The organism is Paenibacillus solani (assembly GCF_050475945.1).
Taxonomy (GTDB): domain Bacteria; phylum Bacillota; class Bacilli; order Paenibacillales; family Paenibacillaceae; genus Paenibacillus_AQ; species Paenibacillus_AQ solani_A.
The window spans coordinates 749,730-865,072 of the sequence record NZ_JBCMXJ010000005.1; the positions used below are offsets into that span (position 1 = coordinate 749,730).

The following is a 115,343-nucleotide window of genomic DNA, read 5'->3' on the forward strand; positions in this document are numbered from 1 at the left end:
AACTGTCAAATGGATTCTTTGCCGCTGAGTTTCCGGAATGCAAAATCCGTACCGTTCCATCTTGGCAGCCAATGATCGCCTGGTCCGCCATGCCGATAAACAGACCATGCTCCACCACACCAGGCAAGCAGCCTATGCGAGAGCTCAATTCCTCCGGGTTGGGAATTTCCTGAAACCGGCAATCTGCAATATAATTCCCGTTATCGGTCACATAGAATCCTTCATCCGGCTTATGGCGGATCTGTACCGTGCAACCAAGCTGGGTCAAGGACTGAATGGTCCATTCATAGGCAAAAGGGACAATTTCAACCGGCAGTGGAAAAGCTCCAAGCTGCGTTACCGCTTTCGTATCATCTGCCACAATGACAAGCCGTTCACTGTGGAAAGCCGTTATTTTCTCGCGGAGGAGCGCTCCCCCTCCTCCCTTGATCAGTCGCAGCTGGTCATCCAGCTCATCAGCACCATCAATCGTGAGATCCAAACGATCCACTTCCCGCATAGGAATCAGGGGAATACCTTGCTCTACAGCAAGCTTCTCTGAAGCCTCAGAAGTAGCCACTGCCTGGATCGAGAGACCGTCTCTGACCATCTCGCCGATTTTGAGAATAGCATAATAAGCGGTGGAACCCGTGCCTAGCCCCACCTTCATTCCAGCCTGTACATACTTGGTTGCATGCTCGGCAGCTATTTTCTTCATATTGTATTCACTCACCATAGGGACCCGCTCCTTCGTTATGCTGAATCAGATGCTATATGTAAATAAAACTGACTGCAAACAACAAGGGCGCAAAATGGCGCCCCTGAATCTAATTATATATGAGCTTCCTTCTCCTGTGTAAATTGATCAAGCCACTGAACATAGAGTTCTTCATTCTCAGGAGTAAAACATATAAAGTCAATTCGATCCAGACGATTGTCCGGTAGATCTTCCTCCAACAGATTCGTAACTGCTTTTAGAGCAACATCACAAGCGGGGCCTTTAGGATACTCATAGATCCCTGTGCTTATATTAGGAAAGGCAATGCTTCTTGCGCCCACCTTCATTGCAAGCAGGAGGCTGTTCCGGTAACATTCTGCCAGCGTATGCTCTTCACGTCGTCCTCCGCCTTCCCATATTGGACCTACGGTGTGAATGATATGCTTAGCTGGCAGCTGGCCCGCTCCGGTAATCACGGCGTTGCCTGGGGGGCATCCCCCTTGCTGCTTGCGAATTTCCATACATTGTTCCATGATTTCCGGTCCTCCTGCGCTGTGAATCGCGCCATCGACGCCCTTTCCGCCTAGCAGTCCCGAATTTGCAGCATTGACGATAATGTCGCCCGTCCATGTCGTAATATCGCCTATAAAGACGGAGACCGATGTCCTTCCGATTGTATAAGTTTTCATTTCGGAAAATCTCCTTTCGGTCTTTTATTTCTTCATTACCCCGAAAGTGGGCGGGTTGACCCTGATTATCTACTCTGCTCCGGGTTTTTTCTTAGCTGCAGCTGATAACCGATCCGTTAAGCTCCGCTCCTCAGGGCCCTGAAGTGCTTCCTCCACCGTACGATAAAACACCAGCGTGCCGTTATCCCTTGCCTTCTTCAAATGAAGCAAGAACACATTGCCGGCTTGCTCCAGCTTCAAATCTTCGGAAGCATTCTTGACACGGCATAAATAGACTCTCATCGGCTCCTGCCGATCTTGAAACTCCATGACACCAATGGGTATAAGCGACCTCTTGTCTTCTTCGGAGAATTGAGGTGTCATATAAACGGTATATTCCGAAGCAGGAAGAGGAATGTATGCTTCCCGCTTTTGATTCGCAATGATTCTGGAGTTCATGAATGCGATGTAACCCGCCGCAGCAAACAAAATGACGCTGACGGCAATAGCGATATTTAACATATATGTCTCTCCTCGTAATTAATCAGGGCCTTCGCTTGTTGTTCCTATCCTTACATAAGGACGCGCAGTATCGCAATTAACGCTAAATGAAGAGGATAGAATGAACGCCAGATCCAGCGGCTCACCCGAACGGTCTCCAATTTACTCCATACCTGGGGACCGTAAGCAATCACAGCGGTCGGAATCACACTCCATATCTGCAGCTCCCAATTGTTCAGGAACCAGAACAGCAGATTGAGAATGATATGAAGTAGAACGAGCCAACTGCCTTGAGCGTAACGGAATATCAAGATTAGCAGCAAACCGTAAGCACCGTAATCAAATGGGAATTCACTCATCAAGGCACAAGCTGCAACGACTACCATCCAGGATAACAGCCGGGAGTCCGAACGTTCCAGTATGTACAAAACCATCGCTCCCACGACCAGGGTGACCACTACATTAAACCCGTTAATATGCAGCGCAAGCTGATAAGGAATTTGGGATATCGCCCCAATTATAGCCAGACGAATGATATACCTGGTTCTCGATGAGGTGTAATGGTGCCCTTGGACTAGCGCATAAGCGTAGATTGGAAAGGAAATTCGGCCGATGATTCGCCAAGTCTCCTGATGCGGAAAAAATACAAGCCCCACATGATCTATCAGCATCGTCAGCATGGCGATCCATTGAATGATAACCACCTCCTCGTACTTGGATGTTCATTCATTATGTATTCCAATCACCATTTCTATTATGGGTCGCAAGTTAGGGACTTGCAAGCGCAGATAACGGCGGGAGGTATGCTCTCTGCTCTCATATCTATGCAATTATGAAATAACAGCTACCCCTGCATCAGGGAGTGTAGCCGTGAAGGAGACCTGGCGTTCGCCTTTGAAACCGGGAAACATCATATTCACCTCATTCCAGTTTCCTGGTTTCAACAGCGACCGGAACGGTTACATTCCCCCCATATAACAACAAATCGACCACCCGTTCCTGACGAGTGGCCGATTCGTTGACTCAAAGATTCATTTATAGGCTGGCGGATGCGCTCTGCGATTGCACTGGGTTTTCCGTTTCTGAATGACGTATCATCAAAACGCAAATCAGTGCGAGCAGCATACTGCCAGCGGCACAATAAAACAGGATCGAATAACCCATCCCATCAATCAGTTTGCCCAAAAGCGGCGGTGACGAAATCGCAGCCAGCGAAGATACCAAATAATACATACCTGTCCGCGTGCCAATGCTGCTCTCCGAGCCGGTCGATACGATGAATGGATAGGAATTGATATTGATGCATGCCCAGAACAAACCGCCAACGGTTAACAATAAGCGAAGCAGTAACAGTGACTCCACCCAGGGTACAAGTGCGAACACAATCAAAAGTCCGCTGACACCGACAAGAATCATCCGTTTCTTGCCGAATTTTCCGCCAAGCCAACCGCTCGGAATGGCAAATAAGACAAAGGCGAGTGAGAAAAAGGTCAACGAGAAGGAGGCCTGCGATTCAGTCAGCCCCATCTCATTCTTTCCATACAGGGTAAAGAGTGTCTCTACCCCTTGATAAGCAACAAACCAGAAAAATATAGCCGCCAGAAGCAGGACTGTCGTCCGATTGAGCTGGCTCCTGAAGGACACCTTGGCTTGGGCTTCCGTCTGAGCGTGAAAGCCCGGGGCATCGCGCTTCTCTTGGATAAACGCTTTCAAAATGAACAAAGACACAAGCGTTATGCAGCCCGCGGCAATGAAAGGCAGTGATGGATGAGCCTTATATAACAACGAGCCCGCTCCAAAAGCCAATATAGAACCAAGCCCACCCATAAAATTTATGATGCCATTAGCCTTTGTGCGCCGGTTCTCCTCCGTAATATCCGGCATTAAGGAAACGGTAGGCGAACGATACAAACTCATGGCGAGGTTCATAAGAACCATGAACAGGATGAGTGTTGCCATTCCGTTGTGAAAAGGGATAATTGCGGTAAACAAAGCGCCGAGCGGCATACCGATAAGGAGGTATGGCATTCGTCTGCCAAACCGGGTATGTGTCCGGTCACTACGACTTCCGATCCATGGCTGCAAGAACAAGGCAAAGTAATTATCGATCGTCATAAAAAAACCGATCAAGGCGACACTGGATATATAACGCTCCAGAAAATAAGGCACAAACGCATTATACAGCGCCCAGGTAATACTAATGCTGAAAAATCCAAAGCCCAGCAGCCATGTTTTTCTCACAAAGTCACGCTCCCTTGGTTTGAAGTAATCTGCTTAGCACGTCCGGATAATCCGTAATAATGCCCGCAACCTCAGCGTTAATTAAGGCTTTCATGCGCTCCTCTGTATTTACGGTCCATGGGTGATAGACAACTCCAGCTTGCTTCGCTTCCGCTACCCATTCCGGCAGAACCGCTCGATGATCTGCATGAAGAGCATCCGCTTTAGCCAGCTTGGCATACTCCCACGGTTTATACAGGCCTTCGCCATACAGCAGACCTGTGCGAATTTCCGGATCAATATTTTTACATTCCACCAAGGAATAATGATTGAAGCTCGAGATCACGATCTGCTCAGACATCTTGTAGTGCGAAATGGCTTCAATCACGCGCTTCTCCAGCTCAGGATATTGGATGGTCGAGTTCTTCAGCTCAATGTTTACGATCGTGCCATGGCTCTTCGTTAATTCCAGCAGTTCCTCCAGTAGCGGGATCCGCTCTCCTTGAAAATCCTCACCAAACCAGGAGCCTGCGTCCAGTTTGGACAGTTCCTCGTATGTATAATCCTGGACTAATCCCTTAGCACCCGTGGTGCGGGTGACGCTCTCATCATGAATCAGAACCAACCTTCCGTCCTTGGTCATTTGAACATCAGTTTCAATCCCGGTAGCTCCAAGATCCAACCCCTTGGCAAAAGCAGCCATCGTATTTTCCGGGCATACTGCCGACGCGCCGCGGTGGGCAAAATTAATCAATTGTGTCATTTCTTTTTTCCTCCTGTGTGCATAAGATATTGTCCTCTATGATGACGATTATAGTCCACCATTGTTAGAGATATGTTATCATTCCAAATTTCATATTCCACATCAGAATTCGAAACCCTGTCTAGAAGAATAGAATAATTTAAAATTTGACTCATTTACATGTCAGGCATATAATTGTTAAGACAACTATTTTAGAAAACATGAAAAGAAAGGTCTGAGTTGTTTCTTGAAAGAGCCCAATCGCACCCCCTCTATCGGTTTTCATCTAGGTTATACCTACCGCCGTGCTTCCCAATGGTTTGCCTATGCGTTGAAGCCCTATGACATTACCCCTGAGCAATGGCTTGTTCTGTATCAGATCGGGGAACATGAAGGATTGAATCAAAAAGAAATCGCTGCAAAAGCAGACAAAGACCAGCCTACGACCACACGTATCCTGGATCTGCTAGAGAAAAAAGGTTATACGCAGAAATCCGTGTCTGTCCACGACCGTAGGGCTTTTCAGCTTTACTTGACTGATTCAGGAAAAGAATTGATTGAAGCAACCACAGCCATCGAAAGGATATGTGAAAGCCAGATTATTGAAGGAATTGATGAGCGTCAATTGGAGATGTTCTGGGACACTCTCTCACGCATCAATAACAACCTACAACATTTACACAACAACAGGAGAGATGTTTCACATGAATGATATCAACACAAAACAGCGTCTTTGGACCAAAGAATTTATCACGTTAATGGTCAGCAACCTCTTTCTATTCCTAACCTTGCAGATGATGTTGACCACTCTGCCGGCTTACGCCAAAGACGCATTTATGGCAAGTCCCCTGCAAGTCAGCCTGATTACAAGCCTGTTCGCGTTTAGCGCGATCGCTTCCCGTTTCATATCAAGTAAAGCACTGGAAAAGGGTAAGCTACGGCTTCTACTATACGTTGGTCTCCTCATATCGTTAGCTGCAACCTTCGGCTATTACTGGGCTTCCGGTATAGCTTTTCTTTTGTTCATGAGAGTTCTCTTCGGCATCGGATTCGGCATGACCAGCACCTCGTTCCCAACGATGGCAGCCGATGTCATTCCCATCAAAAGACTTGGAGAAGGCATGGGGTATTTTGGATTATCTACCACACTTGCCATGTCGATCGGTCCCATGATTGGATTGACTCTGCTTCAGGGAGGCGGCTTCACTCCGCTCGTGATCATTACCATCATCATTAACATCCTCATTTTCCCGCTCGCCTACGTTTTAACGTCAAAAGTGCCGAAGCGTGTCATCGAACGGCCTGTATCCGAGCAAGCGATTGCTGAGCCTAAACCAAAGAGCTCATTCAATAAGCGATTAATACTGCCCAGCTTGCTTAACTTTCTGATGTCCATCACTTATGGCGGGCTGCTGAGCTTCATGGCGCTCTTCGGTGCTGAAGCGCATCTCCGCAACCCTCAGTATTTCTTCTTATTCAATGCCATTGCCATTATTCTGGTAAGGCCGTTCTCCGGGAGGATCTATGACCGATATGGGCATAAAGCGCTGGTTGTACCTGCAGCCATTCTAATGGTCTCCGGATTGCTGCTGTTAACCTATGCTTCATCAACGGGTATGATGCTATTGTCGGCGCTGTGTTATGGTCTTGGCTTTGGCGCGATGCAGCCATCCATCCAGACCTGGATGATTCAGGAGGTCCATCCGCAGCAGCGCGGTATGGCAAACGGTATGTTCTTCAACTCCCTCGATTTTGGCGTTGCCATCGGTTCTATCGTGCTGGGGTCTATCGCCAAATCCACTTCCTATACCGTCATGTATCGATATTCTGCCGTTGCGCTCGTGCTGTTCATCCTCATATATATAGTTATGCAGATCGCCGGCAAATCTCGCTTGCAAGCCAAAACAGATAGCGATAATCCCGGTTCTTCTGTTGCAGGATAACTCAGATATTGGCTGACAATTAGATTACCATGATCTATTCACACAAGCGGCAGTAACTACAGCTGCATATTGAAGTAAAGAAAGGTCTTGTCCACTATTTCTGGACAAGACCTTTCTTTTTTATAGCTTTCGATTGTTTGAAATCCATCCGGTATGCATTCCCTCCGGAATCGCCTTCCTTTGCCTCCGGCTTCACGGCGAACAAGGTCAGGAGGCCTCCTACTGCCGAGACCGCCGCCAAAGTTCCAAACAGCACCCAGTGATTTGCTCCCAGCAGGAGAGAGACAACTGGCGGTCCTAAAGAAACACCTATAAACCGCATACTGCTGTATAAGGCAGTAATCGTCCCCCGCTGCTCTTTCTCAATTCCTTCTGTCAGGAGCGTATCCATACACGGAAGCACCATGCCAATCCCGATTCCACCCAGCGTCATCATACCAACAACAAAATAGATTTGCTCGCTAAATCCCGTTACGATCAACGAACCCGTTAATAATACCATACCGGCAAAGCCAGCCCATTTCTTGGCTGCTTTGTTCTTGCCCGTAAATTTACCGGCAAGATATGAGGACAGACATAGAAGCGCCAAAGGAATCGCAAGCACCAGCCCTTTCACCACACCGTTCAGCTTATAGGTGCTCTCCAAGGTTTCGGACAGATAGAAAAGAACACCGAACACGCCAAACATTGCAATGCCGCCGATGGCGAAGATCGCATACAGCCAGCGCCCCTTCTCGCGTAATACCTGCTTCGTCGTTTTCAAAAATTCTGAAAGGGATTGCTTATCGTTACTGCTTGACTTTGGTGTTTTGACAAGAAATAAGACGAGCACCAGTGAAATAAGACACAGGATTGGAATCGCGATAAAGGGCAAGAACCAAATAAAGCTCCCCAGCAAAGCACCCAGGATTGGACTGACAACCTTGCCAAATGTATTCGAAGTTTCAATAATTCCTAAACTCTTACTTACTTGTTCTTCTCCTTTAAACATATCGCCGACGAGAGGAATAACAATTGGAAACGCGCCTGCAGCACCTATTCCTTGCAGAAATCGTCCCGCCAAAATAACATAATACGCAGAAGTTCCGTTCAGCAGCCAAGCGGCCACGGCCGCAACGGCTCCACCTAACGCAGTAATGATCAAGCTTGGGATGATGATCTTCTTCCTTCCATACCGATCTGATAAATAACCAGCAATCGGAATCAGCAGTATGGCTACAACAGCATACACGGTTATGAGCATACTGACCTTGAACGAGCTGATTTTTAGAGCTTTCGAGATCTGAGGCAGGATGGGAATCAACATGGAATTGCCCAGTGTCATGATGAGTGGTATGGATGCAAGTGCAACCAGATCCCATTTTTTATTTTCCATGAGAAAGACCACCTTTGCGTTATCTGTCATCCATATTGTAGGTTCTTTTACCTAGAATATGCATGACCGCAAGGTGGCCAGTTTTTCCCTACATTTTATTGTTCCTTAACTATACTTTAAATCCGGACATCAACTGGCGCAATCTGCCAGACATGATATTCAGATCTTCTACCGAGTGTGTGATCTCTTCCATAGAAGCCAACTGTTCTTCCGTCGCCGCACTTACGCTTTGAGTGCCGGCCGCTGTCGTTTCCGTAACTTCCTGGATCCGTCGAATCGCTTGTACGAGCTCTCCGGCTCCGGAATTCATCTGATCGGTTGCACTGGTAACTCCTTGAATCTGATCATGCAATTCACCGATGGAGTGCTCAATATCTTTGAATGCTCTTTCGGCTCCCTGCACAACAATCATTCCTTCGGTTACTTCACGAGTGCCCTGCTCCATAACAGCCGCCAAGTTATAGATGTCCTGCTGAAGATCATGAACGAATTGCCTGATTTCAACAGAGGAATCCGAGGCTTGATCCGCTAATTTTCGGACTTCCGCCGCAACAACTGCAAAGCCTCTGCCATACTCACCGGCGCGTGCTGCCTCAATCGATGCATTCAGCGCAAGCAGGGACGTCTGCTCTGCAATATCAATAATAATCTGCCCCATAGCTCCGATGTTAGCAGCTTTTTCCCCAAGCTTGCGAACGGACTCTGCGGACTGATCCACGTTAGTACGTATTCCATCCATCTGAGTTAATGTATGAATAAGTGCCTGCTCACCTTCAGCCGCAAGTTGGTTCGTCGTTGCTGCCAAACTGGATACATCTTGTGCCGCCAGAGCAATTTGCTTCATACCTTCCGCCATATCTGTTACCGTATTCGTGGTGACTTCTGTGTCCTGAAGCTGATTGTCAACACCTGCCGCGAGTTCCTCCATAATGCCCGAGGTTTGCTGAGAGGCCTGGCGAATCTCCTCCGTTGTTGATTGAAGGGTCGCTGCCGATACGCTCACTTGTTCAGCCGTATTCTGAACCTGCACGACAAGTCCCCTGAAGCCATCAACGAGCTTATTGTAACCGTCGGCTACCGCACCAATTTCATCTTTAGATGTTATATGTAGTCTGGTAACCAAATCACCGCCGCCTTCGGCCATCTTGGTGAGTTGTTCGCTCATCTGATTCAAAGGCTGTATCGAGCGGGTAAGCAAAAATCCTTGTATGGCGAAATAAACAACGGCTGCAATCCCTATCAGCATAATCATCATATTCTGGAATCTGCTGCTGTCCGCAATCTGCTCTGCTTGCTTAGCTAATGCTTCATTCTTATGTACTGTAAACTGCTCGATAAGCGTATTGAAGGACTTCCTGACCTCACGTTCCTGATTGAACGCTGTTTCATATACCCGAAACGGCACTGCTTTGTAAAAGCCAGTATCATATCCCAGTTTGTTTAAAACCTCCGTAACGGCTTCCGTGTATATGATATATCCGGATTCAATCTGTTCCAATACCTTTCGATCCTCTTCCGCTGTTACCAAGTCCTTCGTCTCGACCAGGATCTTTGAGATGCCATCTTGTTTCGACTTCAATGAATCTACAAAATCTGATTTTCCGGTCAACAAGTAGCCTCGCTCATCATTGGATATACCCGCTAACAGGGACTCCAATTGAGTCAAGTTATAAATGACCTTTTGATCCTCCTCAATAATTTTAGTAAACTTCTTCTCCGTCGTACTGGATGTAATAAATGCAATGATCACGATGATTGCCGTAACCGTCGCTAGAATCGTAGACGAAAGAATTAATTTCGTTTTAATTCTCACCCGCAACCCCCCAAACTTCTTTTTAGAAATATTCCTCCATTCCCTTTTTCGTCCAGTTGATCATTAAAATGAATAGCTGAAATGGTCTCAAATGCCTTAAACTAGACATTTTCCACAAAATTTTATTAATCAGCGGTCAAATACTGAAAAATAATGGATAACTCCCTGCTTATGTCACTAGATACTTCTTACCAAGCTCGATCATAGAAGAAAGCCTGCCGCGAGCTGGGCTCGGGCAGACTTAAATATTCAAACCTTATCGGGGATAAAATGACTCTTATCCCCAATGTGATATATATGCAGCTTATGCATCGCACGAGTACAAGCGGTGTAAAAGAGCTTACGGTCACTTTCTCTGTGATAAACCTCTTCGGACCCGTTATAAATAATCACGGCATCAAATTCCACGCCTTTGGCCAGGTAGGCAGGGACGACAAGCGTTCCTTTCTCAAAAGCCGGGGTGGACTTGGTGATTAAGCGCGAAGGGATATCCTCGGATAACTGCTCATGTACGCGTCTGCTCTCTTCTTCTGTGCGGCAGATAACCGCAACATACTGGAGACCTTGCTGATGAAGCTCTTTGATATCCGATACTATAGCGCCATGGAGGGCTTCTTCATCCGTAATTTGAACCACACGCGGGGCTTCACCTGTCCGATTAAAGGGTACGATTCGCTCACCACCCGGTATCATTTGCCTTGTGAATTCTACGATCTCATAAGTAGACCGGTAACTCTGCGTCAGATTGATGACCTCCGTATCCTCTTTTCCATACAGACTCACCAGATTCTCCAAACTGCCGAGTGCCTCGCCGTGTGCATAGATGGCTTGATTGAGATCGCCCAGCACGGTCATTTTCGCTCGCGGAAACAGACGTTTCAGAAATTCCAGCTGGAAGCCGGAATAATCCTGAACCTCATCGACAATCACGTGACGAATAGATGTGTTGGTGCGGAAACCTTGAAGCAGCTCTTTTAAATACAGGAACGGAGTAGCATCCTCGTACAGCAGCGATTTATTGTCCAGGGAAGAAACAGTGAGACTGCAAATATCCTCCCAAAATGGAGGGAGCTCCTCCATATTGCCTGCCGCAAGACGGAAAAGCGACTCATCAGTATAGAGTTTACGATACATCCCTTTTACATCCACATATCTGTATCGTTTGATCCAGCGTCTAATCGGCTTGAGATAATTACTGATCACCATTTTGGCGAGAATTTCCTTTTCCTTCTCAAAGTCGTCAAAGCTCTCCGTCTTACGGCTTTGCTTACGTTTCATCGTTTGGAAGGCTTTTTGGTAATCCTCCGTATCCAGTAATTCCATTTGCTCTTCAACCCAAGGGGCATTTAATTCGTCGTGAGCAAACTCAGACAGTCGTTTCAGCATCCATTCCTTCATGAGATCAATTCGGCCAGCAAGCTTAACCGCCGAGTCGTACCCGTAGAACTTTGCACTCATCTCATCCGAGCTGACGATCACCCTGCCCTGGAACACAACCGGCTTGAAGAGCATCCCATCCTTCTCCAGAAGCTCCTTGTATCGTCTGATCGTATCCAAATACGCTCCAGACGATTTGTAGGATATGCTCTCCAAACGTGCCCGGTACTGTGGCGAATCGTCCGCATTTAACAAGTGTTCCGTCTGAGTAAACACATCTTCGAGGTCAAATTCCTTGCCAAGCCGATGCTCAAGATAGGATTGGAAGGTGGTCTGCTGCATATTGTCTTCACCTAATTCGGGAAGCACTGTGGATACATAGCTGTTAAACAGCGGGTTGGGTGAGAACAGGATCATCTGATCAGCTCTAAGCGTCTCCCGATATTTATACAGTAAGTAGGCCACTCGCTGCAGGGCCGCTGAAGTTTTGCCGCTGCCTGCCGCCCCCTGAACGATCAGCATCCGCGTCTTGTCGTTACGTATAACAGCATTCTGTTCCTTCTGGATTGTGGCGACGATGCTCTTCATACGATCATCTGCGCTATGGCTAAGCACCTGCTGCAGCAGCTCATCACCAATGGTCACGCCCGTATCAAACAACACCTTGATCTCGCCGCTATGGATGACAAATTGGCGTTTCAGCAGCATTTTGCCTTCGACCGTACCTGAAGGCGTCTCATATTGTGCCGGACCGGGAGCCCCATCGTAATATAGACTGGATATCGGAGCACGCCAGTCATATACCAGAAATGTCTCTGAATCTTCATCCAAGAACGATCCGGTTCCCAAATAAATGGTTTCCGTCTCCTTCGATCCTTCCTCTTGAAAATCAATGCGTCCAAAATAAGGGGATTCAACAAGCTTTCTATACTTCTTAAGCTGTTTGCTGGACTGCAGGTGGGCGTGCTCCCTTTCAGCAAGCACCTGAGACTGCTGCCTTAAATTGGTGGAGGTCTCACCCAAATCGTCCGGGTTACTGAAGTTAACCGTCACTTCGTCCCAGAAATCCTTCCGCATATCAATAACAACTTCGCGGATATCGCCGACGCTAACTTCTAACTGGGATATTTTATTACCGATCTTTCGGGTGACATCCGTTACCCTTGCCTGTTCTTCTTGCCAATCTTGTTCGCTGATAGCCATGGTTCATCCCCCTAATATACTGGTTGACAGCGTAATTTGTCTGTGATATAATATAATTGTGATATTCTAACCAAATTTGAAATATTTAATGACAGACCATTGCTTATTATAACAGCCTAAGCTGCATAATTCAATATTGAACGTTCAGCAACCGACCATAATGGGCGGTTGTTTTGTTTTTCTTCTACCGAACAGCCCTTTTACAGAGCCCTAGCGAAGGGCGCGGCTTCCTCTTCTTAGATAGATCAGCCGATCAAATGAATTGACCGGCCCCTTCTATATGATTCTGCTTTATTTGCGGAGCCAGGAGAATAAAGCTTCTTCCTGTTCCTTGTCTTCAACTACTCGGCTGATATGATCGGCTACCCGGTTTAATCGATCCAACTGGTATCCGTAATCGTACATGGCAGCGGCAACTACTGCGAGCCGAAGCCCCCCTGGCTGCGCGCCTGGTCCACACATGACCTGTTCCAAGAACTCTTCATTGCTCTCTGCCATTGTCTCAGCTTCAGTTTCGTTAGGTTTCAGCTTATCTTCAAACTTCCAAAAAATATGCTCATGATATTTCATTAAGCGCTCCAAATTTTGATCGAAATGCTCGTCAATTTCCGGGGACCGTTCGGCCTGGAAATAGTGGTTCTCCACCGCATCCAATACCTCGTATCCCTTGCGAAGAGATTGAAGCAATTGTTTATACACCACGAGCTGCCTGGCTTGACTATATTTTGCCCGTTTCAGCTTCTTCTGTTCTTCTTCAAACAAATTATATTTGTCAGACAACGATTTAATGGCAGACTCCAATTCTTTCTTCTCCGCACGATATACCGAATCCTTCATTTCATGAGAAATAGCTGTGCGCAGCAGCAGTGACATCTTGCCAAATACAACATGAATCCGTGTGATGTACTGTTCCTTGGGCTTCGGTGGAAATACAAGGATATTAATCAGAAATGCAGATATAATACCGATGATCGTTAGAATAAAACGATTGAGTGCAAAATCCCATTGACCGGAAGCTTCCATTACGGAGATAACGGTAACCAAAGTAAGTCCGAGCGTCTCCCCCATTTTTAATTTCATACAGATCATAATGACTAAAATACATACCAAACCAACGGAAATGGGTTGATTTGACAGGAAAAAGCCTCCAAGCATGGCGAGTACAGCTCCGAGTGTACTCGTCTGCAGCTGGTCCAGGAAATATCTCCATGACCGGTAAATAGACGGCTGCATCGCAAAAATCGAAGCTATAGCCGCTACTACAGGGGATTTGAATTCAAACAGCATGGCTAAATAAAGAGCCAGCGTGACGGCTAGGCCGGTTTTAAACATTCTTGCTCCGAATGCCACAGTCAGCCCTCCTTAGATAAACCATCATCCATTTTATGGCCACGCATCATCATTCATTCTCCTCCATTTGAAACTGCTATTCATGAATTACCCTTACCCTTCTAAAGTTATGCAGTTCTATATATCATTCATTTCATTGGTTTAATCCTTTGTCCCCATTCTTCTCTCGTAATAACAAACCAGAAATCCAAACCAAGCACAAGAAGCCAGATATCCTCCAAGAATATCACTCGGGTAATGAACCCCAAGATAAATTCGGCTAACACCAATGCTTAGAATCATAGTGACCGCTATAGCGATAAGTATACTCCTTCCAATCCTGCTGTTCATATGCCTCCACAACAAGTAGGCCGACACGCTATAAAACGAAAAGGCGGCCATCGAATGCCCGCTGGGATAGCTGTAGCCTGTAATCTCAACCAATCGGTTAATGTCAGGCCTCACACGTTGCAGGAACCCTTTTAACAACAGGTTCAGCATGGATGAGCCAAATACAACCCCAATCAGGAGAAAAATCTCCGTGCGGTGCCCCAGTATCCAATATAGCACGGCGATCAAGATAAGACATAACATCAGTACAGGACCAAAAGAACCTATAAAAGAGAGCCCTTTTGCAATATCCGTCAAAAGCGGGGTCTCAAAGGATTGGACTGACGATATGATCGCTAAATCGAACGCCAGTCTATGCTGCTTTACCAATACGGTCAGGATGAGGAAGCCTAACAAACTGATCACCGATATGTAGAAGATTTCCTGTTGTCTTCCTGAAACCCAGCGTATCTTCTGCCCGTTCAATGCTTGATTCTCCTTTTGTCTTGAGTTCAATCTGTGTGTTCTCGTGAAATCACGATAATATCATCTTCTTGCAAGAAAGGAAAGCCATCCGGACTTTCCAACCATGATTCTCGTAGTTTATGTACAAATCAATATCATTACTCTTTTATATGAACATTTCATAAGACAAAAATCGTCCCTGCAAGAACCAGATACTTTTCGTATCCTTCTTGGTCAGGGACGATAGATCGTTCTGTTCATGTAGACTGTGGCTAATCAATCTAATATACCCAGGACGGGTTACGTCCCAGTCTTCTTAAGCATAAGGTTCTGTAATATTTCCTTAACGGCATCCACAGCTTCCTCCACTCGGTTGACCGACACAACGATCGGAGCTTGGCCCTCATATTGACCGAAAGTATGAGTGTACTTTGGATCATAGTAGTGCTCCAGCAGCAACTGGATGGCTTGAGCAAACCGCTCCTCACTAAGGTGCTTTTCGATCTCGGCAGCTATGGGAGTATGAATTCTGCCCTTTATTAGCTGAAATGCAGCCATATAATGCTCTTTATATACTGCGGGGGTATAATCCTCCAGAAGCTGACGCACACGCTCCTCCATCGGCAGCTCAAGCACAATCGTGGTTCCCGACGCCTTCTTCTCCATCAGAAAATCAGGAACTACGATTTTGCCGATTCGCTTGCTCTCCGCTTCTACCAACAAGTAGGGAGCTGACTGTAATTCCTTCAGACGTTCAAACAATACCGAGTCGAATGTTTTCTGATTGTTCGATTGTAATCCGATATGCCCAAAAATAGAGCCTCGATGTCCAGCCAATCCTTCCAGGTCAACAACCGGGTAACCCTCCTGCTGAAGCTGCTTTAGGACAGCTGTCTTACCTGTACCTGTCAAGCCCTGAAGCACAACGGCCTCCGCATCCAGCTGCATATGCTCAAGCGAATCCAGCACATGCTTCCGGTATGCCTTGATACCGCCTGTAATCCGGTTGACATGAATATCCATCAGAGAGAGAACCGTAGCAGCAGTCCGGCTCCGCATACCTCCCCGCCAGCAATACACCACCTTATCTCCCTCTATCTCCTTGAATTGCTTCACGAAATTCGGAAGTTTGGCCGACATGATGGCGAGTCCGCGTTCCTTGGCTGCATCAACGCTGACCTGTTTATATATGGTGCCAATTTCGGCTCTTTCTTCATCATTAAAAACGGGAATATTCACGCTTCCCGGAATGGTGGAGTCCTTGTATTCCGACGGGGAACGGACATCGATCAACGTAATTTTCTTGGTGTTTCGCTGTTCCATTAATTCCTGAACGGTGATGTCTTGAAACATGTCTGTTCGCTCCTTTATCGATGCAAAACCTGGCTATTGTTATTCCACAACGGCGATACGATTCGGATGATCCATTACGACCTCTCCGATTCTTCCTGCTTCCAGTCCAGCTTGACGAAGCTCTGACAGAAGCTGATCGGCCTGTGAGCCATCAACCGCGATCAATAGTCCTCCGGAAGTAACGGCATCGCACAAAATCCACTTATCGAGCTGATCCATGTAATCAAGGAAATCGACATCTTCTTTTACATGGTCAAAATTATTTTTGGTGCCACCCGGAATCACGCCGAGTTCCGCCATTTCTCTGACCCGTTCCAGCACAGGAACCGCCGACTTGCTAATACGAATTCCCGTACCGCTTCCCTTGGCCATTTCAAGTGTATGACCGAGAAGACCAAAGCCAGTCACATCCGTGCAGGCATGAACCTCATATGGCTCCATAATCTCGGCAGCCGTCTTATTCAGCGCCGCCATAACAGCGGTAACCCGGCGAATCTCCTCATCACTTAGCAGGTCCTTCTTGATCGAACTTGTGAGAATGCCGACACCAATTGGTTTTGTCAGAATCAACACATCCCCAACTTTGGCTCCCGCATTCGTTCTTACCTTATCCGGATGCACCGTGCCCGTTACGGCCAGCCCGAATTTTGGCTCTTTATCATCAATGGAGTGTCCGCCAACCAGGGTAACTCCTGCTTCTTTCAGCTTATCGCCAGCACCTCTTAAAATATCCGTTAACACCTGCTTGTCCAGCGTCGAGATGGGAAATGCCACAATATTCAGTGCTGTCAGCGGTTTACCCCCCATGGCATAAATGTCGCTGATAGCATTCGCCGCAGCAACCTGTCCGAAGTCGTATGGATCATCTACAATCGGTGTAAAGAAATCAACGGTCTGAACCATAGCCAAGTCATCAGTGAGGCGATACACGCCCGCATCATCACTTGTGTCCAGCCCCACCAATAGATTCGGATTCGGTTCCGCTTGCGGAAGTTTCCGAATGACCTGCGCCAGATCTGCAGGACCAATCTTGCAGCCGCATCCTCCTTTGGAGGAATAGGAGGTTAGTTTTATTTTTTCCGATGAACTCATTTCGGGTCTTCCCTTCGTTATAAAATGAATTTTGGCATAGCACACGCAATAACCCCGGCGCGGATGCTTAAAAAGCGTGTCATCTACCCCGGGAATTTCAATCAGTTTACGAATTCCATGTCAAGCACACAATAATTATATTATATGAAATCGAGGGCTTTAAGTCTAACACTGCCCCTTTTTCTTACAATTATCGGCAAAATGTTTCTTCGGTCCGCCGGCTTGTGCTACACTATTTGATTGGTAACTAAAGTTTACAAGTCACATTCAAGGGAGTAAACAACATGAACCACGCAAGCGACGACAGAAAGGCATTGGACCATTCGATTCGCAAAAAAAACATTTGGCTTATCACGGTCTTCATCATCATTGCCGCAACAGGGCTGACTTATGTGAAGTGGTGGCCTTATTATGATAAAGCACTTAAAGCTATTGTGGAGCACAGCATCGGCTCTTCCATATTAGGAATGGAGCCCGGCAGCACCACGCCTTCCTGGCAAGCCGCCTGGAATTATGCAGTCATCTATTTCAAGTCGGTTTGGAAAGCAGCACTGCTCGGGATTTTGTTAGGAACCTTGGTTCAATCCTTGCTACCCTCTCAATGGCTGCTCCGCGTGCTCGGCAAAACCACTTTTGGCAGCACAGCAATTGGGGGAATCGCCTCTATTCCAGGTATGATGTGCTCTTGTTGTGCTGCCCCTCTTGCTATTGGTCTGCGCAAGAAAAAGGTATCCGTCGGTTCGGCGCTGGCGTTCTGGATCGGAAATCCAACCTTGAACCCGGCAACACTTGTCTTCATGACATTCGTTTTATCATGGAGATTTACCCTGCTTCGATTGATATTCGGTATCATTCTGACCTTTGGCATCAGCTATTTGGCGAATCGTTTTGCCAAGGGGGCCGAATCTGTTGAATTGGACGAGCCTGAACTGACAGAGCCGTCCGACGAGCGGCCTCTATGGAGAAGATGGCTCAGCAGCATGGGCGCTATGCTGATCCGTGTGATTCCAGCATACCTTGTCGCGGTATTGCTGTTAGGAGCACTGCAAGTATGGATGTTCCCACATATTGGAGCAGCTGCTGGGAACACATTGCTGACCGTAATCTTCTTCTCAGTCATGGGCATGCTGTTCGTTATTCCAACCGCGGCGGAAATTCCGATCATTCAAGCCTTCACAGCAGCGGGGCTCGGGGCAGGGCCTGCAGCAGCGCTTCTCCTGACCTTGCCGGCCATAAGCCTTCCTTCTCTGCTCATGGTGCGCCGTTCATTCCCAAGTAAAGTGCTATGGTTTGTGGTTGCGTCCGTGATAATGCTTGGCATAACATGCGGCATAACCGGAATGTTTATATTGTAGATGGACCATTCTTTTGCATAACGATATTTACGCTGCCACCATGATCAGTTCCACGTTATTAGATGATGTTATTAATTTTTATTTTTTCTTAAGGTAAACTCACAGCTAATCTGGTAAAGTGATTAAAGAAAAGAATGAACCAACTCTTTATTACATGCAGTCGAAGGGAGTCAATTATTAAATGAAAGATAACGATTTGCAGCCAAACCACCCGGGACAACCCGAGGATGATCAAGGACAAGCTCAAGAGATAGAGAACAATCAACAAGATTCAGGCAGCTTGTCTAATGAAGAAGAGGAACGTATCGATTCAACCTATCCAGAGAACTCTGATCATGATACGACTCCATACGAACAGCAGGATCAATCTGTTCCTGTTATGCATTCAGGGGACCAGCCACAGTATGAGCAGCAGCCTCCAGCAAATGGCGGAAACAATGGAGGCAAAGGCTGGATGATTGCTTCGCTGGTTTTGGCGGCAGCGTTAATTGTCGTTCTGATCGTTCCCCCATTTGCCAAGGGATCTGGCAATCAAGCTATAGCCAAAGTCAATGATGTCAGCATCACGAAAGATAAATTGTATGATGAGCTTGTAGAAATCGGCGGTAAGCAAACGCTCAACACTCTGATCACAGAAGAATTGCTTCAGCAAGAACTAAACAAGAAATCCATTACGGTGACCGATGCCGATGTTGATAAGGATATAGAGAACTTGAAAGCATCCTTCCCATCCGAATCTCAATTCGAGTCAGCACTTCAGCAAAACGGCATGACGATGGATGATCTGAAAGAGCAAACCAAAACACAAATCGAGCTAAAAAAACTGATGGGCGACAAGATCAAAGTTACGGATGAAGAGGTTAAAGAAATCTACGACCAGAATAAAGACAGCTTTGCTACTCCGGAACAAGTTCGCGCTTCCCATATTCTTGTAGAAACCAAAGAAGAGGCCGAGAAAATTGAGAAGCAGCTGAAGGAAGGCGCTGATTTTGCAGCGATTGCAAAAGAGAAAAACCAAGATGCTACCAAGGACACAGGCGGCGATCTGGACTTCTTCGGACGCGGTGAGATGGACCCTGCATTCGAAGAAGCAGCCTTTAAACTGAAAAAGGGTGAGATCAGCGCCCCTGTTAAAAGCTCCTTCGGTTACCATATCATCAAAGTAACTGACCGTAAGGAAGCAACCAATCCTACTTTTGAAGATAAGAAAGAGGAAATCCGCGGCCAACTTGAGAATCAAAAGGTATATCAAGGATCGAGCGCTTATATTCAAGAGCTGAAAGATAAAGCAACCATCACCAATACACTTGAAGAAGCACCAGCTGAGAAAACTGAGAAAACAACAGAAAAGCCAGCTGATACGAAGTAAAGTCCTAGCCCCGTACCCTTCCGGTATGGGGTTTTTTGGGTATGCGAATAAAAAGTGCTTTTAACCCCAGGCAAAACATGTTAGAATGTAAGCGTTACCAATTAGTTGATCTTAAAAAAGGGGGAATCAGAATGATGAAGCACGTATCGGAATCCCGCAACATGTATGAGGACTTCGTGGTGGAGACAGACATTCTGTTCTTTAAAACCGGGTCGCACGGTTTGGTCAGCTTCCATGGCAGGAACTATAATATTAAAAAGAGAATGACTGCCGAAAAAATCACATCCCTGCTCTCCGGTAAACAGTTCTATTATGTCGGCGGCAATTGCTATGTCAATGCTGACAAGATTACAGAGGTAGAACAAGGTATCGTTTACTTCGGAGAGAGAGCGCCTTCTGCTAAACATCTTCGAATTCCAAGATGGAGACAGGAGTCGCTCAAGCGCCATGTCGCTGAAGTGAAGCAGCCTGTTTAAGCTGTGAGTTTCAGACATAACGCGATAAGCAAGATCCCGTCTGACGGTTAACCGACAGATGGGATCTTTGCGTTTTACAGGGCTACAGCTTCAGTTTGTTGGTATTCATGATATAGAGATGTTTAAGTGGCATTGCTCCATTCCGGTATTTCCGGGCACCGGACTCGAACAGAACGTACAGATCATCACCATGCATAGCGATACCCTCTGACATAGGCGGCATTGTCAGTGGTGCAGTCACCGCCTTACCAGATGCTCCCGTCGTATAGATAAGCAGCTTGCTTGCATTGTTACGGCCGCAGGATTGGCTGTACACGACGCGTGATTTGGTCACCACTGCCCCTTGTACACGATCAGGAGTGCTCCATGTATAAGCAGCCTCCTGATTTGGCAGCATGTCGTCATTGGATGTCAGTTTATAGCCCCGCAGCTTGCCCTTAAGTCCCGGAGAACATAGTTTGCCACCATGATCCTGTCCATCCTTGTATTCACCTATCCATAGAACGCCATCGGAATAAGTCGCGTAGGACGCTTTGTGGCCAAGAACATACTTAGACATCACAATGTTACTGTAATCCTTCTGGCTGTTAATCGTACTCAGCGGTATTTTGTATACATTTTTACCCGAAGCGACCCATAAATGGCTTTTGCTGACCGCAAGCCCTCCGACATGTCCGGTATGCTTCGTGCTTTCGCTCTCATATAAATAAAGCGTCTTGATACGCTTGTTGGTTTTGCTGCTGGTAATGGAGATACTGCTGGCTTGATTGCTGTTCTTATTGCCCCAATAATGTGAAATAATAATCCAATTCTTGCCGGGAACGAGGGCCAGTCCTTGCGGAATCCATTCCTTGTTCTCTGAGTAGCCAGGGATAGGGGCTCCTTTTGTGCTGAAATCAAAAAACTTCTTGTATTTTGAGCTAGCTGCTTCGGCCTCCCCTGGATAAGTGAATCCGCTTAAACCGAGGACCAGCGCTATGCTTAGAAGGATGCACACATATCGCTTCTTTCCATGGAGTGTATTCATTATGTTGTTTCCTTTCTTCCGTCTTTCATTCTTGATGATTCGTGGTACCCCAGGGCACCTATTTCTTCCATGCCCGGCCTTATGGTAATATCAGTTCTAAGAGAATGAACTACAGAGAGGATGATTACGCATCGGTTCCTATTTTGATCCGTGGTATCCTGAGGCTTTTGCCGCTTTCTCCCGTGAACATTGGGCAGCCATTATCATACTTATCTCGCTTGGCCTGCTGTTGTACTTGTTCAGGTCTACCATTGCCTCCAAGCCTTCCCTGCAAAAAGCCGTGAAATGGAGTCTGCTATCTGCGCTTTTGCTGCCTGAAGTCTCCCTACACATATGGTATGTATCCATGGGCATATGGGACCCAGCCACTTCGCTTCCGCTCGAATTGTGCAGTCTCACCCTGTTTCTCTCCATAGCCATCCTGCTTACGGATGAACGCCGATTATATCCGCTCGTTTATTTCGCTGGCATCGGCGGAGCAATGCAGGCTATACTTACACCTGACCTGGGGTACCCATTCCCCCATTTTCGTTTTTTTCATTTCTTTATCGTCCATATCGCCATCATCTTAACAGCCCTCTATATGACATGGATACGGAGTTACCGACCAAGATGGGTTTCCATCGCCTGGACAATGGTTTTCCTGAATGTATCTGCCTTGGTTGTCGGTCTGATCAACATTGCTGTCGGATCTAATTATATGTTTCTGATGCGCAAGCCGGAGAATGCTTCGCTACTGGATCTATTAGGACCTCATCCTGTATACATATTCGTTGAAGAACTCATCGCACTTGGGCTGTTTACGCTCCTGTATCTCGTGTTTTTTGCTATACCAGATCGAGTGAAACGCCGTTCTCCTCACAAAAAGGAGCCCACTTCCTTATCTCACGGAGGCTAATAAAGAAGATAAAGCGTATGGAGTGCTGACACCCTGGTTACAGGCGTTTCCAATCCATACGCTTTATTTGTTGGAAAATAACCTAGTTCTTAAGATACAGCCGAGAACATGCTTCCCAAATTTCGCCCGGCCCCAAACCGAACAGGCCGATTTCCTCAGCCGGCAGATCCATATTCGGCGCATTAACTACATTAATTTGCGGCTCGGGACAGAAGAATTTACGGGATGCTCCGCTATTCCACACCATCCACTCTTTATATGAATTGCCGACATCGTACACGAATGTTTTGCCAAGCTTGGTATCCGTTAATTCCATTCGATTCCGGCCATTTTGGGGAACAGCTGTGTAATGATTGTCCAAGGAATCAAAGAACGGGTTCACTCCGCTAGTACGAAGTTGCTCCTCCTCCGGCGTCAGAGGCTGGAACTTTCCAGTAGGCAGCATCCGGTCACTCATTTCCCAACGATCGCCTAGGGTGATTCTGACGATACAATCATCCGCCGTACTATCAGGAGCAAACGGAGCATTGACCGCTGTATGAAAAGCAAGCAAGCACGGCATGCTGCTGGTTCCCTGGTTCCGGATCAGTACATGCTGGGCCAACCCATCCTGGTTCAGCGTATAACGAAGCCGAAATGTAAACCGGTGCGGAAGCATGGCGTACACCGGATGATGCTCATCAATCGTCACGGAGACTTCGACATAGCTTTCACTTTCGCTGCTGCCAAAGCCCTCAACCTTCCATGGGATGGTATGTAAAAAGCCATGGAGGTGATTGCCTGTCTCCTCTTCGTTTATCGGAAATTGATACACTTGTCCATTCCATGGAAATTTGCCACCCTCATATCGATTCGGCGGGAACAGGACAGGCATACCGTGAACGCCAGGATTGGATTTAAAGGATTCCATCTCGTCTGCTTCAGGTTCACGCAGGAACCGGTAACCATGGTCATTATCTCTGAAGGCAATAAGATTTCCACCGATTTCAGGTAAGATTGCAGCTTCATAAGAGCCGTGCTGGAGCCAAACTGCTTTCTCTCCATGATATGATCCTTCATACGCTTTATGGTTCATCGGGTCATCTCTCCTCTCAAGTGTGAACGTATATAGATTATCATACCACTGCCCTTACTTCTATAATATGGTCGACAACCATCCAAGCACGCCCCGCACCATGCATCGTGCGCACAATTCGGGGATGGATGGCACCTCTAAAGCCCTTGCTGTCTTACTAGCTACAGATACCCTACGATGATAATTTCTTATTGGAGTACGATTTCGAGACGGAAGGCGCTGATGGAGGTTCATGCGCTGCCGGGTGTGTTGCGGAAGCTAACTCCTCATCCAGCTCTTTTGTGTACTCGGCCTTCTGCGCGTCGCTCCAGCTCAATTCGGCAGCCATATAATCAATCACAGGCTGCTTCCACTTTCTCGTCCATTCGATGTCAAACAGCAGTGAACCTGTACGGCGGATAAAGAAATCCACCGGTTTCGAAGCCATCTCTTGCTCAATCGCATACATCAAGGGAACCAGGACCGCTATAGGAAGAGCAGAAGCTTCCGCTTGATTGGAGCCTTCCTTCGCCATACGGAACAAAACCGATACATTGGAACCATACATTTGGGCCCACTGCTCAGCGAGTTTACGATCAACTCCCTGCGCTGCCCCGGCCTCTGTTTGCTGGCGAACAAAGTCAGGAAATTGGCTGGAACCTCCCACATGACCGCCAGAGATGGGAAGGGTTTTCGTTACACTCGGGCCATATGCTTTTCCGCCGCCCTCCTGAATTCGTTTGGCAACCAGGTCGACAACCGTATCAGCCATCTTGCGATAACCAGTCAGCTTTCCACCGGCTATGGTGATCAGACCGGATGGAGACTCCCAGATTTCATCTTTACGTGATATTTCGGATGGGTTCTTGCCCTCCTCCAGAATGAGCGGACGAACGCCAGCCCAGCCGGATTCAACATCAGCTGCAGTGATTTTTACGCCGGGAAACATATAGTGAATAGCCTTCAATATATAGTCCCGATCTTCAACCGTGATAATGGGACGAGCCGGATCAGCCTTGTATACCGTATCAGTCGTACCTACATAGGCTTTCCCGTCGCGTGGAATAGCGAAGACCATCCGGCCATCTGGAGTGTCGAAGTACACCGCTTGACGGAGCGGAAATTTGGATTGGTCAATGACCAGGTGGACTCCTTTGGTCAACTGAAGCATTTTCCCCTTCTTGGACTTATCCATTTCACGAACCTGATCTACCCAAGGACCGGCAGCATTAACGATTTTGGTTCCGGATACGTTCTTGACCGCTCCATCCAGCATATCTCTAACCGTAATCCCCGTAACCCGTCCATTCGCATCATAGTTCAGAGATTCCGCCTTGGCATAGTTGAACAACACGGCTCCCCGCGCCGCTGCTTCCTTCATAACTTCCAGCGTCAGTCTGGCATCATCTGTGCGATATTCAACATAATAGCCGCCGCCCTTCAACCCATCCTGCTTCAGAAGCGGCTCCCGCTTCAGCGTCTCGGAAGCAGATAACATGGAGCGCCGTTCTCCCCGCTTCACACCTGCCAGAAAATCATATACCCGAAGACCGATGGACGTACTGAATTTTCCGAAAGTGCCTCCCCGATGGATCGGCAGCAGCATCCACTCAGGCGTGGTCACATGCGGCCCATTCTCATATACAACCGCCCGCTCCTTGCCAACTTCAGCTACCATGCCAACTTCGAACTGCTTCAGATATCGCAGTCCTCCATGCACCAGCTTGGTCGAGCGGCTGCTCGTACCTGCGGCAAAATCCTGCATCTCCACTAATAACACCGACATTCCGCGTGTTACTGCATCCAGCGCAATTCCCGCTCCGGTGATCCCCCCGCCAATGATGATCAGCTCGTAGTGGTTCTTGGCGATCCCCTGAAACCGAGCCTTGCGATCCTTGCTAGAAAATGACTGTACCTGCTTCACAACAAATCCCTCCCAGTATGCTTTACCCTGTATAGCCTATCGTTACTCTTGAATGAAAAAAGACAGCAAAAAGAGACCACAAAGCACGCAGTATCAAACCTCATTTCATGAAGTCAATTTTCGCGCCTAGTGGTCTCTCCAAGTCTCCAGACATATATTCACTTATGTTTTATTATAACATAGAAAGTGCTATTGAAAAGCCATAGCTGCATAAACGGCCTTTTTCCATCCGCTGTATAATTGCTCCCTTACCTCTTCCTCCATAGTCGGGTTGAAGATTTGCTGGGCGCTCCACTTACTGCATATCTCATCTTGATCCTTCCAGAAGCCGACAGCCAGCCCTGCCAAGTAAGCAGCGCCAAGAGCCGTTGTCTCAGTGATGTCCGGTCGTTCAACAGGAACATTCAGAATATCGCTTTGGAATTCCAAAAGGAATGAATTGGAGACGGCTCCCCCATCTACGCGCAGGGAGGTGATAGGATAACCCGAATCCTCCTCCATTACCGACAGGACATCTCGGGTCTGATAGGCGAGTGATTCCAGCGTCGCCCGAATAAAATGCTCCTTCGTGGTGCCTCTTGTCAGCCCGAATACTGCACCCCTTACATCGCTGTTCCAATAGGGACTGCCAAGCCCGACAAAAGCGGGAACCACATAGACACCATCGGCAGATGTGACCCGCCGCGCATAGGGCTCGCTGTCTTTCGCCTCACGAAACATCCGCAGACCATCACGCAGCCACTGTATGGCTGAGCCAGCGACAAACACGCTGCCCTCCAGGGCGTATTGCACGCTTCCACCCAGTCCCCAAGCAATTGTGGTGATAAGCCCATGCTCCGATTTAACGGGCTGCTCGCCCGTATTCATCAACATGAAGCTGCCAGTTCCGTAGGTCGTCTTCACCATGCCTTCCGAGAAGCAGGTCTGGCCAAACAAAGCCGCCTGCTGATCGCCGGCAGCTCCGGCAATCGGAACCTCACGGCCAAAGAAATGATATGAAGCTGTATTGGAATAAATTTCAGAGGATGGCCTTACTTCAGGCAGCATGATCTTGGGGATATCCAGCAGCTGCAGCAGCTCATCATCCCATGCCAAATCGTGAATGTTATACAGCATGGTACGCGACGCATTAGAGTAATCGGTAACATGCACCTGGCCCCCCGACAGCTTCCAGATTAGCCAGGTATCGATGGTCCCAAATATAATCTCTCCACGCTCGGCCCGTTCACGGGCACCATCCACATGGTCCAGGATCCATTTAATCTTCGTCCCCGAGAAATAAGGGTCGATCAACAGTCCCGTCTTCTGTCTGATCTTCTCATCATGCCCTGCCGCGATCAGCTCTTCACATATGCCGGCCGTCTGCCGGGATTGCCACACAATAGCATGATATATCGGGTCCCCGCTCTCGCGATCCCAGATTACTGTTGTCTCACGCTGATTCGTAATCCCGATCCCGGCAATCTGGTCCGCCTTTACGCCCGCTTCAGATAAACATGTCGCGATGACCGCAAGAATCGAACCCCATATTTCATTCGCATTCTGCTCCACCCAGCCCGGCTGCGGGAAATATTGCGGAAATTCCCTTTGAGCGGAGTGCACGATATCTCCTTCCCTGTTAAACAGGATTGCACGCGAGCTCGTCGTTCCTTGATCAAGCGCCAGAATGTACTTCTCCAATCATCTCTCCCCTTCCGCTTAAGCACTGAAACAAAGATAATATGCAGATGGAAACGTTGTCAAATCCATTATTCTGTCAAGGAGAAGCCAAACAGGTCTTGCAGCAATATCGAGGCTGCGCCGATGAGTTTATCTTCTTCTCCAAGAGACGCCAAGCCAAATACCAAGTCGTCCTTGAGAATCGGCATTGCGTGCCGATCGATATAGGCACGGATCATATTCAGTAATTCCGGATTGCCAAGAGCCATGTCCCCGCCCAGAATCAAGGCTTCTGGATTAAACATGTTGATTAGATTAACGATCGCTGCTCCCAAATGCTCTGCCACTTCTTCATTCAAATCGTTTGCCAGCTTGTCTCCTCTGTGCAGCGCCTCTTTATACACGGACGGTACGATCTTATTGTAATCTCCTCCGCTCAATTCTTGGATCAGCGTAGGCCGCCCCGTTGCTATCGCTGTAATAATCCGGGAATAAATAGCTAACCAGCTGATGTAACTATCCAGGCAGCCTACATTGCCGCACTCGCACCGAAGACCGCTGCGGTCCACGCTCGTGTGTCCGAATTCGCCAGCGCCGCCATGCATGCCATGCAACAGGTGATCATGAATTAAAATGCCGGAACCAAGCCCATCTCCAATTGAAATATAGATCAGATTCGGGTAGGCATATTCTCCAAAACGCCGCTCAGCCAGCACAATCGAATTCATATCGTTCTCTACCCAGGTTTGTATCCCGTAGCGTTCCTCAAATATCCGTTTTAATGAAACATTAACCATGCGTAGTTTCGTATTATAGTGCACAATACCCTCGCTGCTGTTGACAATGCCAGGTACCGTAATGGAAATCCCGACACAGCGATCCGCTCCTTCTGTTTCTTGCCCAGCCATGAAATCATCCATCAGATTCAGCAGACGTTCGATCACCGCTTCTCCCTGTAACCCGGCTATCCTGTGTGTTTCCCGCTTCAGAACCTTGGCCTCCAGATTCATCCGAGCCAGGGTCATCATGGAATTTGTTATCGCAATGGCAAATAAATAATGGTTATCCGGATTGAATCTAAGCAGAATGGGCTTTCTTCCCCCGCTGGAGGAACCCGTTCCCATCTCGGAGACATAGCCTTCACGGATAAGCTCTTGAACCGCTGAAGCAACCGTTGAAGGACTCAGACTGTTTTTTTTGGCCAAATCGATCCTGGATATTGGTCCCTCCGTTCGAATCTTGTTCAGGATCTTGGAGCGATTTAGTGCCTGGATCAGCTTATAGTCGCCTTTTTTCATATTGTTCAAGCAAGCTCAACCTTTCTATGAATTCTTCTCTTTATTGCTACTATCGGTATCGGTCAAATAAGGTTAGCTACACTATAACATTTTTAAAGATGGGATATAAACTTATTCCAGTAACAAAAATAATATACCATACCCAAGCTGAAAGACTACGCATTTTATTGTGAAAAAAATCATTTAAACAAAAATGTAAACGCTATCTTGTAAAATATGCGAGGTGATTATATAATCTTTCCCAACAGAGACCAAGATCCTTTGTTAACAGGGACACTTCTGTCCCGAACTTATTTTGGTTGTTGGAGAAACTAAACTGCAAAAACATACACAAAGAGGGCATCTCGCCACAAGAGGCATAACTACGCACTTGCCTAATCATCACCATCGCATGCTCAACAATCATATGAATTCAAGGAGGAAATTTGATGAAAAGAAGAATGTCTGTCCTCATTTCGGTTCTCTTCATGTTCAGTTTGTTACTGTCTGCTTGCGGAGGAGGCGATGCCTCTGGAGGAAATCAGGGCAAGAAGGTCATTAACGTTGCTCTCTGGGACGAAAATGTGCGGGATACGCTGGACAAATCCATCAAAATTTTCAATGAGAAGCACCCCGATGTTCAAGTGAAAGTCACTTATACCCCTTGGGCCGATTATTGGACTAAGCTAAAGACCAGCCTAGCGGGCAATAGTGGTCCTGATGTGTATTGGATGAACGGGCCTAACTTTCATTCCTATGCTTCATCGGGTCTGATCAAGGATCTGTCTCCTCTTATCGAACAAAGCGGGCTGGACACCTCGGTTTACAACGATGCCCTCGTCGATATGTATACCTATCAGGGAAAGCTTCATGGGCTCCCATACTTCCAGGATTCCATTGCGCTCTTTTATAACAAAGAACTATTTGACAAAGCAGGAGTTTCTTATCCTGACGACACCTGGACCTGGGAAACCGTAGAGGAGAACGCAGCCAAGCTGACGGATAAGTCCAGCGGCATATATGGCTTCATAGCACCCATCGACAGCCAAATCGGTTATTACAACTTCATTGCCCAAGCAGGCGGATATGTAATTTCCGATGACAAAAAATCATCCGGATTCGATACACCCGAAGCTTTATCAGCCTTTAAGTGGGAGCAGAGCTTGATGGAAAAAGGCTACTCCCCAAGTGCCCAGCAGCAGCTGGAGACTAAACCCCGACAGTTGTTCGGCTCCGGCAAGGCAGCCATGTTACCGGGAATTTCGGTGAATTCCCCCGAATTGTTTGAGCTCCTCGGCGATAAACTCGCTGTTGCCGAGCTGCCAGCTGGCAAGAAAAAAGCATCCATTGTGCATGGACTCAGCTGGGCTATCAACGGCAAGACAAAGGTTGAGCAGGAATCCTGGGATTTGATCCAGATCCTTTCCGGTAAGGAAGGACAGGAGCTGCTTGCTGAATCAGGATTCTCGATGCCTGCGTACAAAGGAACGGAGAGCGGCTGGCTGGACTCCATTCCATCCCTTGACCTGCAGGTGTTTGTGGACAGCCTGGAGTTTGCCGTACCTTATCCTGTATCCCAAAAAACCGCGGAGTGGCAGGATGCAGAAGTGAAGGAAATCCAGGCGGCATTCCTTGGCAAGAAAACGTTTGAAGAGGCACTCAAAAATGCTGGCGAACAGATGAACGCCATTCTTGCAACAGAAACCAAATGACACTTAGCCGATCATTAGTGTAAACAATCATGAACGTTGAGTCAGCGCTGTGGTCAGATAAATTATTTACCTTTAAATGACCCAGAGCTGACTTCAATCCTACCCAAAGGACGGTGTAGCCTGTGAGCTCGTACATCACTGTGAATGCAGATCCTCCTAAAGCGAAAACCAAGCGAAAGGTCGGAAAACTTGCTGTACAAGAAGCGGTATGGGGCTTCATCTTCATTTTGCCTGTTGTTCTGGGCCTTGGCCTGTTCTATATGGCACCATCCGCGGCATCCCTGTTTCTGTCATTTACTTCATGGGACGGCCTAAGCTCTCCCCAATTCATCGGTTTCGATAACTTCGCGAACCTAATGAAGGATGCGAAATTCACCGGTTCCATGCTGAATACAATGCTGTATACGATCGGCACCGTGCCGTTATCCGTGTCTATTGCTACATTACTGGCCGTGCTTCTTAACCAGAAGATCAAAGGCATGGTCTTCTACCGTACCTTCTACTTTATACCTGTGATCACTATGCCGATCGCTGTCGGTATGGTTTGGAAATGGCTGTATAATTCCGAATTCGGATTAATTAATCATATACTGGGTGTCATGAATCTGCCGCAGCCAAACTGGCTGTTTGATGAGCGATTCGCATTACTGTCGATCGTTCTTGTCAGCGTCTGGAGCACCATCGGATATAATGCTGTCATTCTGTTATCCGGGCTGCAAGGCATCTCGGGCAGCTATTATGAAGCAGCTTCGCTTGATGGTGCAGGAAAAATGTATAAGTTCTTCCGAATTACACTGCCGCTGCTTACGCCTAGCCTGTTCTTTGTCTTGGTCATGTCCTTTATTAATTCGTTTCAGGTATTTGACCTAATCTTCATCATGATGGATCAGCAAACCACCATGCTGGAATCCACCCGGACCGTGGTGTACAGCATCTGGGAAGACGGATTCAAGTATTTCAACATGGGCTATGCTTCAGCACAAGCCTTCATTCTGTTCATCGTTATTCTGATTATCACCATGGTCCAGATGTATATTCAGAAGCGCTGGGTCCACTACCAATAACAGGAGGTGTCAAGACGTGAATACTTCACCCCATTCAGGAAGAGCAGGTCGTCTGACAGTTCACATCCTGTTAGCTGTTGGTGCTCTGCTCATGATCATGCCGTTTCTGTGGATGATATCCACTTCTTTTAAATCTTTTGCAGATTCCATGTCCGTGCCACCGAAGTGGCTCCCTGTCGATTGGCATCCGGACAATTATCTTCGGGTCATCCAAACGATTGACTTCGGAACCTATTACTTGAACACCACGCTGGTTACACTCGGACGCACGGCGGGCCAGCTCATCCTGTGCTCACTAGCAGCCTATTCATTTGCCTGCTTGAGATTCCCTTTCAAAAACACAATTTTTCTCGCTCTGCTGGCCGTATTAATGGTGCCATCACAAGTGGTGATGATACCCAGCTTTGTGATCATGCGCGAATTCAATTGGCTGGATACGTTCTATGTGCTTATCATACCTGGCATTTTCAGTGCCTTCGGTACATTCTTGTTAAGACAGTTCTTTATGACACTTCCCAAGGATTTGGAGGAAGCTGCCAAAATCGATGGCTGCAGTTACTTCCGGATTTACTGGAATATTTACTTACCACTATCTAAGGCTGCGCTCGTCTCCCTGGCGATCTTCACCATCCTGGCTTCGTGGAACGATCTCCTGTGGCCGCTCATCATGACCAGCTCCGAGGAGATGCGCGTGCTCTCGATCGGCATCTCAAGCTTCCAGGGACAGCATTCCACAGATTACCCCCTGCTGATGGCAGGTGCACTTATGGCCACATTGCCAATCATCATTCTCTTCATCTTCCTTCAGCGTTATTTCATTGAAGGAATTGCCATGAACGGAATAAAGGCCTAAGCATCAAAAATAGTGATACAAGAGATAAAAGGAGTGTACAGACATGTTACAAGTGTTAGTGATTGGAGCCGGCACCATGGGAAGAGCCCATGCTTCCGCCTACGCTTCAATGCCGGGTGTTGAGCTTATCGGCATTGCCGATATCCGAATGGAGAAAGCACAGCAGCTTGCAGAGAAGTGCGGTACTCGCGCTTATTCCTCTTTCGAGGATGCAGTAAGCGATCTGGGCACAGAACGAATCAATGTCATTGACGTCTGCCTGCCAACCCCGCTTCACAAAAACTATGTTGTCAAAGCCGCGGATATCGGCAAGCACGTCATATGTGAAAAGCCGCTGGCACGGAGCGAAGAAGACGCACGCTTCATGATTGATTACTGTCAGGGGAAGGGAGTTCGCTTGTTTGTCGGGCATGTGCTTCGCTTTTTCCCTGAATACGTTAAAGCCAAATCCATTCTTGATCAAGGCGGCATCGGTAAACCGGCGGTGATTCGAGCTGGTCGAGGCGGCGGTTATCCCATTGGCTGGAATCATTGGTACAGTGACTTTGGAGCAAGCGGCGGTATCACGCTGGATGCCATGATCCATGATTTCGATTACCTCCGCTGGTGCTTCGGTGAAGTGGAACGTGTTTATGCAAAAGGATTACACGGCCGCCATCAGGCCCAGCTGGATTATGCACTGGTTACCCTTCGTTTCCGCTCTGGCGTCATAGCTCATGTGGAAGGGACATGGGCACACGAGGGTTTCTCCATGAATTTGGAGATGGCAGGCACCAAGGGCATCATTGATTATGACAGTGCCAAGGATAGCCCGCTCCTGTTTAAAACAAGAAGCAATGCCGCTACAATTCCTGGCGTGGCTGTCCCGGAAAGCCCGCTGGCACGGAGCCCCTATTACCGGGAGCTGGAACACTTCATATCGTGCATTCGAGACGGCAGTGAGCCGATCGTATCTGCTGAAGATGCCTATGAAGCGCTTCGAATCTCGCTTGCTGCTTTAGCCTCTATGGACTCAGGAGAGCCTGTATTGATCGATAACACTACACCTGTCATTACCTCAACCTAAAAAGGAGACATAACTATGAAAATCGGAGTGATCAGCTTTGCGCATATGCATGCGTTTAGTTACACGAAAGCTCTGCTGGAGATCGAAGGCGTAGAGCTTGTCGGCATTGCAGATCCTGTAGAGGAGCGCGGCCGGAAATATGCCGAGCATTTCGGTACCGTCTATTATCAGGATTATCGCGAATTGTTAACACAAGGCCTAGATGGCGTCATTGTTACTTCCGAGAATGTTCATCACAAAGAGCATGTCCTCGCTGCTGCGAAGGCCGGGGTTCACGTTCTCTGTGAAAAACCGCTCTCCACCAACATACAGGACGCCCAGACAATGATTGACGCCTGCAAAGCAAATGGTGTCCTGCTGCAAACTGCGTTCCCGGTACGTTACAATACGACAGTCGTACGTGCCAAACAGATGATTGATGAGGGCAAGTTAGGCCGCATACTGGCTATGAAGGGTACGAATCGCGGCCGCAATCCTGGCGGCTGGTTTGTTGATCCCAAGCTATCCGGCGGGGGTGCTGTTATCGATCATACCGTCCATGTTGCCGATATCATGCGCTGGATTACAGGAACTGAGGTTAAGGATGTGTACGCCGAAGTGGATCATCTGATCTCGGATACGCCCATCGACGACAGCGGCATTCTGACGATGGAGTTCGACAACGGGGTGTTTGCCACGCTGGACTGCAGCTGGTCGCGGAACAAGGAGTTTCCGACCTGGGGCGATGTCACCCTTGAGATCATCGGTTCGGAGGGAACGCTGAGCATTGACGCGACCAGTCAGAAACTGCATGTCTACACAGATGAATCAGGCTACCGCCATCATGCCTGGGGAGATGGCATGGATGCCAGTCTGGTTAGAGATTTCGTATCCTCCATCTCGTCTGGCGCAGCCGAAGCTTCGGTCACGGGAGAGGATGGGCTTAGGGCGCTGGCCATCGCTTTGGCTGCCTACCGGTCCTCTGAAAGTCATCGGACCGTTGCGATGGCTGAACTGTAATCATACAATCGCACAGAAGGAGCACGCGCATATATCGCGGGGCTTCTCTGTGCTCTTTTTCATAGAAGATACTAGCTGTAAGAGCGCAAAATGAAGGGTTGAATAATATAGAGTCCGGAGCTATAATCACGTGTGAGCAATTGAGTCACTGGAACATAATACCAACATCTTAACGATCGGAAGTGAGGCAGCATATGATTAAAGCAGGTGTGATTGGGGCAGGCGGCATGGGCGCCGTCCACATCAAGAATCTTCATGAGAACGAACATGTACGACTGGCTGCAATATGCGATACGAATGAGGCATTAGCCAAGCAGCAGGCTGAACAATATGGCGCAGCTTATTATACGGACGGCAGTACGATGCTGGAGCAGGAACCGCTGGACGTACTATATATATGCATTCCGCCCTTTTGCCATGGAGACTTAGAAGAACAAGCAGCTGCGAAAGGGATTCACTTAATGGTAGAGAAGCCGCTCGGTCTGGACATCGAGTCCGTTAGGCATAAAGCCAAGATTATCTCTGAAAGCGGAATCATAGCAGCTTCCGGTTATTGCTTGCGGTATCTGGATACCGTGGCAATTGCCAAGGATTATCTTAAGGACAAAAAAATCGGCATGGTTCGTGCCCACTACATAACAACCCCCGTACCCACTCCTTGGTGGCGCAAAAAAGCATTGTCCGGCGGGCAGCTCGTTGAACAATCCACCCACACGATGGACCTGGTTCGTTACCTGTGTGGTGATATAAACAGACTATATGCCGATATGAATCTTCTGCTCATGAATGATATCCCTGATTTGGACATCCCCGATGTAGGTGCCATTCAGTTCGTGCTGGAATCCGGAGCCGTCGGCCATATGCAAACAGGCTTCATCCAGTTTGATCACCGTACCGGCATCGAAATCATGGGCCGGGACTACCGTCTAGTGCTGGACGGGACCACGCTCTCCATTGTAGACAAGGAGAAGGAAATCGTGTACCGCAGCAAAACGGACTTTTACAAAAACTTAACCAATGCCTTGATTGACGCCATTCGTAACAACGATCCAAGCCTCGTGCTGGCGTCTTATGAAGACGGCTTCAAGACACTGGAAGCGACGCTGGCTGCTAATGAATCGGCAGAATCCGGCCAGCCTGTCATCCTGCAGAAATAGTGAAAATGGGGCATGCTCGTGGTTTGAACACCTTGAGCATGCCCCTTGCTTTATGATTTTGCATATATTTACGATCGCTTAACACAGCAAGCTGCTTTATATCCAGTCTGCTGCTGCTTGCGAGTTCTCGCATGGAAAAGTTTAGCCCCAATCCGGTCTTAGAGCCCAAGCGAAATGTATTTGACCTCCAGGAACTCCTCCATACCATAATGTCCGCCTTCCCGGCCAAGCCCGCTCTCTTTAAATCCGCCAAACGGTGCTTGCGCTGTTGAAGGAACTGGATCATTCACACCTACAATCCCGTATTCCAACGCTTCAGCAATGTGCACGGCTTCCCCAAGATTCTGGGTAAATACATAGGCTGCTAATCCATAAGGACTGTCGTTGGCACGCTCAACAGCTTCATCAATCGTCGCAAAGGTCGTGATCGGCGCAAGCGGACCAAAGGTTTCTTCGTTCATGCATTCCATATCATCGGTTACGTTGACCAAGACTGTAGGTTCGATGTAATGACTCCCTAGCTCAGACAGAACTTGACCTCCTACCAATATGGTACCGCCCTTCTCTACAGCATCCTTGATCTGCTTTACAACTTTATCTACGGCATCTTGATTAATCAGAGGACCGATATCGACACCAGTCTCGAGTCCATTTCCTACCTTCAATTGCTTAACGCGCTCGGCAAATTTGCTTGCAAACTGATCGGCCACTCCCTCCTGTACGTAAATCCGGTTCGCACAAACGCAGGTTTGTCCCCCATTGCGGAACTTCGAAGAGACTAAGCCCGCCGCTGCTTGATCCAAATCTGCCTCATTGGTCACGATAAACGGAGCATGGCCGCCAAGCTCAAGCGATATTTTCTTCACATTAGCTGCAGCACCTGCCATCAATTGCTTCCCGACTTGAGTTGACCCCGTAAAAGAAAGCTTTCTTACCCGATGATCCTCTTGCCATACACTGGAAATGTCACTTGAAGATCCAGTTACGATATTAATGACTCCGGCAGGAATACCAGCCTTCTCTGCAAGCTCTACCAGCTTGATGGCCGTAAAAGGCGTTTCACTGGATGGCTTGATTACGACCGTACAGCCGGCCGCCAGGGCAGGGGCAACCTTCCTTGTAATCATCGAAGCAGGAAAATTCCAAGGCGTAATGGCTGCCACTACACCAACAGGCTGCTTGGTAACAATAATACGCTGACGGTTCGATGATCCGGGTATGGTTTCTCCATATATGCGTTTACCTTCTTCTGCATACCAAGCCACAAAGCTATTCGCATAAGCAATCTCGCCAGCCGCTTCCTGAAGCGGCTTTCCCTGCTCCGTGGTCATGATCCGGGCAAGTTCCTCCGTATGCTCTTCTATTAATTGATGCCAGCGGCGAAGCAGATTTCCCCGCTCATTCGCTGTTTTGCGAGACCATGCCGGAAAAGCTTCAGCCGCTGCATCCACCGCTTGCTTCGCCTCCTCCTTACCTGATTTCGGAACACTGCCGATTTTCTTGCCATCCGCAGGATTGTATACATCCATGTGTTCATTCGTCTCAATCCATTGTCCGCCAATATAATTCTGATTCCTAAACATCGTAACAACCTCCTTATACAATCTTACTTAGTCTCCATCTATTCTTTGGATACGAGCTGCTAAAAATGTTAAAGCATACTTCCTACTATTATCCGATAATCACTTACCCTCATGCAAAATAATAAAACACTGGAACTTATATTCATAAGTCCCAGTGTTTTAAATATTCGTATCAATGAATCAGCTTATTTAATGGCTGCGTCTACTTCAGTAACCATTTCCGATACGGACGTCAAGCCGCCGCCGGAAAGATACCAGAAATCTGGATTCAGGTAGACGATATGACCTTCTTTTGCGGCATTCGTTGTATTTACAAGCTCATTCTCAACAACAGCTTTCGCACCTGATTCCCCTTCACCAGTGGAAACAGCAGCACCGCGGTCAACAACGAAGAGATAATCCGGGTTCATCTCAACGATATACTCATTGGAGATGTCTTTACCATGTGTACTGACCTCAATATTAGGGTCTACAGCTTCAAAGCCAAACACATCATGCAGAATACCGAAGCGGGAACCTGGTCCATAGGCGCTAATTTTGCCTTCATTCGCCAGAATGATCAGTGCTTTCTTACCTGTAGCTGTTGCTTTCTCGTTCAAAGTTTTAATGTTCTCGTCAATGGTAGCCAGCTCTTTTTCAACTTCTGCTTCTTTACCAAAGATTTGACCCAGTGTATTCATGTTGGACTTGAAGGATTCCATGTATTTGCTGGTATCTACGCCCAGGTAAACTGTCGGCGCGATTTTGTTCAGCTCGTCATAAGCGTCCTGCTGTCTGCCGGAGATAATGATCAGGTCTGGCTTAATGCTGTTGATTTTCTCAAAATCCGGTTCTTTCAAGCTACCTACGTTCTCGTACTTCTTGTCTTCGTATTTGGACAAGTATGCCGGAATATTCGCTTGTGGAACACCCAGAACATCAACGCCCAGCTTATCAAGAGAATCAAGAATACCGAAATCGAAAACAACGACGCGGGAAGGATTCTTTGTAATTTCTGTTTTGCCCAGTTTATGTTCAATGGTCAATTTTTCGGTTTCCCCAGCAGCAGCATCTCCACCGCTTGCTCCGTCTGCTTTGTCATTTTGTCCACAAGCCGCAAGTACTAGCGTGAACATTGCTACCATAAATAAAGCTAACCATTTTTTCATTGTCTGCACCTCATTAATTTTTTTGATATTTTCATATAAATCAACATATATTTGAATTTATGGTTGATTATGTAATCCTATGGAGACAGATGAAGTCGTGCCGACCTCTATCCAAGGCAGCTTCCTGATGAGTGGAGATAAGGATTCCGATCTTTCTTCCTTCCTTGATGGAACCCCTATCCTCACCTCACGATCTCTTCATCGCTTTTAGGCGTAATACACACATACTCTATTGTCATTAATCTCTTCGATCTCGATATCCATATCGTAGATATCACGAAGGACATTGCTCTGAATGATATTCTTGGTCTGACCTTCGCTCTCGATGGCACCGTTCTTCAATGCAACAATGTAATCCGAATAGAAGGAAGCGAAGTTGATATCATGGATGACGATGACAATCGTTTTGTTTAGATCTGCAACGAGCCTTCTGAGAATCTTCATAATCTGTACGGAGTGTTTCATGTCCAAGTTATTCAGGGGCTCATCAAGCAGAATATAATCCGTGTTCTGAGCGATGACCATTGCAATATAAGCACGCTGGGTCTGACCACCGCTGAGCTGATGGAGGAATTTATGCTGCATATCCCCAAGCTCCATATAAGAGATGGCTTCGTCCACGTATTTCTCGTCTTCTGCATTCAGTCTACCTTGCGAGTAAGGAAAACGGCCGAAGGATACAAGCTCGCGTACCGTTAAGCGTAGGCTGATATGGTTGGATTGTTTCAGTATGGAAACCTTCTTCGCCAAGTCTCCGCTCTTCCATTGGCTTACCTCTTTGCCGTCAACGGTAATTTGACCGCTGTCCTTGCCAGTCAATCTGCTAATCATGGACAGCAAAGTACTCTTACCGGCGCCGTTAGGGCCGATAAAGGAAGTGATCTGACCTTTTGGGATCGTAACTGACACGTTGTCAACGACCTTTTTACCGCCATAGACTTTCGATACGTTCGTAACCTGGATCATGCTTTACTCTCCTTTAGTAGCAGGTATATGAAGTAAACACCGCCGATGAAGTTAATGATGACGCTGAGCGTTGTAGAGAATGTAAATACCCGTTCTACAACCAGTTGTCCGCCAACCAAGGCGATAACGCTAATAAGAATGGATGCAGTGATTAAGAGTGAATGCCGATAGGTCTTCATCACTTCATAAGCAACATTGACGACGAGCAGACCAAGGAATGTGATCGGCCCAACCAGCGCGGTCGCAACCGAGATTAATATCGCTACAATGATGAGAAGCCGCTTGACAACATAATCATAATTGACACCCAGATTAATCGCCTGCTCACGACCGAGCGACAGTACGTTTAGGTACTTAGCAAACCGGGCAAAATACAGCAGGGTCAATGCTACTACAATGAATGAAAGAACCAGAAGCTCGGTTTTCACATTGTTGAAGCTGGCAAACATTTTATCGGCTACATATTGGAACTCGTTCGGATCGATCAGCACTTCCATAAAAGAAGACATGCTGGAGAACAAGGTCCCAAAGATCATGCCAATCAGCAGCAGGAAGTATATGTTGTTTCCTTCCCTCTGGAACAAAATCTTATACAACACTCCGGCAAACAGAATCATCGCGCCGACATTGATCAGAAAGTTTACATTACTACCCAGTTCATGGAGCGTGAAGGAACCGAAGACAAAGATAACTGTGGTCTGGATTAAAATATATAAGGAGTCTAATCCCATCACGCTTGGCGTCAAGATCCGGTTATTCGTGACCGTTTGGAACACCGTGGTTGACAGAGCAATCGCTCCGCCGGTCAGAATAATGGCAAGCACTTTCTTGATTCTTCTTGGAAAAGCGTAATCCCAACTGCCCCCAAGATCTATGAACAGAAAGACCGCTACCAGGATGATTGCCGCCGCGGCCAACAGGCCGAGTTTGGCTTTATAAGTCATAAGCCTTTCTCCTCATCAGTAAGAAAATGAATATGCCGCTTCCGAGTACGCCCACGGTTAGACTAATCGGAATTTCGTATGGATAGATGATGATCCGGCCAATAATGTCACAGAACAATACGAACCCGGCCCCCAAGAGTGCTGTGTGCGAAAGGCTCTTCTTCAAGTGATCTCCTAAGTACAGGCTGACGATATTAGGAATGATCAGACCAAGAAACGGAATCACTCCAACCGTTAATACGACAGATGCCGTAACCAACGCAACAATGACCAACCCTGTGTTCACAATTCTCCTGTAACGAAGTCCCAGGTTCGTTGCGAATTCTTCTCCCATCCCAGCCACTGTGAATTTATTAGCGAACAAGTATGCCATAATCACCAGCGGGATACTGATATAGAGCATTTCATATTGGCCCTTCATGATCATGGAGAAGTCACCCTGGAGCCATGCAGACATGTTCTGGATCAAATCATATTTGTAGGCAAAGAAGGTAGCAATGGAACTGACAATGTTACCAAACATAAGTCCTACGAGCGGAATAAAGATCGCGTCCTTAAATTTGATCCGATCCAGGATTTTCATGAAGATAAAAGTACCTGCCAAGGCGAATACGAAAGCCACCAGCATCTTGATAAGCGGACCGCTTGTCGTGAAGACCAGCATGGCCACCAATATCCCAAGCCTCGCAGAGTCCATTGTGCCTGCAGTAGTTGGCGACACGAACTTGTTACGGCTGAGCTGCTGCATGATCAAACCGCAGATACTCATGCTGACACCAGCTAATATGAGACTGACAAGCCTGGGGATGCGGCTGACAAGCATAATATGCTGTTGTTGTTCTGTCATGGAGAACAGTTCGAGTGGCGATATATCTTTAACTCCAATAAATAAGGAAATGATGGAGAGTACCACAACGGCTACTAATAAATATCTTAATTTCATGGCTCTTCCTTCTACGTGTTTGTCTCTGTAATACCTCACAGTTCATAATCTTCATGATTATTCTCATTGAGATTGATTATCAATCGCGTTCTGATATGCATTATATCATCCCCATTCTCAACCGACAAGTATAATTGAGAATCAAAATCATTTAAATGTTTCATTTTTGAATTGTTTGTTCATCAAATGTTCATAATGTGAAGTTTCATCAGGTTTAAGGGGATCCGTTCTCATTCACTATAATCGTCCCATCATTAGCATTGATTATTTGTCCAATGGAACGTTGACAATGAATCTATACTATATTAATATACTAACATAAGTATTATTCCTAACTAATTGTTAGTTAGTGTGGAATGATATTTCTCATTAATACTATTACCAGAATCGAATATGCATAAATGCTCTTTGTTCAGGACATCTTTCTAATCAGAGTCATGTATATTTGATAACTCAGGAGGTTAATTCATGTCTAAAGATTTTTCATCTGCACTTAAGGATCGCCGTTCCTACTACGCAATCAGCAAAGATTCCGTCATTTCTGACGAGCGCATCAAAGAGATTGTAAACGAAGCTGTAAAGTACACTCCATCTTCTTTCAACTCCCAAAGCGCACGCGTCGTGGTACTCCTTGGCGAGCAGCATGACAAACTGTGGAACCTCACAGAACATATTCTGAAAGAAGTTGTTGGAGATGAGGAAGCATTTAAATCCACAGCTGAGAAAATGGGCGCATTCCGCGCTGGTTACGGTACCGTGTTGTTCTTCGAAGACAACAACGTCGTAGCTGATCTGCAGCAAAACTTTGCTGCTTATGCCGATAACTTCCCAGTATGGTCCAACCAATCTAACGGCATGCTGCAATTCGTCGTATGGACTTCCCTCGAGGCTGAAGGTCTGGGTGCATCCTTGCAGCACTACAACCCATTGATCGACGAAAAAGTGAAGACTGAATGGAACATTCCTGAGAACTGGAAGCTGCTTGCTCAAATGCCTTTCGGTAAACCAGTGGCTGAACCAGGCGAGAAAGAATTCGCACCGCTCGAAGACCGCGTAAAATTCTATAACTAATTCATAAGAGGCGCCATCCAAGTTTATGATAACTTGGATGGCGCCTCTTTTTTTATTTCGTAACTTTCTTCATTAAATAATATGTGAATACTCAGTTTAGCTTAGCTTACATTTAATAATGCCCTAACAAATGGCTTGATCTCTTTATAACCCTGTTCAGGTACCCATTGTTGAATGGCTTTTTCATCCCCGCTCACGATCCACTTCAGTTTTTCTCTCAATTTCTCGATATAACCGGGCTCTCCCATGGATTCGATCAGCATTCTTTTAACCAAAACAGCCCAATCTTCTTTTGAATTCCTTCGATCCGGATACTTCTCGGCCAACCGAAGTACACTTTCAAGCGTACCCTTCTCTAGCAAGTGAGCGGCTAAATAATTTCCGATAAAGCGATGGGATGGGTCCAATGGAATGCTCTGTTCAAACCACGTCTCTGACTCCCGGTACTTTCCTTGCTTCATAAGCGCGGTTGCATGAACAGAATCGACGTAGGAATAGTCCTGATGATTTCCTCGAACAGAAAGATATCGCTCGAATGCTTGGTTATATTTGTCCCACTCTTCATGATTATAGAAGTAATCCGCCAATTCCCACAGGTACATAGGTGCCGGGCGTTGCCCGATCATTGCCTCAAGCGCGATCAGGGTTTCCTTAGAACCCTTGGATTCTGTATCCTCTGCCAGCGAGTCCTTCAATTGCAACAAACGAAGCCTCATCCTGAGGCTATGGACATCCTGGGGATTCTGCTTTACCTTCCGGGTATAGCCTTCCAGCGCTTCATCATATTTACGATCAAGCACTAGCCGATCCTCTGGCGTCTCTTCTCGTTCTTTTAACAGAAAGTAAGGTAAAGTACCTATTGTTTGCTCATTCAATCGATAACCGCTGCTGCTAGTTAATCTCGTACCATCCTCCCTGTAGGCATCCACCGACCAGAAGAAGGAACCTTCGGGATTAGCAAAGCCAATCACACCGCCAGGGTCCACTGTTGTCCAGTCATTACGGTCTCCGATAGAAATACCGACTCTTTGGTCATACAGATCTTGAACCGAAGCCTGAAGTGCATTCTCTTCTATATAATTAGCAATCGATGTCATGATTGTCCCGCCCTCTTGTAACTGCATACCCATATTCACTTTATAGTAGGCAGCTTCGGGAAACGCATCCCACTCGAAATAAATGGTATCGCCACCTATTTCTTCATTATTCACCGGGGTTCTCAACTGAATGAGCGGCTGCATCGTAACATTGATACTTTGTTGTGATCCTCGGGTAACCTCTACCCAATCCCCCGCATCGATGGACCAGGCTCTGCCGTCAACCTGCTCATAATTCAGGCCCATGGCAAGCTGGTAGCTTCCAGCTTCTACACCCTCAAAACGGTATTGACCCTTTGCATCCGTCAGCATTTGATAGGGTTCGCTTCGCAGTGGACTGTGATATTGATCTATCTGCTTTCGTAACATAACGCCAACAAGAGGCATGGGCTCTCCTTCGCGGCTTTGCACAGTTCCGCTGACCGTTGAAAGCGACTCTCCATCCAATATACTTTGCAAGCGATTATTAAGCTGGTTTATGCGGCTCGTGACCTCAGAATTTTTATTTCGCCGGTTGGAGCTCTCTGATAACCGATTTAATATCTCTTTCGCAGCCTTGGGTCTGCCTCGGCGCAGCAGCATTTCGGAATGAAGCAAGGCTGCTTTTCCAGTGATGTCATCGCGACCTCCATAAGGGGCATCTGCCAAATACTCATATTGCTTTGCCGCCTGTTCAGGCTGATCCAGCCCATCATACAGGCTCGCAAGCTCTAATTTTAATTCATATAGATAAGAAGAAAACTCACGGTCTGAATTCATTCCATTAGGGATGTCATTCTCAAATTTCTGGATTACCATCTCGAGCATATCCGCTGAAGCCTGTAAATTTCCGTCCATTGCATAATAATTTGACAACTGAACCGCTGCAAACTTTAGGAATCTCCCTGCAGGAGCGCCCTGTACATATTGACGCAATAGCGGCATCCCTTCATCCTGAGTAAAATGGATTGTCCCATCGACATCTCCACTTGCCATGGTGAAGTCCGGACTGACAAAGACATCAAACCGGTGATTCAGCTCAGTATCTTTGGGTTCAATCACATACTTCTCGATTAACTTCCATTTTTGCTTAGTACTCTTCGTATTATGAATAATGCTCAGGATCTTGGCCTTACTCTCAAGATTGCCTTGTTCCACCTGTTTCTGTGCAATCATCAATTCAATACGAGGCGATATCATATGCAGGACAATGAACAGGAGCATTACACTCAAAACTCCCAGCACCAAGTGCTTAATCTTGATCCGAATCTTCAAGCCTGGCCACCATCCTCTCGTACTGATCCTTCCAGTAGATACTACCGCCAACTTCAAGCAGCTCCGTCCCTGCCTGGAGTGACTTAGTGGGAGCGGGCTTCATCACAGGGTCTTTCCATAAATAAATTCCGAGGACAAGGGCGAGGACACTAGCACTAACATAACCAATCACTGCTGCCGGAATCTCGATCTCCTTGTTCCATAATGAAGCCAGAGACTCCCGGCCTGATTTTGGAAATGTACGCGATATAACCTTATCAGCACCCTGGAAATGGATTTCCTTCAGCTCCTGATTTATTTTTTCAGCAATATCCTTTTTCCCGTTACGCATCGCTCTCCCCCATCTCCATCATTATCTGCCGAAGCTTATTACGACCTCTCATTAACCGCGCCTTTACGGTATTCACATTCAGCTGCAATTGCTCTGCAATCTCCTGTACACCTAATTCATTGAAATAATACAGCGTAATCACTTCACGATATGTATAAGGCAGCTTCTGGATCGACTTCGTCATTTCTCCCTCACGCCAATGTTTGATCATTGCCTCCTCTGCTGCGGGAGCGACCTCGTCTACATGAAGGTCTATTCTTGGTTTGGGAAAAATGTGGCGCCAATCCCAAGTACGCTGCCGCATTCGACAACGATTCACCGCAATCCGGGTCAGCCAGCTCCGCAGTTTGTCAGCATCACGAAGCTGAGAGATATTCGCAAACGCCTGGATAAATGTATCTTGAACAGCCTCTTCAGCAGCTTGACGATCACGCAGCAGCAGTACCGTAGTGCGCAGCAAGTAATCTCCATACTGCTCCATCAATTCCCGGAGAGCCGCCTCATCTTTATTTTTTAAACGTTGTATAACATCCAGGCCATTTCACCCCTCTCTTATATATGGATGCGCCTCATCGCTCGCTGGTTGCATAAATTTGGATAAATCCTCCAAGATACATTGGAAATGATTGAAAACCTATTGTTAAAAGGATACAATAACACAAGTGAGACAGCCTGTCTGAATCATAAAACGGACTGGAGAATATCTCACGATAAGCAACTGCATATATGTTGGCTGTACTAGGGGTGCCATGTGCTGAGAGACGGCGTGCCGCCGTTAACCCTTAACCACCCGATCTAGGTCATACTAGCGTGGGGAAGTGTAGCATTTATGTTTATTTCGCTATGTAGGCATAACTGCACTTCCTTATGGGGGTGCGGTTTTTTTGCGTGCTTATTTTGCGTATTTACTATTTATTATGGAGAGGAAGATGAGTAATGAGTGAGCTGGTATGCGGAACCAGCAGGATTGTAGGGTGCCGTTTCTCCGTGTTTCCTATGACAGACCGATTTGTAGAAGTGATCATGGGAGCCCTTGATTCTGTCGATACGACGAAGGTTTGGATCCAAACAGATGATGTGAGTACCTGTATACGTGGACGTATGGAGCATGTGTTTGATGTGACGAGAGCTATTTTCGCCCATGCTGCGGCGAGTGAAGTCCACACGGTCTTCCAGGGCACCTATTCTATCGGTTGTCCAGGTGATACGGATGCTGATGTGTATATGGACGAAGATCCGACTCCTCTAAATTGCGATATCGGCAAACATGCCGATATTGAAACTGCCTGTCATTTTGCTCTTTATCCACTGGGAACCGACAATTATATGGAAGTCATCTATAATGAAGTTCATCGGGCGAAGGCCGCCGGGACCTTCAATGGCAGTGTTCATTACGCCAGTCGATTGGACGGAACATTGTCGCAGGTGTTTGAATCACTGGAAAATGCGTTTCACCATGCGATTCAATCTGATCACAGCCATTTGGTCATGACCGCGGTCGTGTCCGCCCACAGTCCATCGGCCAAATCAAAATGATGTCTAGTTGACAGATAAAGGCCCGGCGAGCGCCGGGCCTTTATCGTATGCTGTTGCAATTCTAGATGGGTTAAACCCAAACGCTCAAGATGATAACGAGCAGGATATAAAGAACCAAGATAATTCCTACAGAATTGCCGTAATTGCCGCCATAAGTTCCGCTCATGAAATATCCCTCCTGGATTCAAAAAATGTCGTGATGTAATCAAATCACATGATCATAGTATTGCTCATATCGGGTGTGCGCCACGGCGTTTGTACCCTTTTATAGATGATGAGCTTGATTATTCCGTGATAAGCGCTGATTGCTCGATGAATTTGATTGTCTGCGTAAATCGTGTATATAGCTTACATAACGCCGTCATCAATCCCATCTCATGGCTGCTTCATCTCGGATTCCCTTCTCTTTGCAAAAAAAGGGCTTGGCCAATCTAATTCAGCGAAAACCCCGGCCGCTCCTGAATCATATGGTAAATAAACGATGACCTTATGGTGCTCACAAGGAAGAAGGGATGATCAGATGAATTATATTCAAATGCTCTCCAAATTAGGCATGGGCAGTGCTCATCCCGGCGGATTCGAAGCCACCCTTCGAATGCTGAATAATTACCCTATCCAACCAAACAGCCGCATTTTGGAAGTGGGTTGCGGAACAGGCCGGACCGCGTGTCATCTGTCCGAGATGGGATACAAAGTAACAGCCATTGATTTAAACGAGAATATGATTAACAAAGCGCAAAAGAGGGCCGCTGCTATGGGGCTGGATGTGCAGTTCCTTCAGGCGGACGTGTGTGCATTGCCTTTTGAGGATAATCAATTTGACCTCGTTATGGCTGAATCGGTCACTGTATTCACAAATACCGCCAAGTCGCTGCCCGAGTATTATCGCGTTCTGGATCACGGAGGCGCCCTCATGGACAGAGAATTGCTACTCGATAAGCCGATGCCGGAGACGAAGCTTCAGGAATTGCTGGAATTCTTCGGGATTCCGAATCTGATGATGAGAGAGGAATGGTCTGAATCCCTTATGAACAGCGGCTTTACACAGGTGGATATTCTGGAATACAACCGCTTCAATGAGCAATTAAAGGAAGAGCAAACCCGCCATTTGGATGCATACGAACAGCGAGATAAAGGACTACTATTTGACGTTTCGCTCTGGGAGACGCTGTTTAAGCATGACCGCATGATTCTCGATAATACCGATTATTTGGCTTCCGCCTTATTCCGTGCCGTAAAGTAATACGACTCCATATTTAAACGTCATGAGGGGAATTGCATGAGAGCTGTGCAGCCCCTCTTTCTACTGTATGACAGACTTTCGACCTAATCCTACACTTTTTTTCAATTCCTTGTATCTAGTTTTGCCTGTCGATGCTATAATCATGGTAAAAATATCCTATGTTGTTGAGGAGGACTCATTCTTATGACATGGTTCAACAGACTCCCAATCTCACGAAAGATTACCACTGCCTGTTATCTCATCGCCGCATTGTTTGCAATCCCAATGCTGGTGGCCTTTATTCTTATGGGCAAAGCCATTATTGGTATCATACTAGTGGTGGTACTTATCGGCATTACGCTTCCTTTATCCAGCGTGATTGAGAAAGCGCTTACTGATTCATTTTCGGAAATTTCCAGTGTTTCCGCCAAAATTGCCAAAGGCGATTTCACCTTCCAGGTGAAAGAAGTTGGGGGCATGAATGATCTTAGCAGAACTTTCAACAGCATGGTAGACAAGCTTCGTAAAATATTACAAGAAACCTCCAGTATCAGTCGGCAGGTTATGACGTCTAGCTCCAACATTTCAATTAAAAATCAGGAGCTCATTCAAGTCATGAATCAAGTCTCGTTATCGTCCAATGAGTTGGCCGTCGGTGCTAACGAAATTTCCGAGGATGTATCCGAGATGACAAATTCCATCCGTGAAATCGAAGAAAAGGTCAGTAACTATACACATTCGACCCAGGAAATGAATTCGCGATCAAAGGAAACATTAGGTCTGGTAGAGCAAGGCAGGGACTCTGTTGCTAAACAATCGGCAGGAATGCAGCGAAACATTGAGGCAACCTCCAAAGTCTCGGAGTCCATTGATGCATTGGCCAAAAGTGCAAGAGGAATCACGAAAATTACAGAAACCATATCGGAACTTGCCGATCAGACCAATTTATTATCCCTTAACGCATCCATCGAGGCAGCCAGAGCCGGCGAGCATGGCGCAGGGTTTGCCGTAGTAGCCCAAGAGGTCCGTAAATTGGCGGAGGAATCAACGTCGTCGACCCGGGAGGTATTCAATCTTGTAAGGAGTATCGAATCCGACGTAAAACATGCAACTCAGAATATTAAGATTAATGAAGATGTTGTGCGGCAGCAAACCGAAATGATCCGTGAAGCAGAACTGGTCTTCATGGAAATTGTCAAAAGCGTACAATATATTTCAGAACAAATCGCTGCATTCTCGAAGGAGAGCGAATCAATGCTGGAAAGTGCCCAGAACATCTCCTCGGCGATTCAGAATATATCTGCCATCACGCAGCAATCTGCCGCTGGAACGGAGCAAGTATCGGCATCAATGAACGAAGGCATCTCGTCCATCCAGAAGATGGCCGATGAAGCAGAAGGAATGAATAATGCTGTCTTCCAGCTGCAGAAGACCATTAACATATTTAAATTCTAAGTAGCGCTCAGCCTACATAAGACATTTGCTATATCTAACCACAAAGGCCAAGAATCGCAGTTGGATTCTTGGCTTTTGTGTCTTCTTTGTCTTTATAGGCTTACCGCTTCAATTATCGCTCCACAACCTTGCGATATGAACAAGCCGCCCCTCTTCAAATTCGGCCCGATATACGTCCGGCATGGTGGTTCCCTGCCAGAAATGGTAATCAAACCGCTGATCATAATGATTCAGCATGAGCGTCATAATATCACCATGCGTACCAATGACGATACGCTTTCCTGTATACTCGTTCAAGATCTCCTCAATCACCCGGACTGCACGGCTTTGCGCAGTTGTACTCGATTCTCCTCCCGTGAAGGAGTAAACAAAATCCTGAAACAGCTTCTCCTTCGCATCGAGAAAAGAATATCCCTGAAAATCCCCAACCTTTCGTTCCCTCAAGTCCTCATACTCCTTGATCGGTAATGCCAAAGCGTCCGCCAACGGTTGGATGGTATCCTTCGCCCGTTGATATGAGCTCGAAATGACAACGTCAACACCCTCATTCAGGAGTAAATCCTTTACTCGCTCTGCCGCTCGCGCTCCCTCCAAAGACAAACCGCGAGCTCTTTCCTTCCCCTCGATAAATGGAGATTCGGCATGTCTCACAAAATATAAAATTGTCATCCTTCCACCTCGGCTCCCACATCGGGCTCTTCCTGTACGGCAGGCTCCATGATCATTTCAACGAATGGTGTTAAAGGCAGCAGCCCCAATGTCTCCAGCGGAATCCATTTTGCTCCTAATGAGTCCTGGCCATCACCGTCCGTTCTTAGCACCGCTTGATCATCCAGCAGCTCGACGTCATAAATGATGCCGATATGATGCAGCTCCTCCATCTGGTTCGGATCATATTGATAAATGATGGTATAAGATACGGCTGTCCGGATGTTTCCTGTGATGGGTGCAAGTCCGGTTTCCTCGATAAACTCCCGCTGCAGGGTAAGTTCAGGCTCTTCGCCAAATTCGATGGAACCGCCAGGCAAATCCCATTTTCCCTTGTGCGGCCCCCTCGCTTTCTGGATCAACAGAACATGGTTTTCCCGGACCAGTACGCCATAAACACCCAGATGTGTATACTTCTCCATGATCAAGCCCCCTGTTAATTGGCAAAAACGTAATTAGTCACACTGAACGAAATACTGAACGAAAACGCCCCTGCCAACCTGAATCTCTTATTTAATGCCAATATATCACTATGTATTCGTCATGGAACGCAACGCTCTTCTTATCCTACTCTTCCATAATGGTAAGCTGTGGCCACTGTTCCTTCCATCGTTTCTTCTGCACGCGCTGAAGATAATAGCTTCGTTTATGAAAATTTGGGCATCTTCGAACGCGAAGCGCAAATAAATCCTCGACTCCATAAGGACAGCAGAGGACAATTTCGCCCGCCTCATTCAGTTGAGCCCCAATCGCAGTAGCCGTTTCTGTCCAATGACTTAATGCGTCATAAGTCGAACGGTAAGGCTCATCTCCGTTCTTCTCATGCATCCTGGCTTGATTCTTAACCGACCACTTCGGGTTACCTGTTACTCTTCTTAAGCCGTCCTCCAATCGAAGATCTCGCTCTTCAGACACATCGCTGGGGTCAAAATATACGACATCGATATCCGTATGCCTGTCCGTCCCCTCCAGCCCATGCAGCAGATCCCATACATAATTCCGAATGTAACCTGCAGCTATATAGCATTGCGGCAAGCCTAAATCGCGAACAATGCCCAAATCCGTCATTAATTGCTTATGCTGCCCTATGTAATCCTTTAATCGCTGCTCTAGCATCCAATCACCACCATTACTTGATACCCCCTGGTTATCTCGTATCTCAACGTTCCAAGGAGTTTAGCCGCACTATCGAATAGGAACATTCTTCTGATACCTAATATAAAAAAGATAAGACCGCTTCTCAGGGAAAACGGTCTATGCCAAACTATTATATTCCAGATAATCCCTAATCGGCAAGAGGAAGTAGATCATTCATCGTGCTGTCTAACACTGCCGCGGATATACTATCTATACAGCCGCATCCACGCGTTCCTGCGAAGCGCCGTCGCACCGCTTGCATACTTTTAGAGGAGTTCCGTCTGATTTGGTGCGGGGATACAACAGTTTGGTTCGGGTACTCTTGCATACCGGACATGTGCCGCGGGCGCGAGTGGGTAAGTGCCAAAGTGATTTGCCTCTTTTTTGTTTTGCCATGAGTCGAAATTCCCCCGTTTCATCATTTCGTTATCGTCACTCTTAACTATATGAGAGGGGTTGGCAGAACATGTCGGTCAGCTTCATAGCATTTTACGCATTACATCCAGGTAGTCACGGAACCTTATAACAATAGCTCGGTGTACAGTGGACGGTCTGACACTCTACAGGCATCTTTTGTTCGATGGTAATAGTATAAAGAAATAGAGAAGGCAGTCCGCCAAGGACGCCTTCTCTATTACAATCATAATCATTTATTCATAAACGCTAAAATTTCTTCCTTCGTCGGAATAGAGGATTGCGCGCCTGGCCGGGTCACCGTCAGTGCAGCCGCTGCTGTGGCAAACCTAAGCGCCTCTTCCGTTCCCAGTCCCTCTGTGCAAGCCGCAGCATAGGCACCGATGAAGGTATCCCCTGCTGCCGTGGTGTCTACAGGTTTGACCCGGATAGCCGGAATCTTAAAATGCTCGCCGCGTCCATTAGCGTAGTAACACCCTTGCTCACCCAGAGTAATGATTACGCTCGCGGTACTTTTGTCAATCATCGAAGCTGCTGCCTTCTCAGCTGAAGCAAAGTCTTCTACTTTCACACCGCTTACCACTTCTGCTTCCGTTTCATTCACGATCAGTGTATCCACAAGTGGAAACAGATCTTCTGGAATATTCCTGGCCGGAGCCGGGTTCAGCCAAACGCGAACACCTGCCTTGTTAGCCGATTGCAATACATACTGTGTCGTCTCCCAAGGGATCTCATTTTGCAGCAGCACGGCATATACCCCGTCCCAATTCACTTCAGCGGCTACATCTTCTTCGGTGAGGCGCCCGTTTGTGCCTTCCGATAGGACGATGTAATTCTCGCCTTCCTCATTGACCGTAATGATGGCAATGCCTGAGGTCCCTTTTTTGGATAGCACAGAATTTACTCCAACACCGCGATCCTTCAGTGAATCCATTAAGGTATTCCCAAATGGATCAAGTCCCACTGCACCAATCATGACGCAATCGGCACCTGCTGATGCTGCAGCCACAGCCTGATTCGCTCCTTTACCTCCGGGAAAAAACGATGTGTCCCTGCTGTGAATCGTTTCCCCCGGCTTGGGAAACTGCGCTACATTACTAACAACGTCCATATTAATGCTTCCAATAACAACAATCCTACGCAAAGATAACCCGCTCCTTTCTCTCCAGCTTCTGCGTGGACGAAAGAACATGAACATCCTTAATCTCGTTCTCGCCATCCTCCAGGCTGCCAAAGCCAAACATTCCATGAGCATAGGCATCGTCTTTGCATTCCAGCACATGATCTCCATTAATGTACAAGCTGAACCGATCCTTCTCAGCCACCAGCTTAAAGTGATATTCCTTACCGCACTCCCAATCATACCTTGCCGTAATCAACCGCTGGATACCAAAATCCTGTTTAATAAAAGATACGGCATTCGGACCGTCGAATCCGGCCAGGTAATGACGCATAATGCCTTGCGCCCTTGTAATTAGGCAATGACTGGTGCCTGATATCGGTCTGAGAGTCGCTTCTACTACTATATCCTCGGCATAATAATTTCCGGAATAAGACGAACTATCTCCTTCAGATGTACAGTGCAGCACCCCGCCACACAGTTCCCACTTTCCACGATGATGCGAGAACGGCGAAACCGAAGCAAATTCTTTGGCCTGCTTGGCAAAATCAATCGTATAATCCGCTGTTCCTGCGATGTGAAACTGCCCGATAAACAAACTGCCGATGGCGCGGTTCAAGAGAGGAGATGGGCTCTCCAGAATCCAGCCGATCTCATCGATCATGGCACCGTCGGTATCCGGGATAACGAATTGAACCGTGTTCCATTCCCCGCCAACCGGTGTAACGGCTGCAAGCAGCACATCCTCCTCTGTATATGTATTCCGCACGTACGGGGTTAAGGTCACCGGCTCACCTTCCCACTGATCAACATAGATTTGGGCAGATACGGTCTGACCACTATGTGCCAGCGGCGCAAAGGTCGGCTTATACTTCTCATCATTGAATTCAGCGCGGCGGTAGAACGGCTTAAAGTAGATTTTACTGCTGTCGCCTTCAACTAGTCTATCAAAAACGATTTCTAGCGATCCTCTGCCATCACATGCATGCAGATTCGTATGACGTACAACCGGCGTTTTGAACGGATTACTCGTTCTAAATCCATGCGTCGATCCCGGCAAGTCGAAGTCAAAGTACACTTCACCTGGCTTTACCCGCTGTGCTAGTTTCTCAGGCACCTTCTCGCCGTTTAGGCGATAGCCCAGCAGCGCTAACTCTTTGGCGAATGACGGAAAATCGACGAGGTTCAAGTAACCGGACACACTCGAAGCTACGATGAAGTCATTGATCGGCTTCCGATAATGGTTCGGAATTCCCGCCAGCCCGCCGTATACGCCGAGAATTGTGCCTACATTGCCTGCATTGCAATCGGTGTCCCAGCCACACATGGAGGCAATTTCTACTGTGCGTGCAAAATCACCCTCGCCATACAGAAGGGCAAGCACGCACACGCCCGCATTCGGAATGATGTGGCATACACCAGTATATTTATCGTATCCCCAGTGGTCCTCCAAATATTGCCGGCAGGCACGGAAATCAGATGGATTCTCTCTGTAGAAGTCCATGACCGCGTGAACCACACGCGCATAGGTGGAGTCCTCCGGAATCATGCGAAGTCCTTCCGAGATGATCTCGTCGATAGATGAAGCGTCAAAAGCTTTAGCTATGCAAGCCGCCATAAACCGGGCACCATAAAGCCCGTTGCCATCATGCGATACACTGGCAGCTTTTTCTGCATAATCAGCGGCTTTCTCCACCTGACCCGGGAACAATAATCCCCAGGAATCGATGAAGATTTGGCCGCCGATCTGCTCAGCCATCTCTGTTCCATTCACTTCTATCGAGCCGGAGCGTGGGGCTGAAATGCCTTTTCGCAGATTAACGTAAGCCCGATGCTCGGTGCTAATATCCTCGCCGCCCCACCAGAACATGCCGATGCCTTCCCTTGCATAGTTCAGCCAAGCTCTTCCGACGTCCTCGGGTTCAAGCTCGCGATCCGTCGCATCGTCATACAGCGCACGAATAAAGAACACCGGTCCGTTTGCATCATCATCTGCGGCAAAGGTTGTGTACGGCTTGACGTAATCCCTTATATCGCCATAAGTATCCCGAATTCGTTCGTATGTCCAAGCAACCGGTTCAATAGGGGCGCCGAGCCTAATCCCAATATTCATACCGATAAATCCTGCATATACCGTCTCTACATAATGTTTAGGTATCAATTTTGTTCTCCCTCCAAGCCTTATGCAATACTCACAGCTGCATTGTTTCTCTTAGCCCATATTAATGACTCACAATAGTCTTTCGAGATTCCAGGATGCGTAAATCTTCTTCAATGATCGTCGCGGCGATGCTGCTGAACCGGTCGGCGATTGCGTATAGATCCAAGCGGTTCACCTTGTTCAACTGTTCGATATCTTCCTTGTGAATGACTTCGCTGCCATACATGGCTCCAAGGATCACTCCGGCCATGACACCGATCGAATCCGTATCACGCCCGGAATTCACGCCATCCAGGATAGAACGGTAGTAGTCTCCATCATTGAGAACGATAAAGGCAAGTGCCATCGGCAGCTCTTCAATCGACCAGAGGCGGCTCGGTGTATAATGGTTACTCGGAATGCCAACCTTGTCGATATGACGGCTCACATCATCGCCCATCAGAGAATATTTGAGCATAATCGTCTGAAAAGTCTCGATCACTTTGTCCATATCATCGCGCAGATCCCGCAGCTGGCGGGCAGCTTGCGTCATCTCCTGAATGGCTGCTTTCGTGCCGTCTTTCGCCAGGCTGATCGCGGTATGGACAATATCCTCCACACTCACCCCAGGTTCAAAAGCTTTGGCCACACAAGCCGCCAGAACGCCTGCTGCTTCCAGTCCATAGCTGCTTTGATGTCCCATCGCAAACAGAATGGCTTCATCATAAGCCGCCTTCGGATGGCCCGCATTGACAACCCCGATCGGGGCGATGTACATCGCCGCCCCGCAGTTCACCATATTTCCGATCCCGCCTTCTCTCGGATCGCAATTGGCCAGTACATGACGCATGAAGATGTATTTTTCAGGGTAGAACAATCGATCAATAATCAAGGTTTCTTCATTCAGCTCAGGAACAAATGTCTTGCGAAAAGCAATCTCCTTCACAAATTCATTGCCCATATCATAAGCATCCAAATGCCTGCCCTCGGTTAAATATACATTCATAAGTGCAATTGTCATCAGCGTATCGTCAGTGACAATTCCGTCGCCTCTTACCCGGCCAAGCCGGACGTCGGCAGGAAGATCCATCTTATGCCATCTTGTCATGAGGGATTCCACGCGTCCGTATTTGGACTTGATCTCCCCATACGTCAGTTTCTCAATTGGCGCTCCCATTGCGTCTCCCAGCGCGGTAGAGATCACCACGCCCCTTACCCGGTCACGAAACGAAGTCATAGTTATAAGCTCCTTACTTGATGTTTTCGTTAGCGTATTTCGTTATGTCAACTCCGCCTGCAGCATTCCAGGCCTCAACAAACTGATCGAACTGGGATAAATCCTTCTTGCCTGTAATAAAATCGGTTGAATATTCCTTGTACAGATTGTTCATCGCATCCCAGTTCGCAATGAACTGCTCAGGAATAATAAAGTTATTGTCTTCTGTGTAATATTCGGAGGCCATCTTCAGCGATTCGGCACCCGGCTCACCCAAGAGCGGCGTTTTCAAAGGAGTTTCGGACTGAATCTCGATTGGTTCCCAGAAGCGTGCATACCATTCACTGTAGTATTTCTCGTTCAGTTCAATCTCCCCGTCCACTACCTTGTAGTGCTCATCTTCAAAGCCGAGACGGTCCAGCATTTGACCCTTCGGACTTGCTAGATAATCGAAAACCTTGAAAGCCACGTCTTTATGCGGCGACTGTGAAGAGATCGCAAGTCCTCTGGATTCCTTCGTTACATCGGTTGCCCCGAAGCCTTGACCTTCACCCTTGGCAGGCGGCAATACGATCAGATTAGCTCCCTCTCCGCCCAATTCCTGCATTCTTCCATCATACAAATCGATGATTTTACCAGCCGTACCCGTAATAACAGCAGCTTCTCCTTTATAGAAGGCATCTTCCTTGGTATCCCACTGCTTCGTAATGAACTGCGGATCAAGCAATCCTTCCTTGTACAGCTTATTGTAGAACGTCAGCTTCTCTTTTTCCTTCTGAGACACCTTGGAGTACTCGTATGTTCCGTCCTCCTTCTTAAGCCATGTCTTATCCAAACCGAAAGCCGAATTAAAAATGAAGTTAATCTCGGCGATATCTCCTGCAGCCGTCAAAGCATAACTCGGCTTGCCCTCACCCGGTTTCTTCTCCACAAGTTCCTTGAAGAAGGCGTAATAATTATCGACGGTCGGGTTCTCCATCAATGCTTTGGAGCTCTCCATGGCGTTAAACCAGTCAGCACGGATGACAGGTGTCTTCGGTGCGAGCGGTTTGATCCACAGCAGATACGGGTAGCTTGCCATCCGCGTTTGGTTATGCGGCTCTATGATATTTTTAATGTACGTTGACTTTTCAATATATGGAGTCAGATCCTCCAGGAGGCCTTGCTCAGATATTTGCTGATCGCCACCCTGGAAGTAGATGATATCCGGAATGGTTCCACCTAATAGCAAGAGATTCAAGTTCTCGGCATAACTGCCTTGTGCCAAATCCACAAGCTCAAATTTTACATTCAAGCCTTCATCTTCTGCCAATGATTTCTCCAGCTTCTCGAAGAATTTAACAGAAACGGGGTTTGCCGTTCCTTCATCCTTGTACACAATCTTTAGTGTAACCGGATCACCACTGCCATCAGGCTGGGTTGTTCCAGGCTCGGACTGACTCGCTCCCGGCGAGTTTGAGCCCGATGCACATGCCGACATGACCATAACCAGCATGGCAACGATTAATAACAGGCTTAATTTTTTCATGTTCATTTTTCTCCCCTTTTTAAAATTTGAACATTCTGCCCTGCACAAGCTTACCTTCCCGGCTTAATCCTTGACTCCTCCCTCCAGCTCGCCCTTGGCGTAATATTTCAAAATGAAAGGATATAGGAATAACAGCGGCACAATCGCCATCATGATCGTACCTGCCTGCAGAGAAGCGAAATCAAAATGAATCGAGCTGTCAAACATATTCTGATTGCCGATCAAGGACGTATTGTCCTTGCGGACGACAAATTGTCTGAGGACAACCTGCAGCGGCCATTTGGTCGGGTCTGAAATATAGAGGGTCGCTCTAAAATATTCGTTCCAGTGATACACCCCGTAGAACAAGCCAAGCGTTGCCAAGCCTGGTTTCGACAGCGGCAGAATGATCCGGCTGTACAAACGGAAATGACCTGCACCGTCGATTCGGGAAGCTTCCAGAATCTCCTCCGGAATGTCCTGAATGAACCGCATGAGAATAAAGAGATAGTACACGTTGATTGCTTTGTAAAGAATCAATGAAGTAAGCGTATTCATTAATCCGAGATCCTTCACAAGCAAGTATTCGGGAATCATGCCTGGCTCGAATACCATAATAACGATCAGGAAGAGCAGCACGATTTTTTTACCGATAAATTCGGTTCTGGCCAGCACATAAGCTGCCATGGAGGTCAGCAGCAGGTTTAAGAACGTGCCCGCTACGGTGATCCACACCGAGTTCAATATACTGCTGGTGATCAAGGGATTAGAGAGTAACAGTTGATAATTAATCGTCGAGAATCCCTTCGGAATGATGTCTAATCCACCCATCAGATGAGCTTTTCCCGGGTCGGTTAAAGACAGTGCCAGCAGGTTCAGAAGAGGAACCAATACCATGAGCGTAAATACAAACAACAACAGATAAATGACAATCTTAGAAATTTCAAGCCGTCTCATCGTAACTCCCTCCCTCTACCAGACGCCTTTACCCGAGAAGCGCTTTGATATGAAATGCGTGCCCAGGATAAGAATGATACCGATCACACCTTTAAACAGACTGGCTGCGGTTGCGTAGGCAAATTGTCCGTTTCCGATACCAATTCGGTAAACATAGGTGTCCAGAATATCGACCACGCTAATGACAGAATCGTTCATGAAGTTAAACACCTGATCGAAACCAGCATTCATGAAGAAGCCCAGATTAAGAATGAAGACGGTTACAACTGTGCTGTATAAATGAGGAAGTGTTATATACCTCATCTGCTGCAGCCGGGTCGCGCCGTCGATCTTGGCTGCTTCATATAATCCTGGGCTGATCTTCATGATGGCAGCCAGATAAATGATGGAGTCCCAGCCGGCGCTTCGCCAAATTTCAGAGAATACGAACACCCAGCGGATATGCTCCTTGCTGGTCATATAATCCACGGAAGGCAAGTGAAAAAAATTCGCGATCAGATTGACCGCACCTTCGGAAGGATTCAGGATACTGATCCAGATTCCGGCAATAACGACCCAAGATAGAAAATGGGGCAAGTATACAACGGACTGCACATATTTGCGGTATTTCGTGCTTCGAACTTCATTAATTAGCAGTGACAGCATAATTGGAATCGGAAATACGAAAATCATTTTCATCAAGCTGATGATAATGGTATTCTGCAGTACGCTTGTGAAGGCAGGCGAGCTAAAAAGCGTTTTGAAATGCTTCCACCCGACCCATACATGATCCCCTAAAATTCGGTAATCCTGAAAAGCTAGTTTCATGCCGTACAGCGGAATGATATGAAAGACAAAAAAGTAGAGAAGAGGCAGCGAAAGCATCGCATATAATACCCAATCCTGCCTTAAGCGTCTTAATACTTTCATGGCTTATTCCTCCCCTGGATCAATGGATAGCTTCATAAGGGGAGCATGCTGCTGGGCTCCGTATACGTCCCGGTCGCCGACATTGCCGGATGATATTTCCCGTGACATCGTGATCTTGAAGCCCAATGCCTGGTCGAAGAATACCAGGTGATGAATCTGCTCCTCCTTGATCTGATACAACTCACAGATGGTCCGTTTGGTAATTAAGCCGGACTTTTTCACTCTGTCATACTTCTGCTTGGAGTCAAACAACACGTCTAATGTAATCTCGAAGGGACCCGAATTTTTGCTTCGCAGCACCTTCGCCAAATCGCCGAGTTGAGTCACGGTTTAATCCTCCTCATCGATGCTCTATTCGAAAAGCATTAATCTTCATCTCCATCAGGTGATACACGGAGAATTCATAGACAGGTCCGAACTCGATATCGCTTGGTGCGAAGGGGAATGCCAGATTGCCTGCCGTAGATTTGCGTCCATCGTAACCATAGTGCAAAAAGGTAGAGCGCACCGTGGCGCAGATACTGTTCGCTAATTCCTGTGTCTTGGCAACGACTTCAAACATGACACCGATTTCGTGTCCGGCGAACGGTTCGGACTCCTTGGTTCCGAGAACACCATTCTTGCCATAGTTGTAAAATTGAATCTGATAGTCTGATTCCGGTATTTCGCGGTAATATTCCCGTGCCTGATTACGAACGTAATCTTCAACTTCCTCCAACTTCCCGATCAGGATTGGGTCACGAATCCCTGCAATAACAAAGGTTCGATAAGCGACGCGTCTTGCACCCTCCAGCTTAATGAAATACTTCTCTGCCGGAAGGTAACGGCTGCCGGTTACGCGGACGATACCTTTTTCTGTTTCTTCAAATTGGCAGTGCTCCAAATCGAGCGTAAACCCTGGCCCATGCAAAATGTACGGATGTTCTTTCTCATAAAAAGTATGAGCTGCAACGCTGGTCGGGCTGCACGTCCGGTTAGGGTTCAGTGATTGAACAGTAAACGAATCATCACTGATCGTGCCAAGTATGCTGTCTTTCGTTGTTCCCGGCTCGGCACATAACGCGCCGCACTCCAATATTTTGCCCAGGTGGTACGACAGTCCTGGGTCCTTGCCATGATATATCCCGATTGCTGCAAAAGGAGACGGATCATAAGCACGACCACATACGATGATGTCCGCGCCATGCTTAAGCGCTTCCACGATTGGTTCATGTCCCATCTGGGCAACGATGCTGTTCGTGGAGTCTATCAGCTCATCGGTGAGGGGCGGAATATTCGGGCTTAATGACTTAATACGCCCTTCTTCCTTCGCCTGATGGATTTCTGCTTGGGTAAAATCTGCCCATATCACAGTCATCTTGGCTGAAAGCCCACGCTCGGCCAAGATGTCATCAATGATATCGAGCGTCCAGTTCACATGAGTCTGTGCACCCGAGCCTCCAGCCGAACCAATTATGATCGGAACTCTCCGAGACAATCCATGGGTGATTATGATGTCCAGGTCCTTCTTAACCGCCCGCTTACTGACGATGGATACGCCCGCGCCGAGCTTATGTGGCCCTCCGTCGGTCGAGCCTGCATCGACCACGATGCCGTGCAGCTCATACTCCATTCCATTCAGGAAGGATTGTTCTGGAAATCCGTATCCCAGCATGCCGCAGGGAGATAGAATTCGAATGTCTGTATTCATCTGCTGTCCCTCTTTACCAAAATATTCACTCACGATTATTGGGTAATTGGGTTACCCAATTTTCTTTAAGAAGGGGGATGTGCTTTCCCCTCCTAGACATGAATGTGGTTTTTCTGTATGTTCTCTTTAACCATGCTGAGATGATTCAGCAAGGCAAGTTTTGCTTTGACCGGATCTCGTTCCTTAATGGCCTGCAAAATAAGTAAATGTTCTTCATATACCTCGCTCTTGCGCCCAGGAATTTGGGCTGTTTTGCTCAGTGTCCGCTGAAGTAAGTCCATATGCAGTTCAATCATATTGACGAGGACAACATTATGTGTTGCCTTGGCAATCGATAAATGAAAGGCCTGATCGGGCTTCGAGCGGTCCTCCGCATTCTGATCGATCTGTCCCCAGGTCTCAAAGGCAGCCTCAATATCAGCGATGTCCTCATCGGTTGCACGTTTAGCCGCCAGTTCAACGATCCCCGTCTCGAACAATACCCGCGCCTCAAGCAATTCAAGAATAGTAGCACGTTCGATATTATCCAGAATTCGGCTCCGATCCTCTGCAACATCCAGTGCCTTGCTCAGAAAACGACCTCCGCCGGGCCTGGCTTCGATCAGTCCTTCACGCTCCAGGATGCGAAATGCTTCCCGTAATGTTCCGCGGCTAATTCCAAAAGATTGGGCAAGCTCCCTCTCAGTGGGAAGAACATCTCCAGGGGCTAAATTTCCTTCCAGGATCAAATTCTTAATCTGTTCGATTACATCCTCGTAAACCCGATGATATTTAATCTTCTTAATGGTCATCTGACTACCCTCTCTATTTTCACTCTTTCGCGAACAATAATTGGGTGATCCAATTAACCGCATGTTTAGCATAATCGCATCTCAATAGTACTGTCAAGCAAAAAATAACGCTTTCAATTATGATTTATCAGCAAATTATACGCCATTACATCAAGATCACTTTATAATTGGGTGACCCAATCATCTCTATGAGAACCCTTCTAAGAACCACAGTTCTTAGCCAATCCTCCTGTATTTGCCTGTCGACTGCCTCATGTTTTGCTGATCATCGACATACTAAATAACCCTGTCATAGACCAGAGTCTGCAACAGGGTTTCTAATCCTAAATATTCAATCCACGATCTAGGTTTGTCTTCTTTGCCTGGTACAAAACCAACGAATACAGCCATATAATCCGCCAGCCACGATGAGCCCTCCAATGGTTGTCGCCACTGCCCAGACGCTTTTCTGCTCCATTATTCCAAAGGTGACCTGAGATTGCAGCGTTTGAGTTTGTTCATAATGGCGGGTCATCTCCAGATTGGGCACATATCTCTGTGTTAATATCATGCCTTGCACCACCATTAATGCCAGGTAACCTGCATAAATTGCTGCAGCGAATAATATGGACTCTATTACGATACGTTTGCGTGTCATTATAACTCCCCTTTTTTCCTTAGAATGTTATATCACTACTCTCAAATCCATTTCACAATTTCACTAATTACATAAGCGGCCGGAATAATAACTAGCTGTGCCAGCATTGTCCCGAAGAATCTGGAGACCATTAACATCGTGTATACTTTGCCTAATTGGTCTCTCGCCGCCTCATTTCGAGTGGCCTTATCCGTAATCAATCCTAACTGAGGATCAATAAATATCGTTAGTATAATGGTGGCAATTCCATTAATCAGCCCAGATGCTTGAGAGGCTGTCGTGCTGAACTGAGGAGTAAGGTGGGCAGCATATAATGAGGAGAGAACGCCCACCGTGTAAAAAGCCGTAACTACAATGTTAAGCATAACAAACCGTTTGGGCACTCCTAAATATCGAAACTGGCTCCACGCTAAGTTGGGTTTCTTGATGTAGTGCCTTGTGTTCTTGAGCTGCCCAATCGTTACACTTGTTACGAGCTTAGGAATCGATCCGGCGACCTCCAGCTTGCTGATGACTCTGCTGAACAGATTGACGAAGGTCGGAAACAACGCAATGGCGGCAATGGTTCCTATCGAGGCGGCCAACAAAATCGCTCTGAAATAGGAGAGCACATCAAACGAAGGATGATCTCTTGCATAATCCACGAATTTCGCCGTCAACGGTGCTTGGATCAGATTGGATGTTCGCGATACCAATACAATGATCCCGGTCAATGATAATGCGACGGCAATCTTATTCAGTTTCACGCCAGCATATCTCGCTGAATACGACAATGTTTCCGCCGTATGAATAATCATCGTCAGCACAAATACAACGATCAAGCTATGTATCATGAAGGATTCCTCCCCATCTGATATTCAGGCAATGCCGTCTTCAGAGTCCTTGCTGCTGTAACGGCTCTCCTTCATATCTATCCCGAGACTTACCGGATTAGTACAGGTCCTCCCTGCTGTTCAAGCATCCCTACAGTTCGCTTATAGATCTGGTGCAATTGCTGACGAGTAACAAGACTGGCATTATGTTCAAATGTAATATGGAACCGGGAATTCTTGGCAGCAAGATATCGCAAATAAGCGCTGGCATCTCCATACCTTACATCATGGTCATGCTCCGGCAGAACAGGCAGATGATGCGTGAACTTATCCTCCTCATAATACACGTTACTGTAATGGACCAAGTATACTGAAGGCGCCATCTGATCGAGAAAACAATATGGATCGAATCCATGAAAAGCTCTGCGGGTAATATCAAGTCTGGCTGTATCCAGCACAAACCCGATATCTGGATAAGCTTGAAAGCTATCTATAAGCACATCGCCATACTCACCAAAAAAATCATGTTCTAACACAATTCGCTGTCCGTAACGCAGCTGCAGCTCACAGAGATGCTCGAATAACCGGTGTGAGATGTCACGAAACCGATCTTTGCTCAACTGATTGTAATGATAACGATGCCCTGCATCGGGAAGTTTCGGGTAAGGTTTGAAAGGCTCCTGAAAGACAGGGTAATAGGGATAATGGAACAGCACATAGTCGGCACCGTACAGAGAAGCTAACTGGACTTCTCCGACGACTTGCCCCAGTGCTTCCTGAAATTGTTCAGTTATAGGTGCATTAAGTTGAGGCAGCCAATAACCTGCTTCCCCAAGCATCGGAGCATGTACCCCCATTTCAATCCCGTGATTACGGCAAAAATGGCTTACTTCCCGTAACGCATCCTGACTTGGAAAGCTGCATATTTCCATCCCGCTGATATGCTTGTCTGCCAGCTGTTCCCAAGACTCTTCCGTGAATTGATTCCACATTCCGACTTGTAAACGCCTCGAATTCAAAGTCACCGCCTCCTCTGACCTCATTGTCATCATTCCAGATCAATATAAGGGCCATAGTCTACTAGAATTCGACTGTGCGTCTTGGACGAAAGGCAGATCGCATCCAGAACAGCTTGCACCTTATGCCCGTCAGCGAATTGTGGTATGCTTGCCGATGTTGTGTGTTCAGTCATGCTGTTATATATGGCATCAACCATTTGATAAAGACCGTTATAGTAGTGTATCGCTGGTGCTTCCAGATTTGCCGGGGGTAGAAATGGCTCGATCTCAATCGGCTCAAACGGTCCGCCAAAGCTGCACTCGAGGATTTCGTCATCCCGCATCTTTAGAGTCCCTTTACTCCCGTAAATCTCCAGCGTCCAGCCAGTACCGCGTACTCCAGGATAAAAAACATCCACCAGAAGCGAAGCACCGCTCCTAAAACAACCCGTGAAGGTAAAAGCATCATCTGCATTCCTGATTTCAGGTCCAGCTTCTCCTGTATAAGCCGATATCTGCGTCCGCAAATCGCCATACACATCGGTAATCTCTTCGTCCATCCACCAGAGAAGGGAGTCGATCATATGAGAACCAACCGCAAACAAGAACCCTCCCCCCTCTTCGGTGCGAGATTCCCATCCCCGGTAAGAATAAGCCAGCATATTATATCCGGAGAAACTTCCTATATACTTGATATGCTGAATGGCTCCGAGCTCCTTGCGCTGAAGCATAAGCTTGATCCGCTGCCTGATCGGTGTCCATCTCCATTGGAAATTCACAAATGCTTGACGATTGACTCATACGGATTCCTTCAGGATATGTAATGTTTGTTCTTTATTCATACCCAGTGGTTTTTCAGTCAGTACATGACGGCCAGATTGCAAGGCAAGCATCGTCATTTCATAATGATGAACGGGTGCTGATGCGATTACGGTCAGATCCAGCTGCTCAGACTCCAGCATGCAACGCCAATCCCTGTAATAAGAAATTCCATGCCATGTTCCGTTTTCCGTTCGTTCTCGATAAACACTGGCGATAGATTTCACTTCGAATCCCGGGTGAAGCTGAAAAATGGGCGCATGAACCGCTCCGCCAAACCCCGTCCCGATGATTCCTACGGATATTGATTTCATCCTGGGTCACCTCGTATGAAATAATAAGATAATCAAACGCAAATAAACACCAAGCGGTCTGTCTGATGTTTATTCTACCATAATTTACCTCGCACGTATCTTAATGCATTTTAGTGCTACTAGTCCGAGGCAATGATTCTCCAGTTATGATCGCATTCCGTGTAAATCGTCCCTTTCTCTTGAAATTATCTAGTCATCAGTTCAGATTATAGGGACGTTCCAGCGAACTGCTCGTATTTGGTTAAACGCCTCTCTCCCCGTATTAAACAGGATATATTAACTCGATAGTTCTATATAGTTATTTTAGTATTAAATCAGAAGTTCTCAAATACCCACAACTTTTTCCAGAACTATGCGTTCTCAATATAGAGAGGAGGTGTCTATATGAGAAGGAATACAACAATCATTGTCATACTCTCTTTGTTCATCGTGGCGATCATCGGTTGTAATTCTGTTTATGAAGAACCCGTGGACAGTTATAAGTCTTCATCCGTACATGACGATTTCCCAATCCCGAACAGCGCAACCCTTTTGCAAACGATTACGGAGACTGGAAATCCGAATATAGATAATGGGGCTAAGTATGAAGTGAAAGGCATTGGCGGTGAACAAGGCTTATCCTTGCCCACACGATACTTCGAAGAAATCCAAGCTGGGGGATGGGTCGAATTAGAAGATAAGCGCGCGGGGCATTTTCACTATTTCGAAAAAGATGCTAAAGTGATTGCCCTGGAAATACGCGAGAATTCCATTGGAGTCTATGAAATGGTTGAGAATGCAAAATTCTAAATTTCAAAAGCAAAAGGGGCGCTCCACAGCCATTTTCGATGACTTGTGGAACAGCCCTTTTTTGTTTCTATCACTGTATATTCTGCTAGCAGATTCGAGCTAGTTTCCTCCTGCTTCTCCTTGGCTGCTATCTTCGGTCTGTTCTTCGGTTTTCTTTGGATGCGGTGTTCCATCCAAGCCGTAGATTTCATCATAAGCATCGAATATTTTCCTTCCGATCGGCGCGGCGCTTTGGGAACCGAAACCGCCCTCCGGGACAACAACGGCCACCGCCAGCTTCGGATTTTCACGCGGAGCAAAGGCGATAAAGACACCGTTATCGAGCAGTGTCCTACGTCCATTCACTTTTGCTTCTTGTTGAGAGGTTCCTGTTTTGCGGGCAAAATCGTATTTGAAGTCACTGAAAGCAGCGAGCCCCTGTGTATTCATTCCTTGTTTAATGATTTGCCAGTACTCTTTGGGATAGTCGACCTCATTAAGAACCTCAACTCCGAATTTCTCGACCACGTTACCATGCTGATCCGTAATTTTACTGACCAGCTGCGGCTTAATTCGCTTCCCTTCATTCGCCAGCATAACCGTGTACTGAGCAAGCTGCAGAGGAGTATATTTACCCATCTGTCCGAATGAAGCATAGGCTAACGCAGCCAAATTACTACCTGCTGATTTCGTATCCAAGTATTCCTTACGGCCTGACAATTCACCCGGCAAGCCACTTCCGGTCGATACGCCTAGACCAAACTGTTCCATATATTCATCCCACTTCTTAACACCTTTTTCCCCGCCATACTTCTTGACCAGCTCCTTGCCAATCATATCGATCATAAAAGCATTCGAGGACTGCTGAATTGCTTTGCTAGGTTTAATAGGCCCATTCCTATGCCCGCTGGAGTTGGAGATTCTCGTTTCGCTTCCTTCCCGGCCAATAAGTGCATAACCCTGGTCGTTATATGTATAGTCAGGGCCAAATAACCCCTCATTAAGCCCGATCATTACCGTCAGCGGCTTAATGACGGAACCCAGGAAGATCATGGATTCAAAATTGTGCCCCGAGCGTCCCGATCCAAATATCGTTATCGTGCCGTTACCTGTCGCATCTACGATTTCCGGGGTGATTTTCCCACCATTTACCCGTACATTCGAGTCGTAATCCGGCATACTGGCCATTGCTACTATATTTCCGGTATCAACCTCCATAGCTACTGCGTATCCGGTTATGGCGTCCTTATGCAGCTTTCCTGATACGGGGTGGGTATGTAGATACTCGAGTTGTTCCATAATGGCCTGTTCTGTCGCAAGCTGAATGTCCTTATGAATCGTGGTGTGGATATTATAGCCTTTCTCAGGAGCGACCATGGTCGGTACGCCATCCACCATATTCTGGGGATTAATCGGAATGTTGAGATATCCGCTCTTGCCGCGTAGTTCTTCCTGAAACATCCGCTCCAATCCGTCAAAGCCAATCCATTCCTCTTCCATGTAGATCAGCCCAGGATCCTTCTGATCCTTGTTGCCTTGATCAATTACCTCGTAATCCTTCAGACTTTTAGCCCCTTTAAACTGCTTGAGGTATCCGATCGTCTGCACCGCTACCGTATCCGGATCATAGTGTCTCACATTCTCTTCCACGATTAGAGCACCTGGGAACTTTGCACGGTTCTCCATGAAATAAGCGATCTCTTCTTTGGACAAATCCGACTTGATGAGTCTCGGTTCATATCCATGCTGCTTGTTATATTCCAAATCGAGACGCTTGATTACTTCCTTGACCGTTAACGGTTCTGCCTGTGGGTCCCCATACTTGTTAAACGCCTGGACGATTTGCTTCGCCATTTCCTCGGCTTCAGGCCTGTTCGCTTTTCCCTTGTCCGTCTTCTTGCTGTAATCCTTCATGAGTGTAATATATAAGGAGTTCGATGAGGTAGAGTAGGCAAGCTTCTTGCCAGAGGCATCAATGATGGACCCCCGGATCGGCTGCAAGGGGAAATTCTTCTGTTCACCTCCGATTTCCTGACTCGCAAGCTCTGGTCCCTCAACAAATTGTAAGATCGCCATTCGGATAATGATGACACAAAAGATAAGGAAAGTACTAAAAAAGAAAATATTGATCCTCCCGTTAAATCTGCGCTTGATTTCCGATTCATCGGGTACATCTTTGTACGGTTTAAAGCCCTTCACATCTTATACGCTCCTTTTGGTGAACTGTATTAATCCAGCCAAGTTGGCAGATCTGGCTGTTTCTCAAATTCAAAGAGTCGGTTCAACTGCTCTCTGGTATTCCTCTCCTCGGACAAAGGCGGCAGTTCGTCCTGTTTGAAAAAACCGACCGCTGACGTCTCCGTCCCTATGCCTGCAGTTCCGCCCGTGATGTTACACTGAATGAACATTTTGTACACGTGGAAGGCAGAGGGCGGATGATGATGAAACTTCTTATCCAATACGGCCAGCAGTCTCGTTGCACTCACATCATAACCCGCTTCTTCCTTCACTTCCTTCACAACCACTTCGGCAGGGGACAGGCCAACGTCTGCCCATCCGCCTGGAAGTGCCCATGCTCCGTCTGCCTTTTCCTGCACCAGCAGCAGCTTTCCGTCTTGAAAAATTACGCCCCTAACGTCTACCTTCGGTGTTTGATACCCCGTTTCACTTGCAAACAGCGTACGAATTTTCTCTTCCCCTGCTTCGGTATACTCCTGCATAATGGTAATGCTAAGCTCCCTCAGCTGTTCAAACCGCTCCTTATCGTACACATCCCTCGTGTACGCAAGTCCCGCCTGGCTGATGGCCTGAATCTCCTTTGCCCATTCCAACCATTTTAATGACATAGATATCATCCCTTTTCGGTATCATCTCAACAAATATAACGCCTACTATAGGCGAATGGTTTATAATGGAAACATGCGATTTCAAAATTATAACATAAATCCAGATGGATTATGAGACGAGTGATGTATTTAGGAGGCATTATTATATGAAGAAAACCCGATCGGTTCTATATGTAATCCTGCTTATCGTTGTGTTCGGTACCGGATATTATGTTGGCTCCCGTTCCGAGAACGTAAAGCCGATTACCAAGGAAAATGCCAGACAAGCTATTAAGTCGCTATGGGTGCAATCTGATGAACCTCCAATGCCCAAGGTGGTAATCGAAGATACTGATATCACGCTGCGCCGCAGCGGATATTCTTGGTGCAACGCTGATAACTGTGTAACGACGGATGCTGCTCCGCTCACGCTGGAGGATATGACGCCTGCCGTGGTGAAAGGTGGAGTTGAGATTAAGACTACGCCACCCGAGGGAATTAACGAGTTCACGATCAAAAACCTTACTGCTCCCGAAATCGACGGCTACACCGTACCGACTGAGCCGGGTTCATATCTCTACCAAATTCACTGCTCTTGGTTTTTGGATCAGGGAAATGCCAGTTTTTATTTTGCGCTCACAGTCCAATAAGATTAGTTTGATGGAAGTCCCCCACCTCGGTGTGTAATAACAAACAGCCCTCATTCCATGAGGGCTGTTTGTTTGCATTGTGCATATAGGGAATTTTAACGGTCTATTCTTCTTTCTGATTGGTCTTGATTATTGCGTACGCCAATTGTCCAACCATCCCAAGGAATAAGCCTGTACCAACTACGATGTATACCATGGTGAATACCTTGCCAAGCGGGGTTTGCGGCACAAATTCAGGATGACCTACCGTGCTTAAAGTTGCTACACAGAAATAAAGAGCATCCAGCACTGATAATCCTTCTTGACCGGTATAAAACAACGTCCCCGATAACAGCATGATGACAATCAATACAAACAGCGCTACGAAATATCGCTGCTTGAACGCTCGAATTAAGCCGCTGATAAGACGTTTTAAGGTAAGTAAAAAAGAGATCATCCTAAAATCCTTTCTTTCCCGGAATGTATGTTACAAAAACCACATATTTCTAGCATATCAAAATCATAACCTCTCCATCCATTACCTATGAACGGAGAGGATCTTTCCTTCGGAATCGATGCTGCGAAATACAAAGCCCCCGACTTGATCGGCAGGCAGTTGTTCATAATGGATAGCGTAGCCTTGTTCCACATCCATTTCGATGTAGACTCCGGACAAGGCTTTTAGCAGTTCCAGATCAGCCACCGGCTCTTCATCCATCGGCTCATTCGTGACGATAATTTTTCTGCTCTCGCTCTCTGTCGTCTCAACCGCCAGCAAGGTATCTGAGAGATCATGCCCTCCATGATTAGTAGCAGACCAGGTCCGAACAAAAGGTTCATCTTGAGACGTTCTGACTAGTACAACTGAGTTCTGAGCACGGTACAGCCATCCCCACTTATTCTCAACGACAGTAACCATCTTCTGATTACCATCCGACCAGACGATCAATTTATGCTGACCTTCCGTCTTCTCGTATAGTTTATTCCCACTATACTCAGGATAGAGACGCCGCACGGCCTGTTCTTCATTGTACATATAACCGCCTAGAAACAGCGGCGTATAATTAATAACGACCACAATAGCTGCCAGTATAAGAAAAGATATCTTCTTCATAACAACAACTCCTTGTCATCCTTTAGGTAGGCGTATCTTGGACATTACCAGGCGGGTAGTTAGCCTTGAAGTGCCAGGAGCTCTCGAATGTCCGCCTCGGTCCAGCTTGACAGCGCCTCTTCTCCTGGCTGAACGAGCTCCTCCAGAAGATTCTTCTTCCTCTGCTGAAGTGCGACCATTTTATCCTCAATCGTATCCTGAGACACTAATCTTATAACCTGCACTACCTTCTTCTGACCAATTCGATGCGCCCGATCCGTAGCCTGCTGCTCCACTGCCGGATTCCACCACAGGTCATACAAGATTACCGTATCCGCCCCGGTCAGGTTCAAGCCTGTCCCACCCGCTTTCAGCGAAATCAGGAATAACTCACGTTCTCCCTCGTTAAAGCGTTCGCACAGTTCCACCCGCTCTGAGGCCGGAGTTTGTCCATCCAAGTAAAAAAACGGAATTCCCCGATAGCCAAGTTCTCTCGCAATTAGCTTCAACATTCCTGTGAATTGGGAGAATACAAGCATTCGCCGCCCCGATTGGCGACATTCCTCAATCGTGTCCAGCAGCTGTTCAAACTTTGCGGAACTCCCCTCATATCCATCCACAAACAGTGCAGGATGACAGCAAATTTGGCGTAATCGAGTCAATCCTGCCAGGATACGAATACGATTCTTCTGAAATCCATCCTGCGCCAAATGCTTGAGCGTCTCCTGTCTGAGTTTAGCAAGATAGGCGGTATACAGCTTCTTCTGTTCGATCAGAAGCCCTGATGCCTGTATCGTCTCGATCTTCTCAGGCAGCTCCTGAAGCACGTCTGACTTCAACCTGCGCAGCAGGAAAGGACGCACCCTCTTCGCAACCGTTTCTTTAGAGAGCTCATGAAATGCTGTTCGATCGCCAAAAAGTTCCGGAAAAACGACATCGTAGATAGACCATAATTCCTCCAGACGATTCTCTACCGGTGTGCCTGTTAAAGCAAAACGGTAACGCGCCCGAAGAGTTTTGACAACCTGAGCCGTTTGCGTTGTGTAATTCTTGAAAGCTTGAGCTTCATCCAGAATCAATGCCAAGAATGACAGCTTTGCATACCGTCCCACGTCTCTTCGTAATAACGGATAGGAAGTAATGATGACATCCGCATCCTTCGTATTTCGGAGAATCTTCGCCCGCTCGGTCTGCGTACCATCCGCAATGGCTGCTTTTATCCCAGGTGCGAATTTATGGAGTTCGCTCAACCAGTTATAGAGCAGGGAAGCTGGCGCAACAATAAGTGCCGGTTCTTTGCGCTCTCTGATCTCTGGCAGCACAGACAGAATAAAAGCAATACTTTGTATGGTTTTTCCCAATCCCATATCGTCCGCCAAGATGCCGCCGAAGCGGTAATGAGCCATCGTCTTCATCCATTGGAATCCGAACTTCTGATAATCGCGAAGAACATTTTCCAAACCAGGAGGCACCACAAAATCCAAGTCATCCGGGTTCTTCACATGCTGCAGCATTCGCCGCAAGGAGCGGCCAAGCTGAACAGCTGATCCCGAATCATCCCAATCCAGCAGCTGAAGTCCTTGAATCACTGGCAATTTGAATTTAGTACCTTCCCCCTCGTAAAGCCAAGGTCCGAGCCGATTCATGAGTGAAACCATAGCCTGGAAATCAGCACTCTCCAACGGAAGCAGGGCGCCATTTCGCAGTCGGTGATATTTACGCTTATCTTCAAGCGATTTGATAATCTCCCGGATTTCAGCTTCCCGAATCCCCTCCATGTCAAACTTCAGTTCAAGCCAATCCGTGCGTTCGTCGATATCTACCCGGACTTTGGCTCCAATTGGTTCCGTGAGCACCCGCTCTTTCACGGCTGTTGTTGCATAAACAACGAGCAGCTTCTCCAGCTCTGGGAGCGTATGATACAGAAAGTCATATTCGGCATCCTCATCATTCATGAAGAAGCCGCCATCTGTCTTGGCAAAGGAGGCGTTCTCAATGAGTTCAAGAATCCTCTGCTCCAACTCGCCATCACGAACGAGGATCGAACTACTGCTGTGTTTGGCGCGATTTCCCTCGAGGGGGTTTATCGTAATCTCACCGTATTGAAAATCAAGCCCAGCCAAGAGCCTCCCTCGCACCCTGTCTAAATACAGCTTCGCCTTCAGCGGAGTTTTAACAATACGATCAGATACGGACTGGGCCACATGGACACTGCCCAGCTTCATGAGTCCAGGAACGACCCGTTCCATAATAGATTCCATCATGTCCGGCTGAATCCGAATATGCGGCCTATACGCTGTCTTGAGAAGCTGCTTCATCTCGGAGAGCTTACTGCAAGCCTCCGATTCAAGCTCAATCAGCTTACCATCCACAATAACGAGCCCATATCCCTCCATAACGGTCATCCGTTCCAATCCATCAACCTTCATTAGATAGTGATCATCCCCGGATTCATCAAACTCGAACTGAAGAGGAATCGGATTCTCCATAAATCCCAGCTTGTCTGTCATAATCCCATCCATCGACAAGAGGGAATGCACGGAACCAGAGAGTCCCTCTCTCATTTGAGGCCAGAACGAAGGGGGGATAATCAACATTCGATCATCGGCCCCTTTTTTGCTAGTAGAAGAATAGATGTCCAGTGTCTGCTTTAACATGCTTTCATGCTCATAGATGCGAATGAGCTGCTGAAGAAGTTCATCATCTTCCTTCTTAAAGCTGTGCAGCTCAGGGTCATAGATGAAATTTCTCGTGAACACGCAGGTTTCCCTACGTTTTACACATTGCAGGAACTCGCGAATACGATGTACGATATATAATCGCTTTTTCCCAATTCGGAGTTCGACTCCGAACAAGTGCTTCTGATTTCCGTATGATTGCAGTTTGAAAATGCATTCCATATCCAGAATCTCGCGGTTGTCAAAACGGGTAGCAGCCGTCGATCTCTTCGTCCCGTTATAAGAGAACAAACCGAGCAGCTGACTGCTAAGCAGGGCGTCTTGTTCCATCTCGCTTGAACCTCCAGTATTCCGGATGGCCAACTGTCCATCTTCATCATCTCTTTGGACAGAAGGATGTAATAATGATGGATAGGGGCGGACAGGAGCTTCCGTTGTCTGTTCGATATCCCGGATCGTCAGAAGGAGTGCTGCAATATGTCTGCACCGCTTTCTCGTTAATCCATAGTCCAGGCAGCTGCACTCAGCGAATACGTCCCCGTTTGAATCAATCTCCGCTCTGGCGATACCTGATTCTTGATCCTTCACCTCTGCTTCGTATGTCCGAGCATCTGGATCTTGTTTCAGCATGTTTACTTGACCATCTCTATATAAAACGCCGCCGCGATCATAGGAGGTTTTGCCGCATAAAAGTTTAATCACGCGTTCGGTCAGCTGGTAACCCATACTCCCATTCCTTTCTCTACTTACTGCTACAAAACAGTATACCATTTTGTGAAGAAGGGCTAATAATGCCTTTGTCTGCCGCTAACCATGCCAACAATCCTACCAAAAAAAGAACCTGCCGTTACGGCAAGTTCTTCTTATGCTGCTTCTCCGCATACCAGGTTATATTGTCATAACGCTTGTTTTGGCCCTTCCATGCTCCGCTAGAAATAATAAAACCAACAATCAAATAGATCAGAAAGTAATAATAATATCGGGTTACAAAAAATTCAGGATCAAATTTATCCCTATCAAAAAACCAGGTGGCTGCAGCCCAGATAACATATAATAAGAGACCATGTACAAGGCCCCGGGAAATCACAAACTTGGCTTTTCCCTTCTTCCGGATCACCGTCCATTTACGATAAAATCGCTCATCCCGATCCATGTAATCCCTCCGTTTCGCGGCTGAGATTTGTTTGTAATACAGCATGGTTTCGTGCTGCTTCCGCTAAACTTTGAGCCTTCATTCCTTTAAAATGTCCTTCAAAGCTATATCCAGTCTCTCAAATTCAAATTGAAACCCGGCTTTCAGCAGCCTGTCGGGAATAACCCATCGGCTCTTGAGCACAAGCTCCGTTTCGGTCTGAATGATTCTGGCTCCCATCTCCAGCAGCCATTTGGGAGATGGCAGCCCTATGTTGCGATTCAATGCGTGCCGGAGCTGCTCCATCAGTTCCTCATTCGTAACCGGATACGGGGATGCACAGTTGATAACCCCGGTCAAATCTGTATTTTCATTCAAAAACAGGATGATTCGATATAGGTCCTCCACATGGATCCAGCTGAACATTTGCTTGCCTGTCCCCTGAGTACCGCCAAGTCCGTATTTTACCAAGTTTATATAAGGAGTCATGACACCTCCGCCGGGCCCAAGCACGATGGCAATACGCAAGGCGATTTGTCTTGTGTTAGGCAGAGAGAACGAGAAGAAAGCACGCTCCCACTCTTTGGCAACATTAACCGAGAAGCCAGAACCAATCTCGCCTGTTTCCTCCGTCATCGGACGGTCCTCCGCATGACGATATATCGTAGCCGTACTAGAATTTAGCCATAATTGCGGAGGATGCTGGCAGGCCTCCATAGCCTTTCCAAGGATCTCGGTTGTCTCGATTCTAGTTTTCAGGATAAGCTCTTGATTTCGTGTATTATAGCGGCAGTTAACTGACTTACCGGCAAGATTAATCAGCATATCCGCCCCCTCCAGGGCAGCAACGATGGCTTCATGATCATTCCACGCAATATGTCCTGACCGACGAGAAATCATGTATACCTCTGCTTGCTCACTGAGGAATTTATTCTTAAAATATGTGCCGATAAAACCCGTTCCACCAGCTAATACGATCTTTTTCATAGAATGAATCAGCTCATTTCTCTATGGTCTCTTCCTGAATATCCTGATCCGTGCCCGACTTGTGCATATTCCATCTTCGATATAATAATGGAAACAATTCATAGAGACTGCAGGACAGATTCAATGAGGTCAGATGGATAGAACCACGCGTCATGCCTATGTTCATATCCATCAATTTTTGCCTCCATACAGGTTGTCTGGATATTCCCTCCTGATTAATCAAGAGGGCCGGCTCCGATTTAAAGAGCTTGGAAACAGAAAACACCAGCCCCAACGCAAAAAATAAAGTACAAATAAATCCGATAATGAGAATAAAGAAATTGCCCGATTCAGCTCCTGCATATATTAAGCCGATGCCTAGCAGTACAAATGCCAGAGAGCCAAATAATAATTTGGCTACCTTGGAGCGAACTTTGATCTCTTCTTGTTCCTGCATCACTTCATTACACTCCTTGTTCCTAATAACTGGTGAGAGAATTCCAACAGAATCCTGATGAAGAGGATCCTATTTTCTGACTGTTATTCATCATAATTAACTTGGAACTCATCCACAAATATCGCTGTACCGGAAATATAAACATCCATTTTATCCTGATTACGGAGCACATGTACATGAACTCTGCCGTCTTTCCCCATCTCCTGCCCTTGTTCAACCATAAATTGTGTGGAAGGTCTTTCGGAATTCAGGTAGGTTAAATCGTATGCTCCGAGTACACCGGAAGCTGTTCCTGTCACGGGATCCTCAACGGTACCTGAGAATGGTGAAGAGAAATGTCTAGCATGCATGAAGCAGTCATCGTCAATGGTTTCCAAACAAAAAGGATGCAGTGAAGCTCTGGGAAGTTCCGTCAAAATCTCCGGAAAACGCGCTTGATCAGGCACCATACGATGAAATGACCTCAGCTCTTTTATCGGTATCAACAACGTCCATATACCGGTACTTCCATATACGATAGGCATGCTCAAGTCCAAGTCTTCCTGCTTTAAGCCAACGGAGTGCGCCAAGCGTTCCACATCTCCCCGAAATGGAATGAACTGAGGATGATCCTGCTTCATTTTCATAATTAACTGTCCCGCATCTTCCTGGAATTGAATGGGCAAATTCCCCACATTGGTCTCCACCCATACGGTTTCTTTATCCGGGAGTAATCCTTTGCTCTTCAAGGCATACATGGATGCCATGGTAGCATGTCCGCATAAATTCATCTCATGCCCTGGGGTAAAGTACCTCAGCCTGACGTCCGCTTGATCCGATTTTAAAATAAAGGTTGTCTCATTGAACCCCACTTGACGAGCGATGATTTGCATTTCTTTCTCCGTCAGTTCATCTGCATCCAGGACCACACCGGCAGGGTTTCCCTTGTTAGGCTGTACAGAGAACGCATCATAATGAAGGACATTAACCGATCCCATCTTCATTACCCTCTTTTCTGCAACATTATGTTTTGAGCTACCTAAAATTAGAGATGATTTTATCACTGAACCGTCTTTAAATCCAGATCGTATTTGCTAGAATTCTCCTTCGAATGGTTTAACGCCATATATAACCGTCATGTTTGAAAAGAAAACTTCAATTTATGCGTATCCGGTTCATTTCATCTGGGGAGCTGAATATATATCTGGCATATTCTTTTTGAGTCGACCATACGTGGGGGTAATTTCATTGAATACCATCAGCCTTTGCATGATCGTAAAAAATGAGGAGCTTGTCATTAAGCGCTGCCTGGCCAGCATTGCCGACATTGTGGACGAGATCATTGTGGTTGACACAGGCTCAACAGACCGAACCAAAGAAATCGTTCAATCCTTCACCAACTCCATCTTTGATTTTGAGTGGATTGATGACTTTTCTGCAGCACGGAACTTTGCTTTCAGCAAAGCTACCCAAAAGTATATCCTTTGGCTTGATGCGGATGATGTGCTGCTGGAGAAGGATCGGAATAAATTAAAGTTTCTTAAGGAAACCCTTTCGCCTGCCGTCGATTCGGTTACCATGCTCTATCATTTAAGTTCAGATGAATACGGCAATGTCACCTTCAGCCTTCGCCGCAACCGCCTTGTCAAAAGAGAACGTGCATTTCGGTGGATTGGACCCGTTCATGAATATTTGGAAGTCTATGGGCATGGTATTAACAGTGATATCGCGATAACGCATCTCAGTTCAGGTCAAGATTCCGATATCGGTCGAAATCTTAGGATCTACCAGAACCGGGAGATAGCCGGTGAATCATTCACACCAAGAGATCTGTTCTATTATGCAAATGAATTAAAAGATCATCGTCAATTCGAGAAAGCCATCGATTATTACGAACGATTCTTACATACCGAAAAAGGTTGGATCGAAGATATAATCACGACCTGCGGCAAGCTGTCCGATTGCCATCACGAACTCGGGAACAAGCGACACGCATTAGAATCCTCTATCAGATCGCTGCATTATGCGTCTCCACGCGCGGAATTCTGCTGTCGCATCGGCTATCATTTTCTGGAGAATCATCATTACGATACAGCCATCTTCTGGTATAAACTGGCCACCCAGCTGGATTTGCCCCCAGATTACATGGGATTCCACACCCCCTCCTACTCTACGTGGCTTCCACATCTGCAGTTAGCCGTTTGTTACGACCGTATCGGCTCATATAGGTTAGCCAATGAACATAATGAGACCGCGCTTGCCTATCGTCCTGAGGATAAGACAATGCTGGCTAATCAAGCCTATTTTCGGAACAAGCTGCAAGAACTTGAGGGTCAGAGCTGATGAGAAACAAGATACACCGTCGTGTACTGATCGGGAGTCCGATACGGCAGAAACCGGAAATATTGGATCATTTCCTGACTTCATTGTTACGGCTGGAGAAGGATGGCCTGGAAGTTAGCTACTTCTTTATTGACGACAACAACGATGAAGCGTCCAGCACCCAATTGAACCGATTGATGAAAGAAGGAATATCTGTTGTCATTCGTAACGCCCATCAGCAGGATATTTATTATCGCAACGAAACCACACATTATTGGAATGAGAAGTTAATCTGGAAAGTAGCTGAATTTAAGAACACAATTATTCAATATGCGCTCGATCTGCAATTCGATTATCTATTCCTGATCGATTCAGATCTGCTGCTTGCCCCCCAGACACTGCGGCATCTTATAGAAGCCAATAAAGATATCATCTCGGAAATATTCTGGACCCGTTGGCAGCCTGAGTCCAGACCCCAGCCTCAAGTGTGGCTCAAGGATGAGTACACGCAGTATGAACAATATATAGGTGAAATCTTAAATGAAGCACAAAAGGAAGCCCGGTATTTGCAGTTTGAAAGCCGCTTAAATGAGCCTGGTGTATATGAAGTCGGCGGACTCGGTGCATGCACTCTGATTAGCCGCCGAGCTCTCGAGCGCGGGGTTAACTATGAGCCTATTTATAACTTATCCTTTTGGGGAGAAGACCGACATTTTAGCATTCGGGCCGCTGCGCTTGGCTTTACTCTATACGTAGACACCCATTATCCTGCTTATCATATATACCGTGACAGTGATCTTAAGAACGCCAAATTGTTCTTGGAGGCAGCAGACCCGGACCCGAATCCATCCACTCCTGATATTACGCTCAGCCCATCTGAATCACATCTGGAAGCACGCCTTGCTCCAGTAAAGCTCAGAGAAAGCTCGAGACGGCCGTCACTCACTCTCTCCATGGTGCTCAAGAATGAAGGAAATCGTTATTTAAGACAAGCGTTGGAAAGTCATCGTCCGTATATTCAACAAGCCGTCATTATTGATGATGGAAGTAACGACAATACCATGGATGTATGCATGGATATTCTAAAAGGCATCCCTATAAGGTTGATTAATAACAAGAATTCTCTATTTACTAATGAGATTGAGCTTCGTAAACAACAATGGCGTGAAACTCTGAACGTTCATCCGGAATGGATTCTGAACCTCGATGCAGATGAATGGTTCGAATCTTCATTTGCAGACATGCTTCCAGCGATGCTGGACCAACAAGAAATTGATTTGTACTGCTTCCGGCTCTATGACTTCTGGAACGAAACCCATTATCGGGAAGACGATTACTGGAGTTCCCATCGGCACTATCGCCCTTTTCTTGTGCGATACCGGCACGACATGAAAGTGGTTTGGAAGGAGACTGCTTTGCACTGTGGAAGATTTCCGGCGAATATATTCGACCTCCCGCATCAACTATCTCCCATCCGTTTGAAGCACTATGGATGGGCCAAAGCGGAATACAGACTTGAGAAATATATGCGTTATAAACAGCTTGACCCTGAAGCCAAATTCGGTTGGAAAGAACAATATGAATCCATTTTGGATGAAACCCCCGTATTAGTTGAATGGGTAGAATAAAGGTACGATTCCTCTCTTGGTTGAGAATTGTATTTGGTGTATTCAAATAAAAATGACCCGCAAGCGGAGCACTTTTATACAAAGTGTCTCTCTTGCGGGTCAACAATCGGCTTCGCTTAAAAACATCAGCTGCCGATAATCTGATCTATTTCACAGAAACCGAGATGGTCACCGTCTTGGAATTATACTGTGCTTTAATTCGAGCGGTTCCTTTCGCAACCGCTTCAATACGTCCGTTTGTTACCTTGGCAACACTCGAGTTGCTGGTTGTCCAAACCGCTACGTCAGCCACATTCGCTTTTGCACCGGTATCAAATTCAGCCGTAACTGCCACGGTCTTGACGTCACCAGGCTTCAGATTTAATTTCTTCTCGCTTGCTATCAATTTCGTCAATTTAGGAACGACATTCACGTTAACTTTAACCTCTTTACCTTGATAGGAACCAGTTATCGTAGCCGTACCTTCAGCAACAGCCTTCACGGAAGTTCTGGATACCGTCACGATTGAACTGTCCGATGAACTCCAATTCATCTTGGATGATAATGAAACTGTGCCTCCATTGCTGTAGTAACCTGTAACTTTAATCGATTTGGATTTCTTAATGTTGAGTTCGATATTCTGAGGCTCAACGACCATCTTAACGACTTCTTGTTCCACGCTCACCGGAATCTTGATTTCTTTATTCAGGTAGGTCCCTTTAAGCGTAGTAGAACCTTTGGTTAAACCCTTAAGTGTATCGTCTTTAATGACAGCTGCTGTTGAACCCGTCAAAGACCATTCAACGGAAGTGGTCACATCGCTCTCTTCGCCATCCTCAAATACAGCATTTACTTTCGGCAAAGGGATGCTTCTGCCCATAACCAGCTGATACTCTTCTGTATCAGACAGCAGTACCAGTACTTTCTGATTAACGGTTACCGGAAGCGTCGCTACTTCTCTCGAACCAATCTTACCTGTAATGGTTGTTGTCCCTGCGTCAATGGCTTTAATCTTGCCATCATCGGTTGTTACCACTTTCTCATCATTGGATGTCCAAGTAACCGATTTACTGAAGTCCTCTTTCTCTTCATCGAGCAGCGTTCCCGTAATCTTAGGGAAGGATTTGGAATCGCCCTTCAGCACTTCAATCTCCGTATCGGCTGCATCAAATCTGATCACGGTTGGATAAACCTTGACTGTAAAGTCTTTACTGATACCCAAGTAGCTGACCTTGATTGTCGAAGTTCCTGTGGATCTCGCTGTAATCACACCATCGTTTACAGAAACAGCTAGCGGATTAGAGGAAGTCCATTCTCCAGTCACGTCAATGGATTGCGAAACGCTGTTCCTCACCTTCGCTTTTACTGTAATCGAGTCGTTCATGAACAGAACCGGATTCTTGACGAACTCCGTTTGATCCAGAATCAAAGCTTCATACGGATTACGCACATATACATCCATTTTGGCTGAAGAACCCAAATACCTTACGCTGATTGTCGTTTTACCCAGGGCAACCGGCTTAAGCTTACCGTCTTCAATCGTAGCCACAGATGTATTGGATGATTTCAGCTCTACCTTATCCGTTACATCTACACCAGCATCAACATCCGACTGTTTGGCAACGACTGAAAGTCCTACAACATCGCCAACCAACAGCTCCATGTCATCTCCAAACAGCAGTCCTTGATCATCTGGAATGATCGCAAGCTTTTGATATGGGGCGACAACTTTAACCGTATAGGAGGCCTTAAGTCCTTTGTACTCTGCTGTTACAGTTGCGCTTCCTACGCCTACGAGGGTCAGTTCGCCTTTACTTACTTTAACCACGTCATTATCGGATGACGTCCACTTCGCTTCCGTTGTAACATCATTCGTTCCGTCAGCCAACGCTTTAACAGTTAAACCTTCCGTTCCAAGCGTATGTTCGACTTTATCAGGCTGATCCAGCTTGAATTCATCGATGGCAAATTGGACTTCCACATCAATCGTCTTGATCGCGCCCTTATACTTTGCCGTAATTCGGGCTGTACCTTTTTCCTGTGGAATAATGAGTCCGCCATCCACTTTGGCGATTCGTGTATTGGATGAAGACCATGTCGATTCATTGGTAACATCCTTCTTCGTCGTGGAGCCTTCCAGATTAGCTAATACACGAAGCTGCTCGGTTGTTTCATTAACCGTTAAGTAAATCTTGCTCTCGTTCGTATCAAATTCAATTGAGGTTACGTCCCCTGAGGCGGCGAATACACTGGTTGGAAAAACCATCGCCAACATCATTACAACGACAAAAATGATCTTCGTTGTCTTTCTGTTTAAGCTCATTTATTTCTCTCCTTTGTACCTTCTGTCTCACAGGTCCTTTTTTCCAGTCTAACATTATATCGACAGTCCTGATTTATTTCGTTATGATCTGAACTTAAAATGGGCACAAAGTAGGATAAATTTTTTCGTTGCCCCTATATAGGAAAATCTCATGGCCCCTGGTGAATGGCCCTTCACACCCCAATCGGGTGTATCGAGCCGTCTTTTGAAGAATCAACTCAATTGAATGAGCTTATAGTTATTTATGAAATAATGAACACCTGATAGGATCGTAATCGCAGCTGCCGCAAACATTAATAATTCATCGACCCGCATAAGCGTGATGGACTGAACGGGGACATTATCCAGCAGGACGGCTGCGATGGCAGCAACCTGAAGAACCATTTTGATTTTCCCCCATTTGTCAGCCGCTAAGGCTATCCCCTGCTCAGAAGCTACCATTCTCAGTCCTGTAATGACGAATTCCCGCGCTATGATGACCACGGCAATCCATGTCGCAACCATGCCTGATTGAACCATCATGATTAGGGCAACTGATATCAGCAGTTTATCCGCAAGCGGGTCCAACAGTTTCCCCAAGTTCGTGATTTGGTTGTATTTTCTCGCAATGTAACCGTCCAGCTTATCTGTAGCCGATGCAAGAATGAATATGCCCAGCGCTATGTATATGCCCTTATCATGAATGAACCCGAAGAAGGAGTTTTGCTCGGTCAACCATATTGGGTACTCTGCTAGAAAAAGAATAAACAAAGGAATCGATAATATTCTGGCTATCGTGATCCTGTTGGCAAGGTTCATCGGCGTATCTCCTTGTCTGCATTAGAATTTCTTTAGGTCTCAGCACCCTAACTATTCGACATCATAGAAGGTCATATGCTCTTTATCCGACCGGTAATAATCCAACCGATCCTTCAAGCCACCTGTATGAAACTCGAACATATGCCCATCCGGATCCAGGAAGTAAATCGACCTCTTATCCTTCTCATCTCTTGACCTTCCCGGCAGAATCTCTACCTGGAGGGCTTGCAGGCGAAGCAGCGTCGGTTCATATTCATGCTCTTCCATGCTAAAGGCAATATGCGTGTATGTTCGATTCGTCATGCTTCTATCAACTTGTTCCTCATTTAATGCGACCCATAGTCCATTGAGGTCAAAATAAGCCAACTTTCTCCCCTTAACCAGAAGCTTGGCTCCGAATACGTCTCTGTAAAAAGCGATAGAACGCTCTAATTCCGAAACCGAAAAGCACAGATGGTTAATGGGTTGCAGATTCATGGTTAGCTGCCTCCTTCTCAATCGAATCGACAACGTCCAGTACCTGAGTCGGTTTAAGTAACTTCTCATACTCGCTTCGAGCAAACGTATTATACCAATAGGCATGACAAGGTGTCAGACCAGCAAGATGTGCGCCTCTCAATTCATCTGATCCCCCATCGCCGATAAACAGAGATTCCTGCGGTGAAACAGCTAATCGTTCGCAAGCCAACCGGTAAATCTCGGAGTTCGGCTTGGCTACTCCCGCTTTGTAGGAGAAGATCACATCCTCGAAATAGGGAGCTAGTGGGCTTTGGTGATAAGCGGCTACTTCCTCTTCAGAGCAATTACTGATCAGACCCAGCTTCAGACCACGCTTATGTAATTGATCCAGCATCACGATAATTTCCTGTGAAACGGCCAGAAAAGGGATTGTCTTCTCTCTTATTCTCGCTTGATAGAGAAACTCCACATGTTCTTCATGATAGGGTAAACTTCGAACATCCAGAATATCCCGAATCACAGCTTGATAGCTGGGAAACTGACCGTTCATTCTTCGCTCGAACCTGCTGCTCCATTCTTCTTTAAATTCTTCTTCCGATAACCCAAGTCTGTCCCTGTAGTCATAGGATCTCCTGGATATCCGTTTGCCATCTTCGAATTCGGTGATTAAGGTCTCATAGAGGTCGAAGAATACAGCTCTGATCGCCATACGCACAGCTCCCCTCGTTAACCTACCTAACTAGCGCCTTGCGATAATCCTGCCGGATAATGCTTGATGGTCTCATCCAGAATGCGACCTGTCCCCTCATCCCATACTTCACTTAGTTCAAACGTTCCCTCTTCAAAGAACAACGGAAATCGCCGTTTAAACCAATCTTGCATAGGCAGTTTAAGGGCTTCTTCCTTATCCACCCATAACAATTCTCCTTCGGGAGGGTTCACCAGCAATTCACCTTCAAAGGCAGTAGCCAAATAATTAAATACCATATACCGCAGGCCCGTATTCGGCTCACACGATTCCTCAAGACCCTTATAGATGATATCCTTCACTATTAAGCCTGTTTCTTCCCGTACCTCTCGAATGGCTCCGTTTACAATGCTCTCCGGAAAATCCACCTTGCCACCAGGGGCAATATATCCGGGAAATCCCTTAGCGTCCGGTCTGTTCATCAGCAAAATTTTGTTTCCTTGTTGGATCATGCACATGGTGTACAATTTGACGTCGGTCTGCAATCCAATCCCTCATTCCTGTTACATCTAGTTGGTTATAGTATACAGCGCCATACGCTGAATGACGATAGAATGAATGGAGATTCGTGCCCCCTTTATTAATGTTTCTTTCGTATCAAAAAAATAAGGCCCGGGCAGCTTCTGCTCGGACCTTTCAGATATGTGTATGATCAGCCTGCTCTAATCTTCGCTTTAAGCGGCCATTCTCATGTCGGATGAATACCCGCCATACATCATATAACCTGCGCTTGGCGATTGCATCTGCATTGGAGCCATACAGCCGATGGCTGCTGCTTCCGAGTGATTCCATTGGATTAGTCTTACCACCGCTTCAACATCACCAGATTGATATGCTTCGGCCAATGCCTGAATATTCAGGATCAGCTCCTCCTCTTCCGGCACAGACAACAGAAGTTCCTCTTCCACTGGATCAAGCCCTTGCAGCTCTTTGTGGGCCCGATGAAGGGCAGCTTTCACTGCTCCCTCCGTTGTTTTCAATATACTCGCCGATTCCGAAACAGAGTATCCATACACGTCACGAAGCAGCAATACTGTTCGCTGCAGGGGCGACAACCGCTCCAGCAGCCATTGAAAAGCGAACTCGATATTCAGTTTGGTGTCCTCGTTCAATGTTTCTTCCCTAGGCAAAACCTGTTCCAGCTTCTCATCCAGGATTCGTCTATAAGTCTGATCACGGCGAGCCCGGTCAATCCATGTATTCTTGGCAATCCGAAGCAGCAGGGCTTCAGGATTGGCATGGTTCTGCTGCTTCATATGCTCCAGTGCCTTGATCCAGGTGTCCTGTACCAAATCATCGGAATCCCATAAGGAGTTTGTAAGGGACAGACAATATCTGTGCAGGGTCGCATTCAGTTCCTCCAGGCTCAGATCAGCCGAAGTGGGGACGCTCGGTCGATATATCGTCATCGAATAGCCAACTCCTTTTCTCATCTCGGTAAGATATCTTATAAGTAAACGAACGAAGCCATCAATTGGTTACTTTCGTTTTCCATATATATTTCATGGTTTCTCCGTATCTTTTGCGGCATCCTCTTCGTTTACTTGCTGAAATCAGAAAACCTAACGAATATGGAGGATGATGAAACGATGAATATTGTTCCTTATGTTGTTGAACAAACCAACCGGGGCGAACGATCCTACGATATTTATTCCAGGCTGCTGAAAGATCGCATCGTGTTTGTGGGTGCAGCCATCGATGATGCCATCGCTAACAGTATTATTGCCCAGCTTCTGTTTCTGGCGGCCGAAGATCCCGAGAAGGATATCCATATGTACATTAACAGTCCGGGCGGCTCCGTATCTGCAGGCTTTGGCATTTACGATACCATGCAGATTATCCAGCCTCAGGTCAATACCATCTGCACCGGCTTCGCCGCTTCTTACGGGGCGATCCTGCTGCTGGCAGGTGCGAAAGGCAAACGCCTTGCGCTCCCAAACAGCGAGATTATGATCCATCAGCCGCTAGGTGGCGTGCAGGGGCAGGCGACCGATATTGCCATTACGGCTAATCGCATCTTGAAGACACGTGAGAAGTTGGCTCACATTATATCCGAACGAACAGGTCAATCCGTCGAACGCGTTGAAAAAGATATGGAGCGGGATTACTTCATGACAGTAGAAGAGGCAAAGGAATACGGGATTATTGATGATATAGTCACTAAACTGTAAGGCCTAGGTCAAGCAATGAACGGACTAACGGCCTCGATACCATCATTTATTCACAAGGAGTGAATCGTAATGTTAAAAAGTCTCCTGAATCAAAAAGTAGCCATTTATTTTACGGATGGGAGTTATGTGCAGAACGGCATACTGGAGGAGGTTGGCGAGCAGTTCATCCGATACAAGGATGAATACGAGATGCTGTATGTCCCATTAACCGCGATCCGCTATGTTTCTGTCAACACAAAGGAACGAGATAAACCTCGGGTTGGATTTGCGCCAGAATCTTAATTCAATATCAAGAACCGCATGGGATCTAATGCTCATGCGGTTCTTGTCGTATCGCTGTATTTTACCAAGTATGAATGGACTCATTTGTTGTTCGCTTCGCGAATACGTCCCAGCTGTTTAATATGAGAAGCTTCATGAATGGCGATAAAGTGAGCCCATTGCGCAGCGTTCAGCTCGAATCCATAAGGGTGAGGAAAGCGCAATTCATTCGTGTTACGCTCTACGAGCTTCGTGATAAGCTGTTTCGTTGTATCCCTTACCTGATTCAGCTTCTCGACCGCCTCATCATAGGGTAATATACCGCTTGGATACTCGCGCAGCCCCTTCTCATTTTCACCAAAAGCATCCAATGCCTTCATAAGCTTCTCACGGACCTCATCCATATAAGGCACGATATCCTGAAACTTCACCATGTCTATCTCCTCCAAGCCCCTCTACTATATGTCTATATAAACATAGTGCATGGGTATTGTACCACGACCTGCGCTGCGTATCCAAAAGCTGTTCATTCTTCTAGACTAGCGAGGTCTTATATGGCTTCAAAATGTTCAACGATGGGAAACGGATCATAAAAGTGATGCAGCAGGCTTTTCCATTCTTGATATTCCGCCGATCCTCTGAACCCTACCGTATGATCTTCCAGCGTTTCCCATTTCACCATGAGAACGTATTTGTGGTCATCCTCCATGCACCGCTTCAACTCATGATGAATATACCCTTTCATCTTGGAAATGATTCCGGATGCCACTTGAAAATTGCGTTCAAACTCTCCCGCTAACCCAGGTTTTACCTGTAGCATGGCCACTTCGAGTATCATTGAAATTTCCTCCCTTAGGACATTGTTTATATTAAATTGTAATCTAGCTGAGTAGAAACTTGAGACGTGAAGACCCATGTTCATTCTGATCCCTAACACGATGGCGTTATATTAACCTGTTACTTCACATGATTGATTATGTAAGGAGGTCCTTCAAGATGTCGCCTTCTCAATCATATACTCATCCCGAACAAAATCCTTGAAAGTGATAGAATGGACAGCCTCTCCTAATGAAAATGCCAGTTGTTCATTCCTAAAAACAGCACATGCCTGTTCATCTATACCAATTCCGTGCTTAATCTCTTTCGTTCTCATACCTTCCAGCAAATTGGGCTGGTCACCCCACTCTGTATAATGAACACTAATCAATATATTCGTTAATAACCCTACTCCTTGTTTAAACAGCAACTTTCTCTGTACATTATCCTGCGGCGAAATGAGGCAGACCTCCGGAAGAATTAAAGCGCCTGCCGAATTCCCCGCAATGGGAACGCCCTTCCTGTAACAGTCGATCAGGAGCTCTTTAAAACGACCGGTTGCGTAATAGTGATGGTATTGCTCCGTATCACCACCGCCAATAAATATACCCGTCGCCTGAGACAACACCCGTTCGGCTTGTACCATGTCCAGGTTTCCGTCCGAATCCGGGACGATCACCTGCACATTTCGTGCACCCGCATCCTCCCATAACTGCTGAAACAATGGAACATATTCTTCCCAGCCTGCTCTGTACATGATGCATAATGCAATTCTAGCGTTTGAACCACCCGCATGCTCTATAAATTGTCTGTTTGACTCTTCTTGAAAAGAATGTCCTCCAAGCAAATATAGATATCGATCCTTCATGAAGCGAGCCCCTCCCTTACTTCTTCTCTTTTGGATGGCGTTTGGCAACATAATATAGCAGCAGACTAATAAAATAAATCGGAAGCAGAATGATGCCGATCACGGCACTCAGTAGGACAATGGACAGCATGCCTCGATCCGAAATGTCATCGAAATTTAGATAACCATACACAATCCACACCAACCAGACCAATGTAACGGCGTATCCTATTTTATAAGGTAATTTCACAGTAATACACACATCCTAGTGATTAAATGGATTCAGTTGATTGACTAGGGTAGTTAAGAAATCTTTAATCGCACCGCGTCCTTACAGTACTATTTTTCAAGCAACAACTATGTTTTTTAATTAGGAACTTTCCATAAGTCCATTCATGAACATTTTGAATATAACAATTCAATAAGCTTATCTTGGTTCCGTTCCATCCATTCTCTTCTAATCAACAGTTGCTTCAACATCAGGTCATAATAGGAAGCAATGTTCTTTCCGGCCAAATACTGTCCGGTATAAATGCTTAATAATGAAACATAGTATAACTGCATAATGCAGGGAATCCACTCGATCTCTGCGCGGGTTAACCTCATATGTTTTCGATATTCATCTAAAAACAACGCTACCTTCGTCAAGGTCTGGTCCTCATGCTGAAGAAGATGGTTCAGACAGATGGATAGCTCCCATATCCGTATATCCTTGGCTGCAAAGTCAAAATCCAATACACCGCTCATCTGCCTGGACTTGGGATCGATCAAGAGATTAAACACTAAAATATCATGATGGACCATTTGCTTTGGCAGTCCATTCAGTTCAGATGAGAATTTATGCCCTAATTCATAGTATCCTTGCAATACGGCTATCTGTTCGGCATCAATCTTAAAAGGAAGACATGTCAGAAAACTATGAATATTCGTCTGATCTGCTAGAGAATGGAGATTGTAAAAATCATGGAACGCAATTGTAGGACAAACCACGTCAACGGAATCGGATTCGAATTGCTGAAGAGCATGTGATATTTGCCCAACTGTCCATCCATAACTACGCACATCGGAGATGCTGGATAGATCGGGGACATCTCCTTCAATAAATCGTGTCAGGGAGCCCAAGGAACCATTCGACAGAACTACGTACTTCGTATCATCCATGCTAGAGACGAAAGCTGGGACATCAAAAGGTAAGGAACAACGCTCCAAGTATGTTGTTAGTTCAATCTCAAACCGAAGTCTCTCTTCATTCTTCGTATGAGGATTGTATATTCTCGCGATGTATTTTTTTCGGTTCATTATGACAATACGCGAATCATTCGTCATGCCGAAAGGCGCGGCTTCGGTCGAATACACAAGGTTATGAAAATAATGATGTAACAACTCCTGGAATAAGTGTTCCAATGTCTACACCCCTTTTCTGTTCAGAGCGCCCCTATGATCAATCATACAAACTCAATACTGATTCGTTGCCCATACCAACTAAGCACCTATTACTTCTGAAAAGCGGGTTTGGAACTCTTCATGCACATTCTCTCAAATGATTTTTAGGCTCCCTGCTCCTCCCTGTAATGACTAACATCTCCGTGAAGGATAATCGACGGAACCTCATCGGTCAGTTCGATTTTGCTAAGGCAGGTCGGATGAATGTAAGGCAGGTCCCACAGGCGGTCCATGCTTCTTCCTTCAAAATGCGCCATCAATACCTTGACCACCACAGTGTGCGTAACCAGCAAAATGCTGGCGCCTGGATTAGAGCCGATAATATCGATAAGCTTATTTACTGCGCGCGCTCTGACTTCATTGAAAGTTTCACTGTCCTGGACACTGAACAGCTCCGGATTTTTCCAGAAATGATCCAGCTGCTGAGGATAAATTTTAGCGATTCGTTCCTGTGTCTCTCCTTCCCATACCCCTAAATTAATTTCTCTGAATTCCTCACAGGCCGTAATCGGAACATTCCGTTCCCCTCTAATTATTTCGGCAGTATGATATGCTCTGTTGCTTGTACTTGAGTAAACAAGGTCGATAATGTCTTCCTTCAAAGCGTCCCCGAGCCATTCCGCTTGCTGAATACCAAGCTCGGTGAGCGGCGAATCCTTATGTCCTTGAAAACGGTGCTGCACATTCCACTCCGTCTGTCCGTGTCTCACCAGGTAGATGGTGGTCGTTTGTCTCATCGATCGTTCCCTCCTTAGCCTTAATACAATTCACCCGGCAACATTTAACTTATCGGCCGGTCTTCTTGACGTATGGCATAAGCCAGCTTATACAGTTCTGCGATATCTGGCCTTCCCGTCTGTTCAAAGCGCTGAACGGCTTCCTCCAAATCAACGGCTTCTACCGCGATGACCTGCTCGCCATCTACTGGATTTAGCGGCTCACCAACGATGCGCACATCCCCATAACCTACCAGCCGGACAAAATGAGGATGGGGAATATGCGGACGATAGGGAGTCTCGCTGCTGGATTCACAGTAAAACTGGCCAAAGATTCGATACGTCTCAAGTTCTGCGCCTAACTCCTCTCTAACTTCCCGTCTAAGTCCTTCCATGTAGGACTCCCCAGGTTCAAGGGTTCCTCCCGGAAGCTCCCAGCTCCCATCGGCTACCTGAAAAATAATGCACCGGTCCCCTTCAAATGGAAGAATGGTAACATTGCTGACCTTCGATTCTTCCTCGATTTTTTCGCCAAAGGCAAATCTAGCTCGCACGACGCCCCAATGGATATCATTCGAGAGTGTAGGATACAGACTCAAATCCGTGTTTTGTCTCATGCGTGTAAATCCTTTCGATGTTTACAATTTCATTTTAAACTATGTAGCACTATACTCGTGGACCATAAGCACCTGCTCCATCGAGCTGGTAAAACCATTCTCTTTCAGCACGCCCACCAGTTCCTTATGCGAAGCCCGGATATTGAAGGCGGATCGTTTGCAGGCATAACCAGGTTGTATCATTTCCTGTATCGCAGCCCTCATTACAGCCACTGCATCCGGATGTCCGGGAGCAGCCTCACAGCGTAACAGCGTGATGGCTGTTAGCCGACCTTTGGCATCGAACACCCGTTTAAACAAACCAAAGCCCACCTGCTCTTCGCCTTCCAATACAATAACGCATTCTCCGTCCTTGATACCGGTCACGTCCGTCTGCCAGACTTCACCAGATCGGTAGAAAGCTACGGAGGCAGCCTCTCCAGCCAAGCCTCTGACTAGCGTAAACCTTGAAAGAGTCTCTTGTGTAGGCTGTAAATCTATGTCCTGTTCATTCGTCATGATGAGAAGCCGGTCGATGATTTCATAACCAGCACTTTCATAAAGACGAATCGCTGGCTCATTCGTGCTAATTGCCTCCAAATAGGCCCGATTGACGCCTTGCTCAACGTAGAGCTCGGCGTTCTTCTCCATCATCTTTTTGCCAATTCCTTGTCCCCGGAATTCGGGGGCTATCGCCGTCCCGCCATTTCGTGCAATCAGAATGCCCTCTTCTTCGCGAAAGCTGTTCATCACAATGCCAGCCGGTACGCCATCCACGTAACAAGCAAATGACCGTTCCAGGCATAATCCATCGTTTACGATCCGAGCCATGAAGCGGTCCAGTGGCATCGAGGCGTTAACGATATAACCTTCAAATGAATGATTCCAAAGCTCCGACACTTGCCGAATCGGAAGCTCAGATAACGGTTGGTAAGTCATCATAGACTAATTCTCCTGTTTATAAAATATGTCTTATCAAATGGTATCTCTCATTTGTAAAACATGCAGGAAAACACCTGAGTTAAGGACTCATTTGTGTTCTCCTGCATGTCTCATCGCTGCTTATTTAAATTTTATAAAGCTGCATCGTTCACGCTATCCAGCCATGCTTCAATGCTGCCAATGACGGAAGTTACGCAACCATCCTCAAAAGGGGACAACAAGCCAGCTACCTTCACTAATTCGGTAAAGGACTTGCTTCCGCCTTGACGGCATAGATGCAAATAGTCATTCCATGCAGTCGTGCGGTCTTCGTGCATCTTCTTCCAGAACTGGAATGCACAAATTTGTGCCAATGTGTAATCGATATAATAGAAAGGCGAACTAAAGATATGACCTTGTTTATGCCAGAATCCGCCATGCTCCAGGTACGTGTTGTCATCGTAATTCCGGTGCGGCAGATATTTCCGCTCAAGCTCACGCCAAGCCTGTTTCCGTTCCACAGGTGTTGCATCCGGATTCTCATACACAAAATGCTGGAATTCATCAACTGTTACTCCGTAAGGAATGAAGATAAGCGAGCTTGCAAGATGTTCGAAACGGTATTTATCCGCCTCATCTTCGAAGAAGCGATCCATCCACGGCCAAGTGAAAAATTCCATACTCATGGAATGAATTTCGCATGCCTCATATGTTGGAAATGCGTACTCCGGTACCTCGAAGCTTCTGCTCTCATATACTTGGAACGCATGGCCCGCTTCGTGAGTGAGCACATCGATATCACCCGATGTACCGTTAAAATTGGAGAAGATAAAGGGAGCGCCATACTCACTAATATAAGTACAATAGCCGCCGCCCTGCTTGCCTTTTTTGGCAACCAGATCCATCAGGCCATTCTCCTGCATGAAGGTAAAGAACTCATGTGTTTCTGGAGACAATTCTTCATACATGGCTGCACCGTTGTTCACGATCCAATCCGGGTCACCCTTAGGTGTAGCATTCCCCGTTTTAAATGCAAAGTTCTCGTCGTAATACAGCAGCTGATCCACATCAATACGCTTCTGTTGACGTTCTCTCAGCTTGGTAGCAACTGGCACAATATGCTCTAATACCTGGTTGCGGAAATTAGCCACCATCTCCGCGTTGTAATCCGTACGGGCCATACGAGCATAACCCATCTCTACATAATTGTTAAAGCCGAGCTTCTTGGCCATCTTGGTTCTCACTTTTACCAGATCGTCATAAATTCTGTCGAAGTTTGCCTCGTTCTCAGCCATGAAGCCGCTGGATGCCTCCGTCGCGCGTTTACGCATATCACGGTCCGTCGATTGCTGGAATGGAGCCAATTGCGGCAGGGTGCGTTCTTCACCTTCAAATAGAATTTTGGCAGATGCAATCAGCTTGGAATATTCCGTCGTCAGCTTATTCTCCTGCTGCAAATCCTCAATAATCTCAGGGCTGAAGGTTTTGAGTGAAAGCTCAGCTAACTGAAACAGCTGCCGCCCCCATTTGGCCTCCAGCTGATCTCTAAATTTGGAATCTACGAGAGCACGGTAATAGTCCGTGATATATTCCTGAATGATGGGTCCATTCTCATCAAAAAAGTCCTGTTCCCCCTTATAGAACTCATCATTCGTATCAACCGAGTGACGAATGTACACCAGTTGACTGAGTGTATCCATCTCACTGCGTAGTTTGTTAATGCGGGTCATGGCCTGGTCCTGCTCCTCATACGTGCTGGCTGAGGTAAAGACTTCAAGCTGCTCTTTAAATTTTTGTTCAAACTCTTTTACATCGGGTCGTTCATAGTGATATTCGCTGAAATTCATAAGATGCACCTATCCTTTCCAATATAAGAAAACATTTTGGTATCTTGATCGCGTGGACTCATTACACACCAAACTATATGTAAATTCTATATCCCCGGCGGAATATCCTTCACAGTCTGTGAAGATTCGCGATCGTACTCTCTTTCGGCAGATCCATCTGCTGCTGGATATATTGGGCCACACCGTCAAGCTCATTCGAGTCGATAATATGGTCAGCCAGCTTCCGTATACTCTCATGCGCGTTTCGCACCGCAATTCGTGTACCTCCAGCTTCGAACAGCCCCACATCATTGATATGATCGCCAAACACTACGGTATGTTCCAAATCCACACCAATATGGGAGGCCCACAAGCGGAGTCCCTCTCTTTTGTTCCCTTTGGCATGGCTGAATTCCAGAAAATAATGATTGGGGATATAATAATCCGGCATAATATGCGCGTGGACTACATCGCCGAACCGTTCCGTGACCTCAAGGCGGATCGGCTCCAATTCCTCAAACAGTCCGATGTATGTAAGGGTTAACGTCCGGTAATCCGGTGGACAATTCAGGTCTTTTACTTCCAGAAATCTCGGGTCGCTGGAACGACTATGATAGAAGGACATTTCTCCCTCTCTGCGCAGTGTCTCATGCAGAACACGCTCCTGATGATCCACATCTAAGGAAAAATAAAAGGGAGTAATCCCATGCTTTCTTCCAATGTCAATAATCTCATTCGAAATATCGCGTTCCAGCCAATACCCATCAATAACGGTATGATTCAGCACGTCATATATCAAGGCACCATTATATAGAATGACGGGGTATTTCCACGGTATGCCCGAGACCACGCTATGAGCACTGATAAAACCGCGGGCCGTTGCAAACGTGACAATCACGTCCTGTTCCAGCGCGTCCGAAATGACATTCGTAGAAAAGACTGAAAGTGTCTGATCTGGTCGCAGGAGTGTTCCGTCAAGGTCCGTAATATACGCTTTTTTCTTCAGAGTAACCATGCCTCCTTCGTCGCCCATCATGTATAAAACCCAGCCTTAGAACTGGAGTCCAAGGCTGGGCCATCAATATTATTGGGTCACGTTCCATAATTATACATAAGTCGGATCAGAAATGGTAAGCGTATTTTATTTAGCTACCGATAGCCACTGCTCGGACAATCGCTTCGCATAACCACTAGCGTATGTCGCCAGTTTGATTATCCGATGATGCTCTTCCAGAGAGGAGTGCAGAATGGCCTGCCCTACTTGCTCGGCAATGTCATCCAGCATGGCAGCAATTTCTTGATTGTACAGTGCTGCATGGTCCACCTTACCGGGATCTACTGCGCGCGCGGGAAATAGAGGCACATTCCAGGATGTTACTTCAGACAGCTTATGTTCAAGCAGGTCGATGATTTCTTTTACCGCCTTCCGCTCATGCTGCGGATAATACAAATAATACTCTTCCATTATAGGCTCAATATGATTAGACCACATGGCTCTGGCGAATATATAGCTATTGAGCCCGCCTGCCCATTTCCACGGGTAGTCCTCATCGCCCCGATAAGGCACGACCAGATTCAGCATACCATGCAGTCCAAGCCCTTCATAAAAAGCGATATCTTCTGTGATGCGCTTTGTCAATACAGAGAATAAATTCGTCAGCATAAAATGATCGCTATAGTATTCAAATACGGTCAGCTTGCGGCCGTGTTTAGTGGTCTGTTCGCTCCATTGACACAATGCGCGCTCGGCTCTATGATCCGTCTCATGATCACTTTTTTCATAGCTGTAACGGTAATCTCTTCCCCAATATGCAAACAAGGTATCAATATGCTGCGAGCTTTCACCCTCCAATTCGAGCATGCTCCAAGCGAGTCCAGCGTTATAAGCAATATGCTCAACCTCGACTGATATACCTCCATGAAACAAATAAGTCTGCAAGCGTTCCGTAAAAGCAATATATTGCTGCAAGAACTCAGAGGTATTGCCCGCTGCAACATCTTCAGGCCAAAGCGATAACCTCGTTAGTCCCGGAACGGAGCGACAATAATGTGCAATCTGTTCAAACATAGGCTGCTGCCAGTCCAGCTGTTCAAAATCAAATTGCTCCTTGGCTGTATAAGGATGATCTGCCGTAACCTTTTCTTGCTGGTTCATCGAAACATCGGAAGAATAAAGGCCTTGAATAAACTTCATGCTGTGCCCGCCAAGCGTAACGTCAATCCCTCTTTTTATTATTTCGGGGGCAAGTTCTTCTTTAACTTTGTCCCATAACGAGAAGGTGAAGAAAACCTCATTTATTTTATTTGGTCCAAACCAGTGAAGCATTGCAGTCAAATAAGGAACATCGTGGATCGTCTCAAAGACGAAGCCGCGCCTTTCCATACGGGGACTGTAATAGCGTATTTCTCCTGGTCTGAATGGAGAAAGTTTGTCTGAGTCCTGAATTGAAAATTCGCAGGATGCTTCATCCAACTGCGGATACACGGCATGCATTCCCCATACTTCCTGCGCATACTGATATACTCCAAACAGAACTGCCCGCCGGCCTTTTCCTGCGATAACAATATGATTGTCGGACTCTGTTATAAAGAATGAATCGCTGTAAATCGAGGCATGCTTATTTCTCATCCGCTCAAGAAGCGTTGCATCAACATTTTGCAGCTGTTCCCATGTCCCCAGCCAAACCGGCTTGCAATCTGAATTTATATGTTGGCTTGCGGCGAGCTGCTGCAGTCGGTTCCACTCCGCGTAAGCAAATTCTAGAACAGGATGCGAGCGCTCATGTCCCTTTAACTCCATTGAAGATTCCCCCTCGCAATCAGTAAAGAACGGCATTGCCTTCAATTAACCGCTCCTGCAATTCTGTTACAGGCACATCCATTGCGTTGCAGTGGTGTTTTACAGTCAGCGCCGCTGCAATTCCGGCAGCTTGCCCAATCGCCATACAGCTTGGAGTCAGTCTTGTAGTTGCCTGGGCTTCATGAGTGGTTGATATGCATCTGCCTGCCAGCAGCAAGTTACTTATCTTAAGCGGTACAATGCTGCGGTAAGGAATATCATAGGCGCCGCCTTCGCGTATAAAGTTCGCAGTCACACCTTTTCCTTCCGGATTATGAATATCAATCGGGTAACCGCTGCGCGCAATGACATCTTCAAACCGGCGGGCATCCAGGACATCAAGTCCATTTAACACATAATGACCTATGATTCGTCTCGTCTCCCTGACGCCGATTTGCGATCCGACAGCAGTGACAACCGCTTTTTCAAAACCTGGAATATGCTGTTGGAAGAAGCTTTCAAGCTGCAGCACCTGCTTGCGTCCTTCAATTTCCGCCTTCGTCAAATCTTCAATATGGGTTGGGTCTAGTCCGGAAACGCGTGATACATTGATAAGCACCTCATCTTCATGTGGCCCACTGAAAAACAACACGCCTTCGCGCTGAATCGGCAGCTCCGCCGCATTCCATTTATCGTAAAAACCCATTACACCGGTAAGCGGCAAATGATCCAGCTCAGCAATCAAAGATTTATGATAAAATTGCGACGGATTCTCCTGCATATATTGCTTAACCTTTTGTAAATCGACGCCTTTCATGCGGAATTTCATCGTCATCGGCTGCACGTTATGAGCGTCATTTCCTTGCTCCCAAGGTGCGCCTGCCATATAAGCGATGTCTCCATCACCCGTGGCATCCACATAAGCTCTAGCCTGTAAGTAGGAGATGCCGCTTTTGTTATAGACTTGCACGCAATCAATTTGCTCGCCCGATTGATCCGTTTGAACATCAATAATTGACGTGTGCAACAGCAGTTCAACACCGGCTTCCTCCAGCATTTCGAAGGCAAGCACCTTATAGACCTCTGGGTGGTATGGCGTAAGCGTATGCGTAAAACCGATCGTATCCCTCAAATGGCCAGGCGACGCGCCAAACGCCATCAGCCGATCGACAATTTCCTGCGCGATGCCTTTTATGACATGCTCGCCAACAGCGGAATGGAATGTCATCCAGGGATACACCATAGCCGCCGTGGACATACCGCCAAGAAATCCGTAACGTTCCACCAGGATCGTTCGTGCCCCGCTTCGGGCACTGCTGAGTGCCGCAGCAATGCCTGCCGGTCCCCCGCCAAGCACCGCTACGTCATAAATCTTCTCTTCCATACGCTGTTTATTTGTCAATTCATATTCACCTCTCCGATTTATGGAGCGCTCCCAAATTAACACAAAAATAAAGCCATGGTGCGGTGAAGGCAGTGAATCGATTGATACTTTGATTGTCTGCCTCACACTGTCCCAAGTTGCTGCCCCATTCATGAATTCGCATTTTGTTTCAGACGCTGCGCAAAAGCCTGCCGCAGCGTCTAATGTCAGTGCCTAGCTAAACACACTCACGGCACTAGCCGCTGTCTCGTACAATCAAATCACTTTCAATAACAACAGTCCTCGCTTCATCCACAGCCATTCTTCCCTTTAACATATCAAGCAGCATACGCATGGCTTCCTCGCCCAGCCGCCGCTTATCCTGTCTGACCGTAGTCAAAGGAGGTGAATAATAAGCCGCTGCCTGGACATCGTCATAACCAACGACCGCAACCTCCTGCGGAACATCGATCTTTAGCTGCGATAAAACCTCCAGCGCGCCAAAAGCCATCAGATCATTAGCCGCGAACACTGCATCAAACGAATGACCTTCCTGGATCAATCTTCGCAGCTCCACGCCAGCATCTTCACGACTGGCATTGCCGGCGAGAACCAGCTCTGGATGTACATCAATACCTGCTTCCTCCAGACCTTCGCTATAGCCAGAAAATCTGGCATTCTCATGATGCATATTTTGAAGTCCGTGAATGTAGACGATGCGGCGTCTGCCCTGCTCAATCAAATGCTTGGTCGCCATGTAGGCACCGCTGTGGTAATCGGAAGTTACGCAGGCAATCGGCAGCTTCTGAAAATCGCGTTTGCCAATGAGCACAAAAGGAATCTCTAGCTGCCTGTAAAATAGCAGATGCTCTTCGCGAATATGCTCCCCCATAATAACAAGGCCATCCACTTTGCGTCTTGTGCCGATCCGCTTCCAATATTGCTGATCAGCAGAGCTGCGATTGGAAAACAGAAGCAGATCGTAATCATTAGCCGCTGAATCTGCCTGAATAGCTTGCAGCACTTCATAGAAAATATGGTGCGTTAAATAATCCGGATTGTCACTGAACGCAGCCACACCGATATTGCCTGTCGTTCCACCTGCCAAGCTCCGTGCCTGAGGGTGGGGAACATAACCTGTTTGTTCAATGATATCTTGAACCTTTTGCCGTACATGCGGCTTTACACCCGGCATATCATTCACTACACGCGATACAGTGCCGCGCGAAACGCCTGCAAGTCGGGCTATCGTTTCCAAAGTATGCTTCATCTTATATCACCTATTGTTGTTGTGGGAGCGCTCCAATTCATGCTATATTCGTATTATGAAGGATGTTCCTTGTACTGTCAATTCACATTGATCCCACGAGGCAGGAGGAAGTTTACATGAAAACTCAGCCATTTGAAGTTCGAAGTATACATAATGACCAAGAATTTGACCAGGTGATGAGAATACTGGACAGAGCCTTTCCTGTCGGCAAATCGTTTTTTATGGACAGGTTGTCCAATGACTCGGCGTATGACACCTCCACAACTTGGATAGCAAAGCAAGAAGACGCCGTGACTTCAACGATTCAGGTGTTCCCTGTCTACTGCAGATTAGAGAATGCACTAATAAAAATTGGCGGGATAGGAAGCGTTGCTACAGATGAGGCCTATCGCGGACAAGGCCACTGTCAGGAGATATTAAAGAAGGCTTCCTCGTGGATGGTAGATGAGCAGTATGATCTGTCGCTGCTGTATGCGGTTATAACACCATTTTACGAAAAGTTCGGATGGAATGTCGTCCCACAGCCTTTATATGAATTAACTACTGCTCAATTGGCTGCTGCACAGGAGAAAATAAAGCATTCAGCAACCCAGACATCTGACCTCCAGCTGCAATATACAATTATCCCATATGAAGATCATTATCACGCTGATCTAGCAAATATTTACGAGCAGTTTAATGTTAATCGTACGTTTACAGCTAAGAGATCGGGCAGCTCTTGGACAGACCGAATTCACTGGCCTCGTTGGAAAGACGCTGAAAAACTGCTAGTCCTCCATGACGGCAACGTGGTTGCTTATGGACTGATCTCCCCCGCGAACAATGAGCAATCTTACCACATCGATGAGCTCTGCTACTTACCCGGACATGAAGGGGCGGTGCTTCCACTTTTGCAAGCGCTAGTGAAAACACGCCATGGATTGGAACACTTGGCTGCTTACTTGCCAGATGACCATGCCTTAGCCGATATTATTCTGGCAGCCGGGGGCAGCTATACGCTAAACCAAGATGCCATGTGGAAGGTGCTGCGTTTCGTACCGCTACTCGTGAAAATACGGGAAATTTTGCAACGCAGATTGAATAATAGCTATAACAGCAGGCACAGCCTTAACATTCATCTGTCTTGTGCCGGACAACACGCTTATCTTCAATACGCAAACGGTGAGCTTGAGATTACGAACATAGGACAGCAGGGGCAACACTATATCGACATTACATTAAGCCAAACCTTATTCGTCGGCTCTTTGCTGCAAGGCTTCGATCAGATCGTTTCCCTTGAGCACAGTAGAGTCATAGATGAACAAAACGGCAATAGGCAGCAAGACGGCGATTTTTCCGCCCCGCTGACAGACGAGGCTCGCACCATCCTCCAAGCTCTGTTTCCGAAGCAAGCAAGTACTTATTATAATATGGACCGTTTCTAACTTATTGCCAACAGGCCTATGAGGGAGGGCCTCCCTGTGTGAAGTAAGAGCTTCAAACGTCATCTCATGAAAAAGAGCCACCAATCCACGTTAGCAGTGGTTGGTGGCTCCTGTGCGTTTAACTGTTAGAGATAATCCCTGAGAGGGACGCTTCATATATCCGCAGAACAAATACGAACATTGATCGTTCCTGTCTTCTTCATCACTTTATATTCCAAGCACCCGATTAATTCGAAATTCGCGACTGAAGATAATTAAGAACTCCATGTAAATCCTGAATCTCCGCTAATGGAAATACACCCATGCTGTTCATTCTGGTGATGTCACCCCGGTAAGCGATAAAGGGAATTCCCGCGTCTTGGGAGGCCTTACCGTCAACCCAGGCATCTCCGACAGACAGCCATTCTTGTGGTGATATAGCTTGAAAATTCTTCAACACCTCCAAGTAACCATCTGGTGCCGGCTTTAAGAAACCCATGGCTTCCCTGCCAATAATGAGATCAAAATAATGTGCAATCCGGTTCTCTTCCAAAGCAGTCAACGCTGCTTCCTCGGCATTATTGGTCACTAAGGCCAGATGCAGCTGCCCATGCAATTGCTGGATGAGCTCCAAAGCCCCTGGCTCCAGTTTGGCACCGATCATCCCCTGCACCTCATGTTTCTTGGCAACATCCCACATTTTCAAACTCAATTCATCTGTTAACAAGCCTGTCTTCATTGCCTCTGCAATGATGGTAGAAGTGGTGTGATCGTCCATGGACATACCCTCTGGCAGTATTCTATAACTGCACAGATAGGAGTAGATATCCCTCTTCATAGCGCCAAAGTCAATCCTGGACTGCAGCAGCGTGTTATCCATATCAAAGATGATTCCCTTAACCTCATACCCGATATCTAATCAACTCCCGTCATGGATACCCCATGAATGACAGCTCCGTCAGGTAATCCTGATTTAGGTATAGTGACCAGCGATGTGACACTTGCCTGGCCAGAGTAACCCTCCGTCCCATCATCCTCTTGTGAAGCCAAAGTGATATATAGTTGATCCTTCTCATTCCCGGTCTGCTCTCTAGCCATCTTCACGGACGCAATCCGAAAACCTTGGGCAGACGGAAGCTGCCCACCGCTAACCAATATATAAATTTCCTGACCAGTTTCCTTAAGTACCCAACCGCCGGGCGCCATATTTACACTGTCATCATATAGCTGTTCAATGTCTGGATCCAGTCGCTCGTTCGAACGGGATTCCCAGGTGAATTCCGGGGATGTTTTGGTGTACAGAAGCTGCGTATACGGGACTTGAACATAGTCTATCTTCTGAGCTTCTCGTACTTCTTCCGTCACACTTCCAGCGTAATCCGATTCGCCTGATCTGTGGCCATAGCAGCCAGAATTCAATATCATCATTACGATCATTACAATCATCAACCTTTTGCTTCCGGAACCTATACGCATCTACTCATGTACTCCTCCATTAGCTAATCATGCACAACTTCTGTACCTGCGATAAAATCATGTAAAGAACGTTTATCCTCACGCAGAGCAACCATAAAGGCACTCACTATGATACCGATTCCTAACGTTAACGCATAGACGATAGCTGCAACGAGGTTGCGGAGCAGCATCGTCCCAATGCCCGGCGGCTCGAGAAAATCAAATTTTTGGATTCGAATACCGCATATGCGCTTACCGATGGTATAACCATTCCAGTATACAGGCACCAGAAGCGAATACAGAGCAAAAACCGTATTATTAATAGGCTCATTTTCATAATCTCCCGTAAGAATTCCTGCTATGAACGAAAGAGGTAACCCCACGATTATTCCATCCAGAAGATTAGCACCAAGCCTGATCCAAAAGCCGGCCGCTTCGTTTTCATTCATCATATTCCCCCTTACTTAATAAACACGCGACGTGCCAAAATGTTGGGTCGCACTCTTCATTTGTTATCCGACGCGTCAAATTCCTGCCAGTTCTTCTTGATCTTATTTAGATCATTTTGATGCCACTTACGAATGAGGGGTATGATGAAGCATAAAATACCGAGAATGAGGCTGATGATACTGAATATCCAGGGCCCCCTCCCCCACTCGGATAACAGATCCTCAAACGACCTTGGATTGTATATTCCTATAATAGCGGCTGTTAGATAACGAATACCGTACAAAAAAGCTGCAATGCAGATAAACATCATGCCCATCATTTTATTGTTCATCGGGAGTATGATCATTCCTTTCATCGAAAATCCACCATCTGGCTACTTCGCTTCCTGATCACACAACGCATTTTCCACATTTCCCCACTCGCCTGCTAAGCTGGAGTAAACGACGCACCATCCCCCTCAATGATTTTTGTTACAAATATAAAAACAGGATGACTTCTCTACATTGTAGTAAGCCAACCTGCTGAAGTTATTACTGCAAATTTACAGTGAATCAATAAGTCCAAGTGCTCTTCCATTTCTTAATGAAGCAAAGCAACCCATAGCCTAACGTAAAGCCGACCGAGTTCAAGATTATATCATCTACATCCAGACTGCCCCGCCGCGATAATAACTGTGTCGCTTCGAGCAAGCATAACCCAGCTAAGAAGAAACCCAGCGACTTTAGATAACGAATTCGAAATGCAATCGGGAGCAGCATTCCAAATGGCATAAAAACTGCAATATTGCCTACAATATTGATCCATGAACTCATAGTGCGAATGGGAAAGTAGCTTGTGATCGTTATGAATGGAACCAGATTATAACTATAATCCGGCTGAGTTGTTCTCCCAAATCCCCAGAGCATCCAGTAACCTAGCAGCAAGGAATACCCTATGAGAAGGATTAAGGCAAAAATTGCAGCACGTGATTTCATAAGCTCTCCTGTTACTTTTATTACCATTTACTTGATCTCATTTAGTCTCAGCGTTTCTCCAGTTTCTCTGGAGACATTCGCGGCTTCCAGGAAACGAATAAGCTCCAGCGTTTCTTCTAAAGGAACGTCTGATACACCTGACGTGAACATTCGCATGATCTGATCCAGCAAACTGGCGTAATAGGGTTTGGGATGCTCCATAATGTCCACGAACCGACTGGATTCCTTGCGATGAATCGTCACCCCGAAGCGCTCGTTGCCTGAGCGATTCCCCCGAATCGTCCCAATTCTCCCATCATTCCACACCGCTGTCAATACCTCATGCTTCTCCGTAGCGGCGACATGTACGCTTACACAACCTGGTCCAAGCACGCGGTAGAGCATCTCTGCCGTATGAATACCATACCAGAAAAACCCCGGCTGTGTGGGTTGTAAAGGAAGCGGCCCCGCACAATCTACGCCAATGATCTCTTCCTCTCCGCCGCTTGCCAACTCATCCTGAAGCCCTTGTGCATACCGAAGAGATGAGCTGCTCATTACGGTAACCTGGTACTGCTCAGCCAGCTTGACAATCTCCCTTGCATCCCTGCTCGTTACCGCAAACGGCTTATCAATAAATACAAGCTTACAATAGGGAGCAATTGCGCGGAACAAGGACAGATGAGACCTTCCATCGACGGCTTCCAGCATCACAGCATCGACCTGCTTTGCAACCTCTTCCGGCGTCTCTAATATGGCAGTTCCCCATTCAGCGAGTTCCTTCGTATATCCCTCAACCCGGCCACTACTAAGCTCAAAGTCCGGTGATCCCCCAGAAAATGCAGCGGTCACCCGTCCCCCAGGAACGTGATAGGGATGGGTATTGTCATGCAGCATTTTTGCAAAAATGGAGACATGAGATGTATCCAAACCGATCATACCGATCTTCATCGTCATAAGTTGATTCTCCTTTACAGCCATTTTTCACATCATATCATCCCAGAAGACTTAAGGACGTGACTTTAAATCGTCTTTTAAATGAGATTTATATCAATGAAAAAGCTGCCCCTCCCTGATCAACAGAGGGTGGCAGCTTTTTGAGTTAGTATATCTGGACTACATGGCTGATGTTGCATAGAGTAAGGTTATTCAGATTATGCCTCGATTTGTTCCAAATGATGAATCAGATGAGCCACATAATCGTTTAACAACCACTCCAGCGTAACTTCCTTTTGATCGGGAAGGACGCATTTCTTTTGAAAATCTGAGGTCTCAGCTTTTCGCAAAACACGCAGAATCGCTCGGTTTATATTCTGCCACAAGGATAAAACGTCAGATTTTTCATATTGATTCTGGTAATCATTCACTCGTACCCAGTCGTCCTGAGTATAGCCTTGAATGGCAATGGGATAACTCGAAATTATAATTTTTACAAACCGAGCATGGTTATTCAAAGCTGAATCACACAGATGTCCGAGAATTTCCTTCTTTGACCACTTATTAGGCGCGAGCTTCAGATTGAACTCTACCTCGTCTGTTGCATTTACAATCTCCGTCATTTCGGATATCAATGATTCCAGCTTCATGATCGACTCCATATCCCATCTCCTCCTTAAAATCCTAATTTATTCGTTCTAAAGGCATCCCCAGAAAATCACTGTACTGCCTAGCAGCAACCATAAATCTCTCTTTCCAATCGTTCATCGGTGAAAAAGGATTTAACGTAATTTCAAGACCACCGCGTTTGATTTCCCGTTTCCAGACACCGACCACTTCTCCATCTGCGACCATGATAGGTTGATAAATTCCGTTGCGATAGGGGGCGATTTGAGCATCATGCTCTGCCTGTATGATTGCGCTGCGATCTTTGTAACCCAAGTAATATTCGTCAAAACCCGGAAGCAGAACAGCCGAACCCGATTCACCGGGCGCAGACGATACAGAAACAGAACTCCAATATTCCGTACCATTAACGAGATCGGAACGAAAATCCGATTTAACAGCCTCAAAGCCGCGTTTAACATCTGTCACCTTTAATCCCGTCCACCAAGCAAAATCTTGAATCGTCGCAGGTCCGTGACCTTTAAAGTAACGACGGGCAATCTCCGCCAGCGATTCTTCGATTGTAAGCTCTTTTGAATTCGGGACCCACTCATCGAGGAGCACAAAGGTCTGCTGTTTGCCTTCATGCGGTCCAAAGCAAATCATGCCTGTCCGTCCTAAATACCCCAAAATATAATAACCACGGCCATGCTTGGTGCTGATCCCCGCCTCCTCCAGGAGTTCCATCAATCTGGGACGAGATACGGGTGTACAGTCACGCAGCGCAGCGCCGATTATCCTCCTGCATCGATTGAAAAGATCTTCGTCCAGCTCAAACTCCATCTGCTTCTTCTTGTCATTCGTTTGAAGACGCGATTCTGTCAGCTTCAGCATCCACTTGGCATCTTCGGCAGGTACGAAGAAAATCGTTCCCCGCATCGGCCAAGTCAGCACGATTTTACGATCGATCACGGCCTGCTCCACATCCCCAAGCTTAGCGGATTGCGTACGAAGCCCGATTCCCCATACCGCTTGATGATAATCCTGGGCCTGCACAGCGCCGAGCCCTCTGATTGCTTGCTCCGGATTCTCACTTTTCATGCCTGTGATTTGCTGATTTAAGAGCCTTTGATATGCTATGGATTGATTTAGCACGACTATCCATCCTCCCAGCCATGAAAGTCATCGCGATCGCAAATGCGGTTATTTCATATCTGGTATGGACATCCAGGCCCGTTCGTTCTGCCAGCTCACCTCGACCGGAGTCTCGAAGAACGATGTTAAATTGCTGCTAGTCAGCATATCCTTTGATCTCCCTTTCCCAAATACAGTCCCGCGGCGGACGAGCAAGGAATGTGAGAAGATCGGCAGTATTTCTTCAATATGGTGTGTTACGAACAGCAAGGTCGGTGCATCGGGTTTCGATGCCAGCGCCGTGATACTGGATAGAAGTGCTTCCCTCGACAGAAAATCAAGGCCGTTGCATGCCTCATCCAGAATCAATAATTTGGGAGCAGCCATGAGTGCCCGGGCAATCAAAAGCTTCTGTTTCTCTCCCTGCGAACAGGTTTCATAGGAACGCCCCAGCAGATGTATACAATTAAAATCCTTCATCAATTGCTCGGCTTGTTCGCGGTCTGCTTCATCCACCTTCTGATACAAACCAATCGAAGCGTGCTTACCACTAATTACGACATCCAGCGTAGACTCACTCGGCCGGATTCTTTCCTGTAATGAGGAGCTAACCCAGCCTATCGATTTGCGCAATTCTCTTAGATCCACACTACCAAATTGGTGCCCGAGTACCGAAACCGTACCGCTGGTCGGCCAGATATAACCGTTAATCATGTTCAATATAGTCGTCTTCCCAGAGCCATTTAGCCCAAGAACCGCCCAATGCTCTCCTTGCTGTACAGTCCAATCCACCCCTGCAAGAACGGTCTTCTGATCTCGTCTCCAGGTTACGTCGTTCAGTTCAATGGTCGTGTTCATTACCGTTCTTCTCCCTCTTTTTTCAAATTCGTTGCCATTTACCTTGTTAAAGATTATACCAGCAATTACATATTCATCAAAAGCAGAAAAAATACTAACTTCGAACCAGAGCTATAGTTTGCAGCCCATCTGTGTATTTAAAAATAGATATGGTATTAACGAGGAACTCAGACTGCGAAATTCATATTGACAAATAAATATTTTTGTGTTATGATTAAATATTTATCTATTTACAATAATTCATTGATTTGATAATCTACTTCTACATCAAAGCTATTTCGAATGCGATTGAGGGAAATTCTTTAGAGTGGAGGTATGTAATATGATAATTGGTGAAGGTATTGCAATGCTCGAAATTTCTGCTGCCATGATGGGCAAGATGGAAACGATCCACCTGACAAGCATATGGGATCATCAGGAGAGGGTGCTCCTGGACGCCGGCTATCCCGGCCAATTGAAGCTTATTGAGGAACAACTCTTGAGCTGCGGTTTTTCAGCTGAGGATATAACCAAAATCATTATAACACACCACGATTTGGATCATATCGGCAGTTTACCGGACGTGATCCAGAACAGCAGTCACACGCCCGAAGTTTTCGCTAGCGAAAGGGAGAAGCCTTACATAGAGGGAGAGCAAAGAAATGTCAAACTTTCGCCCGAATCCATAGCGCAGGCAATGGCTTCGGTGCCAGATTCCGTTCCAGCTGAGTGGAAGAGTGCTTTTAAACATATCCTTGAGCACCCTCCTACAGCCCGAGTGAACAGCATATTAAGCGATGGCGAAGAACTACCATTTGGCGGCGGCATCATTGTCATTCACACACCAGGCCACACCCCCGGCCATACTAGCTTGTATCATATTCCAAGCAAAACCTTGATTGCCGGGGATGCACTGAATGTTGTAGAGGGACGGCTGGTCGGTCCGAATCCGGCAACCACTTATGATTTAGTATTAGCCAAAAGCTCACTGCAAAAGCTCACTGAATATGACATCCAGAACGTGATCTGTTATCATGGCGGTTTATTTACGGACAATCCCAACCAGCGCATTCGTGAATTGGCTTATGAATAAGTGTTGTCGATCCAGCTAATCTCAACGTTCCATGTATACGTGCCGCTGGGCAGCACTTCAGCCGCTGCCTGACGATGCATGGCATACGAGAGATCATCGAGCAGCCCCGTCGCTGGTTCCAGCGCAAGATGATACTGTCCCTGATAGCCGCCGTAATTCGCCCATATCGCTAAATAAGGCACCTGCTCTTTAGGAAACGTCATGCGGAGTCCTTCCCCCGCAACCGGATCGTAAATGGAAGCTGTCCCCTCCGGCAGCTCACCAGCAAAATAGAATTTCTCAGCGGTTGCTTCAAGCCTGCTGCCAGTTCGATTCAAGCGGATATGGGGGTTATCCTCCCATGGCTGCGGCCATGTACGAATATCGCCGAATTCTCCCAATCGACCGTTCGCCGAGTACGATACGATGATCTCACTCAACTTGTCTGGAACAATGATCTCTACGCCTTCATCGATTTGAAACAACGGATGCGCGGCCCACAGGAAAGAGAACGGGAACGGACACGGATTATGAACGGCATAGTCGATCCGTAGGGTATCTTCACGGGGGAAGGAGTAGGTTTTGCGCAGCTGATAAGGAATTCGGATTCCTTGAACACTGCAGAGAAGCTGATCCTGCTCACTGTGCGCCTTCCATGGAATAGACCATACCTCGCCATGATCCGGAAGCTCCGTTCCTTCCCATGGATACGCGGGATACCGGCAGTCATTGATCGTTGGAAACATTTCGTCCCAGCCGCTGCCGTCCCGCTGTCCAAAGGAGCTTGCATACCCGTTCGTTTCCAGTGCTCCAGCAGGCTGCACCAGCCATTCCCGGCCAGTCTTTCGATTGCGAAGCGAGATGACCCTGCTTCCGAGTTCAGGCACCACGACCATCTCCATCACCTCCGTGCGCCCTGTCCAAACCTCATATCCATCCAGCATCCCTTTGCTCCAGATCATCATCTTCATCCTCCTCCGTTATAGTCAACGCATCACCCGGAATGCACAAATGCTCAAGGACCGTTCATAACGGCCCTTGAGAAGGTAGTGTCAATCTCTTAAATCAACGTCTTGCAAAGCGCCAAATGCAACGCAGCTCCTTGATGGTGAGACTCCAGCTGCAGCACCTCGCGGAACAGGGTCTCCGCGAACTGCTGGTCACCAAGTCCAAGATGCCCGAGCCCCATCATGTAGCGGCAATGAATTTCGTTTCTTTTGTCCAGATCTTCATCAAACACCAGAAAGTCCGGCAGCGATACGGCAAAGTAATCAATGCTCTGAGGCTCGAATATATGCTTCTCCCCGTAATCGATCAGCTTGTTAAACCGGCTGCGGGCTTCATTCTCTCGGCCCAGTCTCCGCAGCGCAGCCCCTTGATAAAAAATCATGTGCGGCGGCTGATCGTTGTAATACATCGCGCTGGTTGGCTCATCGAGTCCCTCGGAAGCTTTCAGGAAGTACGCCTTCGCCTCTTCCGAGAGGCCAAGCCCCTCGTACGCGCAGCCCAGGTAATAATCGATGTTGTTTTCCTGTGCTCCCGTGAGTTTCCCTTCATTGATGTTGAGTGGATATTGCTTGGCAACAAGCAGCTGCTCTATTGCATCCTCGCAGCGACCATCCTGAAGCAGCTGCTTCCCCAGCTCCACACGGGCCAACACATACTGGGCCGGAACCTTGCCCTCGCCGCCTTCCCAAGGGTGAAAGTTACGTTTCAGAATCAATGCCAATGCCTCCTCATAACGATTCAGCGTATTGTGCAGTGTCAAATATTCCAGATATAAATCATCTCGCTGCTCGACCAGCTCCATGTGCTCCTCCATCGCTTTCAAGCGATCGTCCGGAGCATGACCAAGCTTTTTATACAATTGGTCCAGCTCGTAGAAAACCCTGGCGTCCGCCGGATTCAGCGAGAATGCGGTTTGCAGGGATGCCAATGCTTGGTCATGGTCCTCTCTCTTATTATAATAAGCGAGAGCCAGATTCCGATGCGGCGTAGCGAAGCTGCCATCCAGAGCGACGGAAGTTTCCCAGCTGCTTATGGCTTCTTCGTAACGCTTCTTGTCGTACAGCAGATTCCCTAAGTAGTACAACGCCTTCGCATCCTGCGGCTGAACGCTGAGCGCCTGCTTTAACGTCACATAGTCATACAGGGAATTCGGGAAACAGTACGAAGGATCGGCCTTCGAGGCCAATCGGTAGCAAGCGGATGCCTCTTCCGTCCGATCTATCTTCATTAGATAACTGCCCTGGTAATAATAAACCATCGGATAGACGGCTGGTGCCGTAAGGCGTTCGAGGCGCTGCAGCACATCCAAAGCGTCGCCATATTGGCCTGCATCCGCATAGTCCTGAGCAACGGCGATATAATGATGCGGATTATCGCGCAGGAGCTGGACAAGTGATTCGTAAGAATGCCGGTTCTTGTCCTCTTGCTTCAGTTCTTGATATACGGCTGCCAGCTCGTTCATCGCACCCGCATCCATGGGATCCAGCTTGAGTGTTTCCTCAAGCCATGATGCTGAATCCGCCAAGCGTCCCAGCTTTCTTAAGACGAAACCCTTGAGATGCCTCGCCTTATAATTACGGTACTGGGCAGCAAGGGATCGTTCGATCAGCTCGAACGCTTCCTCATATTCCCGCTTCTCACAAGCAATCTGGGCTAAAGTGAGATAGCCAGCCCCTTGCCAAGCCCCCGACCAGACCGCCTTGTACAGATAAGCGTATGCTTCGTCCAAACGCCCCTGCCATTTCAAGGCTTTACCCAAATGATAGAACGGTTCGCTGTCATAGGGCCGGGCGTTGTGGCGGGTCAAGGTTTCAATGGCTTTTCTAAAATAAACCTCACTTTGCGTAAAGCACCCTCTGCGCAGCAGGAGCAAACCATAGGCATTGTTTAGCCTAACGTCTCCCGCATCGCGCCAAAGACCTTCTATATAGTAGGCTTCCGGTTCATAGGTTGCGTGCCTGTACTGCTCCAGATGCTGCCCTGCCAAGAACAGTGCTTCGGTATTCTTCAGGTCCTCCGGCTTGCCAATTGCCGTGGCCGGGTCCGGCGTCCTCTCCAAGGTGCGTGGCTTGGGCTGGTAAGCTACCAGCTCTCTGCCGTCCTCAGCGAATACCACCACCCGCACATCTTCTTCCCTGACACCGGGATCCAGTTCGATCTCGGCCTGGAAGGTGTCGGCCGGCGAAAGCTTGACCTTTCGATCCAAGTATGTTCTTCCCGCTCCGGTCATCAGAATGCGCCCCTCTTCGATAACCGAGGTTGCATAGGCATGGACAACGGCCTTGCGACCGTGGACTTCGAGATTAACGGCGGCGTCAATGGACGCATTCTTCACCAGCCCGATGTCTTTGTAGGGCATGAAGTACTGCTTGAAGCTTTTTTCCTCATACGGCGCCAGCCAAGTGAAATCGGGCTGGTTATCGGTATACACGCCGGTCATGAGCTCGATGTACGGGCCGTCTTCGTCGGTCAGGTTACGATCCCAGGCCTGGCCGAATTCGCCGTGCCCCCACGTCCACTGTTTTTTGCCGGGAGATATATGTTTATTGGCGACATGCAGAATTCCCGCTTTCAAGGCATGGTCATAACCACCAACGAAATCGTAATCCGAATGATAGGCCATATAGGATGTCGGAACGGGAATGTTGCGGTACATGGAAATATCGACGCCTGCCGAATAGTCCTGCTTGTAATACGTCCCGGTTGCGATCGGAAATTTGGACACGTCCCGTTTCCCGTGGTCGAACACCGCGTGAACATCCGGTGGAAATACGGACTGGGTATGATCGTTGACTGCTACGGCCGGATTCGCCCACCACAGAAAGGTCTGCGGCTCCGATGTTGGATTGTACATCTGCGCCTGAATTTCAAGATACGCCTTGTCCGGATACAGCGTGAAGCCGGTAGACACCTTCGTGCCGTACATCCGATCAATCTCGCCGACCCATACCGTCTTGCTGCCATCCGGGTGATCCGTTTCCCTCCACTCCACCTCGCCGTAGGTGTTCGGACGGTGATGCTGCGGCCAGTTAAATTCGATTCCCCCGGATATCCATGGACCCGCAAGACCAACCAAAGCCGGCTTGATCACTTGATTGTGGTATACAAAATCATAGTTGTTGGTTTTATCGATGGCCCGGTAGATGCGGCCGCCAATCTGCGGCATGATCTGAATCTGCACATACTCATTTTCAAGGAAAATGATCCGGTAGGGCTTTAATACTTTCTCGTCGTAAATTTTATCGATGACTGGCAGTGGATAGACACGCCCCGAGCTCCCCTGATACACCCGCTTCTCCAAGAACATCGGGTTCAGGTCCGGCTTTCCCACATCATACGTGGGAATCTCCACGTTCTCTTCCCGTACGCTAACATGCAGCTGTTTAGTCATGATTCGTCATCCCTCCATTAATATCAGCATTGGCTGCTTCATGACTCTATCTTATAAGCCTACCTGCCGAAGAGCCATTGACGATATCATGTTCATGATGGATTATATTCTGATTTATTGGCTTTCCATCAGGTTGACAAGGCTGCCGTCCCGATACATAGTAGAGCTATGGATACCATACGAAAATCAGAGGGATTCGAGTCCCAGAAAATCATTGTCCTCCCGGATCATATTATGAAAGAGGCTGCCCGGCATCCGCTTGTGGAACCGCTGCACATAACCGACATCGGATACTTTCCACGCGCGCTTCATCACTTCCGGGAACGCCCGGAGGGCAGCGGCTCGTACATTTTAATCTATTGCGTGGAGGGGGAGGGCTGGTACCGATTGAACGGCAGCAAAACCTATTCTCTGCTCAAGGGCCAGGCTGTCGTCATCCCACCGGATACGCCGCATGAATATGCATCAACGGAGTTTCATCCCTGGAGCATTTACTGGTGGCATATGAAGGGGACACATGCAGGATTATTGTTCGAAGGCTTTACCGACGCAGCCGAACCCACCGTCGTTCCGGTCGACCAGTCAAGGAGCATCGTGGAGCTGTTTCAGGAAAGTTACGAGCTGCTGCAAAAAGGGTATACGCTGAACCATATCATCCATGTCTCGCAGCTCGCCGGCCACTTGGCGGCCGTCATCCGCCTCGTCCGGCTCCAACCGCAGCGGGGGCAACACCAGCACAACAAGCATGACATGGAGCAGACACTTCGGTTCATGACTGAGCATCTAGAGGACCATGTGAGCCTGAAGGAGCTGGCGGCTAACGCCAATCTGTCCATCCCGCACTTCACCTTCCGGTTCAAGGAAGCGACGGGCTACCCCCCCATTGATTATTATTTGCGGCTCAAAATCCAACGAGCCTGCCAGCATCTGGACCTGACCGGCCAGAGCGTCAAGGAGATCAGCCACCGTCTCGGCTTCCAGGATCCCTACTATTTCTCGCGGCTGTTCAAAAAAATCATGGGAAAATCCCCTTCCGAATACCGAGATACCCGGAAGGGGTAGGATTTCCTGGTTGTTTGCTTATACTGAACCCAAGCTTCGGTTCGCTTGACCTCACTACTATAGAGGACTAGCATAACAACAACTAGAGTAGGGACGATTTCCTAATCTATAGAATCCAATATGGGGGGTATAATCTATTCATTGGGTTTAGATCAACCGCAAAAAGCGTCGTATCGCGAAAGGCAATACGACGCTTTTCTATTTCAATGAAACATCTTAGCCCTGTTTCTGAATCCGATAAACCAGGCTATCGAAATCCCCACGCAGCGGCAGCTCAATTCCGATGTTCATGAGTGCCCTGCCGCTCCATGTACCTTCAAGCCCCTCGATGCTATACGACTGATCGGCTTGCAGTCCAGTCATCCGCAGTCGTGGCAGCGGCTCGCCCAGCTTCTGGCTGTGCAGGAACGCAAACAGCACGTTGTCGCTTCCGTCTTCGTTTCCATACTGCACGGCTGTTACGCCTTTATGCCGAAGGGAGTCCAAGCGATACTGGCTGCCGAACTGAACCAGATGGCGAATGGATTTATACTGCTCCACATATTCGGCCGATTCCGCAATCAGCTCATCGCTCCACTCATTCAGGTTGGAGCCGATGCCGAGCGTTCCCATCATGGCGCTGTGGAAACGGTATTTCAGGGATACCTGTCTGCGATTCATCCCTGTCGGCGACTCCGTCACCCAGCAGGTCATCATCCGCGGAGCATACGTGTACGAGAAGCCCTCCTGAATGCTGAGGCGGTCAAAGGCATCCGTGTTATCGCTCGGCCAGGATTGATCGGCATACCGGAAGATGCCAAGATCGATGCGCGCTCCGCCACCGGCGCAGGTTTCAAACGCCACATGCGGGAATTTGCGCCGCAGCTCCGCCCAGATCTCGTACAGACTCTGAACGTGGCGAATCCAGATCTCCTTCTGGCGGTGAAGCGGATGATCCTTCATGCCGGGTTCGGTTACGGTCCGGTTCATGTCCCATTTAATGAACTTGATGTCATGCTTCTCCAGCAGGTCCGTCATAAACTGCACAATGTAAGCCTTAACCTCCGGCTTCGAAATATTCAGCAGCAGCTGATTGCGAAGCTCCGAGCGCTCCCGCGTCTCGAAATGGTACACCCAATCCGGGTGCTCCCGGTACAGGTCGCTGTCCGGATTGACGGCCTCCGGCTCCACCCAGATGCCGAAATCCATGCCCAGCTCATGCACCCGGTTAATCAGCTCACCGAGGCCGCTCGGGAATTTCTCCCGGTTCACGAACCAATCGCCAAGCCCGGCGCGGTCGTGGTTGCGCCCGCCGAACCAACCATCGTCCACGACGAACAATTCCACGCCCAAACGCGCGGCTCTTTCGGCCAAAGCCATTTGATCCTTGGCATTGACATCGAAGTACGTCGCTTCCCACGAGTTATACAGGACCGGTCTCGTCTCGCTGCCCGGCAGAACATCCGAATATTGATAGCGATGCAGCCGCCGGCTCATCCCTCCAAAGCCGCCGCTGCTGTATCCCCCGACGAAGCTTGGCGTATCGAAGCCTTCCCCCGCTCCCAGCACCCACTCGCTGTCGAAGTCATTGATGCCCCCGGTCACCCGGACATGCTCGAACACCGTACGCTCGGCCGTGATCTTCCAGTTTCCGCTCCAGGCCAGCGCGCCGAACCATACCTGCCCCGCCGACTCCGTGGCATGTCCGTCATCCATTGCAAACCAAGGATTGGTGTGGCTGTCCGTAAAGCCCCTTCGGGATTCCAGCACCTTCTTTCCTTCGGTGAGGAAGGTGCTGCGCAGCTGAAATTCGCCGGACCATTTCCCCGTCACGTGCGTGAGGCGGTAATCCGTCAGATAGGGGATGACCCATGCCGCGGATTGCGAATTTTCCAGCACGATATCCGCCTCGCCGCGGTTTACGATCCGGGCTGAACGTTCAATTAAGTCGCACTCTGGAATCACCCGATAAGACAGCTCCACTTCGAGCGGGTACGCTTCGTCCTTCATGACGATGATCAGCGTTTCCCTGCCTTCCGTCTTGAGCGTCCGGTGCCCGGCATAACGAACTGCCAAGTCGCGCACGCCATCCGGCATCCGGACCTTCAGGCTGGGCTCGCTGTATTTGACTCCGCCCCAGAAGCTGTATTCCTCCACCTCCGAATGGACTTCCGCATCAAACGAGCTGTGCGATTTCGGCTTGAGCAGCGGCGCCGCATCTTCGATCTCGATGGGCTTCCCCCAGTAGAGATGCTGCAGATTGCCGCTGTCGTTGATGCCGAACAGATAGGAGCTGTTATCGGTTTGTATCGCAAACACGCGAAACTGTTCTTGGTATTGAATGGTCATAGAATATCATCCTTCCGATTCGTGTTGATATGGTTATTGCCTGCTCAAGAAAAAAAGGAGAGCCAAAAGACGAATCATCTTTTGACTCCCCCTAGCCAGATTATTTGCCCCACAGCTCTTGACGTTTGTTGAAGTTGTCCGTGTAAATCTTTTCCAGCTTGGTAAGCCCAGCCGCCTCGATCTCGGCCATCATTTGGT

General features: G+C 47.2%; 111 protein-coding genes and 1 riboswitch (2 of these 112 cut by a window edge). Of the genes, 25 read left to right on the top strand and 86 right to left on the bottom strand.

Annotated features, from left to right (window positions below; translation table 11 throughout):
- The 6 genes from rpiA to ABEQ74_RS05280 form a co-directional block, all read right to left on the bottom strand.
- Window positions 1–715, bottom strand: the 5' portion of a protein-coding gene (gene rpiA, locus ABEQ74_RS05255) for a ribose-5-phosphate isomerase RpiA (RefSeq protein WP_430120141.1). 2 nt of this gene lie to the left of the window's left edge; the window shows 715 of its 717 coding nt (coding positions 1–715); it begins with the start codon at window positions 713–715; its stop codon straddles the left edge of the window (only 1 of its three bases is visible, at window position 1).
- Window positions 716–810: 95 nt separating this feature from the next.
- A complete protein-coding gene (locus tag ABEQ74_RS05260; protein WP_430120143.1) occupies window positions 811–1,386 on the bottom strand; it encodes a macro domain-containing protein in 576 nt (191 codons plus the stop codon).
- A gap of 69 nt (window positions 1,387–1,455) precedes the next feature.
- Window positions 1,456–1,887, bottom strand: coding sequence for a hypothetical protein (locus ABEQ74_RS05265; RefSeq protein ID WP_430120145.1), 432 nt, complete (start codon window positions 1,885–1,887; stop codon window positions 1,456–1,458).
- A 50-nt stretch (window positions 1,888–1,937) separates the two neighbouring features.
- Window positions 1,938–2,561, bottom strand: coding sequence for a TraX family protein (locus ABEQ74_RS05270; protein WP_430120927.1), 624 nt, complete (start codon window positions 2,559–2,561; stop codon window positions 1,938–1,940).
- A gap of 340 nt (window positions 2,562–2,901) precedes the next feature.
- Entirely contained in the window at window positions 2,902–4,107 is a 1,206-nt protein-coding gene (locus tag ABEQ74_RS05275; protein WP_430120147.1) for an SLC45 family MFS transporter, read from the bottom strand.
- Window positions 4,108–4,111: 4 nt separating this feature from the next.
- Window positions 4,112–4,849: a glycerophosphodiester phosphodiesterase gene (locus ABEQ74_RS05280; protein ID WP_430120149.1), complete on the bottom strand. Its 738-nt coding sequence runs from the start codon at window positions 4,847–4,849 to the stop codon at window positions 4,112–4,114.
- Between the two features lie 226 nt (window positions 4,850–5,075).
- On the opposite strand from ABEQ74_RS05280, the gene ABEQ74_RS05285 reads away from it, so the two are divergent.
- Complete coding sequence (locus ABEQ74_RS05285; RefSeq protein ID WP_430120151.1) at window positions 5,076–5,540, top strand: MarR family winged helix-turn-helix transcriptional regulator; 465 nt, start codon at window positions 5,076–5,078, stop codon at window positions 5,538–5,540.
- Window positions 5,533–6,771, top strand: a complete 1,239-nt coding sequence (locus ABEQ74_RS05290; protein ID WP_430120153.1) for an MFS transporter — start codon at window positions 5,533–5,535, stop codon at window positions 6,769–6,771. Before ABEQ74_RS05285 ends, ABEQ74_RS05290 begins: the two co-directional genes overlap by 8 nt.
- 94 nt (window positions 6,772–6,865) lie before the next feature.
- Here ABEQ74_RS05290 and ABEQ74_RS05295 read toward each other — a convergent pair whose 3' ends face one another.
- From ABEQ74_RS05295 to selD, 7 genes are all read right to left on the bottom strand, one after another.
- On the bottom strand, window positions 6,866–8,146 hold the full coding sequence (locus ABEQ74_RS05295; RefSeq protein ID WP_430120155.1) for an MFS transporter: 1,281 nt from the start codon (window positions 8,144–8,146) through the stop codon (window positions 6,866–6,868).
- A gap of 109 nt (window positions 8,147–8,255) precedes the next feature.
- Entirely contained in the window at window positions 8,256–9,959 is a 1,704-nt protein-coding gene (locus ABEQ74_RS05300) for a methyl-accepting chemotaxis protein (RefSeq protein ID WP_430120157.1), read from the bottom strand.
- A gap of 249 nt (window positions 9,960–10,208) precedes the next feature.
- Window positions 10,209–12,539 carry an RNA polymerase recycling motor HelD gene (gene helD / locus ABEQ74_RS05305; protein ID WP_430120159.1) on the bottom strand — a complete coding sequence of 777 codons (2,331 nt, stop codon included), beginning with the start codon at window positions 12,537–12,539 and terminating at the stop codon, window positions 10,209–10,211.
- 291 nt (window positions 12,540–12,830) lie between these two features.
- Window positions 12,831–13,889, bottom strand: coding sequence for an FUSC family protein (locus ABEQ74_RS05310; protein ID WP_430120161.1), 1,059 nt, complete (start codon window positions 13,887–13,889; stop codon window positions 12,831–12,833).
- A 141-nt stretch (window positions 13,890–14,030) separates the two neighbouring features.
- Window positions 14,031–14,714 carry a phosphatase PAP2 family protein gene (locus ABEQ74_RS05315; protein WP_430120163.1) on the bottom strand — a complete coding sequence of 228 codons (684 nt, stop codon included), beginning with the start codon at window positions 14,712–14,714 and terminating at the stop codon, window positions 14,031–14,033.
- A 249-nt stretch (window positions 14,715–14,963) separates the two neighbouring features.
- The gene (gene mnmH, locus ABEQ74_RS05320; protein WP_430120165.1) at window positions 14,964–16,016 is read right to left on the bottom strand and encodes a tRNA 2-selenouridine(34) synthase MnmH; all 1,053 of its coding nucleotides are present in this window, start codon (window positions 16,014–16,016) and stop codon (window positions 14,964–14,966) included.
- A 39-nt stretch (window positions 16,017–16,055) separates the two neighbouring features.
- Complete coding sequence (gene selD / locus ABEQ74_RS05325; protein WP_430120167.1) at window positions 16,056–17,108, bottom strand: selenide, water dikinase SelD; 1,053 nt, start codon at window positions 17,106–17,108, stop codon at window positions 16,056–16,058.
- Between the two features lie 284 nt (window positions 17,109–17,392).
- On the opposite strand from selD, the gene ABEQ74_RS05330 reads away from it, so the two are divergent.
- The 3 genes from ABEQ74_RS05330 to ABEQ74_RS05340 all read left to right on the top strand — a co-directional run bounded on the left by ABEQ74_RS05330 (window position 17,393) and on the right by ABEQ74_RS05340 (window position 20,308).
- The gene (locus ABEQ74_RS05330; protein ID WP_430120169.1) at window positions 17,393–18,463 is read left to right on the top strand and encodes a permease; all 1,071 of its coding nucleotides are present in this window, start codon (window positions 17,393–17,395) and stop codon (window positions 18,461–18,463) included.
- Between the two features lie 181 nt (window positions 18,464–18,644).
- The gene (locus tag ABEQ74_RS05335) at window positions 18,645–19,832 is read left to right on the top strand and encodes a peptidyl-prolyl cis-trans isomerase (protein WP_430120171.1); all 1,188 of its coding nucleotides are present in this window, start codon (window positions 18,645–18,647) and stop codon (window positions 19,830–19,832) included.
- Between the two features lie 131 nt (window positions 19,833–19,963).
- Window positions 19,964–20,308 carry a hypothetical protein gene (locus ABEQ74_RS05340; protein ID WP_053492561.1) on the top strand — a complete coding sequence of 115 codons (345 nt, stop codon included), beginning with the start codon at window positions 19,964–19,966 and terminating at the stop codon, window positions 20,306–20,308.
- Between the two features lie 82 nt (window positions 20,309–20,390).
- Here the strand turns inward: ABEQ74_RS05340 and ABEQ74_RS05345 are convergent, their stop codons facing one another.
- A complete protein-coding gene (locus ABEQ74_RS05345; RefSeq protein ID WP_430120173.1) occupies window positions 20,391–21,335 on the bottom strand; it encodes a hypothetical protein in 945 nt (314 codons plus the stop codon).
- Window positions 21,336–21,465: 130 nt separating this feature from the next.
- Between ABEQ74_RS05345 and ABEQ74_RS05350 the strand changes: the two genes are divergently transcribed.
- The gene (locus ABEQ74_RS05350) at window positions 21,466–22,233 is read left to right on the top strand and encodes a TIGR02206 family membrane protein (protein ID WP_430120929.1); all 768 of its coding nucleotides are present in this window, start codon (window positions 21,466–21,468) and stop codon (window positions 22,231–22,233) included.
- 82 nt (window positions 22,234–22,315) lie between these two features.
- On the opposite strand, the gene ABEQ74_RS05355 is transcribed toward ABEQ74_RS05350, so the two are convergent.
- The 4 genes from ABEQ74_RS05355 to ABEQ74_RS05370 all read right to left on the bottom strand — a co-directional run bounded on the left by ABEQ74_RS05355 (window position 22,316) and on the right by ABEQ74_RS05370 (window position 28,168).
- Complete coding sequence (locus tag ABEQ74_RS05355) at window positions 22,316–23,308, bottom strand: aldose 1-epimerase (RefSeq protein WP_430120175.1); 993 nt, start codon at window positions 23,306–23,308, stop codon at window positions 22,316–22,318.
- Window positions 23,309–23,480: 172 nt separating this feature from the next.
- The gene (locus tag ABEQ74_RS05360) at window positions 23,481–25,211 is read right to left on the bottom strand and encodes a glycerol-3-phosphate dehydrogenase/oxidase (protein ID WP_430120177.1); all 1,731 of its coding nucleotides are present in this window, start codon (window positions 25,209–25,211) and stop codon (window positions 23,481–23,483) included.
- Window positions 25,212–25,400: 189 nt separating this feature from the next.
- Window positions 25,401–26,891, bottom strand: coding sequence for a glycerol kinase GlpK (glpK, locus tag ABEQ74_RS05365; RefSeq protein WP_430120179.1), 1,491 nt, complete (start codon window positions 26,889–26,891; stop codon window positions 25,401–25,403).
- A 68-nt stretch (window positions 26,892–26,959) separates the two neighbouring features.
- Window positions 26,960–28,168 carry an ROK family transcriptional regulator gene (locus ABEQ74_RS05370; protein WP_430120931.1) on the bottom strand — a complete coding sequence of 403 codons (1,209 nt, stop codon included), beginning with the start codon at window positions 28,166–28,168 and terminating at the stop codon, window positions 26,960–26,962.
- Window positions 28,169–28,596: 428 nt separating this feature from the next.
- Here ABEQ74_RS05370 and ABEQ74_RS05375 point away from each other — a divergent pair, with 428 nt between their 5' ends.
- The 6 genes from ABEQ74_RS05375 to ABEQ74_RS05400 all read left to right on the top strand — a co-directional run bounded on the left by ABEQ74_RS05375 (window position 28,597) and on the right by ABEQ74_RS05400 (window position 34,998).
- The gene (locus tag ABEQ74_RS05375) at window positions 28,597–29,859 is read left to right on the top strand and encodes an ABC transporter substrate-binding protein (protein ID WP_430120181.1); all 1,263 of its coding nucleotides are present in this window, start codon (window positions 28,597–28,599) and stop codon (window positions 29,857–29,859) included.
- A gap of 122 nt (window positions 29,860–29,981) precedes the next feature.
- On the top strand, window positions 29,982–30,923 hold the full coding sequence (locus ABEQ74_RS05380; protein ID WP_430120183.1) for a carbohydrate ABC transporter permease: 942 nt from the start codon (window positions 29,982–29,984) through the stop codon (window positions 30,921–30,923).
- A 16-nt stretch (window positions 30,924–30,939) separates the two neighbouring features.
- Window positions 30,940–31,776, top strand: a complete 837-nt coding sequence (locus tag ABEQ74_RS05385; RefSeq protein WP_430120185.1) for a carbohydrate ABC transporter permease — start codon at window positions 30,940–30,942, stop codon at window positions 31,774–31,776.
- 43 nt (window positions 31,777–31,819) lie between these two features.
- Window positions 31,820–32,842: a Gfo/Idh/MocA family protein gene (locus ABEQ74_RS05390; protein ID WP_430120187.1), complete on the top strand. Its 1,023-nt coding sequence runs from the start codon at window positions 31,820–31,822 to the stop codon at window positions 32,840–32,842.
- Window positions 32,843–32,857: 15 nt separating this feature from the next.
- Window positions 32,858–33,841, top strand: coding sequence for a Gfo/Idh/MocA family protein (locus ABEQ74_RS05395; RefSeq protein WP_430120189.1), 984 nt, complete (start codon window positions 32,858–32,860; stop codon window positions 33,839–33,841).
- 194 nt (window positions 33,842–34,035) lie between these two features.
- On the top strand, window positions 34,036–34,998 hold the full coding sequence (locus ABEQ74_RS05400) for a Gfo/Idh/MocA family protein (RefSeq protein ID WP_430120191.1): 963 nt from the start codon (window positions 34,036–34,038) through the stop codon (window positions 34,996–34,998).
- Between the two features lie 158 nt (window positions 34,999–35,156).
- Here the strand turns inward: ABEQ74_RS05400 and ABEQ74_RS05405 are convergent, their stop codons facing one another.
- The 5 genes from ABEQ74_RS05405 to ABEQ74_RS05425 all read right to left on the bottom strand — a co-directional run bounded on the left by ABEQ74_RS05405 (window position 35,157) and on the right by ABEQ74_RS05425 (window position 40,582).
- Window positions 35,157–36,581 carry an NAD-dependent succinate-semialdehyde dehydrogenase gene (locus ABEQ74_RS05405; RefSeq protein WP_430120193.1) on the bottom strand — a complete coding sequence of 475 codons (1,425 nt, stop codon included), beginning with the start codon at window positions 36,579–36,581 and terminating at the stop codon, window positions 35,157–35,159.
- Between the two features lie 185 nt (window positions 36,582–36,766).
- Window positions 36,767–37,729, bottom strand: a complete 963-nt coding sequence (locus tag ABEQ74_RS05410) for a siderophore ABC transporter substrate-binding protein (protein ID WP_430120195.1) — start codon at window positions 37,727–37,729, stop codon at window positions 36,767–36,769.
- Window positions 37,730–37,936: 207 nt separating this feature from the next.
- A complete protein-coding gene (locus ABEQ74_RS05415) occupies window positions 37,937–38,695 on the bottom strand; it encodes an ABC transporter ATP-binding protein (protein WP_054403025.1) in 759 nt (252 codons plus the stop codon).
- Window positions 38,692–39,639 carry an iron chelate uptake ABC transporter family permease subunit gene (locus ABEQ74_RS05420; RefSeq protein ID WP_430120198.1) on the bottom strand — a complete coding sequence of 316 codons (948 nt, stop codon included), beginning with the start codon at window positions 39,637–39,639 and terminating at the stop codon, window positions 38,692–38,694. Before ABEQ74_RS05420 ends, ABEQ74_RS05415 begins: the two co-directional genes overlap by 4 nt.
- Window positions 39,629–40,582 (bottom strand): ABC transporter permease, encoded by a 954-nt coding sequence (locus ABEQ74_RS05425; RefSeq protein WP_430120200.1) that lies wholly within the window; start codon window positions 40,580–40,582, stop codon window positions 39,629–39,631. Before ABEQ74_RS05425 ends, ABEQ74_RS05420 begins: the two co-directional genes overlap by 11 nt.
- A 468-nt stretch (window positions 40,583–41,050) precedes the next feature.
- Between ABEQ74_RS05425 and ABEQ74_RS05430 the strand changes: the two genes are divergently transcribed.
- Window positions 41,051–41,653, top strand: coding sequence for a nitroreductase family protein (locus ABEQ74_RS05430; protein WP_430120202.1), 603 nt, complete (start codon window positions 41,051–41,053; stop codon window positions 41,651–41,653).
- A gap of 101 nt (window positions 41,654–41,754) precedes the next feature.
- On the opposite strand, the gene ABEQ74_RS05435 is transcribed toward ABEQ74_RS05430, so the two are convergent.
- From ABEQ74_RS05435 to ABEQ74_RS05445, 3 genes are read right to left on the bottom strand one after another with little or no spacing between them, the layout of a single operon-like run.
- A complete protein-coding gene (locus ABEQ74_RS05435) occupies window positions 41,755–44,004 on the bottom strand; it encodes a hypothetical protein (RefSeq protein ID WP_430120204.1) in 2,250 nt (749 codons plus the stop codon).
- On the bottom strand, window positions 43,982–44,335 hold the full coding sequence (locus ABEQ74_RS05440) for a hypothetical protein (protein WP_430120206.1): 354 nt from the start codon (window positions 44,333–44,335) through the stop codon (window positions 43,982–43,984). The genes ABEQ74_RS05435 and ABEQ74_RS05440 overlap by 23 nt, the downstream gene beginning before the upstream one ends.
- Window positions 44,328–44,819 (bottom strand): sigma-70 family RNA polymerase sigma factor, encoded by a 492-nt coding sequence (locus ABEQ74_RS05445; protein ID WP_430120208.1) that lies wholly within the window; start codon window positions 44,817–44,819, stop codon window positions 44,328–44,330. Before ABEQ74_RS05445 ends, ABEQ74_RS05440 begins: the two co-directional genes overlap by 8 nt.
- A gap of 246 nt (window positions 44,820–45,065) precedes the next feature.
- A riboswitch (TPP riboswitch) is annotated at window positions 45,066–45,169 on the top strand.
- A gap of 102 nt (window positions 45,170–45,271) precedes the next feature.
- On the opposite strand from ABEQ74_RS05445, the gene ABEQ74_RS05450 reads away from it, so the two are divergent.
- Entirely contained in the window at window positions 45,272–45,871 is a 600-nt protein-coding gene (locus tag ABEQ74_RS05450; protein WP_430120210.1) for a YkoF family thiamine/hydroxymethylpyrimidine-binding protein, read from the top strand.
- A gap of 70 nt (window positions 45,872–45,941) precedes the next feature.
- Here ABEQ74_RS05450 and ABEQ74_RS05455 read toward each other — a convergent pair whose 3' ends face one another.
- Window positions 45,942–46,037 carry a sporulation protein YjcZ gene (locus tag ABEQ74_RS05455; RefSeq protein ID WP_082341631.1) on the bottom strand — a complete coding sequence of 32 codons (96 nt, stop codon included), beginning with the start codon at window positions 46,035–46,037 and terminating at the stop codon, window positions 45,942–45,944.
- 354 nt (window positions 46,038–46,391) lie between these two features.
- Between ABEQ74_RS05455 and ABEQ74_RS05460 the strand changes: the two genes are divergently transcribed.
- Together ABEQ74_RS05460 and ABEQ74_RS05465 are read left to right on the top strand one after the other, a co-directional pair.
- Window positions 46,392–47,114 carry a class I SAM-dependent methyltransferase gene (locus tag ABEQ74_RS05460; RefSeq protein ID WP_430120212.1) on the top strand — a complete coding sequence of 241 codons (723 nt, stop codon included), beginning with the start codon at window positions 46,392–46,394 and terminating at the stop codon, window positions 47,112–47,114.
- Between the two features lie 183 nt (window positions 47,115–47,297).
- Window positions 47,298–48,548, top strand: a complete 1,251-nt coding sequence (locus tag ABEQ74_RS05465; protein ID WP_430120214.1) for a methyl-accepting chemotaxis protein — start codon at window positions 47,298–47,300, stop codon at window positions 48,546–48,548.
- Between the two features lie 108 nt (window positions 48,549–48,656).
- On the opposite strand, the gene ABEQ74_RS05470 is transcribed toward ABEQ74_RS05465, so the two are convergent.
- The 18 genes from ABEQ74_RS05470 to ABEQ74_RS05555 form a co-directional block, all read right to left on the bottom strand.
- Window positions 48,657–49,217 carry a histidine phosphatase family protein gene (locus ABEQ74_RS05470; protein WP_430120216.1) on the bottom strand — a complete coding sequence of 187 codons (561 nt, stop codon included), beginning with the start codon at window positions 49,215–49,217 and terminating at the stop codon, window positions 48,657–48,659.
- Window positions 49,214–49,678, bottom strand: coding sequence for an NUDIX hydrolase (locus tag ABEQ74_RS05475; protein ID WP_430120218.1), 465 nt, complete (start codon window positions 49,676–49,678; stop codon window positions 49,214–49,216). The genes ABEQ74_RS05470 and ABEQ74_RS05475 overlap by 4 nt, the downstream gene beginning before the upstream one ends.
- A gap of 145 nt (window positions 49,679–49,823) precedes the next feature.
- The gene (locus ABEQ74_RS05480; RefSeq protein ID WP_430120220.1) at window positions 49,824–50,372 is read right to left on the bottom strand and encodes a nucleotidyltransferase family protein; all 549 of its coding nucleotides are present in this window, start codon (window positions 50,370–50,372) and stop codon (window positions 49,824–49,826) included.
- Between the two features lie 231 nt (window positions 50,373–50,603).
- Window positions 50,604–50,789: a hypothetical protein gene (locus ABEQ74_RS05485; protein ID WP_082361187.1), complete on the bottom strand. Its 186-nt coding sequence runs from the start codon at window positions 50,787–50,789 to the stop codon at window positions 50,604–50,606.
- 250 nt (window positions 50,790–51,039) lie between these two features.
- Window positions 51,040–51,951: a ribokinase gene (gene rbsK / locus ABEQ74_RS05490; RefSeq protein WP_430120222.1), complete on the bottom strand. Its 912-nt coding sequence runs from the start codon at window positions 51,949–51,951 to the stop codon at window positions 51,040–51,042.
- Window positions 51,944–54,088 (bottom strand): ADP-ribosylglycohydrolase family protein, encoded by a 2,145-nt coding sequence (locus ABEQ74_RS05495; RefSeq protein WP_430120224.1) that lies wholly within the window; start codon window positions 54,086–54,088, stop codon window positions 51,944–51,946. The genes rbsK and ABEQ74_RS05495 overlap by 8 nt, the downstream gene beginning before the upstream one ends.
- 61 nt (window positions 54,089–54,149) lie before the next feature.
- Window positions 54,150–55,304, bottom strand: coding sequence for an ADP-ribosylglycohydrolase family protein (locus ABEQ74_RS05500; protein WP_430120226.1), 1,155 nt, complete (start codon window positions 55,302–55,304; stop codon window positions 54,150–54,152).
- Between the two features lie 13 nt (window positions 55,305–55,317).
- Window positions 55,318–56,811, bottom strand: coding sequence for an extracellular solute-binding protein (locus ABEQ74_RS05505; protein ID WP_430120228.1), 1,494 nt, complete (start codon window positions 56,809–56,811; stop codon window positions 55,318–55,320).
- A gap of 63 nt (window positions 56,812–56,874) precedes the next feature.
- The gene (locus tag ABEQ74_RS05510; protein ID WP_430120230.1) at window positions 56,875–57,747 is read right to left on the bottom strand and encodes a carbohydrate ABC transporter permease; all 873 of its coding nucleotides are present in this window, start codon (window positions 57,745–57,747) and stop codon (window positions 56,875–56,877) included.
- A 15-nt stretch (window positions 57,748–57,762) separates the two neighbouring features.
- Entirely contained in the window at window positions 57,763–58,656 is an 894-nt protein-coding gene (locus ABEQ74_RS05515; RefSeq protein ID WP_430120232.1) for an ABC transporter permease, read from the bottom strand.
- Window positions 58,657–58,659: 3 nt separating this feature from the next.
- Complete coding sequence (locus tag ABEQ74_RS05520) at window positions 58,660–58,983, bottom strand: DUF4387 domain-containing protein (RefSeq protein WP_430120234.1); 324 nt, start codon at window positions 58,981–58,983, stop codon at window positions 58,660–58,662.
- Between the two features lie 13 nt (window positions 58,984–58,996).
- Window positions 58,997–60,346, bottom strand: coding sequence for an acyclic terpene utilization AtuA family protein (locus ABEQ74_RS05525; protein WP_430120236.1), 1,350 nt, complete (start codon window positions 60,344–60,346; stop codon window positions 58,997–58,999).
- A 92-nt stretch (window positions 60,347–60,438) separates the two neighbouring features.
- Window positions 60,439–61,137, bottom strand: coding sequence for a FadR/GntR family transcriptional regulator (locus tag ABEQ74_RS05530; protein WP_430120238.1), 699 nt, complete (start codon window positions 61,135–61,137; stop codon window positions 60,439–60,441).
- Between the two features lie 343 nt (window positions 61,138–61,480).
- Window positions 61,481–61,774, bottom strand: coding sequence for a hypothetical protein (locus tag ABEQ74_RS05535; RefSeq protein WP_430120240.1), 294 nt, complete (start codon window positions 61,772–61,774; stop codon window positions 61,481–61,483).
- Window positions 61,775–61,815: 41 nt separating this feature from the next.
- A complete protein-coding gene (locus tag ABEQ74_RS05540) occupies window positions 61,816–62,607 on the bottom strand; it encodes a lipid II flippase Amj family protein (protein ID WP_430120242.1) in 792 nt (263 codons plus the stop codon).
- A gap of 89 nt (window positions 62,608–62,696) precedes the next feature.
- Window positions 62,697–63,611: a sugar phosphate isomerase/epimerase gene (locus ABEQ74_RS05545; protein ID WP_430120244.1), complete on the bottom strand. Its 915-nt coding sequence runs from the start codon at window positions 63,609–63,611 to the stop codon at window positions 62,697–62,699.
- 23 nt (window positions 63,612–63,634) lie between these two features.
- Complete coding sequence (locus ABEQ74_RS05550; RefSeq protein WP_430120246.1) at window positions 63,635–64,363, bottom strand: Gfo/Idh/MocA family protein; 729 nt, start codon at window positions 64,361–64,363, stop codon at window positions 63,635–63,637.
- 18 nt (window positions 64,364–64,381) lie between these two features.
- Window positions 64,382–64,717, bottom strand: coding sequence for a Gfo/Idh/MocA family protein (locus tag ABEQ74_RS05555; protein WP_430120248.1), 336 nt, complete (start codon window positions 64,715–64,717; stop codon window positions 64,382–64,384).
- A gap of 384 nt (window positions 64,718–65,101) precedes the next feature.
- Between ABEQ74_RS05555 and ABEQ74_RS05560 the strand changes: the two genes are divergently transcribed.
- On the top strand, window positions 65,102–65,506 hold the full coding sequence (locus ABEQ74_RS05560) for a hypothetical protein (protein WP_430120250.1): 405 nt from the start codon (window positions 65,102–65,104) through the stop codon (window positions 65,504–65,506).
- A gap of 99 nt (window positions 65,507–65,605) precedes the next feature.
- Here ABEQ74_RS05560 and ABEQ74_RS05565 read toward each other — a convergent pair whose 3' ends face one another.
- Together ABEQ74_RS05565 and ABEQ74_RS05570 are read right to left on the bottom strand one after the other, a co-directional pair.
- Window positions 65,606–67,684 (bottom strand): peptidoglycan D,D-transpeptidase FtsI family protein, encoded by a 2,079-nt coding sequence (locus ABEQ74_RS05565; RefSeq protein ID WP_430120252.1) that lies wholly within the window; start codon window positions 67,682–67,684, stop codon window positions 65,606–65,608.
- Between the two features lie 29 nt (window positions 67,685–67,713).
- On the bottom strand, window positions 67,714–68,331 hold the full coding sequence (locus ABEQ74_RS05570) for an NUDIX hydrolase (protein WP_430120254.1): 618 nt from the start codon (window positions 68,329–68,331) through the stop codon (window positions 67,714–67,716).
- A gap of 146 nt (window positions 68,332–68,477) precedes the next feature.
- On the opposite strand from ABEQ74_RS05570, the gene ABEQ74_RS05575 reads away from it, so the two are divergent.
- Window positions 68,478–68,960: a hypothetical protein gene (locus tag ABEQ74_RS05575; RefSeq protein ID WP_430120256.1), complete on the top strand. Its 483-nt coding sequence runs from the start codon at window positions 68,478–68,480 to the stop codon at window positions 68,958–68,960.
- A 103-nt stretch (window positions 68,961–69,063) separates the two neighbouring features.
- Here ABEQ74_RS05575 and ABEQ74_RS05580 read toward each other — a convergent pair whose 3' ends face one another.
- The 7 genes from ABEQ74_RS05580 to ABEQ74_RS05610 all read right to left on the bottom strand — a co-directional run bounded on the left by ABEQ74_RS05580 (window position 69,064) and on the right by ABEQ74_RS05610 (window position 76,242).
- Window positions 69,064–69,396, bottom strand: coding sequence for a potassium channel family protein (locus ABEQ74_RS05580; RefSeq protein WP_053492524.1), 333 nt, complete (start codon window positions 69,394–69,396; stop codon window positions 69,064–69,066).
- 81 nt (window positions 69,397–69,477) lie between these two features.
- Window positions 69,478–70,053 (bottom strand): hypothetical protein, encoded by a 576-nt coding sequence (locus ABEQ74_RS05585; protein WP_430120258.1) that lies wholly within the window; start codon window positions 70,051–70,053, stop codon window positions 69,478–69,480.
- A 59-nt stretch (window positions 70,054–70,112) separates the two neighbouring features.
- A complete protein-coding gene (locus ABEQ74_RS05590) occupies window positions 70,113–73,436 on the bottom strand; it encodes an SNF2 helicase associated domain-containing protein (protein WP_430120260.1) in 3,324 nt (1,107 codons plus the stop codon).
- Window positions 73,437–73,557: 121 nt separating this feature from the next.
- Window positions 73,558–73,908 (bottom strand): hypothetical protein, encoded by a 351-nt coding sequence (locus tag ABEQ74_RS05595; RefSeq protein WP_430120262.1) that lies wholly within the window; start codon window positions 73,906–73,908, stop codon window positions 73,558–73,560.
- Between the two features lie 33 nt (window positions 73,909–73,941).
- A complete protein-coding gene (locus ABEQ74_RS05600; RefSeq protein ID WP_430120264.1) occupies window positions 73,942–74,829 on the bottom strand; it encodes a TIGR01777 family oxidoreductase in 888 nt (295 codons plus the stop codon).
- 13 nt (window positions 74,830–74,842) lie between these two features.
- Window positions 74,843–75,265 carry an STM3941 family protein gene (locus ABEQ74_RS05605; RefSeq protein ID WP_430120933.1) on the bottom strand — a complete coding sequence of 141 codons (423 nt, stop codon included), beginning with the start codon at window positions 75,263–75,265 and terminating at the stop codon, window positions 74,843–74,845.
- A gap of 83 nt (window positions 75,266–75,348) precedes the next feature.
- On the bottom strand, window positions 75,349–76,242 hold the full coding sequence (locus tag ABEQ74_RS05610) for a PhzF family phenazine biosynthesis isomerase (protein ID WP_430120266.1): 894 nt from the start codon (window positions 76,240–76,242) through the stop codon (window positions 75,349–75,351).
- Between the two features lie 250 nt (window positions 76,243–76,492).
- Here ABEQ74_RS05610 and ABEQ74_RS05615 point away from each other — a divergent pair, with 250 nt between their 5' ends.
- Window positions 76,493–77,587, top strand: coding sequence for a glycosyltransferase (locus ABEQ74_RS05615; protein WP_430120268.1), 1,095 nt, complete (start codon window positions 76,493–76,495; stop codon window positions 77,585–77,587).
- A complete protein-coding gene (locus tag ABEQ74_RS05620) occupies window positions 77,587–79,194 on the top strand; it encodes a glycosyltransferase family 2 protein (RefSeq protein ID WP_430120270.1) in 1,608 nt (535 codons plus the stop codon). Before ABEQ74_RS05615 ends, ABEQ74_RS05620 begins: the two co-directional genes overlap by 1 nt.
- A 145-nt stretch (window positions 79,195–79,339) precedes the next feature.
- Here ABEQ74_RS05620 and ABEQ74_RS05625 read toward each other — a convergent pair whose 3' ends face one another.
- From ABEQ74_RS05625 to ABEQ74_RS05650, 6 genes are all read right to left on the bottom strand, one after another.
- A complete protein-coding gene (locus tag ABEQ74_RS05625) occupies window positions 79,340–81,496 on the bottom strand; it encodes an Ig-like domain-containing protein (protein ID WP_430120272.1) in 2,157 nt (718 codons plus the stop codon).
- Window positions 81,497–81,709: 213 nt separating this feature from the next.
- Window positions 81,710–82,294: a CDP-diacylglycerol--glycerol-3-phosphate 3-phosphatidyltransferase gene (pgsA, locus tag ABEQ74_RS05630; RefSeq protein WP_430120274.1), complete on the bottom strand. Its 585-nt coding sequence runs from the start codon at window positions 82,292–82,294 to the stop codon at window positions 81,710–81,712.
- Between the two features lie 51 nt (window positions 82,295–82,345).
- Window positions 82,346–82,771, bottom strand: a complete 426-nt coding sequence (fosB, locus tag ABEQ74_RS05635; protein WP_430120276.1) for a metallothiol transferase FosB — start codon at window positions 82,769–82,771, stop codon at window positions 82,346–82,348.
- The gene (locus ABEQ74_RS05640; protein WP_430120278.1) at window positions 82,752–83,462 is read right to left on the bottom strand and encodes an HAD family hydrolase; all 711 of its coding nucleotides are present in this window, start codon (window positions 83,460–83,462) and stop codon (window positions 82,752–82,754) included. The genes fosB and ABEQ74_RS05640 overlap by 20 nt, the downstream gene beginning before the upstream one ends.
- Window positions 83,463–83,488: 26 nt before the next feature.
- Complete coding sequence (locus tag ABEQ74_RS05645; RefSeq protein WP_430120935.1) at window positions 83,489–83,959, bottom strand: 8-oxo-dGTP diphosphatase; 471 nt, start codon at window positions 83,957–83,959, stop codon at window positions 83,489–83,491.
- Window positions 83,960–84,175: 216 nt separating this feature from the next.
- On the bottom strand, window positions 84,176–84,910 hold the full coding sequence (locus ABEQ74_RS05650) for a sigma-70 family RNA polymerase sigma factor (protein ID WP_430120280.1): 735 nt from the start codon (window positions 84,908–84,910) through the stop codon (window positions 84,176–84,178).
- A 162-nt stretch (window positions 84,911–85,072) separates the two neighbouring features.
- Between ABEQ74_RS05650 and clpP the strand changes: the two genes are divergently transcribed.
- Together clpP and ABEQ74_RS05660 are read left to right on the top strand one after the other, a co-directional pair.
- Window positions 85,073–85,672 carry an ATP-dependent Clp endopeptidase proteolytic subunit ClpP gene (gene clpP, locus ABEQ74_RS05655; protein ID WP_430120282.1) on the top strand — a complete coding sequence of 200 codons (600 nt, stop codon included), beginning with the start codon at window positions 85,073–85,075 and terminating at the stop codon, window positions 85,670–85,672.
- A gap of 69 nt (window positions 85,673–85,741) precedes the next feature.
- Complete coding sequence (locus ABEQ74_RS05660) at window positions 85,742–85,954, top strand: hypothetical protein (protein WP_053492507.1); 213 nt, start codon at window positions 85,742–85,744, stop codon at window positions 85,952–85,954.
- An 80-nt stretch (window positions 85,955–86,034) separates the two neighbouring features.
- Here the strand turns inward: ABEQ74_RS05660 and ABEQ74_RS05665 are convergent, their stop codons facing one another.
- From ABEQ74_RS05665 to ABEQ74_RS05725, 13 genes are all read right to left on the bottom strand, one after another.
- A complete protein-coding gene (locus ABEQ74_RS05665; protein ID WP_430120284.1) occupies window positions 86,035–86,367 on the bottom strand; it encodes a DinB family protein in 333 nt (110 codons plus the stop codon).
- 116 nt (window positions 86,368–86,483) lie between these two features.
- Window positions 86,484–86,771 carry an antibiotic biosynthesis monooxygenase family protein gene (locus ABEQ74_RS05670; RefSeq protein WP_430120286.1) on the bottom strand — a complete coding sequence of 96 codons (288 nt, stop codon included), beginning with the start codon at window positions 86,769–86,771 and terminating at the stop codon, window positions 86,484–86,486.
- A 153-nt stretch (window positions 86,772–86,924) separates the two neighbouring features.
- On the bottom strand, window positions 86,925–87,617 hold the full coding sequence (locus ABEQ74_RS05675; protein ID WP_430120288.1) for a cyanophycinase: 693 nt from the start codon (window positions 87,615–87,617) through the stop codon (window positions 86,925–86,927).
- A 16-nt stretch (window positions 87,618–87,633) separates the two neighbouring features.
- Window positions 87,634–87,846 (bottom strand): hypothetical protein, encoded by a 213-nt coding sequence (locus ABEQ74_RS05680; RefSeq protein ID WP_430120290.1) that lies wholly within the window; start codon window positions 87,844–87,846, stop codon window positions 87,634–87,636.
- A 143-nt stretch (window positions 87,847–87,989) separates the two neighbouring features.
- Entirely contained in the window at window positions 87,990–89,000 is a 1,011-nt protein-coding gene (locus tag ABEQ74_RS05685; protein ID WP_430120292.1) for a phosphotransferase enzyme family protein, read from the bottom strand.
- Window positions 89,001–89,143: 143 nt separating this feature from the next.
- Window positions 89,144–89,776, bottom strand: coding sequence for a histidine phosphatase family protein (locus ABEQ74_RS05690; RefSeq protein ID WP_430120294.1), 633 nt, complete (start codon window positions 89,774–89,776; stop codon window positions 89,144–89,146).
- A 44-nt stretch (window positions 89,777–89,820) separates the two neighbouring features.
- Window positions 89,821–90,372, bottom strand: a complete 552-nt coding sequence (locus tag ABEQ74_RS05695; protein ID WP_430120296.1) for an NUDIX hydrolase — start codon at window positions 90,370–90,372, stop codon at window positions 89,821–89,823.
- A 39-nt stretch (window positions 90,373–90,411) separates the two neighbouring features.
- Complete coding sequence (locus tag ABEQ74_RS05700) at window positions 90,412–91,293, bottom strand: GNAT family N-acetyltransferase (RefSeq protein WP_430120298.1); 882 nt, start codon at window positions 91,291–91,293, stop codon at window positions 90,412–90,414.
- A 131-nt stretch (window positions 91,294–91,424) separates the two neighbouring features.
- Window positions 91,425–93,119, bottom strand: coding sequence for a M3 family oligoendopeptidase (locus tag ABEQ74_RS05705; RefSeq protein ID WP_430120300.1), 1,695 nt, complete (start codon window positions 93,117–93,119; stop codon window positions 91,425–91,427).
- Window positions 93,120–93,228: 109 nt separating this feature from the next.
- Complete coding sequence (locus ABEQ74_RS05710) at window positions 93,229–94,104, bottom strand: HAD-IIB family hydrolase (RefSeq protein WP_430120937.1); 876 nt, start codon at window positions 94,102–94,104, stop codon at window positions 93,229–93,231.
- Between the two features lie 135 nt (window positions 94,105–94,239).
- On the bottom strand, window positions 94,240–95,898 hold the full coding sequence (locus ABEQ74_RS05715; protein WP_430120302.1) for a hypothetical protein: 1,659 nt from the start codon (window positions 95,896–95,898) through the stop codon (window positions 94,240–94,242).
- A 19-nt stretch (window positions 95,899–95,917) separates the two neighbouring features.
- Window positions 95,918–97,261 carry an FAD-dependent oxidoreductase gene (locus tag ABEQ74_RS05720; protein WP_430120939.1) on the bottom strand — a complete coding sequence of 448 codons (1,344 nt, stop codon included), beginning with the start codon at window positions 97,259–97,261 and terminating at the stop codon, window positions 95,918–95,920.
- A 235-nt stretch (window positions 97,262–97,496) separates the two neighbouring features.
- A complete protein-coding gene (locus tag ABEQ74_RS05725; RefSeq protein WP_430120304.1) occupies window positions 97,497–98,510 on the bottom strand; it encodes a LacI family DNA-binding transcriptional regulator in 1,014 nt (337 codons plus the stop codon).
- A 116-nt stretch (window positions 98,511–98,626) separates the two neighbouring features.
- On the opposite strand from ABEQ74_RS05725, the gene ABEQ74_RS05730 reads away from it, so the two are divergent.
- Window positions 98,627–99,934: a GNAT family N-acetyltransferase gene (locus ABEQ74_RS05730; protein WP_430120306.1), complete on the top strand. Its 1,308-nt coding sequence runs from the start codon at window positions 98,627–98,629 to the stop codon at window positions 99,932–99,934.
- Between the two features lie 226 nt (window positions 99,935–100,160).
- Here ABEQ74_RS05730 and ABEQ74_RS05735 read toward each other — a convergent pair whose 3' ends face one another.
- The 9 genes from ABEQ74_RS05735 to ABEQ74_RS05775 form a co-directional block, all read right to left on the bottom strand.
- Entirely contained in the window at window positions 100,161–100,826 is a 666-nt protein-coding gene (locus ABEQ74_RS05735) for an HAD family hydrolase (protein WP_430120941.1), read from the bottom strand.
- Between the two features lie 2 nt (window positions 100,827–100,828).
- Window positions 100,829–101,389: a hypothetical protein gene (locus tag ABEQ74_RS05740; RefSeq protein WP_430120308.1), complete on the bottom strand. Its 561-nt coding sequence runs from the start codon at window positions 101,387–101,389 to the stop codon at window positions 100,829–100,831.
- Window positions 101,390–101,412: 23 nt separating this feature from the next.
- Entirely contained in the window at window positions 101,413–101,817 is a 405-nt protein-coding gene (locus ABEQ74_RS05745) for an RDD family protein (RefSeq protein WP_430120310.1), read from the bottom strand.
- A 56-nt stretch (window positions 101,818–101,873) separates the two neighbouring features.
- Window positions 101,874–102,173 (bottom strand): hypothetical protein, encoded by a 300-nt coding sequence (locus ABEQ74_RS05750; RefSeq protein WP_430120312.1) that lies wholly within the window; start codon window positions 102,171–102,173, stop codon window positions 101,874–101,876.
- 196 nt (window positions 102,174–102,369) lie between these two features.
- Window positions 102,370–102,792 carry a VanZ family protein gene (locus ABEQ74_RS05755; RefSeq protein ID WP_430120314.1) on the bottom strand — a complete coding sequence of 141 codons (423 nt, stop codon included), beginning with the start codon at window positions 102,790–102,792 and terminating at the stop codon, window positions 102,370–102,372.
- Between the two features lie 27 nt (window positions 102,793–102,819).
- Entirely contained in the window at window positions 102,820–103,728 is a 909-nt protein-coding gene (locus tag ABEQ74_RS05760; protein ID WP_430120316.1) for a Gfo/Idh/MocA family protein, read from the bottom strand.
- Window positions 103,729–103,925: 197 nt separating this feature from the next.
- Window positions 103,926–104,369, bottom strand: a complete 444-nt coding sequence (locus ABEQ74_RS05765; protein WP_430120318.1) for a DinB family protein — start codon at window positions 104,367–104,369, stop codon at window positions 103,926–103,928.
- A 22-nt stretch (window positions 104,370–104,391) separates the two neighbouring features.
- Window positions 104,392–105,468, bottom strand: coding sequence for a winged helix DNA-binding domain-containing protein (locus ABEQ74_RS05770; protein ID WP_430120320.1), 1,077 nt, complete (start codon window positions 105,466–105,468; stop codon window positions 104,392–104,394).
- Window positions 105,469–105,516: 48 nt separating this feature from the next.
- The gene (locus ABEQ74_RS05775; RefSeq protein ID WP_430120322.1) at window positions 105,517–106,305 is read right to left on the bottom strand and encodes an ABC transporter ATP-binding protein; all 789 of its coding nucleotides are present in this window, start codon (window positions 106,303–106,305) and stop codon (window positions 105,517–105,519) included.
- A gap of 322 nt (window positions 106,306–106,627) precedes the next feature.
- Here ABEQ74_RS05775 and ABEQ74_RS05780 point away from each other — a divergent pair, with 322 nt between their 5' ends.
- Complete coding sequence (locus tag ABEQ74_RS05780) at window positions 106,628–107,377, top strand: MBL fold metallo-hydrolase (RefSeq protein ID WP_430120324.1); 750 nt, start codon at window positions 106,628–106,630, stop codon at window positions 107,375–107,377.
- On the opposite strand, the gene ABEQ74_RS05785 is transcribed toward ABEQ74_RS05780, so the two are convergent.
- Window positions 107,368–108,318 (bottom strand): hypothetical protein, encoded by a 951-nt coding sequence (locus tag ABEQ74_RS05785; RefSeq protein ID WP_430120943.1) that lies wholly within the window; start codon window positions 108,316–108,318, stop codon window positions 107,368–107,370. The genes ABEQ74_RS05780 and ABEQ74_RS05785 overlap by 10 nt on opposite strands.
- 98 nt (window positions 108,319–108,416) lie before the next feature.
- Window positions 108,417–111,755, bottom strand: a complete 3,339-nt coding sequence (locus ABEQ74_RS05790) for a DUF5107 domain-containing protein (protein WP_430120326.1) — start codon at window positions 111,753–111,755, stop codon at window positions 108,417–108,419.
- A 117-nt stretch (window positions 111,756–111,872) separates the two neighbouring features.
- Between ABEQ74_RS05790 and ABEQ74_RS05795 the strand changes: the two genes are divergently transcribed.
- A complete protein-coding gene (locus ABEQ74_RS05795; protein ID WP_430120328.1) occupies window positions 111,873–112,817 on the top strand; it encodes a helix-turn-helix domain-containing protein in 945 nt (314 codons plus the stop codon).
- Between the two features lie 216 nt (window positions 112,818–113,033).
- On the opposite strand, the gene ABEQ74_RS05800 is transcribed toward ABEQ74_RS05795, so the two are convergent.
- Complete coding sequence (locus ABEQ74_RS05800; RefSeq protein ID WP_430120330.1) at window positions 113,034–115,145, bottom strand: alpha-galactosidase; 2,112 nt, start codon at window positions 115,143–115,145, stop codon at window positions 113,034–113,036.
- A 100-nt stretch (window positions 115,146–115,245) separates the two neighbouring features.
- A protein-coding gene (locus ABEQ74_RS05805; protein ID WP_430120332.1) for an ABC transporter substrate-binding protein crosses the window boundary here: on the bottom strand, window positions 115,246–115,343 show its 3' end. 1,516 nt of this gene lie beyond the right edge of the window; the window shows 98 of its 1,614 coding nt (coding positions 1,517–1,614); its start codon lies beyond the right edge, outside the window; its stop codon occupies window positions 115,246–115,248.

Coding starts and splice junctions, on each gene's coding strand:
- ABEQ74_RS05260 (WP_430120143.1), bottom strand. CDS start 1,386: ATGAAAACTTATACAATCGGAAGGACATCGGTCTCCGTCTTTATAGGC.
- ABEQ74_RS05265 (WP_430120145.1), bottom strand. CDS start 1,887: ATGTTAAATATCGCTATTGCCGTCAGCGTCATTTTGTTTGCTGCGGCG.
- ABEQ74_RS05280 (WP_430120149.1), bottom strand. CDS start 4,849: ATGACACAATTGATTAATTTTGCCCACCGCGGCGCGTCGGCAGTATGC.
- ABEQ74_RS05290 (WP_430120153.1), top strand. CDS start 5,533: ATGAATGATATCAACACAAAACAGCGTCTTTGGACCAAAGAATTTATC.
- ABEQ74_RS05295 (WP_430120155.1), bottom strand. CDS start 8,146: ATGGAAAATAAAAAATGGGATCTGGTTGCACTTGCATCCATACCACTC.
- helD (WP_430120159.1), bottom strand. CDS start 12,539: ATGGCTATCAGCGAACAAGATTGGCAAGAAGAACAGGCAAGGGTAACG.
- mnmH (WP_430120165.1), bottom strand. CDS start 16,016: ATGTTTCAAGACATCACCGTTCAGGAATTAATGGAACAGCGAAACACC.
- selD (WP_430120167.1), bottom strand. CDS start 17,108: ATGAGTTCATCGGAAAAAATAAAACTAACCTCCTATTCCTCCAAAGGA.
- ABEQ74_RS05330 (WP_430120169.1), top strand. CDS start 17,393: ATGAACCACGCAAGCGACGACAGAAAGGCATTGGACCATTCGATTCGC.
- ABEQ74_RS05335 (WP_430120171.1), top strand. CDS start 18,645: ATGAAAGATAACGATTTGCAGCCAAACCACCCGGGACAACCCGAGGAT.
- ABEQ74_RS05340 (WP_053492561.1), top strand. CDS start 19,964: ATGATGAAGCACGTATCGGAATCCCGCAACATGTATGAGGACTTCGTG.
- ABEQ74_RS05345 (WP_430120173.1), bottom strand. CDS start 21,335: ATGAATACACTCCATGGAAAGAAGCGATATGTGTGCATCCTTCTAAGC.
- ABEQ74_RS05355 (WP_430120175.1), bottom strand. CDS start 23,308: ATGAACCATAAAGCGTATGAAGGATCATATCATGGAGAGAAAGCAGTT.
- ABEQ74_RS05370 (WP_430120931.1), bottom strand. CDS start 28,168: ATGAAAAAAGGCGACTATAAGCTGATCCAGGCACTAAATCGCTCCAAG.
- ABEQ74_RS05375 (WP_430120181.1), top strand. CDS start 28,597: ATGAAAAGAAGAATGTCTGTCCTCATTTCGGTTCTCTTCATGTTCAGT.
- ABEQ74_RS05390 (WP_430120187.1), top strand. CDS start 31,820: ATGTTACAAGTGTTAGTGATTGGAGCCGGCACCATGGGAAGAGCCCAT.
- ABEQ74_RS05395 (WP_430120189.1), top strand. CDS start 32,858: ATGAAAATCGGAGTGATCAGCTTTGCGCATATGCATGCGTTTAGTTAC.
- ABEQ74_RS05400 (WP_430120191.1), top strand. CDS start 34,036: ATGATTAAAGCAGGTGTGATTGGGGCAGGCGGCATGGGCGCCGTCCAC.
- ABEQ74_RS05405 (WP_430120193.1), bottom strand. CDS start 36,581: ATGTTTAGGAATCAGAATTATATTGGCGGACAATGGATTGAGACGAAT.
- ABEQ74_RS05410 (WP_430120195.1), bottom strand. CDS start 37,729: ATGAAAAAATGGTTAGCTTTATTTATGGTAGCAATGTTCACGCTAGTA.
- ABEQ74_RS05415 (WP_054403025.1), bottom strand. CDS start 38,695: ATGATCCAGGTTACGAACGTATCGAAAGTCTATGGCGGTAAAAAGGTC.
- ABEQ74_RS05420 (WP_430120198.1), bottom strand. CDS start 39,639: ATGACTTATAAAGCCAAACTCGGCCTGTTGGCCGCGGCGGCAATCATC.
- ABEQ74_RS05425 (WP_430120200.1), bottom strand. CDS start 40,582: ATGAAATTAAGATATTTATTAGTAGCCGTTGTGGTACTCTCCATCATT.
- ABEQ74_RS05430 (WP_430120202.1), top strand. CDS start 41,051: ATGTCTAAAGATTTTTCATCTGCACTTAAGGATCGCCGTTCCTACTAC.
- ABEQ74_RS05440 (WP_430120206.1), bottom strand. CDS start 44,335: ATGCGTAACGGGAAAAAGGATATTGCTGAAAAAATAAATCAGGAGCTG.
- ABEQ74_RS05450 (WP_430120210.1), top strand. CDS start 45,272: ATGAGTGAGCTGGTATGCGGAACCAGCAGGATTGTAGGGTGCCGTTTC.
- ABEQ74_RS05455 (WP_082341631.1), bottom strand. CDS start 46,037: ATGAGCGGAACTTATGGCGGCAATTACGGCAATTCTGTAGGAATTATC.
- ABEQ74_RS05460 (WP_430120212.1), top strand. CDS start 46,392: ATGAATTATATTCAAATGCTCTCCAAATTAGGCATGGGCAGTGCTCAT.
- ABEQ74_RS05465 (WP_430120214.1), top strand. CDS start 47,298: ATGACATGGTTCAACAGACTCCCAATCTCACGAAAGATTACCACTGCC.
- ABEQ74_RS05470 (WP_430120216.1), bottom strand. CDS start 49,217: ATGACAATTTTATATTTTGTGAGACATGCCGAATCTCCATTTATCGAG.
- ABEQ74_RS05475 (WP_430120218.1), bottom strand. CDS start 49,678: ATGGAGAAGTATACACATCTGGGTGTTTATGGCGTACTGGTCCGGGAA.
- ABEQ74_RS05480 (WP_430120220.1), bottom strand. CDS start 50,372: ATGCTAGAGCAGCGATTAAAGGATTACATAGGGCAGCATAAGCAATTA.
- ABEQ74_RS05485 (WP_082361187.1), bottom strand. CDS start 50,789: ATGGCAAAACAAAAAAGAGGCAAATCACTTTGGCACTTACCCACTCGC.
- ABEQ74_RS05500 (WP_430120226.1), bottom strand. CDS start 55,304: ATGACTTCGTTTCGTGACCGGGTAAGGGGCGTGGTGATCTCTACCGCG.
- ABEQ74_RS05505 (WP_430120228.1), bottom strand. CDS start 56,811: ATGAAAAAATTAAGCCTGTTATTAATCGTTGCCATGCTGGTTATGGTC.
- ABEQ74_RS05510 (WP_430120230.1), bottom strand. CDS start 57,747: ATGAGACGGCTTGAAATTTCTAAGATTGTCATTTATCTGTTGTTGTTT.
- ABEQ74_RS05515 (WP_430120232.1), bottom strand. CDS start 58,656: ATGAAAGTATTAAGACGCTTAAGGCAGGATTGGGTATTATATGCGATG.
- ABEQ74_RS05525 (WP_430120236.1), bottom strand. CDS start 60,346: ATGAATACAGACATTCGAATTCTATCTCCCTGCGGCATGCTGGGATAC.
- ABEQ74_RS05530 (WP_430120238.1), bottom strand. CDS start 61,137: ATGACCATTAAGAAGATTAAATATCATCGGGTTTACGAGGATGTAATC.
- ABEQ74_RS05535 (WP_430120240.1), bottom strand. CDS start 61,774: ATGACACGCAAACGTATCGTAATAGAGTCCATATTATTCGCTGCAGCA.
- ABEQ74_RS05540 (WP_430120242.1), bottom strand. CDS start 62,607: ATGATACATAGCTTGATCGTTGTATTTGTGCTGACGATGATTATTCAT.
- ABEQ74_RS05555 (WP_430120248.1), bottom strand. CDS start 64,717: ATGAAATCAATATCCGTAGGAATCATCGGGACGGGGTTTGGCGGAGCG.
- ABEQ74_RS05560 (WP_430120250.1), top strand. CDS start 65,102: ATGAGAAGGAATACAACAATCATTGTCATACTCTCTTTGTTCATCGTG.
- ABEQ74_RS05570 (WP_430120254.1), bottom strand. CDS start 68,331: ATGTCATTAAAATGGTTGGAATGGGCAAAGGAGATTCAGGCCATCAGC.
- ABEQ74_RS05575 (WP_430120256.1), top strand. CDS start 68,478: ATGAAGAAAACCCGATCGGTTCTATATGTAATCCTGCTTATCGTTGTG.
- ABEQ74_RS05580 (WP_053492524.1), bottom strand. CDS start 69,396: ATGATCTCTTTTTTACTTACCTTAAAACGTCTTATCAGCGGCTTAATT.
- ABEQ74_RS05585 (WP_430120258.1), bottom strand. CDS start 70,053: ATGAAGAAGATATCTTTTCTTATACTGGCAGCTATTGTGGTCGTTATT.
- ABEQ74_RS05590 (WP_430120260.1), bottom strand. CDS start 73,436: ATGGGTTACCAGCTGACCGAACGCGTGATTAAACTTTTATGCGGCAAA.
- ABEQ74_RS05595 (WP_430120262.1), bottom strand. CDS start 73,908: ATGCTGTATTACAAACAAATCTCAGCCGCGAAACGGAGGGATTACATG.
- ABEQ74_RS05600 (WP_430120264.1), bottom strand. CDS start 74,829: ATGAAAAAGATCGTATTAGCTGGTGGAACGGGTTTTATCGGCACATAT.
- ABEQ74_RS05605 (WP_430120933.1), bottom strand. CDS start 75,265: ATGCAGGAACAAGAAGAGATCAAAGTTCGCTCCAAGGTAGCCAAATTA.
- ABEQ74_RS05610 (WP_430120266.1), bottom strand. CDS start 76,242: ATGGGATCGGTTAATGTCCTTCATTATGATGCGTTCTCTGTACAGCCT.
- ABEQ74_RS05620 (WP_430120270.1), top strand. CDS start 77,587: ATGAGAAACAAGATACACCGTCGTGTACTGATCGGGAGTCCGATACGG.
- ABEQ74_RS05625 (WP_430120272.1), bottom strand. CDS start 81,496: ATGAGCTTAAACAGAAAGACAACGAAGATCATTTTTGTCGTTGTAATG.
- pgsA (WP_430120274.1), bottom strand. CDS start 82,294: ATGAACCTTGCCAACAGGATCACGATAGCCAGAATATTATCGATTCCT.
- fosB (WP_430120276.1), bottom strand. CDS start 82,771: ATGAATCTGCAACCCATTAACCATCTGTGCTTTTCGGTTTCGGAATTA.
- ABEQ74_RS05640 (WP_430120278.1), bottom strand. CDS start 83,462: ATGGCGATCAGAGCTGTATTCTTCGACCTCTATGAGACCTTAATCACC.
- ABEQ74_RS05645 (WP_430120935.1), bottom strand. CDS start 83,959: ATGTGCATGATCCAACAAGGAAACAAAATTTTGCTGATGAACAGACCG.
- ABEQ74_RS05650 (WP_430120280.1), bottom strand. CDS start 84,910: ATGACGATATATCGACCGAGCGTCCCCACTTCGGCTGATCTGAGCCTG.
- clpP (WP_430120282.1), top strand. CDS start 85,073: ATGGAGGATGATGAAACGATGAATATTGTTCCTTATGTTGTTGAACAA.
- ABEQ74_RS05660 (WP_053492507.1), top strand. CDS start 85,742: ATGTTAAAAAGTCTCCTGAATCAAAAAGTAGCCATTTATTTTACGGAT.
- ABEQ74_RS05665 (WP_430120284.1), bottom strand. CDS start 86,367: ATGGTGAAGTTTCAGGATATCGTGCCTTATATGGATGAGGTCCGTGAG.
- ABEQ74_RS05670 (WP_430120286.1), bottom strand. CDS start 86,771: ATGATACTCGAAGTGGCCATGCTACAGGTAAAACCTGGGTTAGCGGGA.
- ABEQ74_RS05675 (WP_430120288.1), bottom strand. CDS start 87,617: ATGAAGGATCGATATCTATATTTGCTTGGAGGACATTCTTTTCAAGAA.
- ABEQ74_RS05690 (WP_430120294.1), bottom strand. CDS start 89,776: ATGAGACAAACGACCACCATCTACCTGGTGAGACACGGACAGACGGAG.
- ABEQ74_RS05695 (WP_430120296.1), bottom strand. CDS start 90,372: ATGAGACAAAACACGGATTTGAGTCTGTATCCTACACTCTCGAATGAT.
- ABEQ74_RS05700 (WP_430120298.1), bottom strand. CDS start 91,293: ATGATGACTTACCAACCGTTATCTGAGCTTCCGATTCGGCAAGTGTCG.
- ABEQ74_RS05705 (WP_430120300.1), bottom strand. CDS start 93,119: ATGAATTTCAGCGAATATCACTATGAACGACCCGATGTAAAAGAGTTT.
- ABEQ74_RS05715 (WP_430120302.1), bottom strand. CDS start 95,898: ATGGAGTTAAAGGGACATGAGCGCTCGCATCCTGTTCTAGAATTTGCT.
- ABEQ74_RS05720 (WP_430120939.1), bottom strand. CDS start 97,261: ATGGAAGAGAAGATTTATGACGTAGCGGTGCTTGGCGGGGGACCGGCA.
- ABEQ74_RS05725 (WP_430120304.1), bottom strand. CDS start 98,510: ATGAAGCATACTTTGGAAACGATAGCCCGACTTGCAGGCGTTTCGCGC.
- ABEQ74_RS05730 (WP_430120306.1), top strand. CDS start 98,627: ATGAAAACTCAGCCATTTGAAGTTCGAAGTATACATAATGACCAAGAA.
- ABEQ74_RS05740 (WP_430120308.1), bottom strand. CDS start 101,389: ATGCGTATAGGTTCCGGAAGCAAAAGGTTGATGATTGTAATGATCGTA.
- ABEQ74_RS05745 (WP_430120310.1), bottom strand. CDS start 101,817: ATGAATGAAAACGAAGCGGCCGGCTTTTGGATCAGGCTTGGTGCTAAT.
- ABEQ74_RS05750 (WP_430120312.1), bottom strand. CDS start 102,173: ATGAAAGGAATGATCATACTCCCGATGAACAATAAAATGATGGGCATG.
- ABEQ74_RS05755 (WP_430120314.1), bottom strand. CDS start 102,792: ATGAAATCACGTGCTGCAATTTTTGCCTTAATCCTTCTCATAGGGTAT.
- ABEQ74_RS05760 (WP_430120316.1), bottom strand. CDS start 103,728: ATGACGATGAAGATCGGTATGATCGGTTTGGATACATCTCATGTCTCC.
- ABEQ74_RS05765 (WP_430120318.1), bottom strand. CDS start 104,369: ATGGAGTCGATCATGAAGCTGGAATCATTGATATCCGAAATGACGGAG.
- ABEQ74_RS05775 (WP_430120322.1), bottom strand. CDS start 106,305: ATGAACACGACCATTGAACTGAACGACGTAACCTGGAGACGAGATCAG.
- ABEQ74_RS05780 (WP_430120324.1), top strand. CDS start 106,628: ATGATAATTGGTGAAGGTATTGCAATGCTCGAAATTTCTGCTGCCATG.
- ABEQ74_RS05785 (WP_430120943.1), bottom strand. CDS start 108,318: ATGATCTGGAGCAAAGGGATGCTGGATGGATATGAGGTTTGGACAGGG.
- ABEQ74_RS05790 (WP_430120326.1), bottom strand. CDS start 111,755: ATGACTAAACAGCTGCATGTTAGCGTACGGGAAGAGAACGTGGAGATT.
- ABEQ74_RS05800 (WP_430120330.1), bottom strand. CDS start 115,145: ATGACCATTCAATACCAAGAACAGTTTCGCGTGTTTGCGATACAAACC.